We start from the raw sequence: 102,766 nt of genomic DNA on the forward strand, positions 1-102,766 counted from the left end.
CAACATCCGTCGACATGACTTCCATGGCGAATGGAACTACACCATTTCGCCAAACACACCGACCAGATTGAAGCGATAATTTATCAACAGACCCTTAGTGCGGCTGGTTAATATTAAAATCCTCGATCAGAAAGTCGATAAACGCACGTGCTGCCGACCGTGTGGCCCGGCCAAGAGGAAAATACGCATGCACCCGCGTGGAGGCCATCTCCCAAGCGGGCAGCAGCCTGACCAGCGCGCCCTCTTCAATTTCGCGCCGGCATGCCCACCAGCCTATCGACGTGACGCCCAAGCCGGCGACCGCTCCTGCGACCGCTCCTTCATTGTCGCTGAATGAGATCGTGGGGCTGACCTCCACGGCCTCCCTGTGTCCGTCCCGGGTGAAAACCCACGCGGTCTCGGGTGCCGCCGCCGGGCCAAAAACGATCCGGTGGCCCACGAGATCCTGTGGATTGCGAGGGGTGCCAAAACGTTCCAGATAGCCTGGCGACGCGACAACCAGACGGGCGTAGCTCGTCAGCAAGCGAGCCGTGGCGTTTGAATCCGGAAGCGTGCCGATGCGGATCGCTACGTCCACGGCGTCACGCACCAAATCCTGCCGACGATCGTCCAAAACGACCTGCAAATGCAGCTTGGGGTGACGCTCGGTGAAGCGCGGCAGGCGGGCGATGATTTCCCGGACCCCGGCGCTGGTCGGCATACCAACCCGAAGCGTGCCGCGCAATTCGTCTTGGCGAACGCTGTGTCCCGCGTCCTCCAACTGATCGAGGATGGTTTCGACCCGCCCGAGATATTCCATGCCAGCCTCCGTTGGAACCACGGCTCGCGTCGTACGCGCCAACAGGAGGACCCCAAGTTCCGCTTCAAGTTCGGCAACAGCCCTGGACGCTTGGGACTGAGATATGGACAGTTCCCGCGCCGCCGCCGAAAAGCTGCGCAATCTTGCAACTCTGGAAAATATCTTGAGGTTGAACGTATCCATTTCGGCCTCCAGCGCCCATATTTATCCTAAAACTGGATAGATGATAACCAAGAACACCGGCTAGTTCCCCTCCTCGCGATGGGTCATCTCTAGGGCACCAGACAGCCCTGGCTACGAGATTTCAAGATGACCGCCCGCCGCCAACTCCATCTCAGCGCCTTCATGCGCCCCGCCGCGATCCATACCGGCGCCTGGCGGTATCCAGGCGCTGATCCGCAGGCCAATTTCAGCCTCGATCAGATGCGCCGGTCCATCCGTCGCTTGGAAGCGGCCAAGTTCGACGCGTTCTTCATGGCCGATCACCTGGCCCTTCTGAACATGCCGATGTCAGCACTCCGGCGCAGCCACACCGTAACCTCCTTCGAACCCTTCACGCTGTTGTCGGCCCTTGCGATGGAAACGGACCGGATAGGGCTTGTCGCGACCGCCTCCACCACCTTCGACGCGCCCTACCATATCGCCCGCCGTTTTGCCTCTCTCGATCACATCAGCGGAGGACGCGCCGGCTGGAACGTCGTTACCACCGCCAACCCCGACGCGGCCCTCAATTTTGGCTTTCCGATCCAGATGGATCATGACGAGCGCTACGGACTCGCCCGTGAATTTGTCGACGTCGTCACCGGCCTTTGGGACAGCTTCGCCGACGATGCCTTCGTCCGGGACCAGGAGAGCGGCATCTTCGTCGATCCCGCCCGAATCCATGTCCTGAACCATCAAGGCGCCTCACACGCCGTGCGCGGCCCCCTCAACATCGCCCGCCCACCGCAAGGATGGCCGGTAATCGTGCAGGCCGGCGCCTCCGATGCCGGCCGGCAGTTGGCGGCGGAGGTCGCAGAGGTCGTTTTCGGCGCTCCGTCCTCGCTTGAGGCCGCGCGCGCCTATTATGAGGATCTTCGCGAGCGCATGGCCGCGGTCGGCCGACGTCCTGAGACACTGCGCTATCTTCCAGGCGCCTTCATTGTCGTCGCTCCAACACTGGAGGAGGCGGCGGACCGGCGGGCGAAGCTCGATTCCCTCATTCACTATGAAAGCGGCATCGGCTCGCTCAATTCGATGCTCGGCTTCGACGTATCGGGCTTCGATCCCGACGGCCCGCTGCCCGAGATCCCCGAGACCAACGGGGGCCAATCACAGCGCGAACGCATGGTGACGCTGGCCAGGAGCAAAGGCCTCACCATCCGCGAATTGGCCCAGGCGGCGGGCGCTTACGGCGGATTCGCCTTCGTCGGCACGGCGGCCACGATCGCCGACCAGATGGAGGAATGGCTGCGGTCGGAGGCCTGCGACGGCTTCAACGTCATGTTCCCCTGGCTGCCCGGCGGTCTCGATGACGTCGTCGACCTGCTCATTCCCGAATTGCAGCGGCGGGGACTGTTCCGCCGCGACTACCAGGGCCGAACCCTTCGGGATCACCTCGGGTTGCAGCGCCCTTCCAACCGCTTCTTCTAGGAGACCGCTATGCCCCGCGTCGTCACCTTCACCCAATACGGCCCGCCCGAGGTCCTGAAAATTATCGACTCCGAAATCCCCGCGCCCGGGCCGGACGAGATCCGCATTCGCGTCAAGGCAATTGGCCTCAACCGCGCCGAGGCGATGTGGCGGACCGGAAACTATGTCGAGCCGGTCAAGCTGCCCGGGCGTCTCGGCTACGAATGTTCTGGAATCGTCGACGCGGTCGGCGCCGCGGTCACACATCTGGCGGTCGGCGACGAAGTGACGACCATGGCCGCCTTTTCGATGAACGATTACGGCGTTTACGGAGAACTGGTGCTCGTTCCCGCCAAGGCCACCGTCAAGAAGCCGGCTAGCCTGTCGTTCGAACAGGCCACCGCCTTGTGGAGCACGTTCGTCACCCCTTGGGGCGCCTTTTTCGAGAGGACACCGCTGATGGACCGGGACACCGTTCTCATTCCCGCCGCGTCGAGCGGCGTCGGTCTGGGCGCGATCCAGGTGGCGAAGCTGACCGGTGCCAAAGTTGTCGCCCTCAGCCGCGGCAGCACCAAGACCGCCCATCTTCTCGAAGCCGGCGCGGACCACGTGATCGCGACCGAGGAACAGGATCTCGTCGCGGAAGTGTCGCGCATCACCGGTGGCAAAGGCGCCACGGTCGCGTTCGATCCGGTCGGCGGCCCCACGTTTTCGAAGCTGGTCGAAGCGATGGCCGCCGGTGGCACGATCCATGTCTACGGCGCGCTCAGCGAGCAGGTAACCCCGTTGCCGATGCTGCCAATGGTGCGCAAGGAGTTGCTGGTCCGGGGCTACAACATCTTCGGCATCACCAAGTCGGCCGAGCGTCAAGCAAAGGTCGCCAAGTTCATCTTCGACAATGTCGCGGCCGGCAAGCTCAAGATCGCCATCGCCGGGACCTTCACGTTGGACGAGATCGTCGCGGCGCATCGCGCCCTCGAGCAGAACCGCCATGTCGGCAAGCTCGTCGTCACGGTCTAAGCGCCGCCCTCCCCCTTTACCCCCCGCGGCACACGCCGCTTTTTCCAAAGGACATCATCATGAGCAAACTTACCGGTAAAGTCGCGATCGTCACCGGCGCTTCCAAGGGCATCGGGGCCGCCATCGCGAAGTCGCTGGCCGCCGAGGGCGCCAGCGTCGTCGTCAATTACGCGTCGAGCAAAGAGGGTGCCGACAAGATCGTCGATGGCATCGTCGCCGCCGGTGGCAAGGCCGTCGCGGTCAAGGGCAACGTCTCCAAGGCCGATGACGCCAAGACCATCGTCGAAGCCGCCATCACGGCTTTTGGCAAGCTCGACGTGCTGGTGAACAACGCGGGCGTCTATGACATGAAGCCGCTCGAAGAGATCACCGAAGCGCATTTCCACGCGCAATTCGATGTCAATGTGCTGGGCCTGCTGCTGATGAGCAAGGAAGCCGTCAAGCATCTGCCCAAGGGCGGCGCCATCGTCAATGTCGGTTCGACGGTCTCGCGCGTCACCCCGCCCGCCTCGGCGGTCTACACGGCCACCAAGGGCGCGGTCGATGCCGTCACCGGCGTGCTGTCGCGGGAACTGGGCCCGAAGGGCATCCGAGTCAATTCGGTCAATCCCGGCCTGGTCGAAACCGAAGGCACCCATACCGCCGGGTTCATCGGTTCCGAGTTCGATGATTGGATCGTCGCCAGCACGCCGCTGGGCCGTATCGGCCAGCCAACCGACATCGCTTCGGTCGCCACCTTCCTGGCGTCCGACGAGGCCGGTTGGCTGACCGGCCAGCGCCTGATCACCAGCGGCGGCATGCAGTAAGCCACCACGGTTGAGGGCTCCGACTTGCCTGTCGGAGCCCTCGACCTATCGATCATGCCGGGACAGTGCCTGCCGACCACGCGAGTTGATCATCCGACCGCGTTCACGGACGCCCGAGGGTCAACCAGGAAAGTCGGCTGCTCATCCTACGGTCGCAACTGCTCCACCCGCGAAAGGAACCGCGCCAGCATGGGCGACGAGTTGGTCCGGCTATAGCCGACGACCAGGTCGATGCGCGGCGGCTCCCCGGCCAAGGGGCGGCTGGTGACCGACCAGGGCAGGAAATTCTCGGCATAGGCCGGCAGCAGCGCCACGCCCCGGGTGGACGCGATCAGCGACATGGCCATGGTCAGGTTGTGCACCCGATGCGCCGGCTCCAGGTCCAAGCCGCTGGCGGCCAGGTAGTCCTCGATCGCCCGGCGCATGGGACCGGCGATGCTGGACCCACCGATGAATACCTCTCCCGCCAGTTCCCTCACGTCAACCTGCTGGCAGGTGGCCAGGCGATGATCGCTGGGCATGACAACGACGAAAGGCTCTGATGCGACCTGGATGTAATCCAGATCCGGGCGGTTGGGCTCACGCCGCATGAAGGCGATATCCAAACGCCCCGTAGCCAGTCCATCGGCCAGTTCCGGCGAATTCTCGCTGGAGACCGTCATGTCGATCTTCTGCAGATCGGTACCCAGCACACGCGTCGTCGCCGCCAGCCAATTAACCTCCTGTCCGCTGAGGAACCCCACGGCGAACAGCGGCTTCAATGGCTTGGCCGCTCGCCGGGCCGCCTCGCGCGCGGCGTCGACCTGAGCCAGGGCCAGACGGGCGTGATCCAGGAACACGCGCCCCGCCTCTGTCAACTCCACCCCACGCGGGCTACGCACCAGCAACTGGGCGCCGATCTCATGCTCCAAGTCACGGATTTGACGGCTCAGCGATGGTTGAGCGGTGTGCAGGCGCCGCTCCGCGGCGACGGTGAGGCTGCCCTCCTCCGCCACGGCCACGAAGTAGCGCAAATGTCTCAATTCCATCGAGACCTCATCGAGTGATCGGGCGCAATGCGCCACCGTACCCAAACACCATCCAAGCGGCTGACGATATACCTTATAAGCATGGATGTCAGGCTTACAAAGTCTTTCGCGCCCTGGATTTCGCTCCCCCCATCTCGGTCATCGGGCCGACGCCTTGCTGCAGAAAGCGACATAACAATTTGATAAAAATAGCATATTTTTCTGTTGGGTTGTGGCGCGGCCTCGTGCTGTCAACGCCGTCGACCGACCTGACGAATTGGCCAGCCGGTTTCGCCCCGCCAGGAAAGGCATGCCCCATACCCTGTTTCGCCCCGTCGATCGTCCGCCAGGAAGAGGCCAACCATGTGTCCTTCATCCTGTACCCGGAGCGCTTCGTGAAGCACGTCGAATTCTTGGAAAGAACCGACACCTTCGCCTGAAGTTCCGCGCCCATACAGGTCCGATTACGCCGCTCCCGTCCAACCGCCGACGACTTGCACCCAAGACGGGGCGGCACTGGCTCGCGAAAATCCCGCCACCATCCGCAGACGGGAAGGCATCACCCCTCCCCCGGCCTGTCGGGTGATGCGCGCGTTTCATCCCATCAACAGCGAGATCAGCGCCCCTCCAAGAACAGGGAAAGAGCCTTGCGAATCAATGCGCTAGAGGCCGGCACCATCCCCGCCGCGCCGCAAGCGCTGATGTAACCAACTCGAAAATGCCCATGCCTGTCAGGCATGACCACCAGCTCACAAAGTCTTTTTCACCGCGCTTCGAAGTCCTTAAATTCCAGTTATCGGATCGATCGATGATCCACTCCGAACCCAATGAAACCGGCCTTCCGCCGCTACCGGAGTCCAGGCTCCCGGCCCTGAGCAACAGACCAACCATTTCACGGCGCCGCCCGGGCTATGGAGTTCGAGGACCTGGTCACCCCAACTGGAAAAGCATGCCCGGCCACTGCGCCGGCCTCTGCAATCCATTCCTTTCCGAGGAGTCATGACATGACCACCCATACCCACCAGACCGCCCCGACCCAGTATGTCGAGGCCAACGGCATCCGCTTCGCCTACCGCCGCTTCGGTAAGCCCGGCACCGTGCCCGTAGTGTTCAACCAGCACTACGCCGGCACCATGGACTACTGGGACCCGACGGTGACCGATGGCCTGGCCCAGGATCGTGAGGTGATCCTGTTCAACAACGCCGGCGTCTCCTCCAGTTCGGGCGAAGTGCCCACCACCTTCGAGGAAATGGGCGCCAACGCCATCGCCTTCATCCGGGCGCTGGGCTTGACCAAGGTCGACGTGCTGGGGATTTCCATCGGCGGCTTCGTCGCCCAGGAAATCACGCTGCAGGCCCCGGACCTGGTGCGCAAGCTGATCCTCATCGGCACCGGCCCCCGCGGTGGTGAGGGGATGGGCGGTCTGACGCAGGAAGCCCAGAAGATCTTCAGCACGACATTCGACCCGCCGGAACATCTTTGGCTGGCCGTCCACTTCGGCCCGTCCGAAGCCGCCCGGACGGCCGGCAAAGCCTTCCTGGAGCGCAAGCACCGGCGCCAGGCGGGCCGTGATCCGGAGATGACGGAAGCCGCCGGCAACCGCCAGATCGAGGCCGTCATCAAGTGGGGCGAACGGCGCCCGGACGCGTACGACTATCTGAAGGCCATCCAGCAGCCGACGCTGGTGGTGAATGGCAACAAGGACGTGATCATCTACACGATCAACTCCTTCATCCTGCAGCAGAACCTCCCGAACGCGCACCTGATCCTCTACCCCGACAGCAATCATGGCGCGCCCTACCAATACCCCGAGCTGTTCGTGAAGCAGGCCACGCTGTTCCTGGACGCCTGAGTCCCGACCCCCAAGTCCCGATCGAGCGTCCGCCCCCCGGGGTTAACTGCCCCCCGGGGACGGCGGCCAGGGGGCGGCCGCGGTTCCCCCTCCGCTGAATCATGGCCGCCCCCACCCTTTCCCCTTCTTCTGAACCCGACCTCGCTTCCGCCCGAGGATGGCCCTGAGCGGCTCCGGCATCCCCTCGCCACGCGCGCGCATGCCCCCTTTAAGCCCCCCCACCAACGCAAGGAACACCGCCATGAATTCGCTTTCCGGCAAAACCGCCCTGGTCACCGGCGCTTCCCGTGGCATCGGCCGCGCCAGCGCCCTTGCCTTGGCCAAGGCTGGGGCCCAGGTCCTGGTCCACTACAGCCAAGGCAAGGATGAGGCCGCCGCCGTGGTCGACGACATTCGCCGGGGTGGCGGCCGGGCCGAGACCGTATCGGCCGACCTGGCCGCCGCCGACGGAGCCCACCAGTTGGCCCGCCAGGTCCGCGCCATCGTCGGCGACCGGTTGGACATCCTGGTCGCCAATGCCGGCGTGTCCAAGGCCGCGACCATCGAGGAAACGACGGTGGAGGACTTCGACCGCCTGTTCGCCGTCAATGTCCGCGCCCCGTTCTTCCTGGTGCAGCAGCTGCTGCCCATCCTGCACGAAGGCAGCAGCGTCACCTTGCTGTCCTCACTGGCGGCGCGGGCCGCCGTGGGCACGCTGTACGCCTATGCCGCGACCAAAGGCGCCGTCGACACGCTGGTGAAGCACTTCGCGGCCGCCCTGGGCCCGCGCGGCATCCGCGTCAACGCCGTGGCGCCGGGTGTCGTCCAGACCGACATGTCAAACTTCACCAAGACCGAAGCGGGCCGCGACTTCACGCTCAGCATGCAGGCCCTGAAGCGCCTGGCCACGCCGGAGGACATCGGTGACGTCATCGCCTTCCTGGCCTCGGACAGCGCCCGCTGGATCACCGGCGAGACCGTCCGCGTGGACGGCGGCTCCAAGCTGTGACCCACACCGCGTAGCCCAGTCCGGGGGCGGCCGCCGCGGCCCCCTCTTCCAAGGACCCCCCTCATGAAACTCTATCATTCCAACGGTTCCCCCCACGCCCGCCGCGTCCGCATCCTGATCGCGGAAAAGGGGCTGGACATCGAACTGATCCCGGTGGACCTGGGCGCCAAAGAGCAATTCTCCCCCGCCTACCGCGCCATCAACCCGCGCGCCGTGGTTCCCACCCTGGTGTTGGACGACGGCACGGCCATCGGCGAGGTGCCGGCCATCCAGCGCTATCTGGAGGAGGCCTTCCCCGAGCGGCCCTTGCTGGGCACGACGACCAAGGAAAAGGCCGTCATCACCATGTGGGACCGCCGGGCGGAGCAGGAGGGTTTCCTTCCCGCGATCGAGGCCGTGCGCAACGCCGTCGCAGGCCTGAAAGGCCGCGCGCTGTCCGGCCCCCATGCCTACGACCAGATCCCCGAGTTGGTGGAGCGCGGTCGCCTACGGGTCGCCAACTTCTACCGCGACTTCGACGCGCGCCTCAGGGAAGCGCCCTTCGTCGCCGGAGACCGCTACTCCGTGGCGGATATCACGGCCCTGGCCGCCGTCGACTTCGCCGCCAAGGCGCTGGACCTGCCCATCCCGCCGGAAGCCATCGCCCTGAAGCGCTGGCACGACGCGGTCGCCGCCCGCCCCAGCGCCCAGGCTTAACCCCACAGACTACGCCCGCCGGTTTCGGGCGCATCCCACCTTGGAAGCCTGGCACGGCGCGACCGGGACGCATCCCGGCCGTGCCGTGCCAGGCGCTCGCCGACAGAGCGGAGATTTGGCGATGGCCTTCACATTCCATGCTCAAACGAGCCATCGCCGCAATTGGCTGGCCGTGGCGGTGACGACGTTCCTGTTGCTTGCACCCGACGCGGGCTTGGCGCAAACGGCCTTGGATGTGGAGGCCGTTCCCCGGGGAATGCTGGCCGACACGGTCCAGCCGACCGCCTACCGGCTGGATTTGACGATCCTGCCGGAACAGCCCCGCTTCAACGGCCATGCTGAGATCGACGTCCAACTGCAACGGGAGGCGGCGCAGATTTTCCTGCACGGGAAGGACCTGACGGTCATCCGCGCCACCGCGCGGACCAGCAGTGGAACGGTGCTGGCGCAATGGTCGGAGGTGGAGCGCAGCGGCGTCGCGCGGCTGATATTCGCCGACCCCCTTCCGGCCGGTGCGGTGACGCTGTCCTTCGACTACTCCGCCCCCTACACCGACACGCCCTCGGGCTTCTATCATCTGAAATCCGGTGGGGAATGGTACAGCTGGACCCACCTGGAGCCTAGCCTCGCCCGGCAGGCCTTCCCGAGCTTTGACGAACCCCGGTTCAAGACCCCCTTCACCGTGGTGATCCGCACGCATCCCGGACTGACGGCGGTCAGCAACATGCCGGAGGTGGCCGTTGAGCATGAGGACGACCTGGACGCCCACCGCTTCGCCCCCACTCCACCGCTGCCCACCTATCTGGTGGCGCTAAACGTGGGGCCATTCATCCAGGCGGTCGGCACCGTTCCGCCCACACCACAGCGGCCGGCGCCCCTGCCCCTGCGCATCCTGGCGCCGCAAGCGCAGGCCGGCCGGTTGGACACGGCCCTGCGCGAGACCCCACCCATCCTCTCGCTGCTGGAAAACTATTTCGGCCAAGCCTTCCCTTTCCCCAAGCTGGACCAGATCGCCACACCCGACCTCAGCGGCGCCATGGAGAACGCCGGGGCGGATCTCTACGGCGAGCGCATCCTGTTGATCAGCCCGGACGCCAGCACGGAGGACCGCCGGCATTTCGGCGACGCCCTCTCGCATGAGCTGTCGCACCAATGGTTCGGCGATCTGGTCACGCCGCGCTGGTGGGACGACACCTGGCTGAACGAAAGCTTCGCCAACTGGATGGGATTCCACATCGGCGACGCCTGGCGGCCGGACCTGGGGATCGGGATCGAGGGCAAGGTGGCGGCGTTCCGCGCCATGGAAACCGACGCTCTGGATGTCGGTCGGCCCATCCACCAGCCCGTAACGACCACGGACGAGGCCGGCGACACTTTCGACACCATCACCTACGGCAAGGGCGCCCAGGTGGTGGGCATGATCGCCGCCTACCTGGGAGAGGAGCGTTTCAAAACCGCCGTGCGGCTGCACCTGTCGCGCCACCCTTACGGCACCGCCACGGCGGATGATTTCTTTCAGGCCCTGTCGGATACCGCCGGCGACCCGCAGATCCTGGCGGCCATGCACAGCTTCATCGACCAGCCGGGCGTGCCGCTGGTCACCATCAGCCGCGCGGGCAACGGGCTGGTCGCCACCCAGACACGCTACACACCTCTGAGCGATGCAGTGGACAGTCATGCCAAGCTCCAGACCTGGTCCATACCCTTCTGCCTGCGCGCCGGGCCGGCACAGGCCTGCCGGCTGCTGGGGGCGGAGCCGACCAGCCTGGAGGCGCCGCCCGCCCCATTCCTCATGCCCAACGTGGATGGCGCCGGATACTACCGTTTCGACTTGCCGTCGGCCGACTGGCGCCAACTGATCGCCCATCTGCCGGAGTTGCCGACGGCGGAGGCCCTGGCCGCCGACGACAGCCTGTGGGCATCCTTCGCCGCCGGTCGGACGGGGGCCGGCCTGCTGTTGGCCGAGACGCGCTCGCTTGCGGCGCATCCCAACACCGACGCGGCCCTGGCCGGCGTCACCCGCCTGGGCATCCTGGTCCATCGCGGCTATGTGACGCCGGAAGCGATGATGGCCTACCGGCGCTTCGTCAGCCGGATATTGACGCCCCAGGCCCAGGCGTTGGGCCTGGACCCGCGCGCGGGCACCCATGATGGCGAACCGGACGAACGGCGGAACCGGCGCCAACAGGTGGCCCTGCTGCTGGTGCGGGAGGCGGCGGACGCCCCCCTGTCCGCCCGCTTGGCGGTTGCCGCCCAGCAATACCTCGCGGGTGACCGCCAGGCGGTGAGCGAAAGCCTCATGGACAGCGCCTTCATCGCCTATGCCCGGCGGGGCGGTCTGCCCGCCGTGCGACGGCTGGTGGAACGGGCGTTGTCCAGCGACGACCCCGTCTTCCGGGATGCCGCCCTGGACGCCGCCGCGTCCACCGACATGCCGGTGGTGGCCACCTGGCTGCTGACCCTGGAGGACGCCCGTCTGCGCCGGGGCGAACGCATGGCCCTGCTCCATGGTCTGGCGGCGGCCTCCGCCACGCGAGACCTGACGGCGCGCTGGATCCTGGACAGCTACGACCGGGTGATCGGCGCACCCAACGGCGCCCCATACACCCGTCGCCTGCCCTTCCTGATGTCGGCCCATTGTTCCGCCACCATGGCGGACGAGGTCGAGCGCCGCTTCGGTGTCCTGATGCGCCAGGACGGCGACGCCTTGGACTTCGACCGCATGCAGGAGCGGACGCGGCGCTGCGCCAGTCTCAAGATGGCCAGGAGCGTGGAATTAAGCCGCGCCCTGATGAACATGGACCATTGAACGGCGCCCGCCTGCCGACGTCGGCGGCGGGCCGGGAAACACGACTCTCTCATGCCTAGGCGGGCCAAAGGGGTTGTGGCCATACTGCCGGCAATCGGGGCGTGAAATTTCATGGAAAAAGCGGGTTGCTGGATGCGCTGAGCGGCGGCCCCCGCCACCTGGACATTAGCGGATGGGGCTTCGCCATGTCGAACAAGAACACCGTGGATTGGGCGCGCGTCGACGCGGCGCTGGACGAGTTGATGGATCTGCCCGCCCAGGCGCGGCCGGAGGCGATCATCCGGTTGGCGGCGGGCGACCCGCAGTTGCAGCGGGAGCTGGAGACGCTGGCAGCGGAGCTGGACCGTGACGACACCTGGCTGGACCGCCCCGCGGCGGAACTGGTGATGGAGGCCGATCAGGCCCGTCCGGTGGGCGGCCTGGCGCCCGGCCAGCGGGTGGGGGCCTACCGCATCGTCGCGATGATCGGCCGCGGCGGCATGGGCGAGGTCTACCGGGCGGAGCGGGCGGACGGCCATTTCCAACAGCAGGTGGCCCTGAAGCTGATCCGCCACGACGCCATCGACCATATCGAGCGTTTTCAGGCGGAACGGGAAATCCTGGCCCAGTTGGAGCATCCCGGCATCACCCGCATCTATGATGGCGGCCTGCTGGACGGCCAGCCCTACATGGTCATGGAACTGGTGACCGGCCAGCCCATCACGGACTGGTGCCGCGACCATCACCTGGGCCTGGACGATCGCCTGAAACTGTTCCTGACCGTTTGCGACGCTGTCGCCTACGCCCACCGCACCCTGATCGTCCACCGCGACCTGAAGCCCAGCAACATCCTGGTGACGCCGGAGGGCCAAGTGAAGCTGCTGGACTTCGGCATCGCCAAGCGCATCGCCGCCACCGCCGACGCCGCCACGCTGCAGTTGCCCCTGACGCCCAGCTACGCCGCACCGGAACAGCTTACAGGCAGCACCATCAGCACCGCCACGGACGCCTACGCCCTGGGCATGCTGCTGTTCGAACTGCTGGTCGGCGTCCGTCCCTGGGCGCTGGACGAGATGCCGCTCGCGGTGGCGGTACGCACCGTGTTGCAGGAAACAGCGCCGGTGCTGCATGAGGTCATACCCCCACCCGGCATCGTCCCGCCCGTGCCCGCGAAGGCCCTGGCCGGCGACCTTAGCGCCATCGTCGCCAAAGCCCTGCGCAAGGAGCCCACCCACCGTTACGAAACGGTGGAGGCGCTGGCCCGCGACATCACCCGCATGCGCGAGGGGCACCCCGTCTCCGCCCGCGACGGGTCGCGTTTCTACGTCGTGGATCGCTTCGTGCGCCGCCACCGCTGGCCCATCGCGGCGGCGGCGGTCGTGCTGCTCACCCTGGTCGGCGGCCTGGGGGGCGTCACCTGGCAGTACCTACGGGCCCAGGAGGAAACCGTCCTCGCCCAGAAAGCGGCGACCCGGGCGGAAGCCATCAAATCCTTCGTGGTCGGCCTGTTCAGTGCGACAGATGATAAATTCCCCAAGGACAAGCAACGACGGGACGTATCGGCGGAAACGCTGCTGACGCTCGGCCTGAAGCGGGTGGAACGGGATTTCGCCCAGGATCCAGGCCTGGCTCTGGAACTCTATGGCATCACCAGCGACCTCTATCAGGCTCTGGATGATCCGGAGGGCCGCGCCGATGTCGCGGAGAAAAAGGCCGACTTGGCGCGCAAAGCCTTCGGCGAGACCCACCCGATGGCCCTTGAGGCGCTGCTGGACGAGGTGTCGGCCATCGACGATCTCGGCAGGAACCAAATCGACCGGATACGGGAGGTCATGGCCAGGCTTGATGTCCTGTTGCGGACATCCGGGCAGGACAACACCGGCTACCGCGCCCGCTGGTGGATGTATGAAGCAAACCTGCTAGGAGCCGATCCGCATACACAGGCGGAAATTCTTCCTGCTTACGACCGGGCCATCGACCTGTATGCGCGTTATGCCCCGAACGACTCCCATTACCCCTCAACCCTTCAGAACGCCGCGGTCCGGCATATGCGGAAGGGGGATTACGAGAAAGCGGCCTCCCTTTATCAGGAGGCGCTAGAGATATGGGGGCGCGACCCCCACGCGGACAATGGTCGCCACATTTCCATCACGCTGGGCAACCAGGCCATCGTCTTCGAGAAAATGGGCCGGATGGCCGACGCCGAACGGAATTATGAAAAGGCCGGACCCCTGGCGCTCGCCGCCTATGGCGTCGGCGGCGTTTATGGGTTCATCCGGGTCGAGCACGCGCGGCTGCTGCACCAGCTGGGCGAGCGGGAACGGTCGCTAGCCATCTTCACGGCGCTGCTCGACCAGATCGCGCACAGCCGCTCGTCCGGCGACACAGCCGCCGCGGTCAAGATGATCTACGGGAACTGCCTGAGGGCGGAGGGTCGCGCCGCCGAGGCCATTCCGCTTCTGCAGGAGATCCTGGACTACGTCATCGCCCATCCGGATGAAGCCCGCGACATCTGGGCCCTGAAGGCGATGCTGGGGCAAGCCTATGCCCAGGTCGGGCGTGCGGACGAGGCACGCGCCGCCCTGTCCTGGTCGCTGGAACAGTTCCTCGCCCATGAACCGAACGGGAAGGATACGCGGGACCTGCGCGGCGCATGGGCCTGGTTCCTCCTAGACCAGGGGGACGACAAGGCCGCCGCCCAGGTCATCGACGACGTCATCCGGGATGAGGCGCAACTGCGCATGGTTTCCACGACGCCGGCCCTGGCATGGGCCGGCCGCGCCCGCCTGGCGCTGAAGCGGGGCGATGCCCCAGCGGCGGCGGCGGCGATGGACAGCGCCTTCACCGCCTACGCCCAGGTCAAGGCGCTGCATGACGCGCGCGTCCACACCACCCTGCTGCTGACCCGCGCCACCATCCGGCTGGCCGCCGGAGACAAGGCGGGCGCCGCCCAGGACGCGAAGGAGGCGTTGGCCGACGCCCGCCGTATGGATGCGCCGGAAAGCCCGGTGATCCGCCAGGCGCAGGCGGCAGTCGCCGCCTCGGAAAAGCCCTGAACATTATCCAGTCGGGCATGTCCGGATTCGCTCGCGGATTGGGTTTTACCAAATGGGGGGTCTACGCATCGTGACGGCGGCCGCCCCAATGTGAACCCGGCATCCGTCACACGAGGGCATGGACATGTTCACCCCAGCGGCCGCTGTCCAGGACAACACTGTCGCCCCTTTCCCTTTTCGGCTCACCCCCGAGCGGCCCCACCACGCCGCGCACGGGGCCCATGGCGAGCGGCTGGCGGAGCAATTCCATCTGCCGTCGGTTCCGGCCCTGGTCGCAACGTTGCGCCCCTCCAACACCGTGCTGGCCGTCAGCCACCTCCAGACCCAGGCGCCACCACCGCTGCCGTCCCTGGCCTTCCCGCCGGAGGATGCCTATTTGGTTCTGCTGCACCTCCAACACCTGGCCGATCATCGTTTCTGGCTGGACGGCCGGGAAATCCCGGTGAGCGCATGCGACGCTGGCGCCGTCAGCATCGCCCATCTGGCCCACAATCCTGTCTGGCTCTTCGCGGCGCCGCTGGACGCGCTGGCGTTCTATATCCCCATGACCGCGCTGCAAGCGGTGGCGCGGCAGCATAACGCCCAGCCGCCACCCATCTTGCACTGCCCGCGCAACCAGCCGGATGCCACCGCCCTGCAACTGGGGTTCAACCTGCTGGCGCCCCTTAAGAAGGGACAATCCGGCGCCTTGTTCTTCACCGACCATGTGATGCAGGCCTTCTGCGCCTACATCGCCCAACGCTATGGCCGCATGGAGGTCGCCCGCCGGTTGCAGGGGGGCTTGACCCCGCGGCAAGAGCGACAGGCCAAGTCGTTGCTGATGTCCTCCATCCAAACCGGCGCCACGGTCGCGGAGGTGGCGGCGGCGGTGGGGCTGTCACCCAGTTATTTCCTGCGGGCCTTCCGCCAGTCCGTGGGCGAACCGCCGCGCCGCTGGCTGACGGCCCACAAACTGGAGCAGGCCAAGCGCTATTTGACGGAAACCGACATGCCCCTGGCCGAGGTCGCGGTCGCCTGCGGCTTCGGTGACCAGCCCTACCTCACCCGGCTGTTTACGCGACTGGTGGGCAAGCCGCCCGGGGCATGGCGCCGAGACCAGCGCTGATAGTCGCAACTGTTCCCCCCGCCCCTGATGAGGCATGATACCGCCTTAGCCAGCGGCGGGATGTGATCGGCCATGACGCAAGCGCTTCAAGACCTTGTCGACTATTCGGACTCGGCGGAAACGGCCCGCACCGCGGACATCCTGCTGCCGGTTTTCTATGACGAATTGCGCCGCCTGGCGAAACGGACGCGAGGACGGCGGGGAACCGGCGACACGCTGCAAACCACGGCGCTGATCCACGAAACCTACCTCAAGCTGCGCGAAACGCCGGGCTTCGCCGACGAAGCGCACTTCCTGCGCGCCTCGGCGCTGGCCATGCGTCATATCCTGGTGAACCATGCCCGCGACCGGCTGGCGGCCAAGCGCGGTGGCGGCGTCGAGATGGTCTCGCTGGAGGATTGCGAGGTGGCCACGGACGACTGCCACCTGCTGGAGGTCAATGAGGCGCTGGGACAACTGGCGGCCGTGAACCCGCGATGGGCGCGGTTGGTGGAGTGCCGCTTTTTCGCCGGCTTCAGCGAGACGGAAACGGCCAAGGCCCTGGGCATCACCGACCGTACCGTCCGCCGCGACTGGATCAAGGCCCGCGCGTGGCTGTTGCGCGAACTGTCCCCTTCCGGCGAACTCGTCCTCCCAACGCCGGATAAGACGATGGCCGATCAGACGGCAGGCTGAAGTTCCGCCGCCATCGCCGTTTCGAAGGGGCCGCCCCGGGAGCCGTAGCGCAGCAGGCTGGTGAAGACCTGCCGCTTGAACTGCAGCATCGGCCCTTCGTCGCGATAGACCTTGGACAACAGGATGGAGCCCTGTAGGGCGGCTATGATGATCCTGGCCAATCCCCCGGCATCCGTGCTGGCGGCCAATTCCTCCGCCACCACCGCGGCCGCCAGGCAGTCGGCGATGGATGCGGCCAACTCATCGAATATCTGCATCAGGCGCTGGCGCAACGCCTCGCTATGTTCCGGCACCTCGGCGCCCAAGTTGCCGTAGAAGCAGCCGCTGCGCATCTCCCCTTCACGCATGTGGGCGATACCGGCGTCGACATAGGCCTTCAGCCGTTCAAGGGGCGACAGATCGCCATTGCGCAAGGTGAGGTGCAGGACGGCACGGGTGTCCTCGAAATATAGGTCGAGGATCTCCAAACCAAATGCCTCCTTCGAGACGAAGTGGTTGGTGAACGATCCTTGAGGAACGCCGGCGGCCTGCACGATGTCACGCACGCTGGACCCGATAAAGCCCCGCCGATGCACCAGGCGGAGGCCTTCGGTCAAAATCTTTTCTCTATTGGAAATCCGTGCCATGTCACCAAATATGGTCGTACATATTTTGAGCGTCAAGAACGCCTCATCCCCCCTATGCACACGCCTGACCGGCGTGCCGATCCCGTAGGAAAAGCTTGATGTACCCCCATTCCGTGGCGGCCGTTCCCGCCGCCGCCCCTTTCACCGACGACGACCGCGCCGCCCTGGTCCGCCAATACCAGGCCGTGCGGGATCGGACGGAGGCGCTGGCGGCGCCCTTGTCGGCGGAGGACCAGACGGTGCAGTCCATGCCGGACGCCAGCCCGACCAAATGGCACCGCGCCCATACAAGCTGGTTCTTCGAGACCTTCGTCCTTTCCCCGCACCTGCCGGGCTACACGCTTTTCGATCCCGCTTTCTCCTACGTCTTCAATTCTTATTATGAGGCGGCAGGGCCCCGCCATCCCCGGCCAGCGCGCGGCCTGCTGACCCGCCCGGGGGTGGGGGCGATCGCCGCCTACCGCGCCCATGTCGACCGCGCCATGACATCCCTTTTGTCAACCTGCGGCCAACAGGTGGCCGACCTGGTGGTGCTGGGCCTGAACCATGAGCAGCAACACCAGGAATTGTTGCTGACCGACATAAAGCACGCCTTCTCGCTATCCCCGCTGTTTCCCGTCTATGTGCCCCGGGCCGATCCAGCCACACAGGGATCCGCTGAACGGGAATTGGCGGCGCCGACCGGATGGTGGAAGATCATCGGTGGCATCCATCGCATCGGCCATCAGCCGCACCTCGACGGCGGCTTCCATTTCGACAACGAAGGGCCGGCGCACGATGCCCTGATCCCGGACTTCCTCCTGGCCGACCGCCCGGTGACCAACGGGGAATACCTGGCCTTCATGGCGGACGGGGGCTATCGCCGGCCGGAATTCTGGTTGTCCGACGGCTGGGCCGCTGTCCAGGCCCAGGGCTGGGAAGCGCCAGCTTATTGGCATCGGAGCGACGAGGGTTGGCAGGTCTACACCCTGCACGGATTGGAACCGGTGAACACCTTCGAGCCTGTCAGCCACATCAGCTTCTATGAGGCGGCGGCCTATGCCCTGTGGGTCGGCGCCCGACTGCCCACGGAGTTCGAATGGGAACGGGCGGCACGCCTGCAGGCTTCGGAGGCAGACCGCGCCTCCGATCCCAGGGATGACACCCACCCCCATCCACGACCGGTCAGCGCCGGCCTGCGGCAGGATATCTGGGAATGGACGGCCAGCCCTTACTCCCCCTATCCCGGCTATCGGCCGCCGACGGGCGCCCTAGGCGAATATAACGGCAAGTTCATGGTCAACCAGATGGTGCTGCGCGGCCGGTCCTGCGCCACGCCGGCGGGCCACGACCGCCTGTCCTACCGCAATTTCTTTCCCGCCCATGTCCGCTGGCAGTTCACCGGCCTGCGCCTGGCTCAGGACGCCTGAACACCGCCCCTGCATCCTTAAGCAAGGAAAAATCTCCGTCCGGGCACGCGCACCTTGAAAGTACTACGGACGTACATATTTGATGATTCCGCCGCGATGCGCTCCTGCATGTGCGCCGATCGATCCCTTATTGAGGAGTGCTGGAAATGCCCGAGAAAGTGATCAAGATTCCCAGCCCCGAGCACCCCATCACCGTAACCCCCACCAAGGGCCGCGTCACGGTGACCGTGGCCGGACGCGTCATCGCCGATAGCCGCGCCGCGCTGACCCTTAAGGAAGCGTCGTATCCGGCCGTCCAATACATCCCGCGCGCGGACGTGGATATGGCGGCCCTGACCCGCACCGACCACGCCACCTACTGCCCCTACAAGGGCGATTGCGCCTACTACAGCATTCCCGCCGGCGGCGATCGCGCCCTGAACGCCGTCTGGACCTATGAAGCCCCTTATCCGGCGGTAGCGCTCATCGCTGGCCATCTGGCCTTCTACCCGGACCGGGTGGACGCCATCACCGTGGACGACGCGGCCTGACGGCCGCGCCCCTCACGCCCATCGAGACCCGCCATGCCCGATGATCAGCGGATCGGCAATGCCACGCCCGCCACCGCCACCTTCCTACAGGACGTCCTTGCTGGCCTGGGCGCGACACCGAAATCCCTGAATCCCAAGTACTTCTATGACGCGGAAGGGTCGCGCCTGTTCGAGGAGATCTGCAACCTTCCCGAATATTACGTGACCCGGACGGAGACCGCCTTGCTGACCCGGGTGGTGAAGGAGATCGCCTCCTCCATTCCTGCTGGCGCCGCGCTGGTGGAGTTCGGCAGCGGCGCCAGCAGCAAAACGGGCCTGCTGCTGGATGCCGCCCCGCATATCGACCTGTATGTTCCCATCGACATCAGCGTCAGCGCACTGGAAGGCGCCGTTTCCAGCTTGGCCGCGACGCACCCCGCGCTGCGCGTGGTGCCGCTGGTGCAGGATTTCACCCAGGCGCTGAGCGTTGAGGCAACGGTGCCGGATCGGCCCTTGATGGGCTTCTTTCCCGGGTCCACCATCGGCAACCTGCTGCCGGAGGAGGCTGAGGCCTTCCTCCGGCGCGCCCGGCATCTGCTGGGCGCCGACGCCCGTTTCCTGATCGGCGCCGACCTGGTCAAACCGACGACGGAACTGCTGGCGGCGTATGACGACGCCCAAGGCGTCACCGCCACCTTCAACCTGAACGTCCTGCGGCGGATCAACCGTGAGCTGGGCGCGACCTTCGATCTGGACGGCTTCCGCCACCAAGCCCGCTGGAACGCCGGCCACAGCCGCATCGAGATGCACTTGGTGAGCCGGCGCCAACAGTTGGTCCGGATCGGCGACCGGCTGCTATCCTTCGATAAAGACGAAAGCATCCATACCGAGAATTCCCACAAATACACGCCGACGGCCTTCGCCGCCCTGGCCGAGGACGCCGGCTGGCGGGTGGCGCGCCATTGGATCAATCCCGCCCCCGCTTTCGGCCTCTTCCTGCTCACAACCGCGGAATAACTCGATACCATGCTCTTCAGGCATGGCACTGAACTCACAAGGTCTTTCCCACACCACCCGCGGCCGTCTATCTTGGCCCCTGCGGCGACGCGTTGGCCCTTCTAGGAAATGATCGGCCCGTTTTCGTCATGTTTCACCAATACCGACGACGGGCCGTGACCGCATCCTAAGCCCCCAGCCGGTCTTGCCGGCGGGTGGGCGCGGACCCGGCGCGCCCCTTCCAGGGAACGAGGCCCATGCCAGCGGATGCCGCCGCCCTTTATTGTAAGTCTGCGTCCCCGGATGCGAAACGGGTACGGATATTCCTGCATGAGAAGGAGATATCCGTGGAACTGGGGGATGCTCCCGGGGTGAACGCTCCGGCGAAGGCCGCCCGCCACGGGCAGACCCCCCCCGTCCTTTTCCTGGGTGACGGCACGGTCATCGACGATGTGCCGGCCATTTGGCGCTATCTGGAGGAAGCGTATCCTGAGCGCCCACTATTGGGCGCCACGCCCAAGGACAAGGCCCTCGTGGCCATGTGGGACCGCTGGGTGGAGACGGAGGGTTTGAACCCGGTCAAAGCAACAGCTGCGCGGCGTGATCAGCCCACCGCTCTGGACGCTCGCAACCGGCAACGCCTCACCCACTTCCTTGCCGATCTTGATAGTCGGCTTTCCGCCGCTGTCTACATGGCCGGCGACGCCTTCTCCGCAGCGGACATCACCGCCCTGATAACCATCGACGTCGCCACCCGCACCCTGGGCGTCCCCTTGCCCCGTGAGTTGGGCGCCGTGCGCCGCTGGTTCTATGGCTTGTCCACACGCGCCAGCGCCTGGACCTGAGCCCCCCTTGAAGAAAGTCTGGAGCCCATGAGCACCGCCATCGAGGAAAAGAACAAGGCCATCGTCTTGGACGCCTTCGACACCTTGTTCAATAAGCGCGACTATGGCAGAGCGGAGACCTTCTGGTCCCCCAGCTACATCCAGCACAGCGCCCATATCGAGCCGGGCCGTGACGGCCTGTTCAACCTGGTGAAAGCACTTCCCGACACGCTCCGCTACGAGAACGCGCTGATCTTCGCCGAAGGTGACTTCGTTATGCTGCACGGCCGTTTCAGCGGCAGCGGCGCCCCCGCCAACCTGATCGCCGCGGACATCCTGCGCCTGGAGAACGGCATCCTGGCGGAGCACTGGGACGTGCTTCAGGACGAGGTGACCAAGGCGCAGTCCAAGAGCGGCCTGCCTATGTTCGGTGATCGTTTCCCGGATTGACGCGGCGGGTCCCGGCGTCGCCTCGGCGGCGCGGGAGCCCGCAGCCCTCCCCATACCTATCAGGCATGCCGATCGACCCGCAAAGTCTTTCCTAACGCATCGCTCCGCCCCTAGGCTGCGGGGGTGACAGGCGCTTGGGCGCGGCGGTGACCCAGCCCCTTGCGAACCTGCGAAGCCCTTTCCCTTCCGCTGAAAGACCGGAGGCATCATGCCGACGTTGTTCACCCCCGCCCGCGTGGGCAGCACCGTCCTGTCCCATCGCGTGGTCATGGCGCCCCTGACCCGCATGCGGGCCGACATGCCAGGCAGCGTGCCAGGCGATCTGATGGCCCAATACTACGGGCAAAGGGCTGGCGTCGGCGGCCTGATCATCGCCGAAGCCACCTTCATCTCCCCGCTGGGCCGGGGTGGCTACGCCTCTCCTGGTATCCACACCGACGCGCAGGTGGCCGGATGGCGCAAGGTGACCTCGGCCGTCCACGCCAAGGGCGGGAAGATCTTCCTTCAACTCTGGCATGCGGGGCGGCAGAGTCACGTCGATCTGCTGCCGCCGAACGCCGTGCCCGTCGCGCCCTCCGCCATTACCGCCGACGTCCGGGCCCTGCTGGCGGATGGCCCCGCCATCGCATCGCCGGCGCGGGAACTGGCCCTGGCCGAGATTCCCGAGGTGATCGAGGAATACCGTCAAGCGGCGGTACGCGCCAAATCCGCAGGCTTCGACGGGGTGGAGGTCCACGCGGCCAACGGCTACCTGATCGACCAGTTCCTGCAGGACAACGCCAACCACCGCCTGGACGCCTATGGCGGTCCGATCGAGAATCGCGCCCGCTTCCTGCTGCAGGTGGTGGAGGCCGTCGTGGGCGTTTGGGGGGCGGATCGGGTAGGCGTACGCGTCGGCCCCAGCAACCGCTTCGGCGACATGGGCGACAGCGGCCCGGACGCCACGTTCGGTTATATCGCCACAGCGTTAAGCCAGTACGGTCTCGCCTATCTGCATGTGATCGAGCCCCGCGTGAAGGGCAGCATCGATGAGGCCGGACGGGTGGCGGTGGCCGCCGCCACCCTGAAGCCTCTGTTCGGAGGGCCGGTCATCGCCGCCGGCGGCTTCGATAAAGCGGAGGCGGAAGCCATCATCGCCAGCGGCGGGGCCGACATGGTGGCCTTCGGCCGGCAGTTCGTCGCCAACCCTGACCTGCCGGATCGGCTGCGGCTGGACCTGCCGCTCGCCCCCTATGACCGCACCACCTTCTACTACGGTAACGCCAAAGGCTACACCGACTATCCGGCGCTGGAAGCCCCGGCCCGGTCCGCCGCCGCGGGCTGACACTACACCCTTCCCATGAGCCTGTGCATGCCGCTCCCCCACCATGGGGGCGGACCGCCCACGCGCCTCTCCCCAGGAGTACCGGCATGTCCCCCTTGTTCGGCAAGACCGCCCTTGTCACCGGCGCGTCCCGTGGGATCGGCCGGGCCAGCGCCCTGGCCCTGGCCCGATCGGGGGCGCAGGTCCTTGTGCATTACGGCACCGCTCTCGATCAGGCGCATGCGGTGGTGGCCCAAATCCGTGGGGCTGGAGGCCGGGCGAGCGCGGTGTCTTGTGATCTTTCCACCGCAGATGGCCCACACCGGCTGGCGGAAGAGGTTCGCCGGATCATCGGCTACCGGCTTGACATCCTGGTCGCAAATGCGGGCATTTCCAGGCCTGTGACGGTGGAGGAGACCACCGTCACAGACTTTGACGCGCTGTTCGCGCTGAACGTGCGCGCGCCTTTCTTCCTGGTGCAGCAATTGCTCCCCATCATGGGGAGCCGGCGGCTGTATCACGCTGCTTTCCTCCTTGGTCGCACAATCGGCTGGCGGCACCCTGGCTGCCTACGCCGCCACCAAGGGCGCCGTGGACAGCCTGACCCGGCAATTCGCCGCCAGCCTGGGCCCGCGCCATATCCGGGTCAACGCCGTGGCACCCGGCGTGGTCGACACGGCACTTTCCAGCTTCACCAGGACAGAGGCTGGACGTGCCCATGCGCTGGGCATCCAGGCCCTGAAACGCTTGGCCCAACCGGATGACATCGGCGGCGTGGTCGCTTTCCTGGCATCACCCAACGGCCGCTGGATCAACGGACAGATCGTGCATGTCGACGGCGGGTCGAAACTGTAGGGAATGGCCTCCACGTTCGACGGCGGCGCTTGACACCTATCGTGTCCATTATCCCATTCATGGACACTTCCCATCCTCACAAGCCAGACCTCCTTTCGGCTTGGGCGAACAACATCACGGATGGAAGGCGGCCCTCGGCGGAGGGGTACAGACGGCCTGCGGGTCGATCTGCACGGCGATCTGGCGGGCATCCTCGCCGTCGCCGCGAGCGGCACAGCCAAGCCCGGAACAGCGAACAGCCCGCGCTCTTGCGAGGCGGGCTGTTCGGATGACCTGATCGAGCAAGTTAAGATGGTTGCGGGGGCCCGCAACCAACGATACTTGCAGCTCACGGAAACCTGCATTCCAAAAGCTTTCAATCTCTCCGGCACTTCGATGACGGGGAGCAGGTCGTGCCCCTCGCGTTCTCTAATCTGGACTGTCAATGCCCATGTGTGGTGATCGGCACCTGGGGAGACATCGCCGCCAGGCTCACGGTTCTCTTCGTGGTCGCTGAGCGCCACACCATGTGTGAACCGGCGCCGAAAGGGAGCCCTGAGCTTGCTCGCGCTCAACAGCCTGAAAGATCAGCAGAAATTGTATCGAGGGCAGGGTCCCGATCGGCTCCGGTCAGGCCCCTGCTCTTTTGTCACTTTCTTCAGCTGTTTCAGTATATTACCTCGCTTTTCCCCAGAGGCCCACTTCGATGCCGATTCACAGCCCTGGTCTTCAGTAGCGTTCCAACCAGCTTGCCTAATTCCGGGCTGGCGGACAGCTCGATTCATGAACCCGCCGACCCGCTTGCCGAACAGGATCCCGAAGGTCTTGAGCAGGCCGCAGACCTGATTGTCGATGTCACCCCGCATGCCGACCAGCAATCCACGCGAGGTCAGAAGGTTATCGCAAGCGCCACTGGTCAACGTCCAACGACACCTTTCAGCTCAAGGAACTCACCCAGTCCGAACTCGGCATACTCCCGGCCATTGCCGGACTGTTTGTAGCCACCGAACGGCACAGCGGGGCTCCAGGCCGGATCGTTGATATAGATGGTGCCGGCGCGCAGTTGCCGGGCCACCGCCTGGGCATAGCGGGCATCGCCCGATTGGACGTAGGCTGCCAAGCCGTAGACGGTGTCGTTGGCCAGGGCCACCGCCTCCTCCACCGTGCGGTAGGTCAGGATGGACAGGACGGGGCCGAAGATCTCTTCCCGCGCCACCGTCATCGACGGGGTGACGCGGCCGAAAACCGTGGGCCGGACATAATAGCCGCGCGTCAGCCCCGCCGGCCGGCCGGGACCACCCGCGATCAGTTCCGCCCCCTCGGCGATGCCCACCTCGATAAGCTGCTGCACCTTGGCGAACTGGTTGGCGTTGGACACCGGTCCCATCGTCGTGGCGCCGTCCAGGGGATCGCCGGCCACGACGGCTTCGGTCACCTCGCGCGCGATCGCCGCGACCTCCGCGTACCGGTCCTCGGGCACCAGCATGCGCGTCGGAGCGTTGCACGACTGGCCGGTATTGTTGAAGCAACGCAGCACCCCCTGCCGCACGGCCCGGGGGATATCGGCGTCCGGCAGGATGATGTTCGCCGACTTGCCGCCCAGTTCCTGGCTGACCCGCTTGACCGTGTCGGCCGCCAGCTTCGCCACCTGCACGCCCGCGCGGGTCGAGCCGGTGAAGGACACCACGTCGATGTCGGGATGGGCAACGATGGCCTGCCCCACGCCGGCACCATCGCCGTGCACCATATTGAAGACGCCGGCGGGCACCCCTGCGGCGTGCATCACCTCCGCGAACAGGTTGGCGCTGAGCGGCGCCAGTTCACTGGGCTTCAGCACCATGGTGCAGCCGGCCGCCAGCGCCGGCGCCACCTTGCAGACGATCTGGTTCATGGGCCAGTTCCACGGGGTAATCAGCCCGGCGACGCCAACGGGCTCCCGCCACAGGCGCAAGGGGCCCCGATCCTCGTCGAACACGAAATCCCGCAGCGTCTCCAGCATCTGCGCCAGATGGGCGGCGCCGATGCCGGCCTGGGCCTGGCGGGCGAAGCCCAATGGCGCCCCCATCTCCTGCCGGATGGCGTCGCCGATGTCCGCCATGCGGGCGCCATAGGCCTCCAGGATTGCGGCCAGCAGGTCCAGGCGCTGCTGGCGGCTGGTCTGGGAGTAAGCGGCAAAGGCGCGCCGAGCCGCCGCCACGGCCGCGTCCACCTCGGCCGGGCCGGCCAGAGCCACCTGGGCGCAAGGCGCCTCGGTCGCCGGGTTGATGACATCCAGCAGGCGCCCCCCTTCAGGCATGCGCCATTGGCCGTCGATATAGCAGGAGAGAAGTGGAAGCGAAGACATGGGGTCCGATCCAAGCAGTGAGGCCGAAGAAAGTGGGAAGCCGGGCTGTGCGGGGTTCTAGAAGCGGCGGCGCGCGGCGATGAAGGCGGCGGCCGACAGCGCCAGCAGCACCGCCCCCTGCGCCGCCACGGCGACATAGGTCCCGGCATAGTCCAGCGCGTAGCCAGCCAGCAGCGGGCCCAGGGCGGCCCCGCCGCCGATGATCATGTTGGACAGGATCACCAACCCGCCGCCGTCATCGGCATCGGCCAGCGCCGCCAACAGCATGGGCACCAGGAAGGACCAGCAGACCTGCAGCAGCACCACCGCGGCGATGAAGCCGCCCCGCCCCGTTGGGAACGCCAACGCCACCAGGCAGGCCAGCAAGAGGCCGAAGACGCCCACCGTGTAGGCATCCCGGCGACGGGCATGCCCGGACAGGGTGGCCAGGACGGACCCGAGGATGGCGGTGAACATGGCGACCGCCGTCAAGGTGCCCACCCCCTCCTCCGTCAGGCCAAGGGCCAGACCCGGCACACCGACGAAGGCCCAGGCGCCGCTGATGGCCAGGTAGTAGCAAAAGATCGCGAGAAAATTCAGGCGGGCGGCTGTCGAGCCACTACCATGCTGGCCACCACCGCCATGCTGAACACCCGACGCATCCGGCCAGCCGGCGGGCAAGCCGGTCACCATCGTCAAGGCCAGCAGCGCCGCCACGGCCAGCAGCGCGTAGAGCCCGGCGAGGCCGACATGCTCGAACAGCCGCGGCAGGTAGAGCAGGCCCAGGGCCGCCGACACCGTCTGCCCCCCCGTCCAGCAGGCGAACGCCCGATGGGGATCGGCGGAACGCCCCGCCGCCAGCAGGCAGACGACCGACAGCGCGCCACCACCGGCACCGCCGATAAAGCGCAACGGGATGAGCCATGTGGCATCACCCCCCGCCCGGGCGACGACGCCGGACCCCACCGCGGCGCCAACGAACACCAGGCTGGCCACCACGGTCAGCGGCCGCCAGGAAAAACGGCGCAGCAGGAAGGCCGCCGGGAAGGAAACCAGGGCGGCCCCGCCCAACTCCACCGACATGAGCAAGCCGATGTCGCCGGGGGACCAGTGCCATTCAAGGGCCAGTTGGCCGGCGATGACAGGCGATACCAGGAAGACGAAGGGCCCGATCAGGCCAAAGGCGGTGATGGCCACCAATGAGAGGATCGGCGGGACCGGTTGGTCCGTGGACGTGGTGACGGAAGCCATGAGTCCCTCCCCAGGGGTAAGCGGCGGCGCGTGGCGGGCCATCGCGCCTTACCAGGTCTTCGTCAAATTGAGGCCATAGCTGAGTGGCCGGCCGTACACCGAGTAATAGCTTCCCAGGCCGTCATTGCTGCGGTCGGTGAAGTAATGCCGGTTCAGCAGGTTCTTGCCCCACAGCGACACGCTCCACCCATCATGGTCGGACGCCAGCGTCAGCCGCCCGTTCAGCAGACCGTACCCGCCGATGTTGCGCAAGGAGCTGTCGACCAAGGTGCCGCCGATGACCTGCGCGCTGCGCACGTCGAAATCGAGCTGCGCCGTGCCTACCAAGTCCGCCGTGACCGCATGGTCGTAGCGGACGCTGAAGGAACCGGTCCATCGCGGCGAGTAGTCGATGCGGCGTCCCTGCCAGGGCAGCACGCGGTTGTCGAAGGAATAGAGGACGTCGTTGCTCTGCGTCACCTCGGCATCGACATAGGCGCCCGAGGCCTGCAACGTCAGGCCCGGCAGGGGCTTCAGCGTCGTTTCCAGTTCGACGCCGTCGTGCGTGGCCTTGCCGACATTGGTCAGGCGGAAGATGAACTGGCCGGGCGTCAGCACGCTGGGCAGCGTGGTCAGCGCCTGCAGATTGTCATGGTCATAGTGGAAGCCGGCCAGATTGACCTGCAGCCGGTGGTCCAGCCAGGTGCTCTTCACCCCCGTCTCGTAGGCCCAGACGATTTCCTCCTTGTAGGGGGTCACGTCGCCCGGTTCCTGGGGGAAGCCGCCGAAGACGCCGCCCGATTTGTAGCCCCGCGCCGCCGAGGCGTAGAGCAGGACGGTATCGGTCAGGTGGTAGTCGGCTGACACCTTACCCGACACATGGTCATGCAGGCGGTAGGTGGAATTCAGGTTGTCCAGCAGGGTGATGCCGGCCAGGGGGAAGAAGTCCTTGCCGTTGCGGAAGTCCGTCTCCTCCGTCGCGTAGCGCAGCGAGGCCGATAGGTTCAAGCGGTCGGTCAAGGCGTAGTCGGCCTGACCATAGACCGAGGTGTGGCGGGTCTGCTGCCGGTACTGCACCGCCAGCACGCCATCCTGCTGCGGCACGCCCAAGGGCGTGAAGGAGGCGGAGACGACGGCCACGTTGTCGCGCATGTCGAACGTCCGGTACTCCTGGAAGCCGGTCTGGGCGTAGACGGCACCGGCCAGCCACTTGAACCGACTGTCGCCGGTGGAGGTCAGGCGCAGTTCCTGGGACAGGTTGCGGATGGTGGCCTGTTCCGCCTGGTCACCCAGCCGCAGGTTGGTGGCGTCGTAGTCGTAGACCTGGCCGTAGTGGAAATAGTCCGCCGCGCTGATTGACGTGAGGCGGGCGGCGTCGAGGTCATAGTCCAGCGTCAGCGTGGCGCCCCACTCATGATTGTCCAGCCGGTTGATGGGGCTGGAGATGACGGCGCGGCCGTCGTTGGACTGGCTGGCGGATGACAGGGCGCCGGTGGTGCCGGTGATCAGGTTGTTGAACTGGGCGAAGTTGAGGCAGGAGGCATTGCCGTTGCCCCCACCGGCCACGGCGCCGCAGAAGGCGCCGGTGGCGTCATAGGCGGCGTTGCTGGTGGCCAGCGTGGTCTGCGACTGGTCCCGGCTGCCGAACAGCTTCAGCTGGGCCGTGAACCGCTCTGACGGCTGCAACAGGGCCTGAAGGCGGGCCGAGGTCCGGTCGGGTGCGCCCCACCGGGTATTGCCGGCCAGGGTCTTCTGCCAGCCGTCGCCGCCCTCCTGCACCGCCGCCACGCGCAGCGCCAGGGTATCGGTGACGGGGAAGGATTGCGCCCCCTCCACCCGGTATTCGTTCCACTTGCCGTAATCGACGGAGGCATAGCCGTCCGTGGCGCCCAGCTTGGCCGGCTTGGATAACACCTGGACGGCGCCGCCGGTGGTGTTGCGGCCATACAGCCCGCCCTGCGGGCCCTTGAGCACCTCCACCCGCTCCAGGTCATAGAGCGCACCGCCGCCCATCACGGCGGAGCTTTGGTAGACGTCGTCGATGTAGATGGCGGTGGCGGGATTGTTGTTGGCGTTGAAGTCGAACAGCGCCACGCCGCGGATGACCCAGGTGGGGGCGCCGCCGCCCTTGTCGTTGTGAATCTGGACGTTGGGAATCATTCCGCCGATCTGGTCGATGGACGTGACACCCCGGCTTTTCAGGTCGTCGCCGGCGAAGGCGCTGACCGATACCGGAACGTCCTGCAGACTTTGGGCGCGCCGTTGCGCCGTCACCACGATGTCTTGAAGCACGTCATCAGAGGCGCCAGCCGCAGGCACGGTGGCTGGTTCGGCGGCGCGCGATGGCGCAGAGGCCCCCAACACCAGGGAGCAAGACAGGCCAAGGGCCGCATAGGCATACCGTTTCTGCTTCATTTCCGTCTCCCGCATCTTCCCGTTCATTTGATCGCGGCATGCCTTTGCGGCAGCCATTGTCCGGCAAGCCATCCCCGTCCGGGGCCGCTGTCGCGCCCCGCCAAAAGGACCTGCGCCCCGAAGGACGGCGGCCTGCATCGGAAATCACCGGACGGTCGTCCCGTGCCGGTTCATCAAATTCACCACCGGCCACCCACGGCCAGTTACCCTGTTCGCGTCAATGTTTGATCAATTGACCAATTTATGCCCCAAGTGCGACGCATTTCGGAAAGGTTGTCAAGGATAAAGATTTGGGGTTTGGCCAATCACAGATGACGACAGTTCGCAGGCCGTTTCAAAGTAACATATTGTTATATATATGTATTTTAATCGTTATCTCCGTATGCATGCATTCCCCCATTCGGAAAAAGCGCGACAAAAAAACCGACGAAATAGGCTGAACTCATGGGCAGGACCGCCCCAAAAATAAATTGATCATATGACCAAATATGATTGACAGTACCATTTGCGGCCTGTACCCAAGAAAGCATGACAAACGTCGATCCGGCCCCCGACGCACCGTAAAGCGTCCCGGAACCGGTCCGCGGCCTGGCAACGACCCGCCGCACGACGCCGACGCCTTCTTAAAAAAATGTCTTTCAGGAACAGGGACAGGACATGGGCAGCACCGCGCTTTGGCAATGGGATGCCACGGATCTGGCATCCGCAATCCGGGAACGACGGGTTTCAGCCTGGGAGGCGACGACCGCCAGCCTGGACCGCATCCTCGCCGTCAATCCGGCGGTGAATGCCCTGACCGAAATAAGCCGCGACGCGGCCCTGGCCGCCGCCGACCAGGCCGACGCCCGCACGGCCAGCGGCGTGCCCCTGCCCCCGCTGCACGGCGTGCCCGTGACGACCAAGATCAATGTCGACCAGGCCGGCAGCGCCACCACCAACGGCGTCGCCGCCTTCACCAGCCTAGTGGCGGTGGAGGACAGCCCGCAGGTGGCGAACTGGCGCAAGGCCGGGGCCATCCTGCTGGGCCGTAGCAACGCCCCCGCCTTCTCCTGCCGCTGGTTCACCGACAACGAGCCGCACGGCCTGACCCTGAATCCCTGGAACCCTGCCCTGAACGTCGGCGGGTCCAGCGGCGGGGCGGCCGCGGCGGTCGCCACCGGCATGGTGCCCCTGGCCCATGGCAACGATCTGGCGGGGTCCGCCCGCCTGCCGGCCAGCGCCTGCGGCGTCTACGGCCTGCGCCCCACCACCGGCCGGGCCCCCGCCTACAACCCCACAGGCAAGGCCGAGCGGTCGCTGTGTTTGCAGACGGGGGCCACCCAGGGCGTTTTGGCGCGCTCGGTCCGCGATATCCGCCTGGGGCTGGAGACCATGGTGGGACGCGATCCGCGCGACCCGGCCTGGGTGCCGGCGCCCCTGGATTTTCCCGATGACACGGCCCGGCACCGGGTCGCCCTGTTCACCGGCACCGCGGACCACGCGGCCGACGCCCCCGTCCTGGCCGCCCTGCGCCGCGCCGCTGACGCGCTGGCCGACGCCGGCTATGAGGTGGTGGAGGCAGCCCCGCCCCGCTTTGACGAGGCGGCGGAGCTGTGGATGACCCTGCTGTCCAACGACTGCCGCAGCCCCAGCGCGCGGGCCGCCTTCGCCCTGGGCGGCGAGGTGTTCCTGCGCTCCCTGGACCTGACGGCGGCCTGCGTCCCCGCCCTGACGGCGGAGGAGACGCTGGCGGGCCTGGGCAGCCGCACGACGTTCCAGCGCGCCTGGCAGATGTTCTTCGAGGACTTCCCGCTGCTGCTGATGCCCACCGCTTGGTCGGTGCCCTTCCCCGTCGGCTATGATGTACGCGGCGTGGAGGAGGCCCGGCGGCTGCTGACGGCACACAGCCCCTGTACCGCGACGGCCTTCCTGGGCGTACCCGCCCTGTCGGTGCCGGTGCACCGGGGAACGGACGGCCCGTTGGGCGTCCAGTTGGTGGCCGGCCGGTTCCGCGACGGCCTGGTGCTGGCCGCCGCCGCCGCGCTGGAGGAAAGGCTGGGTGCCGTCACCCCCATCGATCCGCGGCCGCCGTCGGCCTCCGTTGACCCCCGCTAACACCCCGATCAGCATGCCGTCCCCGCCAACCGCCCGCCCCAAGGGCCGGCAGCCCGCGAGACCAGAGGAAACGCCTGTGTCCAAGCCCCCGAAGTCCAAGAGCGAGGAAAAGCGGGAGGCCATCATGGCCGCCGCCGTCACCGTCATCGCCCGCGAAGGTGTGCACGGGACCACGACGCGCAAGATCGCGGGCGAGGCCAGCGTGAACCTGGGCACCCTCCACTATTATTTCGACGGCAAGGACGCCGTGCTGATGAACGTGCTGACCCACTTGGTGGCCCAGTCGCGCGCCAGCCTGTCCGCCTATTTCTCCGAACCCGAACGGCTGCACGACCGCATTGATCACCTGCTGACCTTCATCCGGGGCGAGGTGGAACGCAGCCCCGATGAGCAACTGGCCCTGTTCAACCTGACCCTCTACGCGCTGAGCACGCCGGGGTCCGAATGGCTGGCCAAGCGCAAGTACGAGGAATATCTGGACCTGTACCGGTCCGTCCTGGCCGACGCCAGCGATGTCCGTGGTGGCAGCATCAAGCCGGACATCGACGGCCTGGCCAATTTCATCTTCACCGGCTTCGTCGGCATTCTTCTGCAATGGCTGGCGACCGCCAACAGCTTCCGCTCACGCCAAGCGGTGCAGTCCCTGATCATCGCCGCGCAGCGCACCTACCTCTAAGAACCGGAGAGCGTTATGGGCCAGCCTATCGAGTCCGCCTACCGCCCGGAATCCGCCCGCGCGGAGCCGGTCGATGTCGCCATCATCGGGGCCGGCTTCGCCGGCCTGACCGCCGCCCGCGCCTTGGTGGACGCCGGCCTGCGCGTCACCGTGCTGGAGGCACGCGACCGCGTCGGCGGCCGCATCCATACCCGCCGCGCCCAGGACGGCACCCCCATCGACGTCGGCGGCCAATGGGTGGGACCGGGCCAGGACAAGGTTCTGGCCCTGGCAGAGGAACTTGGAGTGGAAACCTTCCATTCCTTCGAGGAGGGGGAAAACCTCTGCCTTCACAAGGGCCGCCTGATGCGCTTCACCGGCCTGCTGCCGCCCCATGAGCCGGACGCCCTGGCGGAGGTGGAGGCCACCTTCCAGGCGCTGGACATCCTGGCGGCGACGGTGGACGCCGAGGCCCCGTGGACCAGCCCCAATGCCGCCGCCCTGGACAGCGAGAGCTTCGACGCCTGGATCCTCCGCACCGCCGCCGGGGACGAGGCGCGGTTCTGGATGCGCTTCCTGGCCCGGTCCGTCTTGGCGTCGGAGGCACGGGAGCTGTCGCTGCTGCACGTCCTGTTCTACATCAAGGCGGCCGGCGGCCTGGACGCTCTGATCAGCATGGGCGGCGGTGCCCAGGAACGGCGTTTCAGCCTGGGCGCCCAGCACCTGGCGGAGCGTCTGGCGGACACGGTCCGCCCCCATCTGCGGCTCAACACCCCGGTGGCCGCCCTGGCCCAGGACGCGGACGGCGTGACCATCACCACGGTGACGGGCGAAACGGTGCGGGCCGGCCACGTCATCATGACCCTGCCCCCGGCGCTCGCCGCGCGCCTGCGCTACAGCCCGCCCCTGCCGGGAGCGCGGGACCACCTGGCCCAGCGCATGCCCATGGGCGCCTGCATCAAGGTGCAGTGCCTCTATCCCGCGCCCTTCTGGCGGGAGGAGGGGCTGTCCGGCATGGCCATAACCGAAGACGGCCCGGTCAGCCTGATCTACGACAACTCCCCCGCCGCCGGCACGCCCGGCATCCTGGTCGCCTTCATCGAGGGGGACGAGGCCAAGGAATGGACCGCCCGCGCGCCGGCCGAGCGCCAAGCCGCCATCACCCGCTCCCTGGCGCGCCTGTTCGGGCCCCGGGCAGCCGACATGCGGGAGTATATCGAGTTGTCCTGGTTGGAGGAGGAGTACGCCCGGGGCGGCTATGCCGGTGTCATGGTGCCGGGGGCCTGGACCAGCCTAGGCGCGACCTTGCGCCAGCCTACGGGACGCATCCATTGGGCCGGCACGGAAACGGCCAGCCGCTGGCCCGGCTATATGGACGGCGCCATCCGGTCCGGCGAGCGGGCCGCTGCCGAAATCCTCGCGGCGCGCTGAGACGGGGGACCGACCGTGGATCAGTCCAAGCTGGACCGCCTGCGGCAGCGCTACGGCGCCGCCTCGCCGGCCGATTTCTTCGACCCGCATTTCCGCGAGGTGGCGGAGGCGGTGTTCCGGGGCGCGGAGGCGCCGCGCCAGCCCTTCGCCGACGCCGGCACCCTGCTGGACGCGCCCTTGCGTCCCGACCTGGCGGCGCTGGACGATTTCGGCGGCCTGGACATCGCCCTGGTTGGCGTGCCCATGGATCTGGGCGTCACCAACCGGGCGGGGTCGCGCTTCGGCCCCCGCGCCATCCGGGGCATGGACCGCATCGGGCCGTACGAGCATGTGCTGCGCCTGGTTCCCTCGGCCCAGGCCAGTATCGCCGACATCGGCGACGTGCCCTTCAGCAACTATCTCAGCCTGGCGGCCTGCCACCACGACATCCAGGCCTTTTACGGGCGGCTGGCGGCGGCGGGGGTGGTGCCGCTGAGCGTGGGGGGCGACCATTCCGTCAGCTATTCCATCCTGAAGGCGCTGGGCCGGGAGCGGCCGGTGGGCCTGATCCATTTCGACGCCCATTGCGACACCAGCGGCGGCGACGACAGCGCCCGCTTCCACCACAGCGGCCCCTTCCGCCTGGCTGTGCTGGACGGGGTGCTGGACCCGGACCGCACCATCCAGATCGGCATCCGCGGCAGCGCGGAGTTCTTCTGGGAATTCTCCTACGACGCCGGCATGACCGTGCTGCATGCCGAGGACGTGGCGGAAATGGGTGCCAAGGCGGTGATCGCCAAGGCGCGGGAGGTGGTGGGCGACGGGCCGGTCTACATCTCCTTCGATGTCGATTGCCTGGACCCGGTCTACGCCCCCGGCACCGGCACGCCGGAGGTGGGCGGCCTGACCTCGCGGGAGGCGCTGGCCATCCTGCGCGGGCTGGCCGGCCTGGATGTCATCGGCGCGGACGTGGTGGAAATCGCCCCGCAGTACGATCCCACCAGCAACACCGCCCAGGTCGGCGCCCAGATCCTGTTCGAACAGCTTTGCCTGGCCACCCTGGCGCTGGACCGGCGACGACAACACGGCTGACGCCCCGCCACCGTCATCGGCCTGACCTTCCATTCGGCCCGCCGGCCCACCGGCGGGATCGCCGCCCCCTACCCTCGCCCCAGAGGATGCTCCCCATGTCCCGTAACGCCGACCTTCTCGCCCGCCGTGCCGCCGCCGTGCCGCGCGGCGTCGCCCATGCCACCGCCATCTATGCCGAGCGCGCCGACAACTCCCTGCTGTGGGATGTCGACGGGCGGCGCTATATCGACTTCGCGGGCGGCATCGCCGTGCTGAACACCGGCCACCGGCATCCCCGGGTCATGGCCGCCGCCGCCGCGCAGATGGAGCGGTTCACCCACAGCGCCTTCCAGGTGGCGGCCTATGAGCCCTATGTCGCCTTGGCGGAGCGCCTGAACGCGCTGGCCCCGTTCAGCGGCCCGGCCAAGACCGTGTTCTTCACCACGGGCGCCGAGGCGGTGGAGAACGCCGTGAAGATCGCCCGCGTCGCCACCGGCCGTAGCGGAATCATCGCCTTCACCGGCGCCTTTCACGGTCGCACGCTCATGACCTCCGCCCTGACCGGCAAGGTCAATCCCTATAAGAAGGACGCAGGGCCGATGCCGCCGGAGGTGTGGCACCTGCCCTTCCCCATACCGCACCACGGCACCACGGTCGCCGACAGCCTGAAGGCGCTGGATTTCCTGTTCCGGTCGGACATCGAGCCAGAGCGGGTGGCCGCCTTCATCCTGGAACCGGTGCAGGGCGAAGGCGGCTTCAACCCCGCTCCGCCGGAACTGCTGCGTGAGTTGCGCCGCCTGTGCGACGCGCACGGCATCCTGTTGATCGCCGATGAGGTGCAGGCGGGGTTCGGACGCACCGGGCGCATGTTCGGCATCGAACATACCGGCGTGGAACCGGATCTGGTCACCATCGCCAAGTCGCTGGCCGGCGGCTTCCCCCTGTCCGGCGTCATCGGCCGCGCCTCCCTCATGGACAAGGTGGGACCTGGCGGCTTGGGCGGCACCTACGCCGGCAATCCCGTGGCCTGTGCCGCCGCCCTGGCGGTGCTGGACGTCATCGAGGAGGAGGGCCTGCTGGCGCGCGCCGACGCCATCGGCCAGCGCATCAAGGCCACGCTGGAAACGGTCCGGGAACGTAACGACATCCTGCCCATCGGCGCCATCCGGGGACCTGGCGCCATGGTCGCCTTCGAGATTTTCAAGGAGCGTGGCGGCGGCGACCCGGACCCCGACGCCACCCGCCAAGTGACGGCGCGGGCGCTGGAGTTGGGCCTGATCCTGCTGACCTGCGGTGTTCACGGCAACGTCATCCGCATCCTGGCCCCCCTGACCATTCCGGACGCGCAGCTGGATGCCGGCCTGGATATTCTGGTCCAAGCCCTGACGGTGACACGATGAGCATCGATACTGAAAGGCGCCGCCTGGTGCTGAAACGCCCAGATCTGCTGCGCGAGGCGGCCTATATCGGCGGCCGCTGGCTGGCTGCCGATGGCGAGACGGTGGCCGTCACCAACCCGGCCACCGGCCAAGTGCTGGGTCACGTCCCCCGCATGGGCGGGGCCGAGGCGCGGATGGCGACCGACGCCGCCCACGCGGCCCTGCCCGCCTGGCGCAAGCGGACAGCCAAGGACCGCGCGGCCATCCTGCGCCGGTGGTTCGACTTCATGACCGCCCACAGCGACGACCTGGCCCGGCTACTAACGGCGGAACAGGGCAAGCCCTTGGCCGAAGCGAAGGGGGAGATGGCCTATGCCGCCAGTTTCCTGGAGTGGTTCGGGGAAGAGGCGAAGCGCGTTTATGGCGAGACCATCCCAGCACCCCGGACCGACGCCCGCATCCTGGTGACCCGCCAGCCGGTGGGGGTGGTGGCGGCCATCACGCCCTGGAACTTCCCGGCGGCCATGATCACCCGCAAGGTGGGCGCGGCGCTGGCCGCCGGCTGCACCGTGGTGCTCAAACCGTCGGAGTTGACGCCCTTGAGCGCGCTGGCCCTGGCCGTCCTGGCGGAAGAGGCCGGCGTGCCGGCGGGTGTCCTGAACATCCTGTGCGGCGACGCGCCGGCCATCGGCGATGCCTGGATGGCCGATGCCCGGGTGCGCAAGCTGACCTTCACCGGGTCCACCGCCGTGGGCAAGCGGCTGACAGCGGCGGCGGCCGGCACCATGAAGCGCGTGTCCATGGAACTGGGCGGCAACGCCCCCTTCATCGTCTTCGACGACGCCGACCTGGACGTGGCGGTGGAGGGGGCCATCCTGGCCAAGTTCCGCAACACCGGCCAAACCTGCGTCTGCGCCAACCGCCTGCTGGTGCAGGATGGCATCCACGACGCCTTCGCCCAACGGCTGGCGGCGCGCGTGGCGGCACTGGTGGTGGGCGACGGTCTGGCGGGCCCGACCGACCAGGGGCCTCTGATCAATGCCCAGGCGCTGGCCAAGGTGGCGGGCCATGTGGATGACGCCGTATCACAAGGCGCAGCGGTGCTGATTGGCGGTCATCGCCTGGGGGACAGCGGCACCTTCTACAGCCCGACGGTGCTGACGGGCCTGACGCGGACGATGCGGATCACCCGGGAGGAGACGTTCGGACCGGTGGCGGCGCTGCACCGCTTCACCACGGAAGCGGAAGCGGTGGCGTTGGCCAACGATACCACCTCGGGCCTCGCGGCCTATGCCTTCACGCGTGACCTCAACCGTTTCCTCCGGGTGTCCGAGGCGCTGGACTTCGGCATGGTGGGCATCAATACCGCCGCCATCTCAACCGAGGTCGCGCCCTTCGGAGGCATCAAGGAGTCCGGCCTGGGCCGCGAGGGCTCCCGCCATGGCATCGAGGAATATCTGGATCTCAAATACACCTGCGTGGGCAACGTTTAGCCCAACCGCACAGCGCGCGTGCCGGCCCCCCAGAGCCTCGGACTCGAGGTCCTTTCGTTTTTCCATCATCGAAATTTCGAGGCCATCATGACAGGCAACACCATGGACAGCTATTGGATGCCGTTTACCGCGAACCGCCAGTTCAAGTCGGCCCCCCGTCTCCTGGAGACGGCGCAAGGGATGTACTACACCGCCGATGACGGCCGTCGCATCCTCGACGGCACGGCGGGCCTGTGGTGCGTCAACGCTGGACATGGCCGCGAAGAGATCACCCAAGCCGTTACCCGGCAACTGCGGCGCCTGGACTACGCCCCATCATTCCAGATGGGCCACAGCACGGCATTCAGATTCGCCAATGCCGTCACCGACCTTGCGCCTGAAGGCATGGACCGGATCTTCTTCGCCGGGTCGGGCTCCGAAGCTGTCGATACCGCGCTGAAGATCGCCCTGGCATACCAGCGGGCCATCGGCCAAGGTACGCGAACCCGCCTCATCGGGCGGGAGCGCGGCTATCATGGCGTGGGATTCGGCGGTATTTCGGTGGGTGGTATCGTCGGCAATCGCCGGCTGTTCCCTCAATTGCCGGGCGTGGATCATCTGCGTCACACTCATGACTTGGACCGCAATGCCTTCAGCCGCGGCCTGCCGGCTTACGGGGCTGAATTGGCGGACGACCTGGAACACCTGGTCGCCCTCCATGGTGCCGAAACCATCGCCGCCGTCATCGTCGAGCCCGTCGCCGGTTCCACCGGCGTCCTGCTGCCTCCCTCTGGCTATTTGCAGCGCCTGCGCGAAATCTGCACGCGGCACGGCATCCTCCTGATCTTCGATGAAGTGATCACGGGATTCGGTCGATTGGGCGCCCCTTTCGCGGCGGAGTATTTCGGCGTCAAACCCGACCTGATCACGCTGGCGAAAGGTCTCACCAACGGCACCATTCCCATGGGCGCCGTCCTTGCCCGTCGTGAAATCCATGATTGCGTGGTCGCCGGGCCGAAGGGGACCATCGAGTTCCCCCACGGCTATACATACTCGGGCCATCCGGTCGCCTGCGCGGCCGGCTTGGCGACGCTGGACGTCTACAACCGCGAAAAACTTCTGACGCGCGGCGCCGATTTGGCCACCCGCTGGCAAGAAGCACTGTTCACATTGCAGGGTCTGCCCCAGGTCATCGATATTCGCACCATCGGCCTGGTCGCGGGTATCGAGTTGTCTCCCCGGGCGGATGAACCCGGACGGCGCGGCTACGATGCCTTCATTTCCTGCTTCCAGCGGGGTCTGCTCATCCGGGTCACTGGCGATATCATCGCCCTGTCACCGCCACTGATTGTCGAACCCGGCCATATCGCGGAGATGGTGGCAATCCTGGCGGAAGTCATCAAGACCCTGGCCTGACCCGCAGGGGCGCACTTCAAACCGGATAGAAGGCCGTGCCAACTGGTGTGGGAGGGGTGCGCCCCACATAGGATCGCCCCTATCCCGATTTAAAGCTGAGGCAGGAGAGTCAGCGGGCCCGCCCTGTGAACCATAGGACACGCCCTTTCCAGACAATGACGCCCAAGGGGGCCGCCAGGCTTATCCAGGATAGAATCCACCATATCCCCTCCTGGCCCAACAGCGCGGACAACAGGCCGATAATGGTCGAAATCGCAAGTACCGCGGGCCAGAGCCAAATCCTTTGAGACCTTTCCATGCCTGTCACTCCACGGGGCCGACCCGGGCGCCAGCCGTCCGGGCGCCACTTCGCCGTGCCGACGTTCGCTTGGCCGACCACAGATAAAGGCCGCTGCCCAGCACGGCGATGGTGGCCAAATCCATCAGGGCCCAGATGATCTTCAAGGGCATTCCACCGTAATCCCCGAAATGCAGGGGGCGGGAGATTTCCAGCGCCCGCAGGTACCAGGGCAAGGGCCGGACCTCCGCCACCTCGCCGCTGACCGCATCCACCAGCACCGGGGTTTCCAACCGGGCGGTCAGCGGCTCGCCACCCCGCATCCACACGATGTAATGGTGCGGGCTGCCGAAGCGGGAATAGGGATAGGCCACGCTTTCCGGGCGAGCCGCCGGCAACGCCTTCCGCGCGGCGGCCACGGCGGTGCCGACACTGACCACTCGGTCCGGTATGGGCTTTCCGGCCCAAGGACGGATCATGGCGCTCAGCTGGTCCACCTGCCATAGGCGGAACAGAGGCTGGGCCAGGGTGTTGGCCACGCCCGTGGCACCGACCACCACCGTCCACACCAGGATGACAATGCCCACCAGGTTGTGGATATCCAGCCATCGCGTTCGGCGGGCACCCTCCCGCCGGATGGTGCCGAAGGCCATGCGCCGCATGAAGGGGGCGTACAGCACCACACCGGACACGACGGCCGCCAGGAAAAGCAGGCCCATGGCGCACAGAAGCAACGACCCGGGCAGGCCGGCGAAAAGCTCGGCATGCAGGGTACGGATGATGACAGTGGGTCGGCGACGGATCGGCGGCTCAGCCAGTACGGCGCCGTTGCGCAGATCCATAACGGTCAGGCGAAAGCCATCTGGGGTGGCTTGGGGGCGCGGTGCCGTCCACAGATAGAGCAGATGCTCCGTCCCCGCCGGCCAGGTCAGCGACATGGGCACCATCCCGGCATGCTTTTCCAATCCCTGGGCCAAGGCCGCGTCCAGGTCCAGGTCATGATCAGCTGCCGTCACCGCCGCACGAGGCAGCGGCGACAACAGGTCTTCCAATTCATCCTCGAAGATCAGCGGTAGGCCGCTGAGACACAGCACCAGCAGGAAGAGGGTACACACCAGGCTGGACCATTTGTGGACCCAACGCCAGTACCGCAGGGTTGCCGCCGTCATAGCCGTCTCACCAGGCGTATCGCAGGTTGGAAATAAAGGTGCCCCGGATACCGTAGTAGCAGCCCAGGTTGCCGCAGCTGGCGACATAGGTGCGGTCGAACAGGTTGCTGGCGTTCAACTGCACGGACCAGCCGGCCAAGCCGGACGACAGATGGGCAAAGTCATATCCCAGCACGGCATCCACCAGCGTGACGCCATCGACCTGATAGGCGTTGGCGTAGTTGCCGAAGGACGGCCCGACATAACGAACGCCGCCGCCCATGGTCAGCCCGGCCAGCGCACCGTCCGCCGGCGCATAGTCCGCCCATAAGGTGGCCGTATGCTTGGCGATGCCGGGTGGGGTTTTGCCCCGTAGGGCGCCCGTGTACTGGGTGATCTCGTCATCGATATAGGCGTAGGAAGCTTGCAGGTTCAGCCCGGCGATGGGCGTCAGGTGGCCGTCCAGCTCCACACCCTTGGCCTGGATCTCGCCGGCCTGGCTGCTGAAGCCGGTATGCACCGGATCGGCCGTGGTCACGTTGGTCTGGGTCAGCTGATAGACGGCCGCGGTGACGAAGCCGGGGAAGTTGAGCGGCTGGTACTTCACGCCCGCCTCGAACTGCTCTCCTTCCGTGGGTTGGAATTGCCTGCCGTCGAAGGTGACACCGGTCGAGGGCTGGAAGGAAGTGGCATAGTTGACGTAGGGGGCGACGCCATTGTCGAACAGGTAGACCAAGCCTGCCCGTCCGGTGAAGGTGCGATCGGACAGGGTGCTGGTGCTGTTGTTGGCCAGGCGGTTCCGCGCGTCGCTGTCAAACCAGTCCTCGCGTCCGCCCAGGACGATGTTGAGGCCGCCCAGCGCGATCTGGTCCTGGGCGTAAACGCCCGTCTGGTTTTGGCTCTGCAGGCCGTTCTGGATGACGGTGGGTGCCGGCACCGGCTTGCCATAGACAGGGTTCAGCCAGTCCAGCGTGGGCGCGGCGCCATAGCTGTACGCCGCGACATGGTCCCAGCGGGAATTCTGATAGTCGACGCCGACCAGCAGCGTGTGCTTCAAGGCACCGGTGGTCAGATTGCCTTGCACCTGGGTGTCGACGGCGAAGGTGTCCAGCGCCTCGTTGGTTACGTAAGGCGACCGGACCAGGGTGCGGTCGTCGGCGTTCAACGCTTCGAACGTCACAGCCCGGTAATCGGTATCGATGTGCATATAACGCAGGTTCTGACGCACGGTCCAGGTGTCCCCCAGATGGCGGGTGAGCGCGTAACCAGCGGACTTCTGCGTGCGGTCCATATGGTCAAAGTCCGGCTCCCCGCCATAAAAGGAAGTGGGGATACTGCCGTAGCGGTTGGGTTGCGCGGTGCCCCGGCTGGGAATCTGGTTATAGAAGCCGGCGGCGGGCTCTTCCTGATAATTGGTCAGCAAGGTCAGGGTGGTGTCGGTGTCCGGCTGCCAGGTGAGCGCCGGCGCGATAAACCACTTCCGATACTTGGTGTGGTCCACCTGGGTTTCGGTGTCGCGCACCAGGCCGGTCAGGCGATAGGAAAGGGCACCGTCGTCCGTTAGCGCCCCTGTCACATCGCCCGCCCCTTGCACGCGGCCATAGCTGCCGGTCTGGAAGAGGACCTCGCCTCCGGTGGTCACGGACGGCCGGCGGCTGGTCAGCGCCACCAAGCCGCCCGGCGAAGCCTGTCCATACAGGACGGAGGCGGGGCCCTTCAGGGCATCGATGCGGTCCAGGGCATAGGGATCGAACTGCGGCGTGGCCCAGGTACCCGCCTGCAGCCTCAACCCATCCAGATACTCATTGGCGGCGAAACCGCGGATCAGGAACTGGTTGGTCTCGATGCGGTTGTCGGACCCGCCCAACTCACTCAGGACGCCGGGGATATAGCGCAATGCCTGCGTCACGGTTTGGACGTTTTGGATATCGATCTGCTGGCGTTCGATGACGGAAATGGCCTGCGGCGTGACCAGCAGCGGCGTATCGGTCTTGGCCGCCGTCATATCCACGATGCGCTGCCCGGTGATGACGATGGTGTTGTCGTCGCCGGCCCTCTCCGCCTCAGCGGCCCAGGCCCCGGTTCCAACCCCCACCCCACAGGTCAATGCGACCAGGCGGATACCGCCCAGCAGTGCCCGGTTTCCCATCTGCCCCATTGTTTTCGCCTATTCTGAACCAGAGAATTTAATATCGATAACGAGAGTTATTCTCATAACAGCGGCGGATCGCCCAGACAAGGCCAAGCCACGCCACGGTTACGCGTAAGCGTCGTCTGACGGCTACGGCCTGCTCTGGTTGCTCCGCGCGGCTCAGGGCCTCTGGACGATGTTCCAGGGTAGCAGGTCGGTGGTGCGGTTGATTGGATGGTCGGCGATGCGGTCAAGCACGTCGCGCAGATAGGCCTGGGGATCGAGGCCGTTGAGCTTGGCGGTCTGGGTGACGGTGTAGATCGCGGCGGCCCGTTCCCCACCGGCGTCGGAACCGGCGAACATCCAGTTGCGTCTTCCGATGGCCAGGGGCCTGATCGCCCGCTCGGCGGCGTTGTTGGAGAGCTCCAGCCGGCCGTCGTCCACATAGCGCGTCAGCGCCATCCACCGCGAGCGGGCGTAGCGGATGGCCTTGGCCAGGTCGCCTTTGCCGGGGATGCGCAGCAGCGTGGCACCGAGGAAGGCGGCCAGTTCGTCCAGGGCTGGCCGAGCCTTGGCTTGGCGAAGCAGGCTGCGTTCCTCGGCCGACAGGCCGGCCAGGGAACGTTCGATGTCGAACAGCACCCCGATGCGCTTGAGCACCTCCGCGGCCAAGGGAGAGCCGGTTTCGACGTGTTCGTCGAAGAACTTGCGGCGCACATGCGCCATGCAGGCCACTTCGGCGATCCTGCCGCCGTCGTACAGGGCATCGAACCCGCCATAGCCATCGGCATGCAGGTGCCCACGGAAGCCGGCCAGTTCCCGTTGCGGATGCTCGCCCTTGCGGTCGGGCGTGTAGCGGTACAGCACCGCCGGCGGGCCTTGTCCGGCATGGGGGCGTTCGTCACGCAGGTAGACCCACAACCGTCCCGTCTTGGTCTTGCCTCGCCCGGGCTCAAGCACGGGAACCGGCGTGTCGTCGGCGTGCAGCACCGATCCGGCCAGCACGTGCCGACCGATCGCATCGGCCAAGGGGGCCATCAGGGCTGCCGCCTTGCCCACCCAATCGGCCAGCAGCGAGCGCTCCAGTTCCACCCCCTCGCGGGCGTAGATGGCGGACTGCCGGTACAGCGGCAGGTGATCGCAGTATTTGGCGATCAGCACATGCGCCAGCAGCCCGGCGGAGGGCAGGCCGCGCTCGATGGGCAGCGACGGCATCGGCGCCTGCATCATGCCCTCGCAGCACCGGCACGACAGCGCCGGGCGGACGTGGCGGATCACGGTGAAGCGCGCCGGGATGTAGTCGAGCACCTCGGTGACGTCCTCGCCCACCTTGCGCAAGGCGCCGCCGCACGAGGGACAGGCGTCGTGCGGCGCATGCACGATCTCGGTACGCGGCAAGTGTTCCGGCAGCTTGCGCCGGCCAGCCCTGGCGCGAACCTCGGGCGCCCCCTCCAGCGGTGCCGTCGGCAACAGCTCGGCATCGGCCATCGTCGCTTCAGCGGCGGTTGTGGCCTCCAGGTCCTCCAGCGACAGCTCAAGCTGCTCGATCTCGCGGGCGATCTTCTCGGAAGACGAACCGAACTGCATCCGCCGCAGACGGGCGAGTTGGATCTTGAGCTTCTCCATCTCCAGCGCCTTGGCCACCAGGCCCGCCTTGGCGGCCGCCAGTTCGGTCTCGCTGGCCTCACGGCGCCGGCGCTCGGCCTCCAACTCCGCGGCCTGCGCGGCGATGATCGCGCGCAGCGCCGCGACCTCGTCGGGCAATGGGGCGGGCAATGGATCGGCGATGGACGACATAGGGCCGATTCTACCGGACCGGCGGCATCAGAGGGAGGATCAATCACCGTCACGGCGCCGATCCTCAGCGAGCGTGGCAGTCCGGACTCACCCCGCCGTCTCCGGACGCCAGGTTCGCTGCGGAGCCCGCCAGTCCATGCCTTCAAGAAGCATCCCCAGTTGAGCCGGAGTGAGAACCGCCACCCCGTCGCGGCTGATCGGCCACACGAAGCGGCCTTTCTCCAGGCGCTTGGCGAACAGGCAATAACCCTGGCCATCCCAGTACAGGACCTTCACCAGGTGCCCTTGCCGGCCACGGAAGACGAAGAGGTGGCCGGCGAACGGGTCCTGCTTCAGAACCTCCTGGACCAGCATGGCCAGCCCGTCCATGCCCTTGCGCCCATCGCCAAGTAAATCCGCACGCCGGCGGGAACCGTGATCACCGGCCGTCCAGCACATCGGCCAGCCGACGGAGCGTGGCGGGGGCGATGTCCTCACCGACACGCAGCACACGGCCGTTGCTGAGCACCACCTCAACCAGCGCGGCCTGACGCTCAACGGGAGGCCCCGGTGGCAGGGAGGGCATTGCGGTGGGTGGCACCACGCCGGCAGAGGGAGCCGTTTCAACCAGATGCACCGGCACAAATGACGACGCCTCAAGGGAGAGTTCGCCGCTCCTCATCTGCCGGCGCCAACGGTAGATCAAGCTGCTGCACACCCCATGGCGCCGTGCCACCGCCGCTACGGCACCACGACCACCACGAGCCTCGCCAACCAGGCGGATCTTCTCTTCCGCCGAATAGGCGCGCCGCCCACCGGCGCCGGTGATGACCTCGATACGTTGGACTGCCACGGTGCAAACCACACTGCTTGCCATGATGCCAAGCCGGCCACACACCCATGCGCCGCCGGCACATAGCTTTCAGCACAACAGCCGACCAACCAACAAGGCAGCCCACAGATGACGCTTACGTGCCCTCGGCGATTTTGCGGTAGATGGTGGAGCGGCTGAGACTGGTGCGGGCGAGAACGGTTCTCAGACGGACGATACGGTCTGGTACGAGCATGGTCGCGCTGCCTCCTGCTGGATGCTTTTGACATTGCAGAGACAAGACAGAGCGAGGATTTGTCGTTGTGCAATAGATATTTAGCAGTCGTAGTAGTGTGGAGTAGTAGAGGCAAAAAATAAGTGGTCTACAGTCCGAAACCCGACCTCTGTTGAGGTCGCTGTCGTGGGCGCGATTGCTGGAGCTGGACTGCGGCTCGAGCCGATCGCGATACCGAAGCCTTGCTTGCGGCTTCCGGGTACGGGTTCAAGCTGTGGATCGCGTTCGAGACTCTTCGTCTTACCGAGTATCGCCGACCGCGGACCTGTACCCCATGCAGCATTAACCGCGTCGTGTAAGCAGGACCAACTCGGCCGCTTCTTCGGCGTCTTTCAGGAGCGTCTTGCGTGGCGCGCCTAACTGCGCGTGCATCGTCAGACCGCGGGCAAGGTCGATAACCTGGCGCGCCCGCGTGGTGACAGGAAAGTCAGATGGGATTTCTCCCGCGCTGATCCCGTCACGGAAGCGGCGTTCCACGAGCGCTACGCCGCCTGCGGCGGCGTCCTTCAGAAACTGCCTGACCTCAGGGTCGTCCACGAGCGGCGCGACGCACACCATTAGGCATCCTCGGACCGACCCTTCCTCGGTCGCGACTTCCACGGCGTGTCTCAGGAAGCCGGCGATCGCTTCGCGAAGAGCCGGTGGCGAGAAGAGCGCCTTCGCTGCGCCGGCGCCCTTCCGCTCGGCGTAAGCCCGAAGGACACGCAGGAAGAGCGTCCGCTTGTCTCCGAACACGGAATACAAGCTCTGCCGTCCTACACCCATGCCGGCGATGAGATCGTCGATCGCTACACCGTCGTAGCTTTTCGACCAAAAGATCTGCGTCGCTTTGTCCAATGCCTCGCTCTCGTCGAAGGTTCGGGGGCGCCCACGACCCCTGCTCGAATTTCTTAGCATTTGGTCCAAAAATCCTTGACCACAAGTTCTATCCCTAATATATGAGGAACTAGTCCAAAAATAGCAAGCTGGCTCATGACCTCACGTTCCGACCTTCTCTCACGACGGACCCAAATATGAGACATTCAATCGCTTTGGTCACCGGCACTACGTCCGGGCTCGGTTATGCCGCAGCTCGCTTGCTCGCCGATGGGGGATGGCAGGAGGTCATCGTAACGGGGCGCAGCCTGGCCAAGACCAAGGAAACGGCCGCCCAGCTCGCCGACGAGACCAAGAAGCGGATCTTCACGCCGCTCGAGCTTGATCTGAACAGGGCCGCCAGCGCCAAGTCTGCGGTCGCCGAGCTGGTCAAGCGCGGTCGGCCGATCGATTTCCTGCTGCTCAATGCCGGACTGGTCCCAACCAAGAAGCGCCTGATCACGGCGGAGGGCGTTGAAGCCTCCCAGGCCCCGCTTATCGGCCATCATGAACTGACCGTTGGGCTACTCAACGCCAACCTGCTGAGCCCCGAGGCGCGGATTGTCATCACCAGCGCGGAGCCGGCCCGTGGGGGTGTGCCCATGTTCAAATATACCGACCTGCCGGCGTTCGCAGCCAAATACTACGGGGGCGACCAAACCGCGGCTGCTGAAGCCCTCATCCGCAGCGGACCAAACGTGAGGTACTCGCCCAACACGGCGTATGCCGACGCGAAGCTTATGATCGCCTGGTGGGCCGCGGCGCTGGCGCGCCGACTACCGTCCGATATGGCCGTCTACGCTGTCTCGCCCGGTGCGTCGAACGCCACCAACGTCGCGCGAAACGCTGGCCCGTTGTTGAAGTATCTGATGATTCCGATCGTGAACCTCATTCCCGGCATGAATCAGACGCCGGAGGTTGCGGCCAGTCGCTACATCCAGGCGTCGGAGTTCGGGACCGACGCCTCAGGGCAATTCTTCGCCTCGGCCAAAGGGAAGTTCTCAGGCCCGATGGAACTACAGCGAGAGCCACACCTCCACGTTCGCGCCAGCCAGGAAGCCGCATGGCGCGCCGTCGTCAAGGTCTCCGGCGCCGACCTGTCTCACCCGGCATCCTTGAGCGCGGTGTCCTGACACCTGACCGCTGTCGCGTCGCAGAAATATCATCAGAAATTGTCCAAAAATCCACAGGCGCAATGGCGTCCCAGGAGAATGTGAATGGTACGGCATCAAGATAAGAAAGTGGTGATCCTCGGCGGCACCAGCGGCATGGGTCTCGCGACCGCAAAGATGCTCCTCGCTGAAGGCGCACGCGTTCTGGTGACAGGCCGCTCGCAAGCCGGGCTAGACTCAGCGAAGCAGGAGCTTGGGACTGACGCCCTTGTGGTTTCGAGCGACGCGCGATCGTTGACCGATATCGACGCCCTCGTCGCCCTGGTGAAGGCCGAGTTCGACACCATCGACCTGCTTTTCGTGAACGCGGGGTTCAGCACCCCAGCGCCACTCGCGAACGTCACCGAGGCCATCTACGACGAGATGTTCAACCTCAACGCCAAGGGGCCGTTCTTCGCGGTCCAGAAGTTCGCGCCGCTCATCAACCGAGGCGGCTCCGTCGTCCTCACGACCTCGGTCGCCAACGTCAAGGGCCTGCCCGGGCAGGCCACTTATGGCGCCGCCAAAGCGGCGCTGCGATCCTTGGCTCGGACGCTCGCGACCGAGCTGCTTCCCCAGGACATCCGCGTCAATGCCGTGTCGCCCGGTCCCATCGCCACGCCGATCCTCGACAAGGTGTTTCCCGATAAGAACATGGCCGCCCAGGTCCGGGAGAAGACGATCGGCATGATCCCGATGAAGCGTTTCGGGACCTCGGAAGAGATCGCGAAAGCCGTCCTCTTCCTCGCATTCGACGCGACCTTCACGACCGGTCTTGAGATTCCGGTCGATGGCGGCTGGTCGCAACTCTGAGGGGGCGCGTGAAATGAAGATGCGACGAATTGTGAGCGCCGAGACCAAGGCTGGTGTCGTCATGCAAGTGGACGATCTTCTCGACACCGAAACCGCCGATCGGGTCACGAATATCTGGGGCTTCGACAAGATTCTCGAGCTGCCCCTTACGCCTGAGCAAGTTCTCGGTGAATACAAGCGGCTTGGGATCTTCGGGCCAAAGGATTCAGTCCGCGTCGATCTCCAGATCGTTCCCCCTGAGAAAGCGGGCGAGACGGATCTCGGGGCCTTGATGGCCAAGATTGATTTCGGCACCGGCGGAGGTATGACCCCAAGCGAACTCGGCGGTGCGATGCACCGGACCGACACCGTCGACCTCGCGGTGGTGCTCAAGGGCGAAGTGGATATCGCCTATCCGGGAGAAGACGGCGAAGTGCACTCAGTCACGGCCAAGGAGGGCGACTTCTTCGTTCAGAATGGAGCCTTCCACGAATTCCACAACCGGTCGGACGCCCCGTGCGTGATCCTCATGTTCGTTTTCGGGGCCGAGAGGCAGGCAACCTGAGCGGCAACGATATGAATGTTCCTGTTATTGTCATCGACGGCGTGACGAAGCTTCCTCCTGAAGCTAACGGCGGCGTCGTCCTTGGCGGGTCGAACGCCACGGCATACGCGGCGTATTTCTCGGCAAAGGCTGGCGCTCGCGCTGCTATTCATCATGACTGCGGCATTGGTCGGGATGAGGCGGGCGTCAGAGGCCTGCCCTGGGCGGACCAACATGGCATGGCCATGGCCGCCGTCGCAGCCGCCAGCGCCCGGGTCGGCGACGCCGCAGACATGCTCAAGCGTGGAATCATCAGTCGCGCCAACAAACTTGCGGCTGCGTCTGGTGTCGAGAACGGGCAGACCGTCGCGCAAGCCGTGGAACGTCTGAAATCCGCGCCTTGGCCCCACGACACAAACATGGAGGCGCCGATTGAGCGACGGACCTTTATCCACGGCGTCCTCTGCATAGGCTCCATCTCGCTCGGTACTCCGGAAGATGCAGGTCTGGTCGTTGCGAGCGGCAGTCATGGCGGCGCAACGGCCGCGCCAATGACGAGTGCGTTCAGGCCACGTCTCGTCTTTTTCAGTGACGCCGGTTTCGGCGCCGATCGCGCGGGCGTCGCCAGCCTTCCCATTCTCGATTCCGATGGGATCGCCGCCGCGACGGTCTCCGCAGAGTCGGCGTGTATCGGCGACGGGGAGTCGACACTGACGCAGGGCGTTATCTCGGCCGTGAATGAAACGGCGCACCGATTGGGCATCAGGGTCGGGGAGAAGGCCCTGAGCGCAGCGCGCACCGTGGCGGAGAGACCAACTCTGCACCCAAAATAAAGGAAACAGAATGTTGCTGTTGAAAAACAAGATAGCTGTCGTCACGGGCGGCACCAGCGGCATCGGTCTCGCGACCGCCCAACGGTTCGTTGAGCAGGGCGCCTATGTGTTCATCGCCGGGCGACGGCAGGACAAGATCGACAAGGCTGTCGCCGAGATCGGCGACAACGTCACCGGCGTAAAGACCGACATCGCCAAGCTTGATGATCTCGACCGTCTCTACGAGACCGTCGCGGAAAAGGGAAAGATCGACGTGCTTTTCGCGGGCGCGGCCTTCGTCGAAAAGACGATGACCGCCACTGCGACGCCCGAGCACTTCGACAAGACCTTCAACACCAATGCCCGCGGCACCTATTTCACCGTCCAGAAAGCGCTGCCTTACCTGAATGACGGTGCTTCGATCATCCTCGTGGCGGCGGCCGGGAAGAATAAAGGCTTCCCGGGCCGCAGCGCCTACAGCGCGACCAAGGCCGCGATCCGGTCATTCGCGCGGACCTGGACCAGCGAACTCAAGCATCGGGGGATCAGGACGAACGTGTTGAGCCCCGGCGCGGTCGACACGCCCATGTTTGACAGTCAGTTCCCCGCCGGGGAGGGCGCGGCCGAAGCCAGAAAGCAGATCGTCGCGATGACGCCATTGGGGCGCCTGGCGTACCCCGATGAGATCGCCTGCGCGGCTTTGTTCCTCGCCTCAGACCTCAGCAGCTACGTCGCCGGCATCGACCTTCCTGTCGATGGCGGCCTGACGGCTGTCTAGCCCGAAGGATTTAGCGCCGCACCCAACGTCATTCCCCGAGGAGCCTCTGATGACGCACACAGCAATGGAGTGCGCCCCTTGGGGTGGACACCGCTGGTATAAAAGATTGACGGTAACGTCGGGCCTCGCCATTTTTCGAGCCTTCCCCGCCCAGGCCACGGATCGTCATCACCCGTCTATCCAAGTCGATGTCCCGCCATCCGAGCGAGCACAGTTCGCCTTGGCGCGCCGCCGTCTCGATAGCCAACCGAGTTAAAGGAACCACCAGAGCCGCGTGGCGTCCTGCCGCAAGCGCCTTGAACAGCGTGTCCTCCTCGGCGGGACAGTCCTCCTGTCCCGCGATGATGCGGGCCGGCTGAAGGCGCCGGTCCCGCTTTCGATCGGCGCCCTTGGGACGGGCCGTAAGCTTGGAGGAGGCCACGTTGTCCACCACGTGGACGGACCACTCTGCCCGGGCGTGATTGATGATGGTGGCGATCAGATTCAACCGCCTGACGATGGTGGCCGGGGCGTAGCCGTTGGCCGCCATCCGCTCACGGAAGGCCGCCACATCCCGGGAGGCGAGCATGGTCATGCGGAGCTGGCTGATCTGGTCATCCAGGATCACCGCCAGGTGACCTAACTCCTTGTCGCCACCGCGCTTGGTCGGAGTGATCTCCGCTTGGTACCGGCGAATCAGATCGCCCAGAGTATTACGCTCCGCATCGGCGCGATCGACGAACACGCCGCGAGACAGCTCCGATTCCATGTCGGCCGCCCAGCGCTTCGCGTCGGTCCTGGTCTCAAAAGTCTTGGACTGCGCAGGGAAACCCACGCGCCGGATCTTGACCTGATAGCCGATGACCTGGCCTTCACGGTTCTTCCGGGGGGTGATCGTCGCCATGGGACAGGGGGCCTCCGAGAAGGTGACCTCGGATCCACTTGTCCCAAATTGTCCCGCAAAATCCACCCAAGCCGCTGGAAGCGTGGCGTCCCCTACGGGATTCGAACCCGTGTCGCCGCCGTGAAAGGGCGGTGTCCTAGGCCTCTAGACGAAGGGGACATGAGGCGGATGGAGGGTAGTCCATCCTATCTGCGGCCATCCGGTGGATGGCGTCCCCTACGGGATTCGAACCCGTGTCGCCGCCGTGAAAGGGCGGTGTCCTAGGCCTCTAGACGAAGGGGACGGCGGGGTGGATACATAATGATCCGGCCCCGATAAGGCAAGCGGATAAAAAGCCCCGCCCACCGGTTTTCGCGCATAGGGGGTCTGCCTGTTGGCGCGGCCGGATCGGGCGGGAAAACGGTGATGATTCCCGGTCAGCGGAAGCGTTCGATGGCGCGTTCCGCCTTCAGGATCAGGTCCAGCATGGGTTCGGTCTTGGGCATGGAGCGCAAGACCTTCTCCAGCGCCTGCAACTGGGCGGAGACGGCCTTGTTCTTGCCGCGCGCCCGCAGATATTCGAAACGGAAATTAATGGCCGTCTGGAAGGTGGCCTCCAAATCCGCCTCCTTTGCGCGGATAGACCGGTCGAAGCCTTCCTTTTCCGCCACCTTGCGGCAGGCGGTGAACAGGGTCGCGGCGGCCTGGGCCACCGACACCTCGTCATCCGTGGGGCTGTGGGCCATGTCAGGCACCAGCCGTACCTCCAGCTTCTCGCGCACTTCCCTCTGGGGCAGCACCAGGGCCGCGTCGCGAACCGCCACGCTGGCGAACTGGTCGGCCGCCTGGGCCACCTTCTGCCGGGCCTCGACCATCATGGTCTCCCATCCGGCGTTGCCGAACTCCCTCACCTCTTCCGCCATGCCCTGCACCATGGCACCGGCGTCGGAGATGAGGCGGGCGCAAGTCATCAGCCAGACCCGCCGGGTCATGCCGCGATCGCCCGCCGCCGTGCGCCCGATCTCCGCCAAGGTGCGGGTAAGGTCGCCGAACAGCTTGGCCGGAATCATCTGCAGGCCGGCGTTGTCGCCGCCGGCCCGCAGCAGATCGGCCGACAGGAGGCGCACCAGGCGCAGCGACTGCCACGGCTGGGCCAGCAGGCGCAACAGGCCGTGGAAGTAATAGTCCACCACCTCGCGGTCGGCGGCGTGCAGGTGTATGTAGCCGTTCTTGGCGATGACCGTGCCCTGGGGGTTGAAGTCGTGCACCCGGCCGTCCGCCGTGCGGGGGCACACCGCCCGGATCTGGTCGAACCAGGGGGTCAGCAGCGGATCCAGCCCCAGGATGCGCGCGATCTCCGCCGTGTCCTCGAACGCACGCTCGCTGCCCAGCAACACCTCCACCTCGCGCTTGCGCACGGCGGACTGCGCCGCCTCCGCCAACAGGATGGTGGTGGCCTCCGCCGCGATGCTGCGGCCGAACTGGACGACGGCGTCGATCTCGTCCTGTCGTTCCGACGCCACGGCGTTGCGATACTCCGCCGTGGCCGCCGCCAGGCGCGGGCGATAGGGGGACCCCATGAGCAGGCGCCACCAAGGCGCCAGGCTGGACCGGGCCACCACCGCGCGGCGCACCCCGCCCACGGAGTCGGCGTCGATCAGGTAGGGTTCCAGGCAGACGCACAGCGCCCGCTGGAAAGTGGGCACGCGCACGGGCCGCAGGCTGCGCAGCATGGGCCGCAGGCAGGTCAGAATCTGTTCGTCGGAGGCGGCCCCGGTCTCCGTCGCGCGAGCCTTCTCCACCGCTGCGGCCACACGGACCAGCGACCCCTCATCCAGGGTGCGGAAGTGGGTTTCCAGGCGGCTGAGCGTCGATTCCGGCGCCGCCGCGTCAGCCGGCGCTTCCGGCGCGGCCGCAACCACCCGTTTCGTTCCAGGCTGTCCCGACATCAATACCCCCTCATCCCACCCGGATGTCCTCGTCGGCTGCCCGGGCGGAGCCTTGGAACTTTCCCGCGTTGTAATGATCGGCCCTTTAATTTTTATGGTCGCCGGACATTCGACAGCCCGCCGAGAGTAACGACAGGATGGAACGGCCTTTCGTGCGTAAGGATCGTTTAATGCAGCGCCGCTGTCAATCCAGTCGCGCCCATGACCGGAAAATGATGAACCCATGACAGCATCGTTGCCACCAAGCATAAACTGACACCGGCAGACATCGCTACTTCCGATATGGCAGAATGAACCGGTCAATAATTTGACAGGCATTGGCAATGGAGAGGGAGCAATAGGCCCGCGATTCAGGGCGGCTGGAAAGATAGTTTTGGTTAAACCACCCCACACAACGGCATTTAGCCGTTGGCGCGGGGGATAAGCGCGACTGACACCTAGTGTCAACACCGTCACGTCAGGCGACATACATCCGGTTGGAAGCGGAAAATACGCAAATCACCGCCACCGCAGCCACGGTGGGGTGGCGGTGACGACTTTCTTACTTTCGTACAGTGGCCAACGGCGCAAACGCGCCGCGCCGCCTTATCCGACCGGGATAAATGTCACCGGCTTCACGATGCGCCCGGCAAAGCGACATCATCAATGGTCAGCTGCACGCCTTCCGCCCCGTTCCAGCGGTCGGCGCGCAGGGTGCCGGCCAGGTGCATGGGCCGGCCACCATGGTTCAGCAGGGCGGGCCCCAGATCCTCATCCATGGCGCGGAAGGCGATGGCCTTGAGGCGGGCGCCATCGGCCGAGGACAGGATGCAGCGCACATGGTTGCCGCCCACCACGTCGGCCCGCACGATGCGGGCGTCGGCCACGGCCAGGCGCGGTTCGGAATTGCCGGTGCCGAAGGGGCCCAGGCGGGTGATGTGGCCCAGCAGGTCGGCGGAGGCGCCGCGCACCGACACCACGCCGTCCAGGTGCAGGGTGGGCACCAACGGGCCCTGCCCGGCTGTCTGCTGCGCAATACGGTCGGCCAGGAAGGCGCGCAGGTCGGCCAGCCTGTCCTCCGCCACGGTGAACCCCGCCGCCATGGCGTGGCCGCCGCCGGCCATCAGCAGGCCGGCCTGGCGGGCGGCGATGACGGCCGAGCCCAAGTCGATGCCCCGGACCGAGCGGCCCGAGGCCTTGCCGATGCCGCCCTCCAGCGCCACCACGCAGGCCGGCACGCCATAGCGCTCCTTGAGGCGGGAGGCGACGATGCCGATGACGCCCGGATGCCAGCCCGCCCCCGCGATCACCAGCGCCCCGGCGCCGGCCCCAGGGCTGAGCAAGGCATCGGTGGCGGCCTGCGCCTCCACCAAGGCGATGGCCTCTTCCAGCACCAGGGCCTCGATGGCCCGGCGCTCGGCGTTCAGGGTGTGCAACTGGGCCGCCAGGTCGCGCGCCTCCACCGGGTCCTCGGTGGACAGCAGGCGGGTACCGAGGTCGGCGCGGCCCACCCGGCCGCCGGCATTGACGCGCGGCCCCAGAATGTAGCCGGCGTGGTAGGCGTCCATGCGTTCATTGATGCCGGCGACATCGGCCAGGGCCGCCAGACCCGGGTTGTTGCGGCGGCTCATCACCTTCAGGCCCTGCGCCACCAGGGCACGGTTCAGGCCCACCAGGGGCACCACGTCGCAAACGGTGCCCAACGCCACCAGGTCCAGCCAGCCCATGAGGTCAGGCTCCGCCCGGTTGGCGTACCAGCCGGTGGCGCGCAGGACCCGGTTGACCGCCACCACCAGCAGGAAGCTGACGCCCACCGCCGCCAGGGTGCCCAGGCGGTCGGTCACGGTCTCGTCGAGGCGGTTGGGGTTCACCACGGCGTGAGCCTGGGGCAGGGCCGGTTCCGCCTTGTGATGATCGACGACGATAACCTCCAGCCCGGCCTGCGCGGCGGCGGCCAGGGGCTCGAACGAGGTCACGCCGCAATCGACCGTGATGACCAGGTCCACCCCCGCCTCGCGCAGGCGCAGCAGCGCCGGGGCGTTGGGGCCGTAGCCTTCATTGATGCGGTCGGGGATGTAGGCCTGGATGTTGGCGCCAACGGCACGGAAGAAGCGCACCAGCAAGGCGGAGGAGGTGGCGCCATCGACGTCGTAGTCACCGAAGACGGCCAAGTGCCGGCCGCGCCGGACGGCATCGGCCAGATGCTCCGCCGCTGCCTGCATGTCCAGCAGGGCGTGCGGATCGGGCAGGAAGCGTTTCAGCGTGGGGCCCAGGAAATCCTCGGCCTGGTCCAGGTCGACGCCACGGGCCGCCAGGACCCGCCCCACCAGCTCCGGCAGGCCGCCGCGCTGGGCATGGGCCAGGGCCAGTCGCTCGTCATGCGGGCGGGCCAGCCAGCGCCGGCCGGTGGCGGACCGCGAGACCCCCAACAGGGGACGAGACTCGCCAGCCGGGATGTCCCCAGCCGGCGAGCCCACGAACGTTATATTATTCTGCATCCGGAATGAATTTGGTCTTGGTGCGGAGATTGTGGTGCGCCTCAACATAGCGCACCGTGCCGCTCTTCGACCGCATAATCACCGAATGGGTGTACGCGCCGCCGGGGAAACGGCGCACGCCGCGCAGCATGGTGCCGGTGGTCACGCCGGTGGCGGCGAACATGACGTTGCCGCTGGCCAGATCCGTCAGCTCGTACTTGCGGTCCAGGTCGGTGACGCCCCAGCGCTTGGCGCGGGCGCGTTCGTCGTCGTTGCGGAACAGCAGGCGGCCCTGCATCTGGCCGCCGATGCAGCGCAGGGCGGCGGCGGCCAACACGCCTTCCGGCGCGCCGCCGGAACCGACATAGAGGTCGATGCCGCTATCGGGCTGCGAGGTGGAGATGACGCCGGACACGTCGCCGTCGCCGATCAGCATGATGCGGGCGCCGGCGGCGCGCACGCGGGCGATCAGTTCGCGGTGGCGGGGGCGGTCCAGGATGCAGACCACCAGCTCCTCCACCGTGGCATGCTTGGCCAGGGCCAGGTTCTTCAGATTGGTCTCGATCTTCTCATCGATGTCGACCACGCCCTGGGGCAGGCCGGCGCCGACGGCGATCTTATCCATGTAGACATCGGGGGCGTTCAGGAAGCCGCCCGATTCCGCCATGGCGATGACCGCCAGGGCGTTGGGGCCGCCGGTGGCGGTAATGGTGGTGCCTTCCAGCGGATCGAGCGCGATGTCGATCTTGGGGCCGTGGCCGCTGCCCACCTTCTCACCGATGTACAGCATCGGCGCCTCGTCGCGCTCACCCTCGCCGATCACCACGGTGCCGTCGATGGCCAGGCTGTTCAAGGCCTTGCGCATGGCGTCCACGGCGGCCTGGTCGGCGGCCTTCTCATCACCGCGGCCCATCAACAGCGACGCGGACAAGGCGGCCGCCTCGGTCACGCGCACCGCTTCCAGGGCCAGGTTGCGGTCCATCACCAGGCTGATGTCGCCCTTCGGATCGACGGGCGCCTCGATAGCCTTGCTCATAGTCATCTTCCCCTGAGTCTGTTTGCCGTCGGACCCCTTATTATAAGGACGGGGTCCGTGACGGTGGTGTGTCAATAATCCTCGATACGGATCATGCGCGGGGTTTCCTGAACCGCGTCCAGCCCGCCTATGACGGCCAGGGCGCGCAACATGGCCACTTCTTCCGTATCGTGGGTGGTCAGCACCACCGGAACAGCCTCACCCGGCGCCCGCCCCCGCTGCAGAAACGACTCCATGGAGACGTTCTGGTCGCGCAGGGCTGCGGCGACGTCGGCGATGACGCCCGGACGGTCGACCACCATGAGGCGCACATAATACCGTCCGCGCCGCGCCGACAAGGGGGCAGGAGTCAGGGGTGCCAGCTGGCTGGCGGGTACGGCGAAGGTCGGGGTGCGCCGGCCGATGGCGATATCCACCAGATCGGCGACCACGGCGGAGGCGGTCGGCCCGGCCCCGGCGCCGCGCCCGACCAGCGCCACCTTGTCGGCGAAATCGCTGTCGGCGACCACGGCGTTGAACACCCCGTCGGTGGCGGCGATGAGGGAACCGACCGGCACCATGCAGGGGTTCACCCGCTGTTCGATGCCCTTGTCCGTCCGCCGGGCGATACCCAGCAACTTGATGCGATAGCCCAGCTGCCCGGCGTAGTCGATGTCCAGCGCCGAGATGTGGCGGATGCCCTCGACATGCACGTTGGCGAAGTCCACCCGCGTGCCGAAGGCGACGGAGGTGAGGATGGCCAGCTTGTGTGCCGCGTCCACGCCATCGATATCGAAACTGGGGTCGGCCTCGGCATAGCCCTTGGCCTGGGCCTCGGCCAGGACGTCGCCGAAGTCGCGGCCCGTGGTCCGCATCTCGGTCAGGATGTAGTTGCAGGTGCCGTTCAGGATGCCGTGCACCTCGCGCACCTGGTTCGCGGCCAGGCCTTCGCGCAGGCCCTTGATGACGGGGATGCCGCCGGCCACGGCCGCCTCGAACGCCAGGGTCAGGCCCTGGGCTTCGGCCTGGGTGGCCAGCGCCGTGCCGTGGTGGGCCAGCAGCGCCTTGTTGGCGGTGACCACATGCTTGCCATGGGCCAGCGCGGTTTCAACGGTGCGGGCGGCGATGCCGTCCGACCCGCCGATCAATTCCACCACCACGTCGACCTGATCGTCCGCCGCCAGGTCGGCGGCATTGTCGTACCAGCGCACGGACGAGAGGTCGACGCCCCGGTCACGGGCACGGTCGCGGGCGCTGACGGCCGTGACCACCAGTGGCCGGCCGCTGCGCCGGACCAGCAGGTCGCCCTGGGTGGCGAGCACCTTCAGGACCCCGGCGCCAACGGTGCCAAGACCCGCGATGCCCACGCGCAGCGGTGCCGTCCCCATGCTTTCCCCCTTATCGACCGCAACCATCAGACTTAGACCACTTTTTTGGAGGCAGCTTCGCCACCGTTGCCGGTCCGGTGCAGGAAGGCCCGGATGTTGCGGCAGGCTTGGCGGATGCGCTGGACGTTTTCCACCAGGCCGAAACGGACATGCTCGTCGCCATACTCGCCGAAGCCGATGCCAGGGGACACGGCAACCTGCGCCTCCTGCAGCAGCAGCTTGGAGAATTCCAGCGAGCCCATGGCGCGGAAGGGCTCGGGAATGCGGGCCCAGACGAACATGGTGGCGGCCGGCGGCGGCACGTCCCAGCCGGCGGCGGCCAATCCGTCGATCAGGGCATCGCGGCGCGCCTTGTACATCTGGCGGATTTCCTCCACGCAGTCCTGCGGCCCGTTCAGCGCGGCGGTGGCCGCCACCTGGATGGGGGTGAAGGCGCCGTAGTCGACGTAGGACTTGAACTTGGCCAGCGCGCCGATGAGCTTCTTGGAGCCCACGCCGAAGCCCACGCGCCAGCCCGGCATGTTGTAGGTCTTGCTGAGGCTGTTGAATTCCACCGTGATGTCGCGCGCCTCGGGGATCTGCAGGATGGACGGCGGCGGGTTGCCATCGAAATAGATCTCGGCGTACGCGATGTCCGACAGGATGTAGATGCCGTGCTTCAGGCACAGCTCCACGATCGGGCGATAGAAATCCAGCGTGACCGTCTGCGTCGTCGGGTTGGCCGGGAAACTGACGATGACGGCGATGGGCTTGGGCACCGAATGGCGGATGGCGCGTTCCAGCGTCTCCACGAAATTGTCCACGCCGTCCACCACCGGGATGTGCCGCAGGGCGGCGCCCGCCAACATGAAGCCGAAGGGGTGGATGGGGTAGGAGGGGTTGGGCACCAGGATGACGTCGCCCGGGCTGGTGATGGCCTGGGCCAGGTTGGCCAGGCCCTCCTTGGAGCCGATGGTGACGCAGGCCTCCGTCTCCGGGTCGATATCGACGTCGAATCGGCGCTTGTAGTAGGCGGAAATCGCCTTGCGCAGGCCGGGGATGCCGCGCGACATGGAATAGCGGTGTGTCTTGGGATTGCGCACGGCCTCTACCAGCTTTTCCACGATGTGGGGCGGGGTGGGCTGGTCGGGGTTGCCCATGCCGAGGTCGATGATGTCCTCACCAGCCGCGCGAGCTCGCGCCTTCATCGCGTTCACTTCGGCGAACACATAGGGCGGCAGGCGCTTAATGCGGTGGAACTCTTCGTTCATGGGACGGTCTGTACCGATTTCGGGGTGGATGGGAGACATGGTGGCCGATGGGGTTGTATCGTCCCGGCCGAAACCGGGCGACAGCAATTTCCACAGGGCGGGCATCCCGTTTCAAGACATTTGCTTACAAGAACGCCCGCACCCAGCTAATTTTCCGCCCCAATCCTGCCCCCACGGCCCGCGAGGGGCCCGGGATGTGCCGGATCAGTTCTGGGGGGTCTGGCTGGTGCCGTTGGCGGCGGGGGCACCAGCCTGGCTAGCCGCGGCGCCGGTGGCGGCACGGGCGGGGGTGGCGGCAGGGGCGGCCACGGGGGCGGCCGGAACGGCATCGGGCACGCGGCCCGGCACGGCGGGCGGCGCGCTGGGCACCACCGGCATCTTGCTCTGGCTGGGCGCGGCCTGGCCGCCGGCGGACGGGCCGCCGAACAGCGCGTTGGACGAGGTGGCGCGCTGCACCGACTGCTGGTCGGGGGAGGCCTGGTACTTGTTCAGGTCCGTGGCGATGGAGTCCGCCGCCGTCCGGTCGGCCAGCAGGGCGTCCATGTCCTTCTGCCGCGTCGCGGGATCGGGCACGTTCTTCGGCCGCTCGGGCACCGAGGCCAGGTTGGGCCACACGTCGGGCGGCGGCCCCACGCGGCGCACCGGCCGCTCACCCAGCAGCAAGGCCTTGCTGCTGGCGTCATTCGCCATGGGCTCAGGATCCTCAGGCCCGTCGTGGAACATGGCCTGGGGCACCAGCTGCCCGGCGCATCCGCCCAAATTCAACCCGGCACCCGCCAGCACCAGCGCCAGCAGGCCCCGGCCGGCCAGGACGCGCGCGCCCGCGACGGCACCGGCGGCGCCCAGGGGCGCGCCCCGGTGGGGGCGGAAACGGTTGGGATGACCTTTCTGGGTGCTTGCACCCGTGGGCCGTGCGTCAGCGTCGGTGAAAATCATGGCCGGATCGTGTATGAAATCCCCACGGGCCGCAAGCGCCGTGACCAGCCGTAACCCAGCCTTCTTACGGCGGCGGAACGGGCGGGCGCCCCCGGCGGACCCGCGCGGAACACCGCGCGCGGGCGCCGCTTCCATAAGAACAGCCCCCCTGGTAATCGAGGCGAAGGAACAAGAAAGCATGGCCGATACCCCGCCCAAGCGTACCCGGTCCCCGCGTGTTTCCAAGACTGCCCCCGAAACCGTCCCCCCCGCCCCGACTCAGCCGAAGGCCACCGCGAAAGCCGCCGTGACGAAGGCAGCGGCGCCCAAGACCCCGGCGCGCACGGCCGCGCCCAAGCCCGCTGTCGCCAAGCCCGCCGTCACCAAGTCCGCTGTCGCCAAGACGGCCGCAGCCAAGACGGCCCCGGCAAAGACAGCGCCGGCGAAGCCGGCCGCCGCAAAGACCGCCGCCCCGCCTCAGGCACCCGCCCGCACGGCCGCGGCGAAGACCAAGGTGGCGCGCGCCGCGCCCATCGCCCCGCCCGTGCCGGGCGCGCCGCACCTGAAGGCGCATAAGAACCTGACGCGGGAACCGCTGGCGCCCGTGCCCGTGGCCGGCGTGACGGCGGAGAAGGCGAAGGCGGCCCCGGTGGCGGCGAAACAGCCGGCCAAGGCCGCCGCCGCCACGGCCGCCGCTGTGGCCGCCAAGGCGCCGCGCCGCAAGGCCGCCCCCCTGCCCCCCAGCGTGGTGATGCCAGCCGCCGCCGCGGCGCCGGAAGCGCCGAAGCCGCCCCCCTTCCCGCCGGTCCAGGCGCCCACGGTGGAGGCGCCCACGGCGGCGGCCAAGCCCGGGGCCAGGGACACCGCCAAGGACGGCTCGAATGGCGAGGTCCGCCTGCCCGACCCCGTGGAAATGACGCTGGCCATGAACCGCCTCGCGGAGCAGGCGCAGCGGTTGGTGGCCGATTTCGTGGCCCGCCAGGCGCAGACACCGGCCGACGGCACCGCCGCGGCCGACCCCATGTCCATTGCAGCCCCCTTTGGCGCCGCCCCCTTCAGCAGCCTGCCGGCCAACCTGTCCAACCTGGATCCGTTCAACCTGGGCGGCGCCTTCATGGAAATGACGGCCCGGCTGATGGCCGACCCGAACCGCCTGTTCGAGGCGCAGTTGGGCCTATGGCAGGACTACATGGCCCTGTGGCAGCGCACGGCCCAGCGCCTGATGGGTGAGGAAGCGGAGCCGGTCATCAGCCCGGCCAAGGAGGACAAGCGTTTCAAGGACAAGTCCTGGGAGGAAAGCGCCGTCTTCGATTTCATCAAGCAGTCCTACCTGCTGACCGCCAAGTATGTGCAGACCGCCGTGCGGGGGGTGGAGGGGCTGGAGGGCAAGACCGCCAAGAAGGTGGATTTCTTCACCCGCCAGTTCGTGGACGCGCTGTCGCCCAGCAACTTCCCCCTGACCAATCCCGAGGTGCTGCGCGTCACGCTGGAGACGGGCGGCGACAACCTGCTGAAGGGCCTGGAGAATCTGCTGAGCGACCTGGAGCGCGGCCGGGGCCAGCTGGCCATTTCCATGACCGACTATTCGGCGTTCGAGGTGGGGCGCAACATCGCCGTCACCCCGGGCAAGGTCGTCTTCCAGAACGACCTGATGCAGTTGATCCAGTACGCGCCATTGACGGAGACGGTGCACAAGACGCCGCTGCTGATCATCCCGCCCTGGATCAACAAGTTCTACATCCTGGACCTGAAGCCGGCCAATTCACTGATCCGCTGGCTGACGGAGCAGGGCCACACCGTCTTCGTCATCTCCTGGGTCAATCCCAATGAGAAGCTGGCCGCCAAGGATTTCGAGGACTACATGGTCGAGGGGCCGCTGGCCGCGCTGGACGCCATCAAGGACGCCACCGGCGAGGAGGGCGTGAACGCCATCGGCTATTGCATCGGCGGCACCCTGCTGTCGGGCACCCTGGCCTATATGACGGCCAAGAAGGACGCGCGCATCAAGAGTGCCATGTACCTGGTGACCCTGACCGATTTCACCGACGTGGGCGAGCTGTCGGTGTTCATCGACGAGGAACAGCTGGGCGCGCTGGAGTCCCGCATGAAAAGCCGGGGCTACCTGGACGGCCAGTCCATGGCCACCACGTTCAACATGTTGCGCTCAAACGACCTGATCTGGTCCTTCGTGGTCAACAACTATCTGCTGGGCAAGGACCCCTTCCCCTTCGACCTGCTGTACTGGAATTCTGACAGCACCCGCATGCCGCCGGCCATGCACAGCTTCTACCTGCGCAACATGTACCAGAAGAACCTGCTGGTGCGGCCGGGCGGCATCACCCTGAAGGGCGTGCCCATCGACCTGCGCACCATCAAGACGCCCACCTTCATGCTGTCCACCCGCGAGGATCACATCGCGCCGTGGAAAAGCACCTATGCCGCCACCCAGCTCTATGGCGGGCCGGTGAAGTTCGTCCTGGCGGCCTCCGGCCACATCGCCGGCGTGGTCAACCCGCCGGCGGCCAACAAGTACAGCCACTTCCTGAACGACGCCCTGCCGGCCACGCCAGACGAATGGCTGGCCGGCACCACCCAGGTGCCCGGCAGCTGGTGGCCCGTCTACGCCGACTGGCTGGCGCCGTACGCCGGCCCGCAGGTGCCGGCCCGCACGCCGGGTGACGGCAAGCTGAAGCCCATCGAGGACGCCCCCGGCAGCTATGTGAAGGTGCGGGTGGTGGAGTAAGTCGAAGCGGCGTCGACACAGGGACCGAAAATCCCCCGTGTCGACGGCTTTTCCTTGATCATGATTCCTCCAGCCGGGCCACTGGCTTGGCGATCCCGGCCTCGAAATCCTTGAAGCGGACCCGCATCTCGACCTGGCCACCCAAGGCTTCGATATACGCCAGCAGGGTGCTGAGCTTGATGTCGTCGCGGGCTTCCAGCCGGGAAATCGCCGCCTGATTGACGTGCAGTTCCTCCGCGAGCGTCACCTGGGCCACCCCCAACAAGGCACGCACGTCCCGCAGCCACAAGGGAGTTGGCGTCTCATTCCCCAAGGCCAACTGGGCCACGCGCCGCGCCGCCATCTGCGGCTCGGCATAGCGTTCGTCCGGCTTCTCGCCATAGCCCTCGTTGGGGGAGGAGAACAGCCCGAAGCCGAACCCCGGGCGCCATAGGACCGTGGCCGCGTAGGGATCGCGCGCGATGTCGATCCACCAAGAGCCGGTAGCCTCATGCGGCGCATCGAAGGAGACGGTCGTGCCCGGCAACAGCACGGCCAATTCCTGTTTAAAAGCCACCAGATCAGCGTTCATCATGAACCCTTCCCCTCTGACGGAGCGCCAGGCTTACGAAGCAGACAGGTTCCATCCAGCCTTACGATCTCGATGGCGCCATCCACACCCACCAGCGTGTTGTGTCCCCGGTTGCGGTAGCGCCGCCAGCCATCACGCCCCGGCACCAATCGCGCCGCATCGGCCTGGGGCGGATACATACGGCCATCCGCCTGCCAATTGGCCGGGTCATGCGGCACCCCGGCATGCTCATCTTCGACCCCATTCAGCACGGCTGACAGCAACGCCAAGGCCCCGTCCGCGTCAGCAGCCGGAGGGGCCACCGCCAAACGTTCCAGGAAAAGCTGAAACCGCTGGGTCTTGGCTAGCACCATTCCATTCCCTGCAGATCATATTCCCTTGAGAGCATATGATCAATACTATGGGAATCGGCGTACGATTTCCACTCCACCGCCCTCTCACCCCCCTTCGCGCCTGCGTCGCCGGAACTCCGCCACCTTGGCCTTGGTGCCGCAGCCTTTCATGGAGCACCAGCGGCGGTCGCCGGCACGGGAGGTGTCGACGAAGAACAGGGTGCAGGTGGGTGATTGGCATTGCCGGATGTGCGCCGTCGCCGCCCCGCCGAACAGGTGCACCGCCTCGCGCGCCACGGTGGCGATGAAGGCCGTCATGGGGCCGTTGAGCGCCACGGCCGCCGTGGAACCCGCCAGCGCCAGAGCGGGTGTCGCCGCCGGCAGGGCGGCCACCTGGTTCAGCACATCCAACGCCGAATCGAGGCTGCCGCCGGGCGGGCCGCTGCCGCCATGCCGATGGACGGCCAGATCGTAAATGGCCTCGCGCAGGCGCCGGGCCAGCGCCAAATCCCCCTCGTCCGCCGGCGGTGCCGTGTCGGTCAGGCCCGCCGCCACCATCCAGCGCCGCACATCCTCCGGCGTCGCCAGCAGCTCACGTGGCGCCGGCTTCAGCCGCGCCTGCAGGGTGGCCGGCAGGTCGATGGCCGGGCAGCCGCCCCGGAAGCGGAAGCCGTCGCGTTCTTCCGTTAGGACGTCATTCTGTCTCATGTAACCGTATTGACAGGTTTCACAGATAAGAGCAACTATCGCCCCACTGAAACCTGATTAACTGGTTACATGAGAGAGGACGCGACCATGCGTTTCGACAAGAGGCTGTCCGCCCTGGCCGTGCTGGCTGCCCTGGGCACATCCGCCGCCGCCCCGGCTGCCGACCTGGCCTCGCTGGAGGGTACCTGGGTGATGGATGCCGCCTATGAGATCCATGCCGACGGCAGCCGTACGACCAACTACGGCGAACACCCGCTGGGCCTGCTGACCGTCGATTCGGCCGGGCGCTACAACATGCAGATCTTCCGGGTGGGCCGGCCCGCCTTCGCCAGCGGTGTGAAGGCCCAGGGAACGGCGGAGGAGTACCGGCAGGCCGTCCTGGGCTCCAGCACTCACTTCGGCACCGTCCGGATCGACCGGGAGCATCACCAGCTGGTGTTCGACGTGCAGGCGGCGTCATTCCCCAATTGGGAAGGCAAGCGGCAGGTGCGCGACTACACCTATGACGGCGGGCTGCTGAGCTATGGCGTGCCGGCCAGCGCCTCGGGCGACGGCACCGTGGCCTATTCGGTGTGGCGCAAGGCGCCGTGACCCCAGGCCGCACGACAGGTGGCCGCACGACAGGTGGCCGCACGACAGGATGTGGACCGCGCCCGGCCTTGTGAAGCCACCCCGAGTCGCTTACAAGAGAGGCCCATGTCCATCCTGACCCCCTTCCTCTGCCTGTTCCTGCCCTTCCTGCTGGCGCTTGGCCTGGTGGGGGCGGCCACCTGGTGGCTGAAACGCCGCCAAGTCATGGATCAGCCCAACGAGCGGTCCAGCCACACCCTGCCCACGCCGCGCGGCGGCGGGCTGGGTGTCGTGCCGGCCCTGCTGGGCGCCTGGGCCGTGACCGGCCTGCTGGCGGGGGACATGGACACGCTGTGGCCCACCATCGCCGCCGCGCTGGCCCTGGCTGTCATTTCCTGGGCCGATGATTTGGGTGGCGTGCCGCCCGGCTGGCGCCTGCTGGCCCAGGTGCTGGCCGTGGCCGTGGGCCTGTCGGCCCTGCCGCCGGAAGCCCTGGTGTTCCAGGGTTGGCTGCCGCATTGGCTGGACCGTTTCGTGGCCGGCCTGGCCTGGGTGTGGTTCGTCAACCTGTTCAATTTCATGGACGGCATCGACGGCATCAGCGCGGTGGAAACCCTGTGCCTGGGCCTGGGGCTGGCCGCCGCCTACTTCGCCGCCGGCCTGATGGGGTTCATGAGTTCCTACGCCCTGGCGCTGGCCGGCGTGGCCTTGGGCTTCATCGCCTGGAACTGGCACCCGGCCCGCGTCTTCCTGGGTGACGTCGGCAGCGTGCCCCTGGGCTTCCTGTCCGGCTGGCTGCTGCTGCGCGCGGCGGGCGACGGGCTGTGGCTGCCGGCCCTGATCCTGCCGCTGTACTACCTCAGCGACGCCACCCTGACCCTGGCCAAGCGCCTGTGGCGGCGGGAACCGGTGTGGCAGGCCCACCGCCAGCACTTCTACCAGCAGGCCGTACGCCGCCTGGGCCGGCACGACCTGGTGGCCCTGGCCATCCTGGCCGCCAATGCCGCCCTGGCCGCCAGCGCCATCCTGTCCTTCACCGACCCCAGCTGGGTGGTGGTGGCGCCCCTCACCGTCGTGGCCCTGCTGGCCTGGATGGCCCACGCCAAGACAGCCCCCAAGGGCCAGGCGGACGGCGGCGCCGCCTGAGTCCGCTGCCGCTTAACAGGTTCCTTACCCAGCCTTGAGATGAGCGGGAAGCGGACCTTCAAAAATTTAAGTTTGCTTGGGCCGACAAATCGCCTAAATACAGAGTCCGCGACGCACCCGCACGTGCCACTGGCCCCTGGGTTCCGGTCATTGAACATGGCCCGGGCCCTTGGATGGTTAAGCAACGACGTTAGGCGTCCTTTTTAAGCAGATCCGGCCGAAGTGACTGGGCCGGGCCTTGAGAGGGAACCAACATCATGCTTTCCACCATAAAACGGGCGGTGAAGCGGTAAGCCCCTTCTGGTCCTGACGCGTCTGTTGACGCTTTGAGGTCTTAAGGTCGATGGATCGACCCGATGGCCCGGCAATCACGGCGCTAGACCAGATCATTCCCCTTCCCACCGATCGCTGACGTTGAACGGCCCCTGGCGCCACCGCCATGCCCGCTTCCCCGCGCGGTCCCTGGTTCAGCCGAATGAAGCCGGCTCCCCATACGCCCGAGGGCGACGACGGGGCCGGACAGGGGTATTGTTATGGCCTATCGTTTCCGTTCCGCCGTCTCTCCCCTGCGCCGCGTGCGCGCGCAGGCCCTTGCCTCCGCCATTCCCACGCCCGCCCCCACCGTGGACAGCCTGGTCGCCAGCCTGGCCCCGGCGGAGCCGATGCACTGCCTGCGCCCGCGCCAGGTCGCCGCCAACGCGCGTGACTTCATCGCCGCCTTCCACGACGCCGTGGAACAGGCCCTGGGCGATGGCGCGCGGGGCGCCGTCATGTACGCGGTGAAGTGCAACCCCGACCCCACCATGCTGCGCGCCCTGACAGAGGGCGGCCTGCGCCATTTCGACTGCGCCTCCCCCGCCGAGATCCGCCTGGCCCGCCAGATGTACCCGTCGGCCGCCGTGCACTACATGCACCCGGTGAAGAACCGCGCCGCCATCCGCGCCGCCTATTTCGAGCAGTCGGTGCGCGACTTCTCGCTCGATTCGGCCGATGAGTTGGCCAAGATCGTCGAGGTGGTCGCCGAGGGAAGCTTTGTGGGGGGCGCGCCTGGCGCCGACGGCGTGGACGCCCGCCTGGATCCGGTGGCGGCGGACCTGGGCCTGATGATTCGGTTGGGCATGCCCAAGGGCCAGGCCGCCTATGACCTGTCGGCCAAGTTCGGCGCCGCCTTCGACGAGGCGGTGGCCCTGCTGCGCGCCGCCCGGCCGCTGGCCATGCGCGTGGGCGTCTGCTTCCACGTCGGTTCCCAGTGCATGGACCCGCAGGCCTATACCCGGGCGCTGGCCATTGCCGACGCCGTGGTGAAGGCCGCCGGCGTCGCCATCGACGTGGTGGACGTGGGTGGCGGCTTCCCCGCCCGCTACCCCGACATGGACCCGCCCCCGCTGGCCGACTACATGGCCGCCATCCGCGACGGCCTGGTGGCCATGGATCTGGCGCCGAACGTGCAGGTGTGGTGCGAGCCGGGCCGAGCCCTGGTCGCCACCGGCGCCTCGGTCGTCGTCCAGGTGGAACGCCGCCGGGGCTCGGAGCTTTTCATCAATGATGGCGCGTATGGCAGCCTGGCCGACGCCGGCGCCTTGGGCATGCGGTTCCCCGTGCGCCTGATTCGCCCGACGCAGGCCGAGGCGCTGCAGGAGTTCAGCTTCTGGGGCCCCACCTGCGACAGCGCCGACTATATGCGCGGTCCCTTCCTGCTGCCCGCCGACATCCGCGAGGGCGACTGGATCGAGATCGGTCAGCTGGGCGCCTACGGCGCCGCCTTGCGCACGGCCTTCAACGGCTTCGACCAGGCCCGCCTGGTGGAGGTCCGCGACGCCCCGCTGGTGGCGACCGCAGGCCTGGTCTCCGCCCCGGTTCGGCGGAATTCGCGATACGGCATATTGCGTCGCCGCATCGCTTGAGGCAAACACGGCGCTCTTAATTCAACAGAGGGGCCGGCGCCCGTGAAGGAACGCCGGCGAATTCGCGACAGCAACAGACGGTCGGTCAACCGTTGGTAAAGCCCGGAGAGTTAACTATGTCCCATTCCGTGAAACATGCCGCCATCCCCGGGCGACTTTATATCATCGGTTTCGGCAGTATCGGCCAAGGCGTGCTTCCCCTGGTGCTGCGGCACCTGGACATCACCGCCGACCGCATCACCATCATCACGGCCGACGCGCGCGGCCGGGACGAGGCGGCGCACTACCGGGTGGATTTCCAGATCCGCCCGCTGACCCGCGACAATCACCGCGACATCCTGGTGCCCCTGCTGCGCAAGGGCGACTTCGTGCTGAACCTGTCGGTCGACGTCTCCTCCCTGGCGCTGGTGGAACTGTGCCAGGAGGCCGGCGCCTTCTACCTCGACACCTGCATCGAACCCTGGGTGGGCGGCTACACCGACCCCGGCCTGTCGCCGTCGCTGCGCAGCAACTACGCCCTGCGCGAGGCGGCGCTGGAGCTGAAGACGCGCTACCCCGGCGGCCCCACCGCCGTGCTGACCCACGGCGCCAACCCGGGGCTGGTGTCGCACTTCATGAAGCAGGCGCTGCTGAACATCGCCCAGGACAACGGCCTGGACGTGGCCGTGCCCACCACGCGTGACGGCTGGGCCCGCCTGGCCCAGCGCCTGGACATCAAGACCGTGCACGTGGCCGAGCGCGACACCCAGGTGGCCGACCGCCCGCGCGAGCGGGGCGAGTTCGTCAACACCTGGTCCATCGACGGCTTCGTCAGCGAAGGCTGCCAGCCGGCGGAGCTGGGCTGGGGCACGCATGAGCGCCACTTCCCCGCCGATGGCCAGCAGCACGACTTCGGCAGCCAGGCGGCCATCTTCCTGAACCGCCCGGGCATCAGCACCAAGGTGCGCACCTGGACGCCCATGGAAGGGCCCTTCCACGGCTTCCTGGTCACCCACAACGAGGCCATCTCCATCGCCGACTATTTCACTGCGCGGAACGAGGACGGCAGCGTCGCCTATCGCCCGACCTGCCACTATGCCTATCACCCCTGCGATGACGCCATCACCTCGATCCATGAGTTCGTGGGCAAGGGCTATGTGCAGCAGGAGCGGCAGCGCCTGCTGATGACCGAGATCGTCGATGGTATCGACGAGCTGGGCGTGCTGCTGTGCGGCCACGAGAAGGGTGCCTACTGGTACGGCTCGCAGCTGACCGTGGCCGAGGCGCGCGAGCTGGTGCCCTACAACAACGCCACCAGCCTGCAGGTCTGCGCCACCGTCCTGGGCGGCATGGTCTGGGCCCTGGAGAACCCCACGCAGGGCCCGGTCGAGGCCGACGAGGTCTCGTTCGAACGGGTCATGGAAATCGCCACGCCCTACCTGGGGCCCGTGGTCGGCGTCTACACCGACTGGACCCCCCTGGACGGCCGCGAGACCCTGTTCCCCGAAGACCTGGACCGCGGCGACGCCTGGCAGTTCAAGAACGTGCGGGTGGTGTGAGGGGGCAAGAACCCCCTCCCTTCCTGGCCTTAAGGGGTTGGCATAAACCCGAACAAGGTCAGGAAGTCGCGAACGGTTAGAATCTTGGTGCCTTCGAACCGCCGCAAACTTAACAAGTCCTGTTTATCGCCAGTAATCAGGAAGTCCGCGCCACCCGCCACTGCGGTGGCCAGCAGGTAATTGTCAAAGGGATCGGGCGAAGCGGAGACTGTCGGCAAAGGCCCCACAATCTCAGCAATCCCCCGCAGGTCGTTGATCAACTGGCCCGCCACCGTCGGCGCCAACCGCGCCCTTATTTTGGGGTAGCGGGTGACACGCATAAGTTCATCCAACTGATACGCGTGGCATTTGAACGTGACCGTTCAAATGCTCCCTCAATTGCCGGGCGGCGGACATCCGTCCGCCTAGGCTCGTCCTCGCTGCGCCCTCCGGTGCTCGCTCCGGCGGCCCCGGTCGGGGCCTACAGCGACACGAGTCACCATCTCGTGCCGCTGGTATGAGTCTCAGAAACGAGCAGGCTAAACCGCCATTCCCGCCAGAGGGTCACCACGCGTGCCGGCAGCGAGGCCTTTGCCAGCAGCGCGCTGATGAGGACGTTGGTATCAACGACGACGCGCCCCGGTCAGTCAGGCTTTGTGCGTGTGATCTTGGCGGGTCGCTGTGACGGCTTCGCGAAGCAGATCCTCAAGATCATCCGGCGGCATGTCATCGAACCCGCCACGAGCCTCCGCCATGGTCTGTTCGAATACCCGCCACTTGACCGCCTCCTCGATGAACTTGGAGAGGTCCCCTTTCTTCATGCCCCGTTGAGCCAAGAAAGTACGAACGGCGATATCGGTCTTTTTTGAAACCGAAACGCTCCAGCGTGTGGTTTCAGAGGAGATATCGGACATGGCGCGGCCCATAGGCGGATAAGCTCATAAGAGTATAAGCGCTTACCTGAGAAATGCGAGAGCCTCCGCCGTAAAGCTTCTCCCGCCGGTGAAGCCACCACTCGACAGGGGGCCGCATGCCCCCTCCCCGGCGGGCGCGGGGCTTAAACAATTGCGTGCGCAGCGGCCAGCGATTAAAGACCCGTAACGGGCACTGTCGCCCTTTCGACGCCCGGGACCCTTCTGCATTATGACTGACAGCGCCGACGAGGCCATTGCGGCCAAGGCCCTGCTGCCGGCCGGCTTGCGCGATCTTTTGCCGCCCGCCGCCCAGCATGAGGCCCGCATCGTGGAACAGCTGATGGCGGATTTCGGCCGCCATGGGTATGACCGGGTCAAGCCGCCGCTGATCGAGTTCGAGGAGGGCTTGCTGGCCGGCCCCGGCGCCAAGCTGGCGCACCAGACCTTCCGCCTGATGGACCCGGTGTCCCAGCGCATGATGGGCCTGCGCGCCGACATGACGCTGCAGGTCGCGCGCATCGCCCAGACCCGCCTGGCCAACGCCCCCCGTCCTCTGCGCCTGTCCTATGCCGGCCAGGTGCTGCGCGTGAAGGGCTCGCAGCTGCGCCATGAGCGCCAGTTCGGCCAGGTGGGCGTGGAACTGATCGGCAGCCTGCGCGCCGAGGCCGACGCCGAGATCGTGCTGCTGGCCATGGAAGCCCTGACCAACCTGGGCGCCGAGGGCCTGACCGTGGACCTGACGGTGCCCACCCTGGTGCCGGCGCTGTTCCGTTCCCTGAACCTGGACGAGGCCACGCAACGCGCCGCGCGCGAGGCGCTGGACCATCGCGACGCCGCCGGCCTGGCCGCCATCGGCGGAGCCGCCGCCGGGCTGCTGGGCCGCGTCATGGCCTGCTGCGGCAACGCCCCCGCCGCCGTGGAGGCCCTGGCCGCCGTAGAATTGCCGGCGGAAGCTGAAGCGGAGCGCCAGCGCCTGGCCACGGTGGTGGAGCTGATCGTCAGCGCCGCCCCCCAAGTGCAGATCACCATCGATCCCGTGGAACAGCGCGGGTTCGAGTATCAGACCGGCGTCAGCTTCACCGTCTTCGCCCGCGGCGTGCGGGGCGAGATCGGACGCGGCGGCCGTTATCGCACCCTGGCGGGGGAACCCGCCACCGGCTTCACCCTGTTCACCGACACGGTCATCGAGGCCGTGCCCGGCCCGGCGCCGGCCCGCCGCCTGCTGCTGCCCCACGGCACCCCGGCGGCCCAGGCCCAGCGCCTGCGCGAGAAGGGCTGGGACACGGTGGCGGCGCTGGAGCCGCTGCCAGCCAATGGGGACGATGAGCAGGCCGAGGCCAAGCGCCTGGGCTGCAGCCACCTGCTGCGGGACGGCTGGACCGTCGAGGTCTGAGCGTCCATTTGATCTTGGGATCGCGCGGGGGGCCGGCCGGCCGCCCCGCCCTGTATTGAGCGCCGTTTAGAGGGAGAAGCATCATGGCCAATGTCGCGGTCGTCGGCTCGCAATGGGGTGACGAAGGCAAGGGCAAGATCGTCGACTGGCTGTCCAGCCGCGCCGACGTCATCGTCCGTTTCCAGGGCGGCCACAACGCCGGCCACACGCTGGTCATCAACGGCGTCACCTATAAGCTGTCGCTGCTGCCCTCGGGCGTGGTGCGTCCGGGCAAGCTGTCGGTCATCGGCAACGGCGTGGTGGTCGACCCCTGGGCCCTGCTGCGCGAGATCGAGAACATCGCCGCCCAGGGCGTGCAGATCACCCCGGAAAGCCTGATCGTGGCCGAGAACGCCACCCTGATCCTGCCGCTGCACAGCGCGGTGGACAAGGCCCGTGAGGAGGCGCGTGGCGCCGGCAAGATCGGCACCACCGGGCGCGGCATCGGCCCCGCCTATGAGGACAAGGTGGCCCGCCGCGCCATCCGCCTGTGCGACCTAGCCGACGAGGCGGTGCTGGAACACAAGGTCGACCAGCTGCTGTTCCACCACAACGCCCTGCTGCGCGGCCTGAACGCGCCGGAGATCGACCGGGCGGAGCTGCTGGCCCAGTTGCGTGAGATCGCGCCGCGCATCCTGCCCTACAGCGCCGTCGTCTGGCAGCGCCTGGAAGAGGCCCGCGCCCAGGGCAAGCGCATCCTGTTCGAAGGCGCCCAGGGCGCCATGCTGGACGTGGACCACGGCACCTATCCCTTCGTGACCTCCTCCAACACCGTGTCGGGCAACGCCGCCGCCGGCAGCGGCATGGGCCCCGGCGCCGTCGGCCACGTGCTGGGCATCACCAAGGCCTACACCACCCGCGTCGGTTCCGGCCCCTTCCCCACCGAGCTGTTCGACGACATCGGTGAGCTGATCGGCGCCAAGGGCAAGGAATTCGGCGTGGTCACCGGCCGCAAGCGCCGCTGCGGCTGGTTCGACGCCGTGCTGGTGCGCCAGGCGGTGAAGGTGGGCGGCATCGACGGCATCGCCCTGACCAAGCTGGACGTGCTGGACGGCATCGAGGAACTGAAGGTCTGCACCGGCTACCGCTACAAGGGGGAGGTCATCCACCACCTGCCGGCCGGCCAGACCGCCCAGGCCGAGGTGGAGCCCATCTACGAGACCTTCCAGGGCTGGACCGAGAGCACCTACGGCGCCCGTTCCTGGGCCGACCTGCCGGCCACGGCCATCAAGTACATCCGCCGCATCGAGGAACTGATCGAAGCGCCGGTGACCCTGCTGTCCACCAGCCCCGAGCGCGACGACACCATCCTGATGCGGGATCCGTTCCAGGGTTGAAGAAGGAAAGCCCGATGGCGTGACCTTCACGCCATCGGGTAGCCCGCGACTGCGGGCGCCGGAGCGAGCACCGAAGGGCGCAGCGAGGATAGCCAAGCGGCCGGATGGCCGCGCCGGCGCCTGAGGAACAAGGAAAAAAAAGATGGGTTCGGATACGGCAGTCAGGATCATTCCGCCGCAGGGGCCGCTGAAGGGCCGGGTGGCGCCGCCGGGCTCCAAATCCATCACCAACCGCGCCCTGCTGCTGGCCGGCCTGGCGGCCGGCACCAGCCGGTTGACCGGGGCCCTGAAAAGCGACGACACCCGCTATATGGCCCAGGCCCTACGCGACATGGGTGTCGCGGTGGATGAACCGGACGACACCACCTTCGTGGTCCATGGCACGGGCCGCCTTCAGGCACCGGCCAATCCGCTGTTCCTGGGCAATGCCGGCACGGCCACCCGTTTCCTGACGGCCGCCGTGGCCGCCGTCGTGGACGGCACGGTGGTGGTGGACGGCGATGCGCACATGCGCAAACGCCCCATCGCCCCGCTGGTCGCGGCCTTGCGCACCCTGGGCATGGACATCGACGCCCCCACCGGCTGCCCGCCCGTCACCGTGCGCGGCCATGCCGGCGGGTTCGCCGGCGGCAGGGTGGAGATCGACGGCGGGCTGTCCAGCCAGTACGTCTCCGCCCTGCTGATGATGGGGGCCTTGGGCTCCCGCCCCACGGACGTGGTGCTGACCGGCGCCGACATTGGCGCCAAGGGCTATGTCGACCTGACCACCGCCGCCATGGCCGCCTTCGGCGCGGAGGTCAGCCACCCCAGCGACACCGTCTGGACCGTGGCCGCCACCGGCTATCGCGCCGCCGATTTCGCGGTGGAGCCCGACGCGTCGGCCGCCACCTACCTGTGGGCGGCGGAGGCCCTGACGGGCGGGGCCATCGACCTGGGCACCCCGGCCGGCGCGTTCACCCAGCCGGACGCCCGCGCCTGGGACTTCATCCGCCTGTTCCCCCACCTGCCGGCCGTCATCGACGGGTCGCAGATGCAGGACGCCATCCCCACCCTGGCGGTGCTGGCGGCGTTCAACACCACGCCGGTGCGCTTCACCGGCATCGCCAACCTGCGGGTGAAGGAATGCGACCGCGTGGCGGCATTGGCGACGGAACTGTCCCGCATCCGCCCCGGACTGGCGGTCGAGGAGGGCGACGACCTGCTGGTGGCCAGCGACCCCGGCCTGGCGGGCCAGAGCCTGCCCACCCGCATCGAGACCTATGCCGACCACCGCATCGCCATGAGCTTCGCCCTGGCCGGCCTGAAGATCCGCGACATCACCATCCTGGACCCGGGCTGCGTCGCCAAGACCTACCCCGGCTACTGGACGGCACTGGCCAGCCTGGGGGTGCAGTTGCAGGACGAGGCCTAATCTGTCGCATAGCGTCTCTTCTTATGGTTGCAATGACAGCGTAGTCAACGGACACTGCGGCCTTCGCGCGACCGGCGGTCAACGCGGCGCGCCATTTCCGGGCCGTCCTGCATGCACGATGCCGCATTGTCATCCGGCGCCATGGCGCGTGTAAGGAAAGGACGGGCCTTCATCGTCCTGCTCATGCCCGTTGTCGGCGCCCTGCTGGTCCTGAACCTGGCGGATTTCTGGGGACTGGGCCCCGTGGTGGCGGGGCGGGCCGCCCTGGCCTGGCTGGGTCTGCCGCCGGCGTCCTGGGAAAGCATCCGCATCCTGCTGCTAATCGCCTTTTTTGGGGGCGTGCTGCACCGCTATTTCCGCTTCATCGAAAAGTCATTCACCGTTTCCTCCAGCGGCGGAGACATATAATCAGTCCTGGAGACGCAGGTGGGCGTCCCGGGGAGGAACGGCCTTGAAGAAGCGTAGCGGTCCGGTCATGGAGGAGATGGGCGATGAGGCCGGCGGCGACCGGCAGTTCGTCACGGCGCTGTCGCGCGGCCTGGACATCCTGCGCTGTTTCGAGCCCACCGACGGCCCCCTGGGCAATGCCGACTTGGCCCAGCGCTGCGGCCTGCCCAAGGCAACGGTGTCGCGCCTGACCTATACCCTGGCCAAGCTGGGCTATCTGGATTACCTGCCCGACAGCGGCAAGTACCGCATGGGTGTCGCCGTGCTGGGCTTGGGCTATGCCTGCCTGGGTGGGCTGAAGATACGGGAAACGGCGCAGCCCTATCTGCAAGCCCTGGCCGACCACGCCGGCGACGGTGTGCTGACCGCCCTGGCCGGCCGCGACGACCTCAGCATGGTCTACATCGCCTGCGCCCGGGCGCCCGGCATGGTCAGCCTGCAGCAGGACGTGGGCTCGCGCCTGTCGCTGGGCCGGTCCAGCATCGGCCGCGCCTATCTGGCGGCCCTGGACCAGGCTACCCGCGCCCCGCTGATGGAACGCCTGCGCCAACGGGCGGGTGAAGAGTTCTGGCCCATGGTGGAGCGGGGCATCCTGCGCTCCGCCGATGAAATCCGGGCGCGCGGCTTTTGCCTGAACGTGGGCGAATGGGTGCAGGGCGTGAATTCCGTCGCCGTGCCCCTGCGCCCCGCCCAGCAAGGCCAGCCGCCCCTGGCGTTCAACTGCGGCGGCCCGTCCTACATTCTGACGCCCGAGCGGCTGGAAAGGGAGTTGGGCCCCCGCCTGGTGGAACTGGCCAACCGCGTGGCCCTGGTCGGCCGGGCGGTTTGATTCCCCTCCTCCCCGGCCGGCCCCATTGACGCCCCGTACCGACCCAATATACATTGTAGAAGAAATATAGAAGCGGGGCGGGGCGTGATGGGCAGGAACACGTTGGGCACACTGGAACAGGCGGTGATGATGGTCATCCTGGCCCTGGGTGACGGTGCCTATGGCGTGGCCATCCGGGATGAGCTGAGCCGCCGCACCCGGCGGGAGCATACACTGGGCGCCGTCTACACCACCCTGGACCGGCTGTCGGCCAAGGAGCTGCTGGAGTCCCACCTGGGCGAGCCGACGCCGACGCGCGGCGGCCGGGCCAAGCGCTATTTCAAGCTGACCGGGGAGGGCCGCCAGGCCCTGGACCACGCCGTCAACACCCATCACGAGTTGGAATACGGCCTGGATCTGGCGGGCAAGGGGGCCTGAACCATGACGACGCCGTCCGAAACCTGCAACGCCGTCGTCATCCCAGCCGCCCTGCCCCTGTTCCCCCGCCTCTGCCTGATGCTGGTGGCCACCCCCGATGAGGTGGAGGATCGCATGGGCGATTTGGAGGAATCCTACGTCAACGCCTTGGTGGTCCTGGGGCCGGACGCCGCCCTCAGCCGTTATCGCCGCGACATCGCCTCAAGCATCCTGGCCATCGCCAGCCGCCGGCTGGAGAACCTGGTGCTGCTGCGCTTCCTGGACCGGGGCCGGCTGCTGCTGTCGCTGGCCACGATCGCCGTGGCCTTCGCCGTCTGCTTTGCCATGATGTCGGTGCTGGTGCCCGCCCCCTGGTGGCTACGGGCGGGTCTGCCCAGCTATCCCGGCCAGTTCCGGGGTTTCAACCTGCCCGACTACCCCGTCTGCCAGGCCTGGACCGACTATCAGGGCCGGAGCCGCCTGACGCGTGACCTGCGCGGACCCGGCGTCCACGTGACCGAGGCCACCACCCGGGGCGTGGTGCGCCAAGGCACGGAACAGGATCTGGCAATCCTGCTGCCCCATGCGGCCAAGGTGACCGCCATCTACTGCGGCATCAGCCGGCCGGGTGCGGGAAAAGCGCCTGTCGAAGAGTGTTCCCGCGGCGGCTGCGGCACCGGTGTCTCGGCTTTCGTCGAGGATAGCGCCTACGTCAAAGGCCGTGTCCTGACCTTGGCCATGTCGACCCGCTCCGCCGCCCCCGAAGACGGCGTCACCGGCCATTTCTGGATCGCCTGGCGCGACGACGACACCAGCGTCCCTTGAATTCCCCCCTTCCCGCTCAGCCCTTCCCGCTCAGCCCTTCCCGATAGGCCGCGCCAATTTCTTCTACATTATAGAATCAACTAAAGGAAGCAGAGTCATGGAGGCGAATTTGTCGCTGGAGGCCCAGATGGCGTTCCCGGTCGCGCTCATGTGCCGGCTGCTGGTGTCCCTGGTTTCGGCCGCGCTGTCCGTCAGCATGGTCTATGGCCTGATGACGGCCTCGATACCGGACCCATGGTGGCGGCAGGCGGGGCTGCGCACCAACCCCGGTTATTTCCGGGACGCCAACGTCGTGGACTACCCCTTCTGCCAGGCGTGGAGCGATTACCAGGGCCGGAACCGCATGGCGCGGGACCTGGGTGCCGCCGGCGTGAGGGTGACCGAGGCGCAGACACGGACAATCCTCCGCCCGGGAGGGGAGGAGAACCTGCTGGTGGAGCTGCCCGGGACAGCCCAGGTCGTCGCCGTCTATTGCGGTATCTCGCAGGATGGGGCGCCCATGGGTGAATGCGCCCGCTATATCTGTGGGGACGGGGTCGCCACCTTCATCGCCGACAGCATGTACACGGGCAGCGAATACAGCGGCACCCTGCAGGCGGGCCGCCGAATCCTGACCCTGACCCTGATGAACAAGCGGGCCGAGACGCGGCGCCGGACCACGGCCCGTTTCTGGGTGGCATGGCGGGATGACACCCCACCCCCTCCACCCGCGCCGCCGCAGCCCGTGACCCTCAAGGCCGGGACGAACGCACCCCCGGCGGGCCCCGCAAAATTCGTTCGCAGCCCCACATGATCCCGCTCCGCGCACCATAAATTCCGTATTACGGAATTATATTCCGCAAATATTGCAACGCGTCGGCGCTTTGATACTCTCCTGCCGGACGGCGCCGACCCAACCAGGCGCCTTGAGGAAGGGAGAGCCCATGGACGCCAGCGGCACCGCCACCGACCGCACCCCCGTGCGCTATGAGCGCCAGGGCCGCACCGGCATCATCACCGTCAATCAGCCGCCCGTGAACGCGCTGGGCCAGGCCGTGCGGGCCGGGCTGCTGCGTGCCCTGGCATTGGGCCAGGCGGACGGGGAGGCCGACCTGCTGGTCCTGCTGGCGGCCGGCCGCACCTTCATGGCCGGCGCCGATATTCGCGAATTCGGCCAGGCGCCGCTGGCGCCCTTCCTGCCCGACGTGGTGGCGGCGCTGGAGGCCAGCCCCAAGCCCATCATCGCCGTGCTGCACGGCACGGCCTTGGGCGGCGGGCTGGAGGTGGCGCTGGGCTGTCATTTCCGGGTGGCGCTTCCGGGAACCAGGCTGGGCCTGCCGGAGGTGAAGCTGGGCCTGCTGCCCGGCGCCGGCGGCACCCAGCGCCTTCCCCGCCTGGTGGGCCCGGCCAAGGCGCTGGAGATGATCGTGGGCGGCGAGCCCGTCACGGCGACCACGGCGCTGGACATCGGCCTGGTCGATTGGGTGGCGGCGGAGACCGATCCCCTGGCCGCCGGCCTGGCCTATGCCAAGCGGGTGCGGGCCAAGGGCCTGATGCCCCGACGCACCGGCGCGCGCGGCGACCGCATCGCCGCCGTCAGCCCCCCGCTGTTTTCGGCCGCCCGCGCCGACCTGGCCCGAAAATCCCCCCACCTGTTCGCCCCCCACCGCTGCGTCGACGCGGTGGAGGCGGCCACCACCCTGCCCCTGGACGAGGGACTAAAGCGGGAGCGGGAGCTGTTCCAGGCCTGCATGGACAGCCCACAGCGCGCCGGACTGATCCATTCCTTCTTCGCCGAGCGGGCGGTGGCGAAGGTACCGGGCCTGGGGCCCGACGTGACGCCACGCCCGATACGGCGCGCGGCCGTCATCGGCGCCGGCACCATGGGCGGCGGCATCGCCATGTGCTTCGCCAACGCGCACATCCCCACCGTGCTGCTGGACACGAACCAGGAGGCGCTGGACCGGGGCCTGGCCACCGTCCGCCGCAACTACCAGGCCAGCGTGTCCAAGGGCAGGCTGAGCCGGGAGGAGGCGGACGCGCGCCTGAACCTGATCCGTCCCAGCCTGGATTATGACGACCTGGCCGACGCCGACCTGGTGATCGAGGCCGTGTTCGAGTCCATGGACCTGAAGAAGCAGATCTTCACCCGGCTGGACCAGGTATGCCGGCCGGGCGCCATCCTGGCCACCAACACCAGCACCCTGGACATCGACGCCATCGCCGCCGTGACCGGCCGGCCGCAGGACGTGGCCGGCCTGCATTTCTTCAGCCCGGCCAACGTCATGCGCCTGCTGGAGGTGGTGCGGGGCCGGGAGACGGCGCCCGACGTGCTGGCGACCGCGATGGACGTGGCACGGCGCATCGGCAAGGTGGGCGTGGCCGTGGGCGTCTGCTACGGCTTCGTCGGCAACCGCATGCTGCACCAGCGGGCGCGCGAAGCCACGGCCCTGGTGGATGAGGGGGCGGCGCCGGACCAGGTGGACCGCGTGCTGGTGGACTTCGGCTTCCCCATGGGCCCCTTCGCCATGGGGGACCTGGCCGGGCTGGACGTGGGCTGGCGCATCCGGGAGGAGCGGCGCAAGGCCGGCGACCCCGACACCCCGCCCCCCGGCTGGCTGGACCGCCTGGCGGAGCAAGGCCGCCACGGCCAGAAGACGGCGGCCGGCATCTACCGTTATGAGGCCGGCAGCCGCGCGCCCCTGGCCGACCCGGTCACGGCCGACCTGATCGCCCAGGACCGTGCCGCCAAGGGCATCACCCCGCGCGCCGTGGGCGACCAGGAAATCCTGGAGCGCTGCCTGTACGTCATGGTGAACGAGGCCGCGAAGATCCTGGAGGAAGGGGTGGCCGCCCGCGCGCTGGACGTCGACATGATCTGGGTCCACGGCTACGGCTTCCCCGCCTGGCGCGGCGGCCCCCTGTTCTGGGCCGACCAGGTGGGCCTAGGCACCATCCTGGACGCCATCACCCGGTTTCACCGGGTGACGGGCGCCAAGCAGTGGCAACCCGCGCCGTTGCTGGAGCGCCTGGTGCGCGACGGCCGCGGCTTCGCCAGCCTGAACTGAGGGCAGCGACATGAGAGGAATCTCATGCCGCTTAGGACGCGACTGCGTCCGCCGGAGATTTCGGGGGAGCGCAGCGGACCGGAAATCGAGGACGAGGCAAGCGGGCGGATGCCCGCGCCCGCCGTTTGAGGGGGGCATTTGATCGATCACGATCAGATGCCCAACATAAAGGATGACCCATGGCCCTGGACCAAGAGACGCTGAACCAGCTGCTGGATACCGTGGGCCGCTTCGTGCGCGACCGCCTGGTGCCGCTGGAACACCAGGTGGCGGAGGATGACGCCATCCCGCCACACATCGTGACCGAGATGCGGGATCTCGGCCTGTTCGGCCTGTCGATCCCCGAGGAATATGGCGGCCTGGGCCTGTCCATGGCGGAGGAGGTGCAGGTGGCGTTCGCGCTGGGCCAGACCTCCCCCGCCTTCCGCTCACTCATCGGCACCAACAACGGCATCGGCTCGCAAGGCCTGGTCATCGACGGGACGGAGGCGCAGAAGCGGCACTACCTGCCCAAGCTGGCGACCGGCGAGATGATCAGCGCCTTCGCCCTGACGGAGCCGGAGGCGGGGTCCGACGCCGGGTCCTTGCGCACCAGCGCCCGGCGCGACGGTGACCATTACGTGCTGAACGGCACCAAGCGCTTCATCACCAACGCGCCGCACGCCGGCCTGTTCACCGTCTTCGCCCGCACCGACCCCGCCAGCCGCGACGCCAAAGGCGTCACCGCCTTCCTGGTGGAGGCCGGCACCCCGGGCGTCAGCGTCGGCCCGGCGGACCGTAAGATGGGGCAGAAGGGCAGCCATACCGCCGATGTGGTGTTCCAGGACGCGCGGGTGCCGGCGGCCAATATCCTGGGCGGGCGCGAGGGCCAGGGCTTCCGCACCGCCATGAAGGTGCTGGACCGGGGGCGCCTGCACATCGGCGCCGTCTGCGTGGGCGTGGCCGAGCGCCTGATCCGCGACAGCCTGGCCTACGCCCTGGACCGGCAGCAGTTCGGCCAGCCGATCGCCGAGTTCCAGCTGGTGCAGGCCATGCTGGCCGACAACCGGACGGAGGCCTACGCCGCCCGCTGCATGGTGCTGGAGACCGCCCGCCAGCGCGACGCCGGCCGCGACGTGGGGACGGAGGCCGCCTGCACCAAGCTGTTCTGCTCGGAGATGGTGGGGCGTGTCGCCGACCGCGCCGTGCAGATCCACGGCGGCGCCGGCTACATGGCCGAATACGGGGTGGAGCGCTTCTATCGCGACGTCCGCCTGTTCCGCATCTATGAGGGCACCAGCCAGATCCAGCAGCTGGTCATTGCCCGCAACATGATCCGGGACGCGAAAGGCGGCTGAAGCTCAATCCTCAAACAGCCAGACTTGGCCGGCGCGGGCCAGGCCGGCCACGGCTTCGGCCACCACCGCTCCCTCCATATCCGCCAGGTCGCGCTTCAAGTCGCCCAGGCGGGCGCCGTCCAGGGCCAGCAGGCGGGACAGCACCTGTTGCTGCGCCGGCGGCAAGGTGCGTGCCGGGCCGGCGGGACCACGCGCCGCGGGATGGATTTCCGTGGTATCCGGCAGGGTGCGATCCAGGCCCAGGTTCATGGGCTGGAGCGCCTCCCGTTCCCCATCCAGCTGGGTGAACAGCGCCGCCACGTCCGGCTGTTCCAACGCGCCGCGCAGCAGATCGGCCTGTGCGGACAGCTGCCGGCGCGTGGCCGCCTCATCGGCCAAGGCCATGACCTCTTCCCGGAAGGCGTCTTCGCCCCCCTCCAGCCGGCCGGCCAGGGCCCGCAGCAGGTCGCGGGCGCGCAGGCCGCCCAGATTGAGGGTCAGGTGGACGGAATGGCCGCCCTCCGCCACCGTGGCCCAGTGGATGTCGCCACGCGGGATGTACAGCACATCCCCGGGGCGCAAGGTGTCCTCCCACTCCACCGGCCCCGCCTCCGCCACGGTGGGATAGCTGCGGCTGACCAGGGGATGGACGGCGCGGGCGCCGTGGCAGCGCCAATGCTTCTCCCCCGATATCTGCAGGATGATGACGTCGTGGTTGTCCCAGTGGGGACCCAAGGCGCCCTCACGCTGGAAGCTGACATAGGCGTTGGCGCCGCCGCGCACGCGATAGCGCCGCTCCACCGCCGCGACCAGGGCGGCGATGCGGGGGGAGACATGGTGCAGGTGGTTCAGCGCCAGGCTGAGCCCCTGGCCGATCTGCTCGTGCAGGGCGGCGGTCTTAAGGAACATCTGGCCCGCCTTGTTGCGGCCCACCACCGTCTCATAGGGCAGGTCCTGGCCGGAGCGGACCAGGCGCAGGCGGCCGTTGTGCAGGCCGGCCAGCGTCACCTGGGCGTTGATCAGCGACCAGGGCAGCAGCCGGGCGAAAACGCCCGCCTGGCCGGTACGCAGGTGCAGGCGCCGCTTTTCCAGGAAAGCCCGGTCCAGGTCTGCCGGATCATGAGGACGGACCAACGCCGACACGCCACCAAGCATAAACCCACCCCAACGCCATGATCCCGTCCCAGGATAGCACCCGGCCGGAAAGTCCTGCTACTTCGGCGTGTCGGGCGTTGCCGGGTCGGGCGTTGCCGGATCGGCCGCCGGCTTGGCCGGCTTTTTCCGCGGGGCGGGCTTCGCCTCCGGCTTGCCGTCCTCATCCGTGGGCGACAGGAAGAACAGGTTGCGCAGGAAGCCGGGGGCCAGCACAGCCAGCGGATTGACCGACACGTCCAGGTCGTCCAGCGGACCTTTCACCCGGTAGGTGGCCGACAGCAGTCCCTGGCCCTCACCCCCCGTCAGCAGGTCGCCGACGATGGGGATGGCGCCCAGCAGCTTGTTGAAGGTGCTGAAGGGCACGATGGTGCCCTGAAGGTCGGCCATGCCGCGGCTGAGGTTGATCTCCCCCTCCATGGTCAGGCCGATGGCGGCGCCCGAGGTGCGGACATCGTGGAAGCTGACGCCGGTGTCGGTCCAGTGGAAGCCCCCTTCCAGCTTGCTGAAAGTGATGGGGGCGCCGCTCATGAAGTCGGAAAAGCCCTGGAAGCTGGCGGCCGACAGCAGGCGCGCCATGACCGGCGCCTCCACCACCTGGTAATCGGTGACGTCCAGGGTGCCGTCCACCACCTCATGCGGGTCGCCGGCGGTGCTATGGCCCTTCACCACCAGCTTGCCGCCGCGCAGATGGTCCAGCACGTCCAGCTGCTGCAGGGCGGCGCCCGCGTCGTCGGAGGTGATGGTCAGCGCCATGGCGTTGCCGTCCGGCACATAGCGCAGGGCCAGATGGCCGGCATTGTCCTTGCCGATGCGGCTGTCCAGCACGACGGAGCGCCAGCTGCGCCCCCGGCGGGCGAACTGGCCCTTGCTGGCGCCGATCTCGCGCCCGCCGTTGGCCGTCACCACCTTGTCGAAGTTGAAATCGATGTCCAGCGGCGGCCGTGCATCCAGCGCCTTCAGTTCCGCCTCGGTCAGGGGCCGGCCGTTGCCGCCCCCGCTGGCGGAGCGGCGGAAGGGCCGCGCGTCCATGGAGGGACCGGCCGTCTTGATCCGCATGCCGCCCGCATCGTCCACGTCCACCGTCATGGCGGCGTCGGTGCGCCCCTGGCGGTAGCGGTCGACCGCGACGTGGCCGATGGAGAAGTCGTGCTTCAGGTCCATGCTGCCCGACGCCTCCATCCCATCCGCCTTCAGCTGGAAGCGGGTGACGTGCAGCGGCCGGCCCTGGTCGAAGCCCACCTCGACATGGCCGGAGGCCGGCACGCCCGTCACCTTGCGCCAGTCCATCAGGGACACGGCCAAGGCCGACTTGGTCAGGTCCAGGTCGGCCAGGATGGTTTCCTGATGCTGGGCGTCCCTGGTGTAGACCATGTTGACGCCCACGGGGCCGCGCACCCAGTCGGGGAAGTCCAGGTGGAACAGCTGGCGGTCGCGGTCGGTGGCCGTGGCCTGCAGGGCGACACGGGTGCCGATGGGCGCCTCCGCCGGGAAATTCTCGCGCCACAGGATGCGGGCCGGCATGCCGTTCAGGCGGGCGGTGCCGTTGGTGTCCATGCCCTTGTTGTCCAGCACCAGGTTCAGGTCGCCGTCCGACGCCTTGATGTCGGCCACGATATTGTCAGCCGCCACGTTCCTCAGGTGCGCCTGCACGCCCAGCTTCACCTGGTCCATCTTCAGGGTGGCGACCAGCGGGAAGTCGAAGCGCAGGGTCATGTCGGCCGTGCCGGCCACCGCCGCCGGCACCAAGCCCACCTTCTTGGCATAGCCCAGGGGCGGGGTGTCGATGACGGTGAGCGCGGACGAGATGGGGCCGCTGACGGGCAGCGTCATTTCCATCTTCTGCGCCGTCTTGTCCAAGCCGGTGATATCCAGACGGGAGGTGCCCAGCGCCAGGTCCAGCAGGCGGCCCTGTGTCAGCTCGATGCCCAGATGCACGCCGTCGAAGGTGGCGGTGCCGCCCACATCCTTCACCTTGGGCAGGCCGTCCATGTAGTTCACGGTGGCGCCGGAGAAGGCGAAGCTGGCCGTCATTCGGCTGGGCACCATGTCCGACAGGTCGGCCGGGGCGTTGCCCTCCAAATTGAAGGTGACCTTGTCGAAGGCGCCGTCCGACAGGTTCTGCATGATCCACGCGCGCGGCTTGGGCAGGGCGTCCAGGGGCCACAGCGCGTCCAGCGCGCTCAACGGCACGGACTTGACCTCGGTGGCCAGGGTCACGCGATAGCTGCCGTCGTCCCGCTTCACCCCCTTGCCCGTCAGCATGACGGTGGACGCGGGTGCCGGCCCGCCGGACCCCGGCAGGGTCAGGTTCAGGTGGTTCAGGGTCAGCCCCCCGGGTTCCAGCCGCGCCTGCAGGTCCAGGTTGGCCACCGCCAGCGGCGCCTTCAGGCGCCCCGGCAGGGTGACCGTGCCGGCCGTGCCGCTAAGCGCCACGTCGAAGATGCGGGGGGAGAAGTCGGAGGCGAGGTCCAGGGTCACCGTGCCGGCCAGGGGCATGTCGATGCCGCCCACCGCCGCCAGCACGCCATCGGACGCGCGGGTGATGCGCGCCAAGTCCGCCGGGCTGACGCCGGAGAAATGGCCGACCGCGCTGATGGTGCCGTCGGCCAGGCGATAGCCCAACTCGGCCGCCACCTGCGTCATATGCCCGCCCAGGTCCACCACCAGCTGGGCGTTGCCGGTGATGCCCCGCCGGTCGCGGGTCAGGGAGATGTCGGCCCGGGGGGCGGACCACACCAGGCCCAGCTGGCGGTTGTCCACCGACAGCCGCGCCTCGGACACCACCAGCTTGGTGAGCGCGCCCAGGGGTTCCAGCGGATCCGGCGGCCGCTTCAGCGCCGCGATCAGGTCCGCCATGAAGTCGTTGCCGTCGTCGGTGTCGTCATCCGACATCAGCGCCAGGCGGAAACGGCCGTCGACCTCACGGATGGCATTCAGCCGGGGACGCACCAGCACGATGCGGGTGGGCGCCAGGCGGCCGTGCAGCAGCGCCGGCACCGACAGGGCCACGCGGAATTCCGGCAGCGTCGCCACGGTGGCGCCGCCCGTGCCCGTCAGCACCACGTCGTCGGCCAGGATTTCCACCGTGGCGCCCTTGGGCGCCCTGGCCAACAGCACCTTATGGACGGAGATGTGGACGCTCCCATCCGAATTCACCGCCTGCTCGAGATAGGGCGCGAACCAGGAAATGGGCATGGGCCCCCGGCTGAGCCGCCAGGTCAAAAGGCCTGCCGTGACCAGGACTACCAGCAGCAGGCCCGCCGCCAGTTCCAGGACGACCAGGGCCGCGTGGCCGATCATACCCCGCCGCTTGCGCGGCGGCTTGGGCGGGGGCGGTGCGATGGGATCGGGCGGGCGCCGCCCCGGCACGCGCAGGCCCACGTCCCCCCCTTCGCCGGACGCCTGCGTCCCGGTCGGCACCTCGGCGGGGGGAATGGGCGGGGTCGGACGGGGCAAAGGCTCAGACTTCCGGCATGGCTTGACCGCGTTGCGGACCCTTGGGCACTCTGCCCCGGGAACCCACAACCGCGAAACGGCGAACAGCGAACGGGGCCCCGCCCCACCCCTTGTCCAGTCCCAGCAACATAGGGTCACGATGGACAGGTTTACACGGGGGCAAAGCCCGTTTCCTGGCATAGCCCGGTCAGACATCCATGTTCAATGTGAAATCCCTACCCCAAGCGGCAGATGCCGAACTTCTGGCCCGCGGGCTGGAGTCCTGGCAGCGCCGGGCGGAGGACTCCGGCGACACGGAACTGGCGGAATTCGCCCGGACCTGCGCGGCGGATGAGACGGGCGGGGCCTTGCTGCGGGCCATCCTGGGCAACAGCCCCTTCCTGGGCCAGGCCCTGCTGAAGGAGCAGGCGTTTTTCCGGCAGATAGCAACGCAGGGCTTCGATGCCACCTTCATGGACCTGCTGGAGGGGCTGTGGGCCGAAGTGGGAGGGTCCACCACCACCGACCGGCTGATGAAGGCGTTGCGCGTGGCCAAGCGCCGCGCCGCCCTGCTGATCGCCGCCGCCGATATCGCGGAAGCCTGGACGCTGGAGCAGGTAACCGGCGCGCTGAGCCAGCTGGCGGAAGCCGCCCTGCGCCTGACCGCCCGCCACCTGCTGCGCCAGTTGGCCGCCAAGGGCGAGATCCGACTGCCCGATGCCGAGAACGACCCCGAGGCCGGCAGCGGCCTGATCGTGCTGGCCATGGGCAAGTTCGGGGCGCTGGAGCTGAACTACTCCAGCGACATCGACCTGATCGTCCTTTACGACGACGGCGTGGTGCAGGCCCGCGACCCGGATGAGATGACCCGCACCTTCGTGCGCCTGGCCCGCGACCTGGTGCGCATCATGGAGGAGCGGGCGGTGGACGGGTACGTCTTCCGCACCGATCTGCGCCTGCGCCCCGACCCCGGCGCCACGCCGCTGGCCGTCTCCGTCTCCGCCGCGGAAGCCTATTACGGCAGCCTGGGCCAGAACTGGGAGCGGGCGGCCATGATCAAGGCGCGGCCGGTGGCCGGCGACCGCAAGGCCGGCCAGGACTTCATGGGCCTGATCCGCCATTTCGTCTGGCGACGCAGCCTGGACTTCGCCGCCATCCAGGACATCCATTCCATCAAGCGCCAGATCGGCGCGCACAAGGGCCACCGCGACAAGGCGGTGAACGGCCACGACATCAAGCTGGGCCGGGGTGGCATCCGCGAAATCGAGTTCTTCGCCCAGACCCAACAGCTGATCTATGGCGGGCGCGACCCCCACCTGCGCACCCCCGCCACCATGATGGCGCTGGACGCCCTGGTGGCCGCCGGCCGCGTGGGCGAGGACGCGGCCCAGGATCTGAAGGCGGCCTATCGCTTCCTGCGCCGGGTGGAGCACCGGGTGCAGATGGTGGACGACCAGCAGACCCACAAGCTGCCGGTGGACGACACGGGCGTGGCCGCCATCGCCACCTTCCTGGGCTATGCCGACGCCGACGCCTTCCGGACGGAGTTGCTGGCCACCCTGGGCCGGGTGGAGGATCGCTACGCCGCCCTGTTCGAGGAGGCGCCCCCCCTGTCCGGCCCCGGCAACCTGGTCTTCACCGGGACGGAGGACGACCCGGACACCATCACCACCCTGCGGGGCCTGGGTTTCCAGAACCCCTCGGCCGTCGCCGCCCAAATCCGCGCCTGGCACCACGGCCGCTATCGCGCCACCCGCAGCACCCGGGCGCGCGAACTGCTGACGGAGCTGGTGCCCGCCCTGCTGGCGGCCCTGGGCGGCACAGCCCAACCCGACCAGGCCTTCCTGAAGTTCGATGAGTTCCTGAGCCGCCTGCCCGCCGGGGTTCAGCTGTTCAGCCTGTTCTACGCCAATCCCAAGCTGCTGGAGCTGGTGGCCCTGATCATGGGCACGGCGCCACGCCTGGCCGACAGCCTGTCGCGGCGCCCGTCACAGCTGGACGCCGTGCTGACCCCCGGCTTCTTCGACCACCTGCCGGACGCCCAGGAACTGCGTGAGGGGCTGTTCCGCCAGCTGGCCGATGCCCACCATTTCGAGGAGGTGCTGGACCTGACGCGGCGCTGGACCAGCGACCAGCGCCTGCGCGCCGGCATCCAGATCCTGCGGCACCTGGCCGATGGCGATCAGTGCGGCCCCTTCCTGACCGAGGTGGCGGACACGGCGCTGGCCGTCCTGCATGAGCGGGTGGAGGCGGAGTTCGCCCCCCGCCATGGCCGTTTCGCCCCCGGAACGGATGAGGGAACGGGCATGGCCATCCTGGCCATGGGGCGGCTGGGGGCGGGGTCGCTGTCCCTGGGGTCGGACCTCGATCTCATCACCGTCTATCAGGTGCCGGAAGGGGCCGACCAGTCGGACGGTCCCAAGCCGCTGTCGCCCAGCGAGTACTTCATCCGCCTGACCCAACGCCTGATCAACGCCATCACCGTGCCCACGGCCGAGGGGGCGCTGTACGAGGTGGACATGCGCCTGCGCCCCTCGGGCAACAAGGGGCCGCTGGCCGTCAGCCTGGACGCCTTCACCCGGTATCAGCGCGAAAACGCCTGGACCTGGGAGCACATGGCCCTGACACGCGCCCGTGTACTGACCGGCCCGCCGGCCCTGCGGGCACGGCTGACCGAGGCCATCCACGCCGTGCTGGTGCAGCCGCGCGACCCGGACAAGCTGCTGGCCGACGTGGCCGACATGCGCGTCCGCATGGACAAGGAACACCACACCAAGGACCCCTGGTCGGTGAAGCATGTGCGCGGCGGCATGGTCGACATCCAGTTCCTGGTGCAGTACCTGACCCTGCGCCATGCCGCCGACCATCCCGGCATTCTGGACCCCAACACCACCGGCGCCCTGGCCCGCCTGCGCGACGCCGGCCTGCTGGATGCCGCGGACGCCGACGCCCTGGTCGACATCCACCGCCTGTGGCGCCGGGTGCAGGCCTTCCTGCGCCTGACGGTGGCGGGCGAGGTGAAGGTGGCGGAGGCGCCGCCGGCCCTGCGCCTGGCCCTGGCCGAAGCGGTGGGAAACAATACCCCTGGGGGCCTTGACTTCGACGCGGCGGAGGCAAAGATCCGCGCCGCGGCGGCCCAGGCCCACGCCCTGTTCCGGAAGGTGGTGGAGGAACCCGCCGCCCGCCTGCCGGCGCCGGCCCCTTGATCCAACCGGGGGGCTGGACCGTATCAGCCCCCGCCATCAGCCCGCCGTCGCAAACCCCACCTCGCAAACCTAGGCACGAACCCAAGAAGGAAAAGCACCATGGCCGTAGAGGTCGGAACCCCCGCCCCGGATTTCACCATGCCCACCGATGGTGGCGGCAGCGTCACCCTGTCGTCGCTGAAAGGCCGCCCGGTGGTGCTGTACTTCTACCCCAAGGACGACACCAGCGGCTGCACGGCCGAGGCCTGCGGCTTCGGCGAATCCTTGCCGCACTTTGAGAAGGTGGACGCCACCATCATCGGCGTGTCCAAGGACAGCGTGGCCAGCCACGACAAGTTCAAGAAGAAGTACAACCTGCCCTTCACCCTGGCGTCCGACGCCGACACCGACGTGTGCGAGCGCTATGGCGTGTGGGTGGAAAAGAACATGTACGGCCGCAAGTATATGGGCATCAAGCGCGCCACCTTCCTGATCGACAAGGACGGCCAGGTGGCCCAGGTATGGCGCAAGGTCAAGGTGCCCGGCCATGTCGATGCCGTGCTGGCGGCGGTGCAGGCACTGTAAGCAGGGGTAAGGCGGCGGGCATGACGCGCCCGCCGCTGGTTATCGAAGCGCCTCCCTCAGAGCGGCGCCCAGGGGTCGTAGGTGCCGAAGCTCCAGCTGTTCCCCTCGGGATCGCGGGCGTGGTAGCCGCGGCCGGGGTAGCCCTCGTTGTCGTGCGGCGGGGTCACGATCTCCGCACCGGCGGTGCTGGCGCGGGCGTGGTGGGCGTCGAGATCATCGACGACGATGTAGACGCAGGCCGTCACGCCCCCGGCCTCCGCCGCCGTTTTCCAGCGATAGGCGTCGGTGGACGGCCCGGGCCGGGCCGATCCCAGCATGACCATGCCATCCCCCAGCGTCAGTTGGGCATGGTGGATGAGGCCGGGGTCGTGGTCGTCGGCATAGACGGCGTGGACCTCGAAGCCGAGGGCGGCGCACAGGAAGTCGATGGCGGCCGGCGCGTCCCGATAGCGCAGACAGGGGATCAGGGGGTTGGTGGGCATGGCGCTCAATCTCCTCTCAGGCGGCGACGATGCCGCCGCCCAACCATAGGGCCCGACGACGCGGCCTGGATTGGATCTAACTTACCTCCGCCACCATACCGTCCACCGGGCCGCTCTCGACCAGGCCGCCGCCATCCGGCAGGGACCGGGCCAGGTATTGCCCGGGGGTAAGGCCGGCGAACTCCCGAAATTCCCGGATCATGTGCGACTGGTCGCAATAGCCGGCGTCGATGGCGATGCCGGCCCAGCCGCCGCTGCCCTCGCCCGGCGGCCCGGCCCCCAGCCGCTTGGTCAGCGCCTCGAACCGCATCAGGCGGCGGTAGGTGCGCGGGCCCACGCCCAGCGCGTCCTGCACGCGGGCGGCGAGGTGCTTGGCGCTCCACCCGATCTCCCCCGCGATATCGGCGATGTCCAGGTCGGGCCGGTCGCGCAGCAGGGCCAGCGCGTGGGCCTGGGCCCCCGGCAGAGCAGGCATGGCGTCAAAGCGGCGGGTCAGCGCGTCGTCCAGCGCCGCCATCCGGACGGTGCCGTCCGGCGCCTCCGCCAAGGTCTGCCCCAGCTGCCGTGCCGCCGATCCCAGGACGGCATCCAGGGGCACCACGCGGTCGATCAGATCCGTCAACGGACAGCCCAGCAGGCGCCGCAGGCTGGAGAGCGGCAGGAAGACATGCATGCCCGCCTGGGTGCCGACCGACCGGGACAGCGCCGGCGCCAAATGGGCGCCGGCCACGAAGCCCTCCCCCGCGCGCACGGTGATTTGCCGCCCATCGCCACCCACGATGCCGATGGGCTCCGCCAGGTTAATGATCAGGACGGCCTGGGCGTGGGGCAATTCCCGGCGGGTGGTGAAGCTGGTGCGCTCGCGATAGTCGGCATAGCCGTCCACCAGGCCGGACAGGACCGGTGGTGGCGCCAGGCTGGCCACGTGCCACGCGTCCCGCGCACCGTCATGGCGGCGGATGGACACGAGGCGGGAGGACGGGTTGGTCATAGGCGGGCCCTGGCAGCACTGCTGCCGGCCAGCTTGGCACAGATCACCCCGGCTTGGCAGGCCCGCCCGCGCCTACTTCAACGGATAGTCGAACACGGCATAGTGCCCGCCATGGTCGAACCGCCGGTTGGGCATGTCGGGGCGGTGGTTCACGCCGGTGTAATGGCCGATCAGCGACCGCCGCTCCACCCCCGGGCGCTTTGGCGCCGAGCCCCGGTGCATCAACCGGCCGTGCCAGATCAGCACGTCGCCTTTTTCCCCCAGGAAGCGGCGCGTCTCCACCCCCTGGGCCGCGATCTCCGCCTCGATGGCGGGGGTGACGTAGCGTTGCGTCAGGTGCGGCCAGGAGGCGCTACCGGTGGTGCCGGTGACGCGGTCGCGCTCCGCCGCGGTCATGAACTGCCGCACCCTCTCCCCCTGCAGCAAGGGCCAGCGGTGGGAGCCCGGGACGTATTCGAACGGCCCGGAATCGGGGTCGATACGGTCCAGGGCAATCCACACCGCCGCGTACCAGCCGTTGACGAAGGGCGGGCTGAGATATTCGTCCTGATGCCAGTTGCGCTCGGTCGAGGCCCAGCCGGTGAGGTTGAGATGCAGCATCATCTCCTCCCCGATCAGGCTGTTCATGAGGGCCATCAGCGGCGGGTGCAGGCAGATGCGCCGCAACTCCTCCACCTGCATGTAGGGGGTGGGGGTGATCCAGCCCAGCGCCCGGTCCACCTGCTCCCGCAGCCTGATATAAGGGTCCAGCAGCTCATCGCCGAGAAAGCCCTTGAGCAGGACCACGCCCTCGCGCCGCCATTGGCGCTGTTCGGGGCTCAATGCCGCCTCATCCACCACCGGCTGGTCCAGGGGCGGCAGGCCCTCGGGATCGGGATGGCCGCTGAGCATGGAGAAGCGGATGCCGCCGCTGGCGTCCGGCGGCGTGCCGTAGCAGAGCGCGCCCAGGGGCGGCCGGTCGCCCAGCGTGCGGGCCAGAGCCAGCAGCGCGGGCGCCAGCGCCTGGGCGTCCGGCGCCTCATCCACCTCGGCCACGAACAACCAGTAGACGGGGCCGCAGCCCGCGGGAAAGGGGGGCACGGTGATGCGGTCACAGCGCAGATCGCCATCGAACAGGCCGTCCGGGGTGCGCGACACCAGCGGCCCCTGACGCGCCTGGCCGGTGGCCTCATCGACCAGCAGGGCGTGCAGCGTCCGCTCCGGCCGGCCGCCCCGGATGTCGCCCGGCACCTCCACGACTTCCAGGTTGGCCACCCGCGTCACCACCCGCTCCACGATCAGCAGCGGCGGCAGCGCCGCCGGTGGCGTGGCGACGGTGGCGGGAACCGGCCGGCGGCCGAGAAGGCGGGACAGGAAGGTCATCGGGAAGGCCGGCTCATCAAGGGGGAAAGGTCACAGCAGGGGGGTATGGAACACGGCGTAGTGTCCGCCGCCCTCGAACCGGCGGTCCGGCATGTCGGGGCGGTGGTTCACGCCGGTGTAGTGGGCGATGAGCGACCGCCGCTCCAACCCCGGCTGCCGCGCGGGGGACCCGCGATGCATCAGCCGGCCGTGCCAGACGAGCACGTCGCCCTTTTCCGCCAGGAAGGCCCGCTTTTCGACACCGCGCCGGGCAATTTCCGCCTCCACGATGGGCGCGACGTAGGACTGGGTGACGCTGGGCCAGGCGTCATAGCCGCTGTCGGTCACGGCGGCGCGGCGCCGCTCCTCATCCGTCATGAACTGGCGCACGCGCGCGCCGCGCAGCAGGGGCCAGCGGTGGGAACCGGGGATGTATTCGAAGGGGCCGGCATCGGGGTGGATACGGTCCAGCGCGATCCACACGGCGGCGTACCAGCTGTTCACGAAAGGCGGGCTCAGATACTCATCCTGATGCCAGTCGCGCTCGGTGGACACCCAGCCGGTGAGGTTGAGGTGCAGCAGCATCTCCTCCCCCACCAGGCTGTTCAGCACCCGCATCAGGGGCGGGTGCAGGCAGATGCGCCGCAACTCCTCCACGTGCATGTAGGGCGTGGGGGAACGCCAGCCACCCGGCCGGGCCACCTGCTCGCGCCGGGCGATATAGGGGTCCAGCAGGTCGTCGGACAGGAAGCCCTTGAGGATGGCCACCCCCTCTTCCCGCCACTGCCGCTGTTCCGGCGTCAGCGTGTCCCCGTCCACCACAGGTTGGTCCAGGGCCGGCTGGTCCAGGGCCGGCTGGTCCAGGGGTGGCAGGGTGGCGGCCGGCGGCTCATCGCTGATCATGGCGAAGCTGAGCTGGGCGCGGTCCAGGCGGGGGCCTTCGCAGCCCACCGCCAGCAGCGGCCGCGGACCCAAGCCGGCCGCCAGGGCGCGCAGCGCCGGCACCAGGGGGGCGGGATCGGCGTCGCCCGACGCCTCGACGCCCGACGCCTCGACCACGAACAACCAGAAGGCGGGGCCCGTCCCATCCGGGAATTCCGGGAAGGCGATGCGGTCGATGCCGGGCGCCGACTGCGCGATCTCCCCCACCCGGACCTGCGCGCCCGTCTCATCCATGACGATGGCCCGCAGCGGGCGGCCGCCGCGGATGGCGCGCAGGTCACCGGGCACGGTGATGGCGTTCAGCCGGTGGATGAAGGCATGGAACGGCTCGGCGATGACCACGTCCGGCAGGACCGGCGCCGCCGCCTCCACGGTTGCGGGCGAGCGGCGCGAAAGCAGGCGCGACAAGATTTGCATGGCAACCCCAACCCAACGCCGCCCCAAGCCCCCCACAGGCGCCCCAAACGGCTGGTCGGGTATACACCGCCGCGCGCACCCCGTGCAATGAAGGCGCCCGCGCGGGTGGGAAGGCGCCCGCGCGGGTGGCGCCACGCCTCAGGCGCTGGCGCTGCGGTTCCCGGCCGTCAGGGTGCCGCCCAGCCGGGCCAGGATTTCGCCGGCCAGGGCGGCGATTTCCTCCGACCCCTTGGCGCGGCGGTCGGTTTCCTGCAGGGACAGGCCGTCCATCATGGCGCCGGCGAAGCCGACGCGGTTGCCGATGGCGGCCTCGGCCATGGGCACGCCCAATCCCGCCACCGCCTCCGTCAGGCGGTCGGCCAGCTTGGCGCGGGGCGGCACGCGGTTCAGCGTCACCAGCACCGCCCGCTTTTCCGCCTTGGCCATCTCCAGCGTCGGGCGGGTGGCCCACAGGTCCATAGGGCTGGGCTGCACCGGCACCACCACCAGGTCGGCCACGCGCACGGCGATGCGCGCCTCCGTCTCGGCATGCGGGGGGCTGTCCACCACCACCACGTCATGCTCGCGCGCCAGGCGCTCCACCTCTTTCTGGGTGCGCCAGCCGTTGATCTGCATGTGGGTCAGGCCGGGATCATCCAGGGCCTGCGCGCGCAGGCCGAACCAGGCGGTCAGGCTGCCCTGGGGATCGATGTCCACCACCGCCACACGCAGCCCGGCCAGCGACCAGGCCACGGCCAGCTGGATGGCCAGCGTGGTCTTGCCCGCCCCGCCCTTCTGCTGCGCGATGGTGACGACGTGACCCGCCATGATGGCTCCCCCTTCAGGAATGACCGTGGCCGGCAGTGTGGACCCGGCGGCGGTGGCGGGCAAGTGTGCAGTGCACAATGGATGATGCCCCAAAAGGGGAGCCCGGCCCTGCAGCCAGTGCCCTTGGACGGGGCGGACGGGTGGGCTAGATAAGGTGGTCCCTTTTGCCAGGTGCCGCCCCCGTGACCGAGTCCTATACAGTCCCCGACATGTCCCCGCCCACCCAAGAGGCGCTGGAGCGCGCGTCGCAGGCGCTGGCCGGCGGCAAGCTGGTGGCTTTCCCGACGGAGACGGTCTATGGCCTGGGCGGCGACGCCGGCAACGACCAGGCGGTGGCCGACATCTTCGCCGCCAAGGGCCGCCCCAGCTTCAACCCCCTGATCGTCCACCTGCCGGATGTGGCGGCGGTGGAGCGCTACGCCGTGATGGATGAGCGGGCGCACCAGATGGCCGACCTGTACTGGCCCGGCCCCCTGACCCTGGTCCTGCCCCGGCGGGCGGATGCCGCCCTGTCGCTGCTGGTCAGCGCGGGGCTGGACACGGTGGCGGTGCGGGTGCCGCGCCACCCCACGGCCCGCGCCCTGCTGCAGGCCAGCGGCCGGCCCATCGCCGCCCCCAGCGCCAACCGGTCCGGCCACGTCAGCCCCACCGCCCCCATCCATGTGCGCGAGGAATTCCCCGATGGCGGCGGCGGCCGGCTGGCCCTGATCCTGGCGGACGGCCGTTGCCCGGTGGGGGTGGAGTCCACCGTGCTGGACCTGTCGGGCGAGCACCCCGTGCTGCTGCGCCCCGGTTCCATCACGCCGGAGGAGATCGAGGCCGTGCTTGGCCCCATCCAGCGCGCCGCCACACCAGGCAGCGGGGTAAAGGCGCCCGGCATGCTGGAAAGCCACTACGCCCCCGGCCTGCCGGTGCGGCTGAACGCGCTGAACGCCGCCAGGGATGAAGCGCTGCTGGGCTTCGGTCCCGACCGCTTCGTGCTGGGCGGGGCGGAGCGGCTGAACCTGTCGCCCGCCGGCGACCTGAACGAGGCCGCCGCCAACCTGTTCGCCATGCTGCGCCGGCTGGACAAGCCCGGCCTCAGCGGCATCGCCGTGATGACCATCCCCGACGTGGGCCTGGGCCTGGCCATCAATGACCGACTGCGCCGGGCGGCGGCCCCCCGGCCCCGAGACGGAACCGGTTGACGGACCACACCGTTAGCACTTGATCCCAGCGGGCGGGAGCGGACACTCTGGCATCCCCGCCCCGGAGTTGAGGCCGCCCCATGACAGAGCCCCGGCACATCATCCTTCTGGCCCAGTACAACGCCTGGATGAACACCAAGGTGCTGGACGCGGCGGCACGGCTGCCGGCCAAAGCCCTGACCGCCGACCGGGGGGCCTTCTTCCGCTCCATCCTGGGCACGATGAACCATCTGATGGTGGCGGACCTGCTGTGGCTGCGGCGCTTCCGCACCCATCCCGCCGGCTACGCCACCCTGGACCCGGTCATGGACCTGCCCGTGCCGACGCGCCTGGATGAGGCGCTTTATTCGGACTTGGCCAGCCTGGCGGCCGACCGCCAGGTGATGGACGCCACCATCGGCCGCTGGGCCGCCAGCGTGCGCGCTTGCGACCTGAACCAGGTGCTGACCTACACCAGCAGCGCCGGCCGGACCTGCGCCCGCCGCTTCGGCGACCTGATCGTGCATTTCTTCAACCACCAGACCCATCATCGCGGCCAGGCCACCACCCTGCTGATCCAGGCCGGCCAGGACGTGGGCGTCACCGACCTGGTGGCCCTGATACCGGATGAAGCCCCATGAGCACGCGCCTTTCCGCCACCGCCCAGGCCTGCCTGACGGCCCTTTCCGACCTGCTGGGCCCCGGCGGCTTCATCACCGACGCGCAGGCGCAGACGCCCTACCTGACGGAGGCGCGCGGCAACGCCGTCAGCGTGCCGCTGGCCCTGCTGCGCCCGTCGACGACGGCGCAGGTGGCGGCCGTGGTGCGCCTGACGGCCGAGGCCGGCATCGCCCTGGTGCCCCAGGGCGGCAACACCGGCCTGGTGGGCGGCGCCCTGGCGGCGGAAGGCACCCTGCTGCTGAACCTGGGCCGCCTGAACCGCATCCGCGAGATCGACCCCCTGGACCACACCATGACGGTGGAGGCGGGGGTCATCCTGGCCACGGTGCAGCAGGCGGCCAACGACGTGGACCTGATGTTCCCCCTGAGCCTGGGCGCCGAGGGCAGCTGCACCATCGGCGGCAACCTGTCGACCAACGCCGGCGGCATTCTGACCCTGCGCTACGGCAACGCCCGCGCCCAGGTGCTGGGGCTGGAGGTGGTGCTGCCCGACGGGCAGGTGTGGAACGGCCTGCGCCGCCTGCGCAAGGACAACACCGGCTATGACCTGAAGCACCTGTTCCTGGGTGCGGAGGGCACGCTGGGCATCATCACCGCCGCCACCCTGTCGCTGGTGCCCCGGCCGCGCCAGATGGAAACGGCGCTGGTGGCGGTACCCGACGTGACCGCCGCCCTGCGCCTGCTGAAACGCCTGCGCCAAGCCAGCGGCGACGCCGTCTCGGCCTTCGAGATCATGCCGCGCTTCGCCATCGATGGCGCCGCCCGCTACCTGGGCGAACAGAACGACCCGCTGTCCGAACCGTCCCCCTGGTACATCCTGGCGGAGCTGACGGCCGGCACGCCGGGCGACGCCCTGCGCGACACGGTGGAGGGTGCCCTGGCCGAGGCCATCGAGGCGGGGGAGGCGACGGACGCCACCCTGGCCGCCAGCGGCGACCAGCGGCAGAAGCTGTGGCGCCTGCGCGAGGGCCTGCCGGAGATCGGGCGCAAGGTGGGCGGCGCCCTGCACCATGACGTGGCCGTGCCGGTCAGCCGCGTCCCCCAGTTCATCGAGCGCGCCAACCAGGCGGTGGCGGCCTTGTGCCCCGGCGCCCGGCCCTACCCCTTCGGCCATCTGGGCGACGGCAACATCCACTACAACATCGCCCGGCCGGACACCGACGACCCGGGCGACCGCGACGCCTTCCTGGCCCTGGGGGAGCGGATCATGCGGGCGGTGCACGACGTGGTGCTGGCGCTGGATGGGTCGATCAGCGCCGAGCACGGCATCGGCAACAAGAAACGCAACGAACTGGCACGCGCGCGGTCACCCCTGGAAATCGATCTTATGGCAAGCTTGAAGCGCCTGCTGGATCCGCGCGACCTCATGAACCCCGGTAAAATCTTACCCCAATAGGCAGGATTTTTCGGGGAAACCGGGCCCAGGCATAGGCCAGTACTGACCTTTGGCGTCAGTTGACGGCGACTCGGGGGCCATGAGACCCTTGGTTGTAGAGATAAAGGAGCCTGTGGTGCCGCCGCGTATGAGTGGCCGGCCCACCCCAAGAGAGGGAGAGAGCCTATGCCTGGCAAGACCTCGACCCCCATTGGCCCTCACCCCTCCCCCCTGCCCCTTTACCTTAGGCTGCTGCGGGGTGGCACCCTGGTGGGGCAGGTCCCGTTGGCCGATGACGGCGATGCCGCCGTGTCCGTCCCACGCCAGATGACGGGTGGCGCGTGCGGCGGCCAGATGATGGCCGGCCGGTCGGAAGATCCGGCCCTGGTCCATTTCTGACGGCCGTACCCCCAAACGATCCTAGCCATCCGCAGTAGTGCGTTCGGCCGAGGCGACTGTATGATCAGCCGCCATGAAGCCGTTCATCACCACCTTCCTGTCCCTGCGACGGCGATCAGCGCCGATACGCTACGCCGGGGCCGCCGTGCTGGTGTGCCTGGCGTTCGGCGTGCGTATCGCGCTGGACGATGTGCTGGACGGCTATCCCGTGGTGCATTTCTTCCCCGCCCTGGTGCTGGGAACGCTGTGGTTCGGGGTCGGCCCAGGCTTGCTGGCCGTGGTCCTGAGCACGACGCTGGCCCTGCCCTTCTTCGCGCCGGCCGCCGACGGCCCACCCTGGGCGCAACAGCTGGCCACCCTGCCTGGCCGGCTGGCGGCCCTGCCGCCCAGGGGTTGGGCGGGCCCCGCCCTGTTCGTCGTCATCAGCCTGGCGGTGGTGTCCATCATCGCGGCATTGCATGACGCCCTGGACACCCTGGCGGCGGGGGAGGAGCAGCAGGCCATGCTGTTGCGTGAAATCTATCACCGCATCCGCAACGATCTGCAGTCCGTGTCCAGCCTGTTGATGGTGGCGGAAAGCCGGGCGGGTGCCAAGGAGGCGGGGGAGCTGGCCAAGGCGGGGGAACGGGTGCGGGTGCTGGGCCTGGTCTATTCCAGCCTGCAGCGGCTGCAACGCGAGCCCTTCGTGCCGGCCCGTGCCTTCCTGGGCCAATTGGTGGAAAACCTGGCCGCCGCCCATGTCGCCGGCCGTCCCATCGCCTTCACCGTCGAGGTCGAGGACCTGAAGCTGCCGCAGCGGGCCGCCGTGACCCTGGGCCTGGCCGCCAATGAGCTACTGACCAACGCGCTGAAATACGCCTTCCCCGCCGGGCGGCCCGGCACCGTGGCCGTGCGCCTGGGCACCGAGGGGGGCACGGAGGGGCAGCGATGGGTTCTGCGGGTGGAGGATGACGGCGTCGGCCTGCCGCCGCCCGCCCCCAATGGCGAAAGCCCGGCAACAACGGCCGGGCCGGCAGAAGATTCCGGCACAGAAGATTCGGGCACCCATGGCACCCATCATCCCCGCCCACCCCGCACCGGCCTGGGCCACCTGCTACTGGAACAGCTGGCCCGGCAATGCGGCGGCCAGCTGGGGCAGGTCAGCGATGGCGGCGTGAAGGCCTGGCTGGCCGTGCCGGCGACGCCGGAGGCCTACCGCTCCGCTTAAGCGCTGGCCATATAGGCGGCGGCCATGTTGGGCGCGCGGTTGGTGGTCATGCGCTGTTCCTGCTGGCTGTAGCCGTCCTTGTTGTCCTGGTCCTCGTCCTCGGTAGGCGCGGCCAGGGCGTTCAGCATCATGATGGTGTAGGTGGACAGCGGCATCTTGGACGAGCTGGCGCCCCGCACCATGTCCCAGGGCTGCGACGTACTGTCGGCCGTCTGCACGGTGCCCAGGGTGGTGGACCCGGCATATTTGTCCGCGCTGGCCCCGCCCGTGCCATCGAACTTCTTGGCGAAGCGATCATAGACCTGGCCCAGGGACAGCGCCTTGCCGTTGTTGTCGTAGAAGACGGCGTCATTGGCGTCGGCCGCGTCCGGCACTACGGCGTCCGCCGCCTGGTTGGGGTTTTTCTTCAGCGCGTTCAGGAACTTGGAGGCGCCGCCGGCGCCCAGGAAATGGGCCAGGTACAGCTCGGTCCCGCCGATGGTGCCGCCCACCTGCTGCTGCAGGGTGGTCTTGTTGTCCTGGGCCAGCGCCGCCGCCATCATGGCCGAGGTGTCGGCGTCCTTGCGCAGGTCGAGAATCTTTTGCCGGGTGGCGGGATCGGAGACGTAGGCGCTGCCGTCGCCGCGGGTCTTGATGGCGGCGGCGTACTGGCCCAGCCCGACCTCGGCGCCGTGCTGCTGCACCATGTTCAGCCAGGTGGAGTCGGTGAACTGGTAGAGGCCGGTGGCGCTGCTGGTGCTGGCCTTGGCGTTGGTGTTGTAGCCGCTTTCCACCGACGCCTGCTTCAGCAGATAGGAAAAATCTACCCCGGCCTTGGTGCTGGCCTGCTGCACCGCCGCCACGATCTTGGCGGGGGCGGAAGACGCCAAACCCTGTGCTGCAGTCAACTGCGTGGTGGACAGTGCGCTGTTCACGACCGGACCTCACTTACCTGGAAAACGACCGGCCGATGGGGGCCGATCCGATGCTGGCCTGTAGGGGAAGCAAGGGGCGTGCCAGTCTCTAGCGGCGGCGAGATCCGGGCCGGACTTTCGGCGACGCTTGCCCGCCCGCCGCCGTCCCGGCAGGATGGGCCCCGCGTCGACGGGACGTGGCCCTTCCGCTCAATGATCGGGCCCGCCCGCCCAATAACATTGAGCACCCCGCCGGCCGTGCCGGGTCCCGCCCCCAGTCCTGAAGCGATGGGCGCCAGGCCCCACCGGCGGGTCCCCCGGGAGGACCCGAGAGACCATGACCTATCAAGCGCCCCTGAAGGAAATCCGTTTCGTCCTGAATTCCGTCGTCGGCCTGGACAAAGTTGCCGCCTACCCCGCCTTCGAGGCCGCCACGCCCGACCTGGTGGACGCCGTGCTGGAGGAAGGCGCCAAGCTGGCCGACAACGTGCTGGCGCCCCTGAACGTGGTGGGCGACCGCCAAGGCGCCAAACTGACGGACACGGGCGTGCGCACCCCCGACGGCTTCAAGGACGCCTACCGCCAGTTCGTGGAAGGCGGGTGGAACAGCGTGCCCTTCGACCCCGACCATGGCGGTCAGGGCCTGCCCTGGACCCTGTTCATCGCCCTGCTGGAAACCTGGACCAGCGCCAACATGTCCTTCGCCCTGGGGCCGCTGCTGACCCAGGGGTCGGTGGAACTGCTGACCGCCCACGGATCGGACGAGCAGAAGACGCTGTACCTGCAAAAGCTGATCTCCGGCGAATGGGCCGGCACCATGAACCTGACGGAGCCGCAGGCGGGTTCCGACGTGGGCGCCGTGCGCACCCGCGCGGTGCGGCATGAGGACGGCACCTACCGCATCACCGGCCAGAAAATCTTCATCACCTATGGCGACCATGACTGGACGGACAACATCGTCCACCTGGTGCTGGCCCGCACGCCGGACGCGCCGGCTGGCACCAAGGGCATCTCCCTCTTCATCGTTCCGAAGTTCCTGCTGAACGCCGATGGCACCCCGGGGGGGCGCAACGACGCCTATTGCGTCAGCCTGGAGCATAAGCTGGGCATCCACGCCAGCCCCACCGCCGTCATGAGCTATGGCGACAACGGCGCCTGCGTGGGCTACCTGGTGGGCGAGGAGAACCGCGGCATCGAGTACATGTTCACCATGATGAACAACGCCCGTCTGGGCGTGGGCCTGCAGGGCGTGTCCATCGGTGACCGCGCCTACCAGCAGGCGCTGGCCTATGCCAAGACCCGGGTGCAGAGCCGCGACGTGGCCGGCGGGCCCCAGCCGGTGACCATCATCCACCATCCCGACGTGCGGCGCATGCTGCTGACCATGCGGTCCAAGGTGGAGGCCGCGCGGGCCATCGTCTATTTCACCGCCGCCTCCCTGGACGGCCGGCACCATCACCCCGACGCGGAGGCCGCAAGCCACGCCGGCCTGCTGAACGACCTGATGACCCCGGTGGCCAAGGCGTGGAGCACCGACATCGGCGTGGAGGTGGCCAGCCTGGGCGTGCAGGTGCACGGCGGCATGGGCTTCATCGAGGAGACGGGGGCCGCGCAGTATTACCGCGACGCCCGCATCGCCCCGATTTACGAGGGCACGAACGGCATCCAGGCCAACGACCTGGTGTTCCGCAAGCTGGGCCGCGACGGCGGCGCCACCGCCCGCGCGCTGTTCGCCCAGATGGCAGAGACGGCGGAGGCCGCCGCCGCCCAGCCGGGCGACGACCTGGCCGCCATCGCCCAAGGCCTGAAGCGCGGCATCGCGGCGCTGGAGGACGCGACGTCCTTCCTGGTGGACCATGTGAAGGCCGACGCGCGCGCGGCGGCGGCCGGGGCCGTGCCCTACCTGACCCTGTTCGGCAACGTCACCGGCGGCTTCCTGCTGGCCCGCGGCGCCATCGCCGCCAACCAGGCGCTGGCCCAGGGCCAGGACGTGGCTTTCCATGAAAGCAAGCTGGTCACCGCCCGCTTCTTCGTGGAACAGGTGGTGGCCCCGTCCCTGGGCCTGGCCGAGCTGATCCGCACCGGTCACCGCACCCTGATGGCGTTGTCGGAAGACCAGTTCTGAGCGGCGCGCGCTGTTGATCGGGTAGGGGGAAGGTTCACACCTCCCCCCTCCCACACCACCGTACGTACGGTTCCGTATACGGCGGTTCATGAAGCGTGGTTTAGGCGTTG

84 protein-coding genes, 2 tRNA genes and 2 pseudogenes are annotated in these 102,766 nt (G+C 67.7%); 52 read left to right on the forward strand and 36 right to left on the reverse strand.

From position 1 onward, the window contains the following. Positions 1-94 precede the first annotated feature (94 nt). Positions 95-982 (reverse strand): LysR family transcriptional regulator, encoded by an 888-nt coding sequence (locus FBZ89_RS25160; protein ID WP_145753229.1) that lies wholly within the window; start codon positions 980-982, stop codon positions 95-97. A 126-nt stretch (positions 983-1,108) separates the two neighbouring features. Between FBZ89_RS25160 and FBZ89_RS25165 the strand changes: the two genes are divergently transcribed. From FBZ89_RS25165 to FBZ89_RS25175, 3 genes are read left to right on the forward strand one after another with little or no spacing between them, the layout of a single operon-like run. Then, positions 1,109-2,431, forward strand: a complete 1,323-nt coding sequence (locus tag FBZ89_RS25165) for an LLM class flavin-dependent oxidoreductase (RefSeq protein ID WP_145753231.1) — start codon at positions 1,109-1,111, stop codon at positions 2,429-2,431. Positions 2,432-2,440: 9 nt separating this feature from the next. Then, positions 2,441-3,430 (forward strand): zinc-dependent alcohol dehydrogenase family protein, encoded by a 990-nt coding sequence (locus FBZ89_RS25170; protein WP_145753233.1) that lies wholly within the window; start codon positions 2,441-2,443, stop codon positions 3,428-3,430. Between the two features lie 59 nt (positions 3,431-3,489). Next, positions 3,490-4,236, forward strand: a complete 747-nt coding sequence (locus FBZ89_RS25175) for an SDR family NAD(P)-dependent oxidoreductase (protein WP_145753235.1) — start codon at positions 3,490-3,492, stop codon at positions 4,234-4,236. A gap of 146 nt (positions 4,237-4,382) precedes the next feature. Here the strand turns inward: FBZ89_RS25175 and FBZ89_RS25180 are convergent, their stop codons facing one another. Further along, the gene (locus tag FBZ89_RS25180; protein WP_145753237.1) at positions 4,383-5,264 is read right to left on the reverse strand and encodes a LysR family transcriptional regulator; all 882 of its coding nucleotides are present in this window, start codon (positions 5,262-5,264) and stop codon (positions 4,383-4,385) included. Between the two features lie 983 nt (positions 5,265-6,247). Here FBZ89_RS25180 and FBZ89_RS25185 point away from each other — a divergent pair. The 7 genes from FBZ89_RS25185 (at position 6,248) to FBZ89_RS25215 (ending at position 16,404) form a co-directional block, all read left to right on the forward strand. Beyond that, complete coding sequence (locus FBZ89_RS25185) at positions 6,248-7,096, forward strand: alpha/beta fold hydrolase (RefSeq protein WP_145753239.1); 849 nt, start codon at positions 6,248-6,250, stop codon at positions 7,094-7,096. 241 nt (positions 7,097-7,337) lie between these two features. Further along, a complete protein-coding gene (locus tag FBZ89_RS25190) occupies positions 7,338-8,084 on the forward strand; it encodes an SDR family NAD(P)-dependent oxidoreductase (protein ID WP_145753240.1) in 747 nt (248 codons plus the stop codon). Positions 8,085-8,147: 63 nt separating this feature from the next. Further along, the gene (locus FBZ89_RS25195) at positions 8,148-8,780 is read left to right on the forward strand and encodes a glutathione S-transferase family protein (protein ID WP_145753242.1); all 633 of its coding nucleotides are present in this window, start codon (positions 8,148-8,150) and stop codon (positions 8,778-8,780) included. Positions 8,781-8,901: 121 nt separating this feature from the next. Beyond that, positions 8,902-11,589, forward strand: a complete 2,688-nt coding sequence (locus tag FBZ89_RS25200) for a M1 family metallopeptidase (protein ID WP_145753244.1) — start codon at positions 8,902-8,904, stop codon at positions 11,587-11,589. A 185-nt stretch (positions 11,590-11,774) separates the two neighbouring features. Continuing rightward, positions 11,775-14,624, forward strand: coding sequence for a protein kinase domain-containing protein (locus FBZ89_RS25205; protein ID WP_145753246.1), 2,850 nt, complete (start codon positions 11,775-11,777; stop codon positions 14,622-14,624). A gap of 124 nt (positions 14,625-14,748) precedes the next feature. Next, positions 14,749-15,729, forward strand: a complete 981-nt coding sequence (locus FBZ89_RS25210) for a helix-turn-helix transcriptional regulator (RefSeq protein WP_186457573.1) — start codon at positions 14,749-14,751, stop codon at positions 15,727-15,729. Positions 15,730-15,801: 72 nt separating this feature from the next. After that, positions 15,802-16,404, forward strand: coding sequence for an ECF-type sigma factor (locus tag FBZ89_RS25215; protein ID WP_145753249.1), 603 nt, complete (start codon positions 15,802-15,804; stop codon positions 16,402-16,404). Here the strand turns inward: FBZ89_RS25215 and FBZ89_RS25220 are convergent. Further along, positions 16,389-17,000 (reverse strand): TetR/AcrR family transcriptional regulator, encoded by a 612-nt coding sequence (locus FBZ89_RS25220; protein ID WP_186457574.1) that lies wholly within the window; start codon positions 16,998-17,000, stop codon positions 16,389-16,391. The two genes, FBZ89_RS25215 and FBZ89_RS25220, sit on opposite strands and share 16 nt — an antisense overlap. Before the next feature lie 128 nt (positions 17,001-17,128). On the opposite strand from FBZ89_RS25220, the gene egtB reads away from it, so the two are divergent. The 7 genes and pseudogenes from egtB (at position 17,129) to FBZ89_RS25255 (ending at position 23,376) form a co-directional block, all read left to right on the forward strand. Continuing rightward, a complete protein-coding gene (egtB, locus tag FBZ89_RS25225; protein WP_145753253.1) occupies positions 17,129-18,439 on the forward strand; it encodes an ergothioneine biosynthesis protein EgtB in 1,311 nt (436 codons plus the stop codon). 146 nt (positions 18,440-18,585) lie between these two features. Next, positions 18,586-18,969, forward strand: a complete 384-nt coding sequence (locus tag FBZ89_RS25230) for a DUF427 domain-containing protein (protein ID WP_145753255.1) — start codon at positions 18,586-18,588, stop codon at positions 18,967-18,969. Positions 18,970-19,002: 33 nt separating this feature from the next. Beyond that, positions 19,003-19,965 (forward strand): L-histidine N(alpha)-methyltransferase, encoded by a 963-nt coding sequence (egtD, locus tag FBZ89_RS25235; RefSeq protein WP_145753257.1) that lies wholly within the window; start codon positions 19,003-19,005, stop codon positions 19,963-19,965. Between the two features lie 236 nt (positions 19,966-20,201). Continuing rightward, a complete protein-coding gene (locus tag FBZ89_RS25240; RefSeq protein WP_145753259.1) occupies positions 20,202-20,789 on the forward strand; it encodes a glutathione S-transferase N-terminal domain-containing protein in 588 nt (195 codons plus the stop codon). Between the two features lie 27 nt (positions 20,790-20,816). After that, entirely contained in the window at positions 20,817-21,218 is a 402-nt protein-coding gene (locus FBZ89_RS25245) for a nuclear transport factor 2 family protein (RefSeq protein ID WP_145753260.1), read from the forward strand. A gap of 208 nt (positions 21,219-21,426) precedes the next feature. Continuing rightward, positions 21,427-22,542, forward strand: coding sequence for an alkene reductase (locus FBZ89_RS25250; protein ID WP_145753262.1), 1,116 nt, complete (start codon positions 21,427-21,429; stop codon positions 22,540-22,542). Between the two features lie 86 nt (positions 22,543-22,628). Then, positions 22,629-23,376, forward strand: a pseudogene (locus FBZ89_RS25255) (SDR family NAD(P)-dependent oxidoreductase). Between the two features lie 895 nt (positions 23,377-24,271). Here the strand turns inward: FBZ89_RS25255 and FBZ89_RS25260 are convergent. The 3 genes from FBZ89_RS25260 to FBZ89_RS25270 are packed head-to-tail and all read right to left on the reverse strand — an operon-like array spanning position 24,272 to position 29,323. Continuing rightward, positions 24,272-25,699 carry an aldehyde dehydrogenase family protein gene (locus tag FBZ89_RS25260; RefSeq protein ID WP_145753264.1) on the reverse strand — a complete coding sequence of 476 codons (1,428 nt, stop codon included), beginning with the start codon at positions 25,697-25,699 and terminating at the stop codon, positions 24,272-24,274. A 57-nt stretch (positions 25,700-25,756) separates the two neighbouring features. Then, positions 25,757-26,929, reverse strand: coding sequence for an MFS transporter (locus tag FBZ89_RS25265; RefSeq protein ID WP_145753266.1), 1,173 nt, complete (start codon positions 26,927-26,929; stop codon positions 25,757-25,759). Between the two features lie 48 nt (positions 26,930-26,977). Beyond that, positions 26,978-29,323, reverse strand: a complete 2,346-nt coding sequence (locus FBZ89_RS25270; protein ID WP_145753268.1) for a TonB-dependent receptor — start codon at positions 29,321-29,323, stop codon at positions 26,978-26,980. Positions 29,324-29,980: 657 nt separating this feature from the next. Between FBZ89_RS25270 and FBZ89_RS25275 the strand changes: the two genes are divergently transcribed. From FBZ89_RS25275 to aptA, 7 genes are all read left to right on the forward strand, one after another. Beyond that, positions 29,981-31,417, forward strand: coding sequence for an amidase (locus tag FBZ89_RS25275; RefSeq protein ID WP_145753270.1), 1,437 nt, complete (start codon positions 29,981-29,983; stop codon positions 31,415-31,417). Between the two features lie 76 nt (positions 31,418-31,493). After that, positions 31,494-32,093: a TetR/AcrR family transcriptional regulator gene (locus FBZ89_RS25280; protein ID WP_246172567.1), complete on the forward strand. Its 600-nt coding sequence runs from the start codon at positions 31,494-31,496 to the stop codon at positions 32,091-32,093. A gap of 15 nt (positions 32,094-32,108) precedes the next feature. Continuing rightward, positions 32,109-33,503 carry a flavin monoamine oxidase family protein gene (locus FBZ89_RS25285; RefSeq protein ID WP_145753273.1) on the forward strand — a complete coding sequence of 465 codons (1,395 nt, stop codon included), beginning with the start codon at positions 32,109-32,111 and terminating at the stop codon, positions 33,501-33,503. 15 nt (positions 33,504-33,518) lie between these two features. Beyond that, positions 33,519-34,574 (forward strand): agmatinase, encoded by a 1,056-nt coding sequence (gene speB / locus FBZ89_RS25290; protein ID WP_145753275.1) that lies wholly within the window; start codon positions 33,519-33,521, stop codon positions 34,572-34,574. Between the two features lie 95 nt (positions 34,575-34,669). Continuing rightward, entirely contained in the window at positions 34,670-35,953 is a 1,284-nt protein-coding gene (gabT, locus tag FBZ89_RS25295; protein ID WP_145753277.1) for a 4-aminobutyrate--2-oxoglutarate transaminase, read from the forward strand. Next, on the forward strand, positions 35,950-37,425 hold the full coding sequence (locus tag FBZ89_RS25300) for an NAD-dependent succinate-semialdehyde dehydrogenase (protein ID WP_145753278.1): 1,476 nt from the start codon (positions 35,950-35,952) through the stop codon (positions 37,423-37,425). Before gabT ends, FBZ89_RS25300 begins: the two co-directional genes overlap by 4 nt. An 87-nt stretch (positions 37,426-37,512) precedes the next feature. Beyond that, a complete protein-coding gene (aptA, locus tag FBZ89_RS25305) occupies positions 37,513-38,820 on the forward strand; it encodes an omega-aminotransferase AptA (RefSeq protein ID WP_145753280.1) in 1,308 nt (435 codons plus the stop codon). Between the two features lie 303 nt (positions 38,821-39,123). Here the strand turns inward: aptA and FBZ89_RS25315 are convergent, their stop codons facing one another. From FBZ89_RS25315 to FBZ89_RS25345, 7 genes are all read right to left on the reverse strand, one after another. Further along, positions 39,124-40,266, reverse strand: coding sequence for a PepSY-associated TM helix domain-containing protein (locus tag FBZ89_RS25315; RefSeq protein WP_145753283.1), 1,143 nt, complete (start codon positions 40,264-40,266; stop codon positions 39,124-39,126). 7 nt (positions 40,267-40,273) lie between these two features. Further along, a complete protein-coding gene (locus tag FBZ89_RS25320) occupies positions 40,274-42,394 on the reverse strand; it encodes a TonB-dependent siderophore receptor (RefSeq protein ID WP_186457576.1) in 2,121 nt (706 codons plus the stop codon). A gap of 162 nt (positions 42,395-42,556) precedes the next feature. Then, a complete protein-coding gene (gene tnpC, locus FBZ89_RS25325; RefSeq protein WP_145753360.1) occupies positions 42,557-44,152 on the reverse strand; it encodes an IS66 family transposase in 1,596 nt (531 codons plus the stop codon). Positions 44,153-44,260: 108 nt separating this feature from the next. Beyond that, positions 44,261-44,542 carry an IS66 family insertion sequence element accessory protein TnpB gene (tnpB, locus tag FBZ89_RS25330; protein WP_425465978.1) on the reverse strand — a complete coding sequence of 94 codons (282 nt, stop codon included), beginning with the start codon at positions 44,540-44,542 and terminating at the stop codon, positions 44,261-44,263. A gap of 49 nt (positions 44,543-44,591) precedes the next feature. Next, positions 44,592-45,029: an IS66-like element accessory protein TnpA gene (gene tnpA / locus FBZ89_RS25335; protein WP_145753287.1), complete on the reverse strand. Its 438-nt coding sequence runs from the start codon at positions 45,027-45,029 to the stop codon at positions 44,592-44,594. A 91-nt stretch (positions 45,030-45,120) separates the two neighbouring features. After that, positions 45,121-45,219 (reverse strand): AlpA family phage regulatory protein, encoded by a 99-nt coding sequence (locus FBZ89_RS25340; RefSeq protein ID WP_145753289.1) that lies wholly within the window; start codon positions 45,217-45,219, stop codon positions 45,121-45,123. 321 nt (positions 45,220-45,540) lie between these two features. Next, complete coding sequence (locus FBZ89_RS25345) at positions 45,541-46,095, reverse strand: TetR/AcrR family transcriptional regulator (protein WP_211115359.1); 555 nt, start codon at positions 46,093-46,095, stop codon at positions 45,541-45,543. A 176-nt stretch (positions 46,096-46,271) separates the two neighbouring features. On the opposite strand from FBZ89_RS25345, the gene FBZ89_RS25350 reads away from it, so the two are divergent. From FBZ89_RS25350 to FBZ89_RS25370, 5 genes are all read left to right on the forward strand, one after another. Beyond that, the gene (locus FBZ89_RS25350; RefSeq protein ID WP_145753293.1) at positions 46,272-47,246 is read left to right on the forward strand and encodes an SDR family NAD(P)-dependent oxidoreductase; all 975 of its coding nucleotides are present in this window, start codon (positions 46,272-46,274) and stop codon (positions 47,244-47,246) included. An 84-nt stretch (positions 47,247-47,330) separates the two neighbouring features. Next, on the forward strand, positions 47,331-48,077 hold the full coding sequence (locus FBZ89_RS25355) for an SDR family oxidoreductase (RefSeq protein WP_145753295.1): 747 nt from the start codon (positions 47,331-47,333) through the stop codon (positions 48,075-48,077). Positions 48,078-48,090: 13 nt separating this feature from the next. Then, positions 48,091-48,621 carry a cupin domain-containing protein gene (locus FBZ89_RS25360; protein ID WP_145753297.1) on the forward strand — a complete coding sequence of 177 codons (531 nt, stop codon included), beginning with the start codon at positions 48,091-48,093 and terminating at the stop codon, positions 48,619-48,621. An 11-nt stretch (positions 48,622-48,632) separates the two neighbouring features. Next, positions 48,633-49,433 (forward strand): hypothetical protein, encoded by an 801-nt coding sequence (locus FBZ89_RS25365; protein WP_145753299.1) that lies wholly within the window; start codon positions 48,633-48,635, stop codon positions 49,431-49,433. 10 nt (positions 49,434-49,443) lie between these two features. Next, positions 49,444-50,190, forward strand: coding sequence for an SDR family NAD(P)-dependent oxidoreductase (locus FBZ89_RS25370; protein ID WP_145753301.1), 747 nt, complete (start codon positions 49,444-49,446; stop codon positions 50,188-50,190). A gap of 28 nt (positions 50,191-50,218) precedes the next feature. Here the strand turns inward: FBZ89_RS25370 and FBZ89_RS25375 are convergent, their stop codons facing one another. From FBZ89_RS25375 to FBZ89_RS25415, 9 genes are all read right to left on the reverse strand, one after another. Then, complete coding sequence (locus FBZ89_RS25375) at positions 50,219-51,073, reverse strand: site-specific integrase (protein ID WP_145753303.1); 855 nt, start codon at positions 51,071-51,073, stop codon at positions 50,219-50,221. 83 nt (positions 51,074-51,156) lie between these two features. Continuing rightward, positions 51,157-51,232 (reverse strand) — tRNA-Glu (locus tag FBZ89_RS25380). A gap of 48 nt (positions 51,233-51,280) precedes the next feature. Beyond that, a tRNA-Glu gene (locus tag FBZ89_RS25385) sits at positions 51,281-51,356 on the reverse strand. 133 nt (positions 51,357-51,489) lie between these two features. Further along, positions 51,490-53,001 carry a hypothetical protein gene (locus FBZ89_RS25390; protein WP_145753305.1) on the reverse strand — a complete coding sequence of 504 codons (1,512 nt, stop codon included), beginning with the start codon at positions 52,999-53,001 and terminating at the stop codon, positions 51,490-51,492. 614 nt (positions 53,002-53,615) lie between these two features. After that, entirely contained in the window at positions 53,616-55,409 is a 1,794-nt protein-coding gene (recJ, locus tag FBZ89_RS25395; protein ID WP_425465979.1) for a single-stranded-DNA-specific exonuclease RecJ, read from the reverse strand. A 58-nt stretch (positions 55,410-55,467) separates the two neighbouring features. Further along, the gene (gene glpX / locus FBZ89_RS25400) at positions 55,468-56,439 is read right to left on the reverse strand and encodes a class II fructose-bisphosphatase (RefSeq protein WP_145753362.1); all 972 of its coding nucleotides are present in this window, start codon (positions 56,437-56,439) and stop codon (positions 55,468-55,470) included. A 125-nt stretch (positions 56,440-56,564) separates the two neighbouring features. Further along, entirely contained in the window at positions 56,565-57,860 is a 1,296-nt protein-coding gene (locus tag FBZ89_RS25405) for a homoserine dehydrogenase (protein WP_145753309.1), read from the reverse strand. Between the two features lie 32 nt (positions 57,861-57,892). Beyond that, on the reverse strand, positions 57,893-59,110 hold the full coding sequence (locus tag FBZ89_RS25410; protein WP_145753310.1) for an LL-diaminopimelate aminotransferase: 1,218 nt from the start codon (positions 59,108-59,110) through the stop codon (positions 57,893-57,895). A gap of 204 nt (positions 59,111-59,314) precedes the next feature. After that, a complete protein-coding gene (locus tag FBZ89_RS25415) occupies positions 59,315-60,046 on the reverse strand; it encodes a hypothetical protein (protein ID WP_145753312.1) in 732 nt (243 codons plus the stop codon). Positions 60,047-60,938: 892 nt separating this feature from the next. Between FBZ89_RS25415 and FBZ89_RS25425 the strand changes: the two genes are divergently transcribed. Further along, a complete protein-coding gene (locus tag FBZ89_RS25425; protein ID WP_186457579.1) occupies positions 60,939-62,768 on the forward strand; it encodes a PHA/PHB synthase family protein in 1,830 nt (609 codons plus the stop codon). A gap of 58 nt (positions 62,769-62,826) precedes the next feature. Here the strand turns inward: FBZ89_RS25425 and FBZ89_RS25430 are convergent, their stop codons facing one another. From FBZ89_RS25430 to FBZ89_RS25440, 3 genes are all read right to left on the reverse strand, one after another. Then, positions 62,827-63,342 carry a helix-turn-helix domain-containing protein gene (locus FBZ89_RS25430; RefSeq protein WP_145753314.1) on the reverse strand — a complete coding sequence of 172 codons (516 nt, stop codon included), beginning with the start codon at positions 63,340-63,342 and terminating at the stop codon, positions 62,827-62,829. Next, complete coding sequence (locus tag FBZ89_RS25435) at positions 63,339-63,692, reverse strand: hypothetical protein (protein ID WP_145753316.1); 354 nt, start codon at positions 63,690-63,692, stop codon at positions 63,339-63,341. Before FBZ89_RS25435 ends, FBZ89_RS25430 begins: the two co-directional genes overlap by 4 nt. Before the next feature lie 84 nt (positions 63,693-63,776). Then, complete coding sequence (locus FBZ89_RS25440) at positions 63,777-64,379, reverse strand: CGNR zinc finger domain-containing protein (protein ID WP_145753318.1); 603 nt, start codon at positions 64,377-64,379, stop codon at positions 63,777-63,779. A gap of 87 nt (positions 64,380-64,466) precedes the next feature. Between FBZ89_RS25440 and FBZ89_RS25445 the strand changes: the two genes are divergently transcribed. The 4 genes from FBZ89_RS25445 (at position 64,467) to FBZ89_RS25460 (ending at position 69,537) form a co-directional block, all read left to right on the forward strand. Beyond that, positions 64,467-64,970 (forward strand): lipocalin-like domain-containing protein, encoded by a 504-nt coding sequence (locus FBZ89_RS25445; protein WP_145753320.1) that lies wholly within the window; start codon positions 64,467-64,469, stop codon positions 64,968-64,970. A 105-nt stretch (positions 64,971-65,075) separates the two neighbouring features. Continuing rightward, on the forward strand, positions 65,076-66,095 hold the full coding sequence (locus FBZ89_RS25450; protein ID WP_145753323.1) for an MraY family glycosyltransferase: 1,020 nt from the start codon (positions 65,076-65,078) through the stop codon (positions 66,093-66,095). Positions 66,096-66,628: 533 nt separating this feature from the next. Next, on the forward strand, positions 66,629-67,999 hold the full coding sequence (locus tag FBZ89_RS25455) for a type III PLP-dependent enzyme (RefSeq protein WP_145753324.1): 1,371 nt from the start codon (positions 66,629-66,631) through the stop codon (positions 67,997-67,999). 116 nt (positions 68,000-68,115) lie between these two features. Then, positions 68,116-69,537, forward strand: coding sequence for a homospermidine synthase (locus tag FBZ89_RS25460; RefSeq protein WP_145753326.1), 1,422 nt, complete (start codon positions 68,116-68,118; stop codon positions 69,535-69,537). 29 nt (positions 69,538-69,566) lie between these two features. On the opposite strand, the gene FBZ89_RS25465 is transcribed toward FBZ89_RS25460, so the two are convergent. The 3 genes and pseudogenes from FBZ89_RS25465 to FBZ89_RS25475 all read right to left on the reverse strand — a co-directional run bounded on the left by FBZ89_RS25465 (position 69,567) and on the right by FBZ89_RS25475 (position 70,430). Further along, positions 69,567-69,869, reverse strand: coding sequence for a putative toxin-antitoxin system toxin component, PIN family (locus FBZ89_RS25465; RefSeq protein ID WP_342780651.1), 303 nt, complete (start codon positions 69,867-69,869; stop codon positions 69,567-69,569). 143 nt (positions 69,870-70,012) lie between these two features. Then, positions 70,013-70,141, reverse strand: a pseudogene (locus FBZ89_RS32095) (hypothetical protein); the annotation flags it as partial. A gap of 22 nt (positions 70,142-70,163) precedes the next feature. Continuing rightward, positions 70,164-70,430 carry a ribbon-helix-helix domain-containing protein gene (locus tag FBZ89_RS25475; protein WP_186457577.1) on the reverse strand — a complete coding sequence of 89 codons (267 nt, stop codon included), beginning with the start codon at positions 70,428-70,430 and terminating at the stop codon, positions 70,164-70,166. 229 nt (positions 70,431-70,659) lie between these two features. Between FBZ89_RS25475 and FBZ89_RS25480 the strand changes: the two genes are divergently transcribed. The 10 genes from FBZ89_RS25480 to FBZ89_RS25525 all read left to right on the forward strand — a co-directional run bounded on the left by FBZ89_RS25480 (position 70,660) and on the right by FBZ89_RS25525 (position 81,491). Next, the gene (locus FBZ89_RS25480; protein ID WP_145753330.1) at positions 70,660-71,823 is read left to right on the forward strand and encodes an ATP phosphoribosyltransferase regulatory subunit; all 1,164 of its coding nucleotides are present in this window, start codon (positions 70,660-70,662) and stop codon (positions 71,821-71,823) included. Between the two features lie 83 nt (positions 71,824-71,906). Continuing rightward, positions 71,907-73,199, forward strand: a complete 1,293-nt coding sequence (locus FBZ89_RS25485) for an adenylosuccinate synthase (RefSeq protein ID WP_040847901.1) — start codon at positions 71,907-71,909, stop codon at positions 73,197-73,199. A 142-nt stretch (positions 73,200-73,341) separates the two neighbouring features. Continuing rightward, complete coding sequence (locus tag FBZ89_RS25490) at positions 73,342-74,610, forward strand: 3-phosphoshikimate 1-carboxyvinyltransferase (protein ID WP_145753331.1); 1,269 nt, start codon at positions 73,342-73,344, stop codon at positions 74,608-74,610. Between the two features lie 111 nt (positions 74,611-74,721). Next, a complete protein-coding gene (locus tag FBZ89_RS25495) occupies positions 74,722-75,018 on the forward strand; it encodes a DUF4175 domain-containing protein (RefSeq protein WP_145753332.1) in 297 nt (98 codons plus the stop codon). Between the two features lie 43 nt (positions 75,019-75,061). Beyond that, positions 75,062-75,886: an IclR family transcriptional regulator gene (locus tag FBZ89_RS25500; protein WP_246172569.1), complete on the forward strand. Its 825-nt coding sequence runs from the start codon at positions 75,062-75,064 to the stop codon at positions 75,884-75,886. 87 nt (positions 75,887-75,973) lie between these two features. After that, complete coding sequence (locus FBZ89_RS25505; protein WP_145753334.1) at positions 75,974-76,303, forward strand: PadR family transcriptional regulator; 330 nt, start codon at positions 75,974-75,976, stop codon at positions 76,301-76,303. A 3-nt stretch (positions 76,304-76,306) separates the two neighbouring features. Beyond that, positions 76,307-77,107, forward strand: a complete 801-nt coding sequence (locus tag FBZ89_RS25510) for a hypothetical protein (RefSeq protein WP_145753335.1) — start codon at positions 76,307-76,309, stop codon at positions 77,105-77,107. 97 nt (positions 77,108-77,204) lie between these two features. Continuing rightward, positions 77,205-77,900: a hypothetical protein gene (locus FBZ89_RS25515; protein ID WP_145753336.1), complete on the forward strand. Its 696-nt coding sequence runs from the start codon at positions 77,205-77,207 to the stop codon at positions 77,898-77,900. A 130-nt stretch (positions 77,901-78,030) separates the two neighbouring features. After that, complete coding sequence (locus FBZ89_RS25520; protein ID WP_145753338.1) at positions 78,031-80,154, forward strand: 3-hydroxyacyl-CoA dehydrogenase NAD-binding domain-containing protein; 2,124 nt, start codon at positions 78,031-78,033, stop codon at positions 80,152-80,154. Positions 80,155-80,333: 179 nt separating this feature from the next. Continuing rightward, positions 80,334-81,491: an acyl-CoA dehydrogenase family protein gene (locus FBZ89_RS25525; RefSeq protein WP_145753339.1), complete on the forward strand. Its 1,158-nt coding sequence runs from the start codon at positions 80,334-80,336 to the stop codon at positions 81,489-81,491. 3 nt (positions 81,492-81,494) lie between these two features. On the opposite strand, the gene FBZ89_RS25530 is transcribed toward FBZ89_RS25525, so the two are convergent. Further along, positions 81,495-82,604: a JmjC domain-containing protein gene (locus FBZ89_RS25530; RefSeq protein ID WP_186457578.1), complete on the reverse strand. Its 1,110-nt coding sequence runs from the start codon at positions 82,602-82,604 to the stop codon at positions 81,495-81,497. A 78-nt stretch (positions 82,605-82,682) separates the two neighbouring features. Further along, entirely contained in the window at positions 82,683-86,081 is a 3,399-nt protein-coding gene (locus FBZ89_RS25535) for a DUF3971 domain-containing protein (RefSeq protein ID WP_145753342.1), read from the reverse strand. Positions 86,082-86,278: 197 nt separating this feature from the next. Between FBZ89_RS25535 and FBZ89_RS25540 the strand changes: the two genes are divergently transcribed. Then, on the forward strand, positions 86,279-89,266 hold the full coding sequence (locus tag FBZ89_RS25540) for a bifunctional [glutamine synthetase] adenylyltransferase/[glutamine synthetase]-adenylyl-L-tyrosine phosphorylase (RefSeq protein ID WP_145753344.1): 2,988 nt from the start codon (positions 86,279-86,281) through the stop codon (positions 89,264-89,266). 99 nt (positions 89,267-89,365) lie between these two features. Beyond that, positions 89,366-89,830 (forward strand): thioredoxin-dependent thiol peroxidase, encoded by a 465-nt coding sequence (gene bcp, locus FBZ89_RS25545; protein WP_145753345.1) that lies wholly within the window; start codon positions 89,366-89,368, stop codon positions 89,828-89,830. A gap of 56 nt (positions 89,831-89,886) precedes the next feature. Here the strand turns inward: bcp and FBZ89_RS25550 are convergent, their stop codons facing one another. The 5 genes from FBZ89_RS25550 to parA form a co-directional block, all read right to left on the reverse strand. Beyond that, entirely contained in the window at positions 89,887-90,312 is a 426-nt protein-coding gene (locus tag FBZ89_RS25550; protein ID WP_145753347.1) for a VOC family protein, read from the reverse strand. 76 nt (positions 90,313-90,388) lie between these two features. After that, a complete protein-coding gene (locus FBZ89_RS25555; protein ID WP_145753349.1) occupies positions 90,389-91,303 on the reverse strand; it encodes a helix-turn-helix domain-containing protein in 915 nt (304 codons plus the stop codon). Between the two features lie 72 nt (positions 91,304-91,375). Continuing rightward, a complete protein-coding gene (locus tag FBZ89_RS25560; protein WP_246172571.1) occupies positions 91,376-92,665 on the reverse strand; it encodes a phytanoyl-CoA dioxygenase family protein in 1,290 nt (429 codons plus the stop codon). A 30-nt stretch (positions 92,666-92,695) separates the two neighbouring features. Beyond that, complete coding sequence (locus FBZ89_RS25565) at positions 92,696-94,003, reverse strand: phytanoyl-CoA dioxygenase family protein (RefSeq protein WP_246172572.1); 1,308 nt, start codon at positions 94,001-94,003, stop codon at positions 92,696-92,698. Positions 94,004-94,141: 138 nt separating this feature from the next. Further along, positions 94,142-94,810, reverse strand: a complete 669-nt coding sequence (gene parA, locus FBZ89_RS25570; protein ID WP_145753350.1) for a ParA family partition ATPase — start codon at positions 94,808-94,810, stop codon at positions 94,142-94,144. A 209-nt stretch (positions 94,811-95,019) separates the two neighbouring features. On the opposite strand from parA, the gene FBZ89_RS25575 reads away from it, so the two are divergent. The 5 genes from FBZ89_RS25575 (at position 95,020) to FBZ89_RS25595 (ending at position 99,638) form a co-directional block, all read left to right on the forward strand. Then, positions 95,020-95,997 carry an L-threonylcarbamoyladenylate synthase gene (locus FBZ89_RS25575; protein WP_145753376.1) on the forward strand — a complete coding sequence of 326 codons (978 nt, stop codon included), beginning with the start codon at positions 95,020-95,022 and terminating at the stop codon, positions 95,995-95,997. An 80-nt stretch (positions 95,998-96,077) separates the two neighbouring features. Then, a complete protein-coding gene (locus tag FBZ89_RS25580) occupies positions 96,078-96,617 on the forward strand; it encodes a DinB family protein (RefSeq protein ID WP_145753352.1) in 540 nt (179 codons plus the stop codon). Then, positions 96,614-98,053 (forward strand): FAD-binding oxidoreductase, encoded by a 1,440-nt coding sequence (locus FBZ89_RS25585; RefSeq protein WP_145753354.1) that lies wholly within the window; start codon positions 96,614-96,616, stop codon positions 98,051-98,053. Before FBZ89_RS25580 ends, FBZ89_RS25585 begins: the two co-directional genes overlap by 4 nt. Positions 98,054-98,218: 165 nt before the next feature. Further along, positions 98,219-98,431: a hypothetical protein gene (locus tag FBZ89_RS25590; protein ID WP_145753355.1), complete on the forward strand. Its 213-nt coding sequence runs from the start codon at positions 98,219-98,221 to the stop codon at positions 98,429-98,431. Between the two features lie 73 nt (positions 98,432-98,504). Then, positions 98,505-99,638, forward strand: coding sequence for a sensor histidine kinase (locus FBZ89_RS25595; RefSeq protein WP_145753356.1), 1,134 nt, complete (start codon positions 98,505-98,507; stop codon positions 99,636-99,638). On the opposite strand, the gene FBZ89_RS25600 is transcribed toward FBZ89_RS25595, so the two are convergent. Beyond that, positions 99,635-100,552 (reverse strand): transglycosylase SLT domain-containing protein, encoded by a 918-nt coding sequence (locus FBZ89_RS25600; RefSeq protein WP_246172574.1) that lies wholly within the window; start codon positions 100,550-100,552, stop codon positions 99,635-99,637. The two genes, FBZ89_RS25595 and FBZ89_RS25600, sit on opposite strands and share 4 nt — an antisense overlap. Positions 100,553-100,868: 316 nt before the next feature. Between FBZ89_RS25600 and FBZ89_RS25605 the strand changes: the two genes are divergently transcribed. Further along, complete coding sequence (locus FBZ89_RS25605; RefSeq protein WP_145753358.1) at positions 100,869-102,656, forward strand: acyl-CoA dehydrogenase; 1,788 nt, start codon at positions 100,869-100,871, stop codon at positions 102,654-102,656. The last annotated feature ends 110 nt before the right edge of the window (positions 102,657-102,766 follow it).

Origin of the sequence: Nitrospirillum amazonense (genome assembly GCF_007828045.1) — a bacterium.
GTDB lineage: Bacteria > Pseudomonadota > Alphaproteobacteria > Azospirillales > Azospirillaceae > Nitrospirillum > Nitrospirillum amazonense_C.

What these genes read in the sequence shown, in the direction of transcription:
- FBZ89_RS25160 (WP_145753229.1), bottom strand. Translation starts at nt 982, where the DNA reads ATGGATACGTTCAACCTCAAGATATTTTCCAGAGTTGCAAGATTGCGC.
- FBZ89_RS25165 (WP_145753231.1), top strand. Translation starts at nt 1,109, where the DNA reads ATGACCGCCCGCCGCCAACTCCATCTCAGCGCCTTCATGCGCCCCGCC.
- FBZ89_RS25170 (WP_145753233.1), top strand. Translation starts at nt 2,441, where the DNA reads ATGCCCCGCGTCGTCACCTTCACCCAATACGGCCCGCCCGAGGTCCTG.
- FBZ89_RS25175 (WP_145753235.1), top strand. Translation starts at nt 3,490, where the DNA reads ATGAGCAAACTTACCGGTAAAGTCGCGATCGTCACCGGCGCTTCCAAG.
- FBZ89_RS25180 (WP_145753237.1), bottom strand. Translation starts at nt 5,264, where the DNA reads ATGGAATTGAGACATTTGCGCTACTTCGTGGCCGTGGCGGAGGAGGGC.
- FBZ89_RS25185 (WP_145753239.1), top strand. Translation starts at nt 6,248, where the DNA reads ATGACCACCCATACCCACCAGACCGCCCCGACCCAGTATGTCGAGGCC.
- FBZ89_RS25190 (WP_145753240.1), top strand. Translation starts at nt 7,338, where the DNA reads ATGAATTCGCTTTCCGGCAAAACCGCCCTGGTCACCGGCGCTTCCCGT.
- FBZ89_RS25195 (WP_145753242.1), top strand. Translation starts at nt 8,148, where the DNA reads ATGAAACTCTATCATTCCAACGGTTCCCCCCACGCCCGCCGCGTCCGC.
- FBZ89_RS25200 (WP_145753244.1), top strand. Translation starts at nt 8,902, where the DNA reads ATGGCCTTCACATTCCATGCTCAAACGAGCCATCGCCGCAATTGGCTG.
- FBZ89_RS25205 (WP_145753246.1), top strand. Translation starts at nt 11,775, where the DNA reads ATGTCGAACAAGAACACCGTGGATTGGGCGCGCGTCGACGCGGCGCTG.
- FBZ89_RS25210 (WP_186457573.1), top strand. Translation starts at nt 14,749, where the DNA reads ATGTTCACCCCAGCGGCCGCTGTCCAGGACAACACTGTCGCCCCTTTC.
- FBZ89_RS25215 (WP_145753249.1), top strand. Translation starts at nt 15,802, where the DNA reads ATGACGCAAGCGCTTCAAGACCTTGTCGACTATTCGGACTCGGCGGAA.
- egtB (WP_145753253.1), top strand. Translation starts at nt 17,129, where the DNA reads ATGTACCCCCATTCCGTGGCGGCCGTTCCCGCCGCCGCCCCTTTCACC.
- FBZ89_RS25230 (WP_145753255.1), top strand. Translation starts at nt 18,586, where the DNA reads ATGCCCGAGAAAGTGATCAAGATTCCCAGCCCCGAGCACCCCATCACC.
- egtD (WP_145753257.1), top strand. Translation starts at nt 19,003, where the DNA reads ATGCCCGATGATCAGCGGATCGGCAATGCCACGCCCGCCACCGCCACC.
- FBZ89_RS25240 (WP_145753259.1), top strand. Translation starts at nt 20,202, where the DNA reads ATGCCAGCGGATGCCGCCGCCCTTTATTGTAAGTCTGCGTCCCCGGAT.
- FBZ89_RS25245 (WP_145753260.1), top strand. Translation starts at nt 20,817, where the DNA reads ATGAGCACCGCCATCGAGGAAAAGAACAAGGCCATCGTCTTGGACGCC.
- FBZ89_RS25250 (WP_145753262.1), top strand. Translation starts at nt 21,427, where the DNA reads ATGCCGACGTTGTTCACCCCCGCCCGCGTGGGCAGCACCGTCCTGTCC.
- FBZ89_RS25260 (WP_145753264.1), bottom strand. Translation starts at nt 25,699, where the DNA reads ATGTCTTCGCTTCCACTTCTCTCCTGCTATATCGACGGCCAATGGCGC.
- FBZ89_RS25265 (WP_145753266.1), bottom strand. Translation starts at nt 26,929, where the DNA reads ATGGCTTCCGTCACCACGTCCACGGACCAACCGGTCCCGCCGATCCTC.
- FBZ89_RS25270 (WP_145753268.1), bottom strand. Translation starts at nt 29,323, where the DNA reads ATGAAGCAGAAACGGTATGCCTATGCGGCCCTTGGCCTGTCTTGCTCC.
- FBZ89_RS25275 (WP_145753270.1), top strand. Translation starts at nt 29,981, where the DNA reads ATGGGCAGCACCGCGCTTTGGCAATGGGATGCCACGGATCTGGCATCC.
- FBZ89_RS25285 (WP_145753273.1), top strand. Translation starts at nt 32,109, where the DNA reads ATGGGCCAGCCTATCGAGTCCGCCTACCGCCCGGAATCCGCCCGCGCG.
- gabT (WP_145753277.1), top strand. Translation starts at nt 34,670, where the DNA reads ATGTCCCGTAACGCCGACCTTCTCGCCCGCCGTGCCGCCGCCGTGCCG.
- FBZ89_RS25300 (WP_145753278.1), top strand. Translation starts at nt 35,950, where the DNA reads ATGAGCATCGATACTGAAAGGCGCCGCCTGGTGCTGAAACGCCCAGAT.
- aptA (WP_145753280.1), top strand. Translation starts at nt 37,513, where the DNA reads ATGACAGGCAACACCATGGACAGCTATTGGATGCCGTTTACCGCGAAC.
- FBZ89_RS25315 (WP_145753283.1), bottom strand. Translation starts at nt 40,266, where the DNA reads ATGACGGCGGCAACCCTGCGGTACTGGCGTTGGGTCCACAAATGGTCC.
- FBZ89_RS25320 (WP_186457576.1), bottom strand. Translation starts at nt 42,394, where the DNA reads ATGGGAAACCGGGCACTGCTGGGCGGTATCCGCCTGGTCGCATTGACC.
- tnpB (WP_425465978.1), bottom strand. Translation starts at nt 44,542, where the DNA reads ATGGACGGGCTGGCCATGCTGGTCCAGGAGGTTCTGAAGCAGGACCCG.
- tnpA (WP_145753287.1), bottom strand. Translation starts at nt 45,029, where the DNA reads ATGGCAAGCAGTGTGGTTTGCACCGTGGCAGTCCAACGTATCGAGGTC.
- FBZ89_RS25340 (WP_145753289.1), bottom strand. Translation starts at nt 45,219, where the DNA reads ATGCTCGTACCAGACCGTATCGTCCGTCTGAGAACCGTTCTCGCCCGC.
- FBZ89_RS25350 (WP_145753293.1), top strand. Translation starts at nt 46,272, where the DNA reads ATGAGACATTCAATCGCTTTGGTCACCGGCACTACGTCCGGGCTCGGT.
- FBZ89_RS25355 (WP_145753295.1), top strand. Translation starts at nt 47,331, where the DNA reads ATGGTACGGCATCAAGATAAGAAAGTGGTGATCCTCGGCGGCACCAGC.
- FBZ89_RS25360 (WP_145753297.1), top strand. Translation starts at nt 48,091, where the DNA reads ATGAAGATGCGACGAATTGTGAGCGCCGAGACCAAGGCTGGTGTCGTC.
- FBZ89_RS25365 (WP_145753299.1), top strand. Translation starts at nt 48,633, where the DNA reads ATGAATGTTCCTGTTATTGTCATCGACGGCGTGACGAAGCTTCCTCCT.
- FBZ89_RS25370 (WP_145753301.1), top strand. Translation starts at nt 49,444, where the DNA reads ATGTTGCTGTTGAAAAACAAGATAGCTGTCGTCACGGGCGGCACCAGC.
- FBZ89_RS25375 (WP_145753303.1), bottom strand. Translation starts at nt 51,073, where the DNA reads ATGGCGACGATCACCCCCCGGAAGAACCGTGAAGGCCAGGTCATCGGC.
- FBZ89_RS25390 (WP_145753305.1), bottom strand. Translation starts at nt 53,001, where the DNA reads ATGTCGGGACAGCCTGGAACGAAACGGGTGGTTGCGGCCGCGCCGGAA.
- glpX (WP_145753362.1), bottom strand. Translation starts at nt 56,439, where the DNA reads ATGGACCGCAACCTGGCCCTGGAAGCGGTGCGCGTGACCGAGGCGGCC.
- FBZ89_RS25405 (WP_145753309.1), bottom strand. Translation starts at nt 57,860, where the DNA reads ATGGGGACGGCACCGCTGCGCGTGGGCATCGCGGGTCTTGGCACCGTT.
- FBZ89_RS25410 (WP_145753310.1), bottom strand. Translation starts at nt 59,110, where the DNA reads ATGAACGAAGAGTTCCACCGCATTAAGCGCCTGCCGCCCTATGTGTTC.
- FBZ89_RS25415 (WP_145753312.1), bottom strand. Translation starts at nt 60,046, where the DNA reads ATGATTTTCACCGACGCTGACGCACGGCCCACGGGTGCAAGCACCCAG.
- FBZ89_RS25425 (WP_186457579.1), top strand. Translation starts at nt 60,939, where the DNA reads ATGACGCTGGCCATGAACCGCCTCGCGGAGCAGGCGCAGCGGTTGGTG.
- FBZ89_RS25430 (WP_145753314.1), bottom strand. Translation starts at nt 63,342, where the DNA reads ATGATGAACGCTGATCTGGTGGCTTTTAAACAGGAATTGGCCGTGCTG.
- FBZ89_RS25435 (WP_145753316.1), bottom strand. Translation starts at nt 63,692, where the DNA reads ATGGTGCTAGCCAAGACCCAGCGGTTTCAGCTTTTCCTGGAACGTTTG.
- FBZ89_RS25440 (WP_145753318.1), bottom strand. Translation starts at nt 64,379, where the DNA reads ATGAGACAGAATGACGTCCTAACGGAAGAACGCGACGGCTTCCGCTTC.
- FBZ89_RS25445 (WP_145753320.1), top strand. Translation starts at nt 64,467, where the DNA reads ATGCGTTTCGACAAGAGGCTGTCCGCCCTGGCCGTGCTGGCTGCCCTG.
- FBZ89_RS25450 (WP_145753323.1), top strand. Translation starts at nt 65,076, where the DNA reads ATGTCCATCCTGACCCCCTTCCTCTGCCTGTTCCTGCCCTTCCTGCTG.
- FBZ89_RS25455 (WP_145753324.1), top strand. Translation starts at nt 66,629, where the DNA reads ATGGCCTATCGTTTCCGTTCCGCCGTCTCTCCCCTGCGCCGCGTGCGC.
- FBZ89_RS25460 (WP_145753326.1), top strand. Translation starts at nt 68,116, where the DNA reads ATGTCCCATTCCGTGAAACATGCCGCCATCCCCGGGCGACTTTATATC.
- FBZ89_RS25475 (WP_186457577.1), bottom strand. Translation starts at nt 70,430, where the DNA reads ATGTCCGATATCTCCTCTGAAACCACACGCTGGAGCGTTTCGGTTTCA.
- FBZ89_RS25480 (WP_145753330.1), top strand. Translation starts at nt 70,660, where the DNA reads ATGACTGACAGCGCCGACGAGGCCATTGCGGCCAAGGCCCTGCTGCCG.
- FBZ89_RS25485 (WP_040847901.1), top strand. Translation starts at nt 71,907, where the DNA reads ATGGCCAATGTCGCGGTCGTCGGCTCGCAATGGGGTGACGAAGGCAAG.
- FBZ89_RS25490 (WP_145753331.1), top strand. Translation starts at nt 73,342, where the DNA reads ATGGGTTCGGATACGGCAGTCAGGATCATTCCGCCGCAGGGGCCGCTG.
- FBZ89_RS25495 (WP_145753332.1), top strand. Translation starts at nt 74,722, where the DNA reads ATGCACGATGCCGCATTGTCATCCGGCGCCATGGCGCGTGTAAGGAAA.
- FBZ89_RS25505 (WP_145753334.1), top strand. Translation starts at nt 75,974, where the DNA reads ATGGGCAGGAACACGTTGGGCACACTGGAACAGGCGGTGATGATGGTC.
- FBZ89_RS25510 (WP_145753335.1), top strand. Translation starts at nt 76,307, where the DNA reads ATGACGACGCCGTCCGAAACCTGCAACGCCGTCGTCATCCCAGCCGCC.
- FBZ89_RS25515 (WP_145753336.1), top strand. Translation starts at nt 77,205, where the DNA reads ATGGAGGCGAATTTGTCGCTGGAGGCCCAGATGGCGTTCCCGGTCGCG.
- FBZ89_RS25520 (WP_145753338.1), top strand. Translation starts at nt 78,031, where the DNA reads ATGGACGCCAGCGGCACCGCCACCGACCGCACCCCCGTGCGCTATGAG.
- FBZ89_RS25525 (WP_145753339.1), top strand. Translation starts at nt 80,334, where the DNA reads ATGGCCCTGGACCAAGAGACGCTGAACCAGCTGCTGGATACCGTGGGC.
- FBZ89_RS25540 (WP_145753344.1), top strand. Translation starts at nt 86,279, where the DNA reads ATGTTCAATGTGAAATCCCTACCCCAAGCGGCAGATGCCGAACTTCTG.
- bcp (WP_145753345.1), top strand. Translation starts at nt 89,366, where the DNA reads ATGGCCGTAGAGGTCGGAACCCCCGCCCCGGATTTCACCATGCCCACC.
- FBZ89_RS25550 (WP_145753347.1), bottom strand. Translation starts at nt 90,312, where the DNA reads ATGCCCACCAACCCCCTGATCCCCTGTCTGCGCTATCGGGACGCGCCG.
- FBZ89_RS25555 (WP_145753349.1), bottom strand. Translation starts at nt 91,303, where the DNA reads ATGACCAACCCGTCCTCCCGCCTCGTGTCCATCCGCCGCCATGACGGT.
- FBZ89_RS25560 (WP_246172571.1), bottom strand. Translation starts at nt 92,665, where the DNA reads ATGACCTTCCTGTCCCGCCTTCTCGGCCGCCGGCCGGTTCCCGCCACC.
- FBZ89_RS25565 (WP_246172572.1), bottom strand. Translation starts at nt 94,003, where the DNA reads ATGCAAATCTTGTCGCGCCTGCTTTCGCGCCGCTCGCCCGCAACCGTG.
- parA (WP_145753350.1), bottom strand. Translation starts at nt 94,810, where the DNA reads ATGGCGGGTCACGTCGTCACCATCGCGCAGCAGAAGGGCGGGGCGGGC.
- FBZ89_RS25575 (WP_145753376.1), top strand. Translation starts at nt 95,020, where the DNA reads ATGTCCCCGCCCACCCAAGAGGCGCTGGAGCGCGCGTCGCAGGCGCTG.
- FBZ89_RS25580 (WP_145753352.1), top strand. Translation starts at nt 96,078, where the DNA reads ATGACAGAGCCCCGGCACATCATCCTTCTGGCCCAGTACAACGCCTGG.
- FBZ89_RS25585 (WP_145753354.1), top strand. Translation starts at nt 96,614, where the DNA reads ATGAGCACGCGCCTTTCCGCCACCGCCCAGGCCTGCCTGACGGCCCTT.
- FBZ89_RS25590 (WP_145753355.1), top strand. Translation starts at nt 98,219, where the DNA reads ATGCCTGGCAAGACCTCGACCCCCATTGGCCCTCACCCCTCCCCCCTG.
- FBZ89_RS25595 (WP_145753356.1), top strand. Translation starts at nt 98,505, where the DNA reads ATGAAGCCGTTCATCACCACCTTCCTGTCCCTGCGACGGCGATCAGCG.
- FBZ89_RS25605 (WP_145753358.1), top strand. Translation starts at nt 100,869, where the DNA reads ATGACCTATCAAGCGCCCCTGAAGGAAATCCGTTTCGTCCTGAATTCC.